The sequence below is a fragment of the Escherichia marmotae genome, from assembly GCF_002900365.1.
Lineage (GTDB): Bacteria > Pseudomonadota > Gammaproteobacteria > Enterobacterales > Enterobacteriaceae > Escherichia > Escherichia marmotae.
The window spans coordinates 4193385-4308727 of the sequence record NZ_CP025979.1 but is presented as its reverse complement, the minus strand read 5'-3'; the positions used below and the strand labels follow the sequence as shown (position 1 = coordinate 4308727).

At 50.4% G+C, this 115343-nt stretch carries 101 protein-coding genes, 2 tRNA genes and 10 pseudogenes (2 of these 113 cut by a window edge); 50 read left to right on the top strand and 63 right to left on the bottom strand.

Going from position 1 to position 115343, the window contains the following annotated elements; all coding sequences use genetic code 11:
* Positions 1-690: pseudogene (locus tag C1192_RS21945) on the top strand (HPr family phosphocarrier protein); its annotated part reaches 12 nt to the left of the window's first position; the annotation flags it as partial.
* Positions 691-760: 70 nt separating this feature from the next.
* Positions 761-1969, top strand: coding sequence for an IS256-like element IS1414 family transposase (locus tag C1192_RS21940; RefSeq protein WP_103194764.1), 1209 nt, complete (start codon positions 761-763; stop codon positions 1967-1969).
* A 156-nt stretch (positions 1970-2125) separates the two neighbouring features.
* Here C1192_RS21940 and ltrA (C1192_RS21935) read toward each other — a convergent pair whose 3' ends face one another.
* The 13 genes from ltrA (C1192_RS21935) to cysD all read right to left on the bottom strand — a co-directional run bounded on the left by ltrA (C1192_RS21935) (position 2126) and on the right by cysD (position 13714).
* The gene (gene ltrA, locus C1192_RS21935) at positions 2126-3478 is read right to left on the bottom strand and encodes a group II intron reverse transcriptase/maturase (protein ID WP_103194782.1); all 1353 of its coding nucleotides are present in this window, start codon (positions 3476-3478) and stop codon (positions 2126-2128) included.
* 466 nt (positions 3479-3944) lie between these two features.
* Complete coding sequence (gene rpoS / locus C1192_RS21930) at positions 3945-4937, bottom strand: RNA polymerase sigma factor RpoS (protein WP_000081550.1); 993 nt, start codon at positions 4935-4937, stop codon at positions 3945-3947.
* Between the two features lie 62 nt (positions 4938-4999).
* The gene (gene nlpD, locus C1192_RS21925) at positions 5000-6094 is read right to left on the bottom strand and encodes a murein hydrolase activator NlpD (protein WP_306173780.1); all 1095 of its coding nucleotides are present in this window, start codon (positions 6092-6094) and stop codon (positions 5000-5002) included.
* A gap of 183 nt (positions 6095-6277) precedes the next feature.
* Positions 6278-6904 (bottom strand): protein-L-isoaspartate O-methyltransferase, encoded by a 627-nt coding sequence (gene pcm / locus C1192_RS21920; RefSeq protein ID WP_000254703.1) that lies wholly within the window; start codon positions 6902-6904, stop codon positions 6278-6280.
* On the bottom strand, positions 6898-7659 hold the full coding sequence (surE, locus tag C1192_RS21915) for a 5'/3'-nucleotidase SurE (protein WP_001516955.1): 762 nt from the start codon (positions 7657-7659) through the stop codon (positions 6898-6900). Before surE ends, pcm begins: the two co-directional genes overlap by 7 nt.
* Positions 7640-8689 carry a tRNA pseudouridine(13) synthase TruD gene (gene truD, locus C1192_RS21910; RefSeq protein WP_038355897.1) on the bottom strand — a complete coding sequence of 350 codons (1050 nt, stop codon included), beginning with the start codon at positions 8687-8689 and terminating at the stop codon, positions 7640-7642. The genes surE and truD overlap by 20 nt, the downstream gene beginning before the upstream one ends.
* Positions 8686-9165, bottom strand: a complete 480-nt coding sequence (ispF, locus tag C1192_RS21905; protein ID WP_001219242.1) for a 2-C-methyl-D-erythritol 2,4-cyclodiphosphate synthase — start codon at positions 9163-9165, stop codon at positions 8686-8688. Before ispF ends, truD begins: the two co-directional genes overlap by 4 nt.
* Positions 9165-9875, bottom strand: a complete 711-nt coding sequence (gene ispD / locus C1192_RS21900; protein ID WP_038355896.1) for a 2-C-methyl-D-erythritol 4-phosphate cytidylyltransferase — start codon at positions 9873-9875, stop codon at positions 9165-9167. The genes ispF and ispD overlap by 1 nt, the downstream gene beginning before the upstream one ends.
* A gap of 18 nt (positions 9876-9893) precedes the next feature.
* Entirely contained in the window at positions 9894-10205 is a 312-nt protein-coding gene (gene ftsB, locus C1192_RS21895) for a cell division protein FtsB (protein WP_000517476.1), read from the bottom strand.
* Between the two features lie 193 nt (positions 10206-10398).
* Positions 10399-10722, bottom strand: coding sequence for a DUF3561 family protein (locus C1192_RS21890; protein ID WP_001246116.1), 324 nt, complete (start codon positions 10720-10722; stop codon positions 10399-10401).
* Positions 10723-10771: 49 nt separating this feature from the next.
* On the bottom strand, positions 10772-11377 hold the full coding sequence (gene cysC, locus C1192_RS21885; protein WP_001173652.1) for an adenylyl-sulfate kinase: 606 nt from the start codon (positions 11375-11377) through the stop codon (positions 10772-10774).
* On the bottom strand, positions 11377-12804 hold the full coding sequence (gene cysN, locus C1192_RS21880) for a sulfate adenylyltransferase subunit CysN (protein WP_038355895.1): 1428 nt from the start codon (positions 12802-12804) through the stop codon (positions 11377-11379). The genes cysC and cysN overlap by 1 nt, the downstream gene beginning before the upstream one ends.
* 1 nt (position 12805) lies before the next feature.
* A complete protein-coding gene (gene cysD / locus C1192_RS21875; RefSeq protein WP_001072281.1) occupies positions 12806-13714 on the bottom strand; it encodes a sulfate adenylyltransferase subunit CysD in 909 nt (302 codons plus the stop codon).
* Positions 13715-13965: 251 nt separating this feature from the next.
* On the opposite strand from cysD, the gene iap reads away from it, so the two are divergent.
* Complete coding sequence (gene iap / locus C1192_RS21870) at positions 13966-15003, top strand: alkaline phosphatase isozyme conversion aminopeptidase (RefSeq protein ID WP_000490394.1); 1038 nt, start codon at positions 13966-13968, stop codon at positions 15001-15003.
* Between the two features lie 116 nt (positions 15004-15119).
* Here the strand turns inward: iap and C1192_RS21865 are convergent, their stop codons facing one another.
* The 4 genes from C1192_RS21865 to cysJ form a co-directional block, all read right to left on the bottom strand.
* Complete coding sequence (locus tag C1192_RS21865; protein WP_000956462.1) at positions 15120-15272, bottom strand: Hok/Gef family protein; 153 nt, start codon at positions 15270-15272, stop codon at positions 15120-15122.
* Positions 15273-15535: 263 nt separating this feature from the next.
* Positions 15536-16270, bottom strand: a complete 735-nt coding sequence (gene cysH / locus C1192_RS21855; protein WP_001516956.1) for a phosphoadenosine phosphosulfate reductase — start codon at positions 16268-16270, stop codon at positions 15536-15538.
* Between the two features lie 84 nt (positions 16271-16354).
* The gene (gene cysI / locus C1192_RS21850) at positions 16355-18067 is read right to left on the bottom strand and encodes an assimilatory sulfite reductase (NADPH) hemoprotein subunit (protein ID WP_038355894.1); all 1713 of its coding nucleotides are present in this window, start codon (positions 18065-18067) and stop codon (positions 16355-16357) included.
* Positions 18067-19860: an NADPH-dependent assimilatory sulfite reductase flavoprotein subunit gene (cysJ, locus tag C1192_RS21845; RefSeq protein WP_016249126.1), complete on the bottom strand. Its 1794-nt coding sequence runs from the start codon at positions 19858-19860 to the stop codon at positions 18067-18069. Before cysJ ends, cysI begins: the two co-directional genes overlap by 1 nt.
* Before the next feature lie 315 nt (positions 19861-20175).
* Here cysJ and queD point away from each other — a divergent pair, with 315 nt between their 5' ends.
* From queD to C1192_RS21825, 4 genes are all read left to right on the top strand, one after another.
* On the top strand, positions 20176-20541 hold the full coding sequence (gene queD, locus C1192_RS21840; protein ID WP_001329795.1) for a 6-carboxytetrahydropterin synthase QueD: 366 nt from the start codon (positions 20176-20178) through the stop codon (positions 20539-20541).
* 77 nt (positions 20542-20618) lie between these two features.
* Positions 20619-21890: an FAD-dependent oxidoreductase gene (locus C1192_RS21835; protein ID WP_016249127.1), complete on the top strand. Its 1272-nt coding sequence runs from the start codon at positions 20619-20621 to the stop codon at positions 21888-21890.
* Positions 21881-22141 carry a ferredoxin family protein gene (locus C1192_RS21830; protein ID WP_000109517.1) on the top strand — a complete coding sequence of 87 codons (261 nt, stop codon included), beginning with the start codon at positions 21881-21883 and terminating at the stop codon, positions 22139-22141. The genes C1192_RS21835 and C1192_RS21830 overlap by 10 nt, the downstream gene beginning before the upstream one ends.
* Before the next feature lie 16 nt (positions 22142-22157).
* Positions 22158-22733 carry a glycerol-3-phosphate responsive antiterminator gene (locus C1192_RS21825; protein WP_038355893.1) on the top strand — a complete coding sequence of 192 codons (576 nt, stop codon included), beginning with the start codon at positions 22158-22160 and terminating at the stop codon, positions 22731-22733.
* 128 nt (positions 22734-22861) lie between these two features.
* Here C1192_RS21825 and C1192_RS21820 read toward each other — a convergent pair.
* The 5 genes and pseudogenes from C1192_RS21820 to C1192_RS21800 form a co-directional block, all read right to left on the bottom strand.
* Positions 22862-23711: pseudogene (locus C1192_RS21820) on the bottom strand (FAD-binding protein).
* On the bottom strand, positions 23708-24487 hold the full coding sequence (locus C1192_RS21815) for an adenine nucleotide alpha hydrolase family protein (protein WP_038355892.1): 780 nt from the start codon (positions 24485-24487) through the stop codon (positions 23708-23710). The pseudogene C1192_RS21820 and the gene C1192_RS21815 overlap by 4 nt, the downstream one beginning before the upstream one ends.
* Positions 24465-25802, bottom strand: coding sequence for an MFS transporter (locus C1192_RS21810; protein WP_024191904.1), 1338 nt, complete (start codon positions 25800-25802; stop codon positions 24465-24467). Before C1192_RS21810 ends, C1192_RS21815 begins: the two co-directional genes overlap by 23 nt.
* Positions 25803-25895: 93 nt before the next feature.
* The gene (locus C1192_RS21805; protein WP_000059317.1) at positions 25896-27350 is read right to left on the bottom strand and encodes an FAD-binding oxidoreductase; all 1455 of its coding nucleotides are present in this window, start codon (positions 27348-27350) and stop codon (positions 25896-25898) included.
* Between the two features lie 69 nt (positions 27351-27419).
* Positions 27420-28205, bottom strand: coding sequence for an SDR family oxidoreductase (locus tag C1192_RS21800; protein WP_038355891.1), 786 nt, complete (start codon positions 28203-28205; stop codon positions 27420-27422).
* 318 nt (positions 28206-28523) lie between these two features.
* On the opposite strand from C1192_RS21800, the gene C1192_RS21795 reads away from it, so the two are divergent.
* A complete protein-coding gene (locus tag C1192_RS21795; protein WP_038355890.1) occupies positions 28524-29801 on the top strand; it encodes an MFS transporter in 1278 nt (425 codons plus the stop codon).
* A gap of 26 nt (positions 29802-29827) precedes the next feature.
* Positions 29828-31306 carry an FGGY-family carbohydrate kinase gene (locus tag C1192_RS21790; RefSeq protein WP_038355889.1) on the top strand — a complete coding sequence of 493 codons (1479 nt, stop codon included), beginning with the start codon at positions 29828-29830 and terminating at the stop codon, positions 31304-31306.
* A 281-nt stretch (positions 31307-31587) separates the two neighbouring features.
* Here C1192_RS21790 and C1192_RS26225 read toward each other — a convergent pair.
* Together C1192_RS26225 and queE are read right to left on the bottom strand one after the other, a co-directional pair.
* Positions 31588-31815, bottom strand: a pseudogene (locus C1192_RS26225) (7-carboxy-7-deazaguanine synthase QueE); the annotation flags it as partial.
* Positions 31811-32371: pseudogene (queE, locus tag C1192_RS21780) on the bottom strand (7-carboxy-7-deazaguanine synthase QueE); the annotation flags it as partial. The pseudogenes queE and C1192_RS26225, both read right to left, overlap by 5 nt.
* A 173-nt stretch (positions 32372-32544) precedes the next feature.
* On the opposite strand from queE, the gene C1192_RS21775 reads away from it, so the two are divergent.
* The 4 genes and pseudogenes from C1192_RS21775 to C1192_RS25750 all read left to right on the top strand — a co-directional run.
* Positions 32545-33147, top strand: a complete 603-nt coding sequence (locus tag C1192_RS21775) for a LemA family protein (RefSeq protein ID WP_000944229.1) — start codon at positions 32545-32547, stop codon at positions 33145-33147.
* Positions 33148-33160: 13 nt separating this feature from the next.
* Positions 33161-33815: pseudogene (locus C1192_RS21770) on the top strand (TPM domain-containing protein).
* Positions 33816-33889: 74 nt separating this feature from the next.
* On the top strand, positions 33890-35098 hold the full coding sequence (locus C1192_RS21765) for an IS256-like element IS1414 family transposase (RefSeq protein WP_103194764.1): 1209 nt from the start codon (positions 33890-33892) through the stop codon (positions 35096-35098).
* Between the two features lie 38 nt (positions 35099-35136).
* Positions 35137-35382 (top strand): annotated as a pseudogene (locus C1192_RS25750) (TPM domain-containing protein); the annotation flags it as partial.
* A 43-nt stretch (positions 35383-35425) separates the two neighbouring features.
* Here the strand turns inward: C1192_RS25750 and C1192_RS21755 are convergent.
* From C1192_RS21755 to rlmD, 6 genes are all read right to left on the bottom strand, one after another.
* Entirely contained in the window at positions 35426-36754 is a 1329-nt protein-coding gene (locus tag C1192_RS21755) for an IS4-like element IS4 family transposase (protein WP_103194821.1), read from the bottom strand.
* Positions 36755-36879: 125 nt separating this feature from the next.
* The gene (eno, locus tag C1192_RS21750; RefSeq protein ID WP_000036723.1) at positions 36880-38178 is read right to left on the bottom strand and encodes a phosphopyruvate hydratase; all 1299 of its coding nucleotides are present in this window, start codon (positions 38176-38178) and stop codon (positions 36880-36882) included.
* Positions 38179-38265: 87 nt separating this feature from the next.
* Positions 38266-39903, bottom strand: coding sequence for a glutamine hydrolyzing CTP synthase (pyrG, locus tag C1192_RS21745; protein WP_000210856.1), 1638 nt, complete (start codon positions 39901-39903; stop codon positions 38266-38268).
* A 227-nt stretch (positions 39904-40130) separates the two neighbouring features.
* Positions 40131-40922, bottom strand: coding sequence for a nucleoside triphosphate pyrophosphohydrolase (mazG, locus tag C1192_RS21740; protein WP_038355746.1), 792 nt, complete (start codon positions 40920-40922; stop codon positions 40131-40133).
* Positions 40923-41017: 95 nt separating this feature from the next.
* On the bottom strand, positions 41018-43252 hold the full coding sequence (gene relA, locus C1192_RS21735) for a GTP diphosphokinase (protein WP_000226792.1): 2235 nt from the start codon (positions 43250-43252) through the stop codon (positions 41018-41020).
* 47 nt (positions 43253-43299) lie between these two features.
* Positions 43300-44601, bottom strand: a complete 1302-nt coding sequence (rlmD, locus tag C1192_RS21730; protein WP_000046776.1) for a 23S rRNA (uracil(1939)-C(5))-methyltransferase RlmD — start codon at positions 44599-44601, stop codon at positions 43300-43302.
* A gap of 56 nt (positions 44602-44657) precedes the next feature.
* Between rlmD and barA the strand changes: the two genes are divergently transcribed.
* Positions 44658-47414, top strand: a complete 2757-nt coding sequence (barA, locus tag C1192_RS21725; RefSeq protein ID WP_038355745.1) for a two-component sensor histidine kinase BarA — start codon at positions 44658-44660, stop codon at positions 47412-47414.
* Positions 47415-47682: 268 nt separating this feature from the next.
* Here barA and C1192_RS21720 read toward each other — a convergent pair whose 3' ends face one another.
* The 4 genes from C1192_RS21720 to syd form a co-directional block, all read right to left on the bottom strand.
* Positions 47683-48132 (bottom strand): flavodoxin, encoded by a 450-nt coding sequence (locus C1192_RS21720; RefSeq protein WP_000807727.1) that lies wholly within the window; start codon positions 48130-48132, stop codon positions 47683-47685.
* Positions 48133-48149: 17 nt separating this feature from the next.
* On the bottom strand, positions 48150-48932 hold the full coding sequence (gene truC / locus C1192_RS21715; RefSeq protein ID WP_000889990.1) for a tRNA pseudouridine(65) synthase TruC: 783 nt from the start codon (positions 48930-48932) through the stop codon (positions 48150-48152).
* Complete coding sequence (locus C1192_RS21710; protein ID WP_000206974.1) at positions 48932-49261, bottom strand: YqcC family protein; 330 nt, start codon at positions 49259-49261, stop codon at positions 48932-48934. The genes truC and C1192_RS21710 overlap by 1 nt, the downstream gene beginning before the upstream one ends.
* Before the next feature lie 620 nt (positions 49262-49881).
* A complete protein-coding gene (gene syd, locus C1192_RS21705) occupies positions 49882-50427 on the bottom strand; it encodes a SecY-interacting protein (protein ID WP_038355744.1) in 546 nt (181 codons plus the stop codon).
* 67 nt (positions 50428-50494) lie between these two features.
* On the opposite strand from syd, the gene queF reads away from it, so the two are divergent.
* The 5 genes from queF (at position 50495) to xni (ending at position 56957) form a co-directional block, all read left to right on the top strand.
* A complete protein-coding gene (gene queF, locus C1192_RS21700; RefSeq protein ID WP_000100401.1) occupies positions 50495-51343 on the top strand; it encodes an NADPH-dependent 7-cyano-7-deazaguanine reductase QueF in 849 nt (282 codons plus the stop codon).
* A gap of 111 nt (positions 51344-51454) precedes the next feature.
* The gene (gene ppnN, locus C1192_RS21695; RefSeq protein WP_000627991.1) at positions 51455-52819 is read left to right on the top strand and encodes a nucleotide 5'-monophosphate nucleosidase PpnN; all 1365 of its coding nucleotides are present in this window, start codon (positions 51455-51457) and stop codon (positions 52817-52819) included.
* A gap of 556 nt (positions 52820-53375) precedes the next feature.
* Entirely contained in the window at positions 53376-54665 is a 1290-nt protein-coding gene (sdaC, locus tag C1192_RS21690; protein ID WP_000450483.1) for an HAAAP family serine/threonine permease SdaC, read from the top strand.
* Between the two features lie 57 nt (positions 54666-54722).
* Positions 54723-56090, top strand: a complete 1368-nt coding sequence (gene sdaB, locus C1192_RS21685; protein WP_000626404.1) for an L-serine ammonia-lyase II — start codon at positions 54723-54725, stop codon at positions 56088-56090.
* A 111-nt stretch (positions 56091-56201) separates the two neighbouring features.
* Complete coding sequence (xni, locus tag C1192_RS21680; RefSeq protein ID WP_024191905.1) at positions 56202-56957, top strand: flap endonuclease Xni; 756 nt, start codon at positions 56202-56204, stop codon at positions 56955-56957.
* 103 nt (positions 56958-57060) lie between these two features.
* Here xni and fucO read toward each other — a convergent pair whose 3' ends face one another.
* From fucO to C1192_RS21645, 7 genes are all read right to left on the bottom strand, one after another.
* Positions 57061-58209 carry a lactaldehyde reductase gene (gene fucO / locus C1192_RS21675; protein WP_038355743.1) on the bottom strand — a complete coding sequence of 383 codons (1149 nt, stop codon included), beginning with the start codon at positions 58207-58209 and terminating at the stop codon, positions 57061-57063.
* Positions 58210-58236: 27 nt separating this feature from the next.
* Complete coding sequence (gene fucA, locus C1192_RS21670; protein ID WP_001516971.1) at positions 58237-58884, bottom strand: L-fuculose-phosphate aldolase; 648 nt, start codon at positions 58882-58884, stop codon at positions 58237-58239.
* A 132-nt stretch (positions 58885-59016) separates the two neighbouring features.
* Positions 59017-60015: a LacI family DNA-binding transcriptional regulator gene (locus tag C1192_RS21665; protein WP_001516972.1), complete on the bottom strand. Its 999-nt coding sequence runs from the start codon at positions 60013-60015 to the stop codon at positions 59017-59019.
* 67 nt (positions 60016-60082) lie between these two features.
* Positions 60083-61660: an FGGY-family carbohydrate kinase gene (locus C1192_RS21660; RefSeq protein ID WP_001516973.1), complete on the bottom strand. Its 1578-nt coding sequence runs from the start codon at positions 61658-61660 to the stop codon at positions 60083-60085.
* A gap of 52 nt (positions 61661-61712) precedes the next feature.
* Positions 61713-62663, bottom strand: coding sequence for an ABC transporter substrate-binding protein (locus C1192_RS21655; RefSeq protein WP_001516974.1), 951 nt, complete (start codon positions 62661-62663; stop codon positions 61713-61715).
* Positions 62664-62736: 73 nt separating this feature from the next.
* On the bottom strand, positions 62737-63720 hold the full coding sequence (locus C1192_RS21650) for an ABC transporter permease (protein ID WP_001516975.1): 984 nt from the start codon (positions 63718-63720) through the stop codon (positions 62737-62739).
* 3 nt (positions 63721-63723) lie between these two features.
* On the bottom strand, positions 63724-65223 hold the full coding sequence (locus C1192_RS21645; RefSeq protein ID WP_001516976.1) for a sugar ABC transporter ATP-binding protein: 1500 nt from the start codon (positions 65221-65223) through the stop codon (positions 63724-63726).
* A 469-nt stretch (positions 65224-65692) separates the two neighbouring features.
* Here C1192_RS21645 and fucI point away from each other — a divergent pair, with 469 nt between their 5' ends.
* The 4 genes from fucI (at position 65693) to fucR (ending at position 70208) form a co-directional block, all read left to right on the top strand.
* The gene (gene fucI, locus C1192_RS21640; protein ID WP_038355742.1) at positions 65693-67468 is read left to right on the top strand and encodes an L-fucose isomerase; all 1776 of its coding nucleotides are present in this window, start codon (positions 65693-65695) and stop codon (positions 67466-67468) included.
* Positions 67469-67576: 108 nt separating this feature from the next.
* Positions 67577-68995 (top strand): L-fuculokinase, encoded by a 1419-nt coding sequence (gene fucK / locus C1192_RS21635; RefSeq protein WP_038355741.1) that lies wholly within the window; start codon positions 67577-67579, stop codon positions 68993-68995.
* 1 nt (position 68996) lies between these two features.
* On the top strand, positions 68997-69419 hold the full coding sequence (fucU, locus tag C1192_RS21630) for an L-fucose mutarotase (RefSeq protein ID WP_000920827.1): 423 nt from the start codon (positions 68997-68999) through the stop codon (positions 69417-69419).
* 57 nt (positions 69420-69476) lie between these two features.
* Positions 69477-70208 (top strand): L-fucose operon activator, encoded by a 732-nt coding sequence (fucR, locus tag C1192_RS21625; RefSeq protein WP_001516979.1) that lies wholly within the window; start codon positions 69477-69479, stop codon positions 70206-70208.
* 43 nt (positions 70209-70251) lie between these two features.
* On the opposite strand, the gene rlmM is transcribed toward fucR, so the two are convergent.
* The 4 genes from rlmM to C1192_RS21605 all read right to left on the bottom strand — a co-directional run bounded on the left by rlmM (position 70252) and on the right by C1192_RS21605 (position 73262).
* Positions 70252-71352, bottom strand: a complete 1101-nt coding sequence (gene rlmM / locus C1192_RS21620; RefSeq protein WP_001045507.1) for a 23S rRNA (cytidine(2498)-2'-O)-methyltransferase RlmM — start codon at positions 71350-71352, stop codon at positions 70252-70254.
* Positions 71345-71740 (bottom strand): DUF423 domain-containing protein, encoded by a 396-nt coding sequence (locus C1192_RS21615; protein ID WP_038355740.1) that lies wholly within the window; start codon positions 71738-71740, stop codon positions 71345-71347. Before C1192_RS21615 ends, rlmM begins: the two co-directional genes overlap by 8 nt.
* Before the next feature lie 18 nt (positions 71741-71758).
* Entirely contained in the window at positions 71759-72676 is a 918-nt protein-coding gene (gcvA, locus tag C1192_RS21610; RefSeq protein ID WP_000044401.1) for a glycine cleavage system transcriptional regulator GcvA, read from the bottom strand.
* Between the two features lie 358 nt (positions 72677-73034).
* Entirely contained in the window at positions 73035-73262 is a 228-nt protein-coding gene (locus C1192_RS21605) for a YgdI/YgdR family lipoprotein (RefSeq protein WP_038355739.1), read from the bottom strand.
* A gap of 192 nt (positions 73263-73454) precedes the next feature.
* Here C1192_RS21605 and csdA point away from each other — a divergent pair, with 192 nt between their 5' ends.
* Both csdA and csdE read left to right on the top strand, forming a co-directional pair.
* Positions 73455-74660 carry a cysteine desulfurase CsdA gene (gene csdA / locus C1192_RS21600; protein WP_016249142.1) on the top strand — a complete coding sequence of 402 codons (1206 nt, stop codon included), beginning with the start codon at positions 73455-73457 and terminating at the stop codon, positions 74658-74660.
* Positions 74660-75103: a cysteine desulfurase sulfur acceptor subunit CsdE gene (gene csdE, locus C1192_RS21595; protein ID WP_000184239.1), complete on the top strand. Its 444-nt coding sequence runs from the start codon at positions 74660-74662 to the stop codon at positions 75101-75103. The genes csdA and csdE overlap by 1 nt, the downstream gene beginning before the upstream one ends.
* A 55-nt stretch (positions 75104-75158) precedes the next feature.
* Here csdE and tcdA read toward each other — a convergent pair whose 3' ends face one another.
* Both tcdA and mltA read right to left on the bottom strand, forming a co-directional pair.
* Positions 75159-75965, bottom strand: coding sequence for a tRNA cyclic N6-threonylcarbamoyladenosine(37) synthase TcdA (tcdA, locus tag C1192_RS21590; protein WP_000117724.1), 807 nt, complete (start codon positions 75963-75965; stop codon positions 75159-75161).
* A 237-nt stretch (positions 75966-76202) separates the two neighbouring features.
* Positions 76203-77300: a murein transglycosylase A gene (mltA, locus tag C1192_RS21585; RefSeq protein ID WP_000678632.1), complete on the bottom strand. Its 1098-nt coding sequence runs from the start codon at positions 77298-77300 to the stop codon at positions 76203-76205.
* 209 nt (positions 77301-77509) lie between these two features.
* On the opposite strand from mltA, the gene C1192_RS21575 reads away from it, so the two are divergent.
* The 12 genes and pseudogenes from C1192_RS21575 to C1192_RS26125 form a co-directional block, all read left to right on the top strand.
* A tRNA-Met gene (locus C1192_RS21575) sits at positions 77510-77586 on the top strand.
* A gap of 34 nt (positions 77587-77620) precedes the next feature.
* A tRNA-Met gene (locus C1192_RS21570) sits at positions 77621-77697 on the top strand.
* A gap of 251 nt (positions 77698-77948) precedes the next feature.
* Positions 77949-78169: pseudogene (locus C1192_RS26220) on the top strand (integrase arm-type DNA-binding domain-containing protein); the annotation flags it as partial.
* Positions 78170-78247: 78 nt separating this feature from the next.
* The gene (locus C1192_RS21565) at positions 78248-78757 is read left to right on the top strand and encodes a phage integrase central domain-containing protein (protein WP_502329863.1); all 510 of its coding nucleotides are present in this window, start codon (positions 78248-78250) and stop codon (positions 78755-78757) included.
* Positions 78758-78813: 56 nt separating this feature from the next.
* Positions 78814-79863 carry an RHS repeat domain-containing protein gene (locus tag C1192_RS21560; protein ID WP_103194820.1) on the top strand — a complete coding sequence of 350 codons (1050 nt, stop codon included), beginning with the start codon at positions 78814-78816 and terminating at the stop codon, positions 79861-79863.
* Positions 79864-79877: 14 nt separating this feature from the next.
* Positions 79878-80222: a hypothetical protein gene (locus C1192_RS25220; RefSeq protein ID WP_115775229.1), complete on the top strand. Its 345-nt coding sequence runs from the start codon at positions 79878-79880 to the stop codon at positions 80220-80222.
* Between the two features lie 12 nt (positions 80223-80234).
* On the top strand, positions 80235-80678 hold the full coding sequence (locus C1192_RS25215; protein WP_154663973.1) for an Imm30 family immunity protein: 444 nt from the start codon (positions 80235-80237) through the stop codon (positions 80676-80678).
* Positions 80679-80709: 31 nt separating this feature from the next.
* The gene (locus C1192_RS21555; RefSeq protein ID WP_077784591.1) at positions 80710-80952 is read left to right on the top strand and encodes an RHS repeat-associated core domain-containing protein; all 243 of its coding nucleotides are present in this window, start codon (positions 80710-80712) and stop codon (positions 80950-80952) included.
* Between the two features lie 60 nt (positions 80953-81012).
* Positions 81013-82163, top strand: a protein-coding gene (locus tag C1192_RS21550; RefSeq protein ID WP_103194819.1) for an IS3 family transposase whose coding sequence is annotated in 2 segments (ribosomal slippage) — positions 81013-81274 and positions 81274-82163 — 1152 coding nt in all. Because the reading frame shifts where the segments join, the coding sequence is not laid out codon by codon here.
* Between the two features lie 56 nt (positions 82164-82219).
* Entirely contained in the window at positions 82220-82450 is a 231-nt protein-coding gene (locus tag C1192_RS25210) for a hypothetical protein (protein ID WP_154663963.1), read from the top strand.
* Between the two features lie 8 nt (positions 82451-82458).
* The gene (locus C1192_RS21545) at positions 82459-82932 is read left to right on the top strand and encodes a hypothetical protein (RefSeq protein ID WP_038354878.1); all 474 of its coding nucleotides are present in this window, start codon (positions 82459-82461) and stop codon (positions 82930-82932) included.
* Positions 82933-83081: 149 nt separating this feature from the next.
* Positions 83082-83171, top strand: a pseudogene (locus C1192_RS26125) (RHS repeat-associated core domain-containing protein); the annotation flags it as partial.
* A 301-nt stretch (positions 83172-83472) separates the two neighbouring features.
* Here the strand turns inward: C1192_RS26125 and ltrA (C1192_RS21535) are convergent.
* The gene (gene ltrA, locus C1192_RS21535) at positions 83473-84825 is read right to left on the bottom strand and encodes a group II intron reverse transcriptase/maturase (RefSeq protein WP_103194782.1); all 1353 of its coding nucleotides are present in this window, start codon (positions 84823-84825) and stop codon (positions 83473-83475) included.
* A 624-nt stretch (positions 84826-85449) separates the two neighbouring features.
* Between ltrA (C1192_RS21535) and C1192_RS21530 the strand changes: the two genes are divergently transcribed.
* The 4 genes from C1192_RS21530 to C1192_RS21520 all read left to right on the top strand — a co-directional run bounded on the left by C1192_RS21530 (position 85450) and on the right by C1192_RS21520 (position 87280).
* The gene (locus C1192_RS21530; protein ID WP_038355689.1) at positions 85450-85674 is read left to right on the top strand and encodes an SMI1/KNR4 family protein; all 225 of its coding nucleotides are present in this window, start codon (positions 85450-85452) and stop codon (positions 85672-85674) included.
* A gap of 496 nt (positions 85675-86170) precedes the next feature.
* Positions 86171-86548, top strand: a complete 378-nt coding sequence (locus tag C1192_RS21525) for a hypothetical protein (protein ID WP_038355690.1) — start codon at positions 86171-86173, stop codon at positions 86546-86548.
* 31 nt (positions 86549-86579) lie between these two features.
* Positions 86580-86717 carry a hypothetical protein gene (locus tag C1192_RS25205; protein ID WP_158650419.1) on the top strand — a complete coding sequence of 46 codons (138 nt, stop codon included), beginning with the start codon at positions 86580-86582 and terminating at the stop codon, positions 86715-86717.
* Between the two features lie 50 nt (positions 86718-86767).
* A complete protein-coding gene (locus tag C1192_RS21520; protein ID WP_038355691.1) occupies positions 86768-87280 on the top strand; it encodes an SMI1/KNR4 family protein in 513 nt (170 codons plus the stop codon).
* Positions 87281-87308: 28 nt separating this feature from the next.
* Here C1192_RS21520 and C1192_RS21515 read toward each other — a convergent pair.
* Positions 87309-87488 (bottom strand): annotated as a pseudogene (locus C1192_RS21515) (IS1 family transposase); the annotation flags it as partial.
* Positions 87489-87587: 99 nt separating this feature from the next.
* Between C1192_RS21515 and C1192_RS26120 the strand changes: the two are divergent.
* The 3 genes from C1192_RS26120 (at position 87588) to C1192_RS25955 (ending at position 88566) form a co-directional block, all read left to right on the top strand.
* The gene (locus tag C1192_RS26120) at positions 87588-87725 is read left to right on the top strand and encodes an HNH endonuclease (RefSeq protein ID WP_072041610.1); all 138 of its coding nucleotides are present in this window, start codon (positions 87588-87590) and stop codon (positions 87723-87725) included.
* Between the two features lie 6 nt (positions 87726-87731).
* Complete coding sequence (locus tag C1192_RS21505) at positions 87732-88112, top strand: hypothetical protein (protein ID WP_038355692.1); 381 nt, start codon at positions 87732-87734, stop codon at positions 88110-88112.
* 82 nt (positions 88113-88194) lie between these two features.
* A complete protein-coding gene (locus C1192_RS25955) occupies positions 88195-88566 on the top strand; it encodes an RHS repeat-associated core domain-containing protein (RefSeq protein WP_103194818.1) in 372 nt (123 codons plus the stop codon).
* On the opposite strand, the gene amiC is transcribed toward C1192_RS25955, so the two are convergent.
* Positions 88520-89773 carry an N-acetylmuramoyl-L-alanine amidase AmiC gene (gene amiC, locus C1192_RS21495; RefSeq protein WP_038355693.1) on the bottom strand — a complete coding sequence of 418 codons (1254 nt, stop codon included), beginning with the start codon at positions 89771-89773 and terminating at the stop codon, positions 88520-88522. The genes C1192_RS25955 and amiC overlap by 47 nt on opposite strands.
* A 230-nt stretch (positions 89774-90003) precedes the next feature.
* Between amiC and argA the strand changes: the two genes are divergently transcribed.
* Positions 90004-91335 (top strand): amino-acid N-acetyltransferase, encoded by a 1332-nt coding sequence (argA, locus tag C1192_RS21485; protein WP_038355694.1) that lies wholly within the window; start codon positions 90004-90006, stop codon positions 91333-91335.
* A gap of 464 nt (positions 91336-91799) precedes the next feature.
* Here argA and recD read toward each other — a convergent pair whose 3' ends face one another.
* From recD to C1192_RS25950, 13 genes and pseudogenes are all read right to left on the bottom strand, one after another.
* A complete protein-coding gene (recD, locus tag C1192_RS21480) occupies positions 91800-93626 on the bottom strand; it encodes an exodeoxyribonuclease V subunit alpha (RefSeq protein WP_038355695.1) in 1827 nt (608 codons plus the stop codon).
* Positions 93626-97168: an exodeoxyribonuclease V subunit beta gene (gene recB, locus C1192_RS21475; protein ID WP_038355696.1), complete on the bottom strand. Its 3543-nt coding sequence runs from the start codon at positions 97166-97168 to the stop codon at positions 93626-93628. Before recB ends, recD begins: the two co-directional genes overlap by 1 nt.
* Complete coding sequence (gene ptrA / locus C1192_RS21470; RefSeq protein ID WP_001516985.1) at positions 97161-100049, bottom strand: pitrilysin; 2889 nt, start codon at positions 100047-100049, stop codon at positions 97161-97163. Before ptrA ends, recB begins: the two co-directional genes overlap by 8 nt.
* Positions 100050-100224: 175 nt before the next feature.
* A complete protein-coding gene (recC, locus tag C1192_RS21465) occupies positions 100225-103593 on the bottom strand; it encodes an exodeoxyribonuclease V subunit gamma (RefSeq protein ID WP_038355697.1) in 3369 nt (1122 codons plus the stop codon).
* A 12-nt stretch (positions 103594-103605) separates the two neighbouring features.
* Positions 103606-103929, bottom strand: a complete 324-nt coding sequence (locus C1192_RS21460) for a prepilin-type N-terminal cleavage/methylation domain-containing protein (RefSeq protein WP_001276464.1) — start codon at positions 103927-103929, stop codon at positions 103606-103608.
* Positions 103914-104321 (bottom strand): DUF2509 family protein, encoded by a 408-nt coding sequence (locus C1192_RS21455; RefSeq protein WP_016249147.1) that lies wholly within the window; start codon positions 104319-104321, stop codon positions 103914-103916. Before C1192_RS21455 ends, C1192_RS21460 begins: the two co-directional genes overlap by 16 nt.
* The gene (locus C1192_RS21450; RefSeq protein WP_000111600.1) at positions 104318-104881 is read right to left on the bottom strand and encodes a prepilin peptidase-dependent protein; all 564 of its coding nucleotides are present in this window, start codon (positions 104879-104881) and stop codon (positions 104318-104320) included. Before C1192_RS21450 ends, C1192_RS21455 begins: the two co-directional genes overlap by 4 nt.
* Positions 104872-105342: pseudogene (locus tag C1192_RS21445) on the bottom strand (prepilin peptidase-dependent protein). Before C1192_RS21445 ends, C1192_RS21450 begins: the two are co-directional and overlap by 10 nt.
* Positions 105343-105527: 185 nt before the next feature.
* Positions 105528-106322 (bottom strand): thymidylate synthase, encoded by a 795-nt coding sequence (gene thyA, locus C1192_RS21440; protein ID WP_000816232.1) that lies wholly within the window; start codon positions 106320-106322, stop codon positions 105528-105530.
* Between the two features lie 6 nt (positions 106323-106328).
* Complete coding sequence (lgt, locus tag C1192_RS21435; RefSeq protein WP_000204650.1) at positions 106329-107204, bottom strand: prolipoprotein diacylglyceryl transferase; 876 nt, start codon at positions 107202-107204, stop codon at positions 106329-106331.
* Positions 107205-107354: 150 nt separating this feature from the next.
* Entirely contained in the window at positions 107355-109601 is a 2247-nt protein-coding gene (gene ptsP / locus C1192_RS21430; RefSeq protein WP_038355698.1) for a phosphoenolpyruvate--protein phosphotransferase, read from the bottom strand.
* Between the two features lie 12 nt (positions 109602-109613).
* Positions 109614-110144 (bottom strand): RNA pyrophosphohydrolase, encoded by a 531-nt coding sequence (rppH, locus tag C1192_RS21425; protein WP_000564487.1) that lies wholly within the window; start codon positions 110142-110144, stop codon positions 109614-109616.
* Between the two features lie 352 nt (positions 110145-110496).
* Complete coding sequence (locus C1192_RS25950) at positions 110497-110643, bottom strand: hypothetical protein (RefSeq protein ID WP_001516990.1); 147 nt, start codon at positions 110641-110643, stop codon at positions 110497-110499.
* Between the two features lie 185 nt (positions 110644-110828).
* On the opposite strand from C1192_RS25950, the gene mutH reads away from it, so the two are divergent.
* The 5 genes from mutH to C1192_RS21400 all read left to right on the top strand — a co-directional run.
* Positions 110829-111518, top strand: coding sequence for a DNA mismatch repair endonuclease MutH (gene mutH, locus C1192_RS21420; RefSeq protein ID WP_000082178.1), 690 nt, complete (start codon positions 110829-110831; stop codon positions 111516-111518).
* A gap of 69 nt (positions 111519-111587) precedes the next feature.
* Positions 111588-112301, top strand: a complete 714-nt coding sequence (locus C1192_RS21415; RefSeq protein WP_000895631.1) for a TerC family protein — start codon at positions 111588-111590, stop codon at positions 112299-112301.
* 137 nt (positions 112302-112438) lie between these two features.
* Positions 112439-112657 (top strand): lipoprotein YgdR, encoded by a 219-nt coding sequence (gene ygdR / locus C1192_RS21410; protein WP_000758660.1) that lies wholly within the window; start codon positions 112439-112441, stop codon positions 112655-112657.
* A 107-nt stretch (positions 112658-112764) separates the two neighbouring features.
* Positions 112765-113805: an NADP(H)-dependent aldo-keto reductase gene (locus C1192_RS21405; protein WP_001199280.1), complete on the top strand. Its 1041-nt coding sequence runs from the start codon at positions 112765-112767 to the stop codon at positions 113803-113805.
* A gap of 157 nt (positions 113806-113962) precedes the next feature.
* Positions 113963-115343: the 5' portion of a DUF4139 domain-containing protein gene (locus tag C1192_RS21400; protein WP_038355699.1), read on the top strand. It continues 260 nt past the right edge of the window; the window shows 1381 of its 1641 coding nt (coding positions 1-1381); its start codon is at positions 113963-113965; the stop codon falls past the right edge of the window.

Below are 115343 nucleotides of genomic sequence, written 5' to 3'. Positions count from 1 at the left end.
GCAGCTAATTTATCCATGATGTTCACCGAAGTGCCTTTTATTGAACGCTTCGCCGCAGCGCGAAAAGCTGGTTTTGATGCCGTGGAATTTCTGTTTCCCTATGACTATTCCATCCAGCAAATCCAGCAACAACTGGCGCAAAACCATCTGACGCTGGCGCTGTTCAATACCGCTCCTAGGGATGTTAATGCGGGTGAATGGGGATTATCCGCCCTTCCCAGACGTGAGCACGAAGCTCGCGCGGACATCGATCTGGCTCTGGAATATGCGCTGGCGCTCAATTGCGAACAAGTTCATGTGATGGCAGGAGTAGTGCCCGCAGGCGAAGACGCTGAACGGTATCGGGCAGTGTTTATCGATAATCTCCGCTACGCTGCCGATAGCTTTGCGCCGCACGGCAAGCGAGTTTTGGTTGAAGCACTCAGCCCAGCCGTTAAACCTGGTTATCTCTTCTCCAGTCAGTATCAGGCACTGGCAATTGTTGAAGAGGTCGCTCGCGATAATGTGTTTATTCAGTTGGATACCTTCCATGCGCAAAAAGTAGATGGCGACCTGACGCATTTAATCCGCGATTACGCTGGGAAATATGCCCACGTGCAAATTGCCGGACTGCCTGACCGACATGAACCAGACGATGGCGAGATCAATTATCCGTGGCTGTTTCGCCTGTTCGATAAGGTGGGATATCGAGCCTGTACATAGATTTGTGTAATTGCCTGATTTTGATATGTTCAATCCAGCATCAAATGAAGGTTAATTTATGGACGAAAAACAGTTACAGGCTCTGGCTAACGAACTGGCCAAAAACCTCAAAACCCCTGAAGACCTCAGTCAGTTTGATCGGCTGCTGAAAAAGCTCAGCGTTGAAGCCGCTCTCAATGCAGAGATGACACACCATCCTGGGTATGAGAAAAATCAGTCCAGACCAGGAGCTAACTCCCGCAACGGTTTTTCCACAAAGACCGTTATCACAGGCGACGGTCCACTGGAACTGCGTACTCCGCGCGATCGTGACGGTACCTTCGAACCACAACTGGTAAAGAAAAATCAGACCCGTATTACCGGGATGGATAACCAGATCCTCTCGTTGTATGCCAAAGGGATGACCACCCGTGAGATAGCTGCTGCGTTCAAAGAACTGTATGACGCAGATGTTTCACCGGCACTGATATCAAAGGTTACCGATGCCGTGATGGAGCAGGTTGTAGAATGGCAAAACCGACCACTGGATGCTGTTTACCCCATTGTTTATCTTGACTGTATCGTCCTGAAAGTTCGGCAGGACAGTCGCGTCATCAACAAATCGGTGTTCCTGGCACTGGGCATCAATATCGAAGGTCAGAAAGAACTGCTGGGTATGTGGCTGGCCGAAAATGAAGGGGCGAAGTTCTGGCTCAATGTGCTGACTGAACTGAAAAACCGCGGTCTGAACGATATCCTCATCGCCTGTGTGGATGGCCTGAAAGGCTTCCCGGATGCCATCAACACAGTATATCCGAAGGCCCGCATCCAGTTATGCATCGTGCATATGGTGCGCAACAGCCTGCGCTTCGTGTCATGGAAGGACTACAAAGCCGTCACTCGCGACCTGAAAGCGATTTATCAGGCTCCCACGGAAGAGGCAGGCCAGCAGGCACTGGAAGCGTTCGCTGCGGCCTGGGACTGTCGCTATCCTCAGATAAGCCGAAGCTGGCAGGCTAACTGGCCGAATCTTGCCACGTTCTTCGCTTATCCAACGGACATCCGCAAAGTGATCTATACGACGAATGCCATCGAGTCGCTAAACAGCGTGATCCGCCATGCGCTCAAAAAGCGTAAAGTGTTCCCGACAGACGACTCGGTGAAAAAAGTGGTGTGGCTGGCAATCCAGTCTGCGTCCCAGAAATGGACGATGCCGTTGAAGGACTGGCGAATGGCAATGAGCCGCTTTATTATCGAGTTCGGTGACCGCCTGGACGGTCACTTCTGAGAAAAGGCATTTACACAGAATCTTAAACAGGCTCGACAAAATACACCAACTCCCCAAACAATCGGGATAGGAGCTGATCTCACGATCAGCTTCCTCCCACACCACCGTACGTACGGGGCCGTATACGGCGGTTCGGTTATGTTGATCGTCGCCTGCCTATACTTCTGGCAGGCCCAGTCTGGAGAACAGCTTATTGGGGAGTGCTATATTCAGTGCCGGACTACAGCTTATCCGCCACTCTTTATGGCAGCTTCCTGCTGTTTGCGCCGCAAGGTCCTTGCTTACGCCTCGACTGCGCAACTCCCTGAAGCGGTTGCGGCCCGTTTTCCACTGTTTCCAGAGTATGCTTCGCAGCCTGCGCCTTATCCATCCGTTCAGCTCTCGCATCAGCGATGGCCTCTGGTTCAGCCCGTAGTAACTTTTCCAGCCCGTCAGATATCGTCTTAGCGGCTGAGTTAGCTGTTCAAGGCTTCTCCCTGTGTTGCGTCCGGTCAGTGCTCTTATCCGCATTTTGAACCGTTTTATCGACTCCGGCGATACCACGCACCATACCTTCCGCCCCCTTATGAAGCTGTATCCAAGGAACTTGCGCGTTTCAGGGCGTGCTACAGCACTCTTCTTCGCGTTGACCTTCAGCTTCAGTTTATGGCTCAGCCAGTGCGTCAACCCCGCCATGATCCGGTTGCCTGCCCGTTCGCTTTTCACGTAGACATTACAGTCGTCTGCGTACCGCACGAACTTCAGACCACGTTTCTCCAGTTCCTTGTCGAGGTCGTCAAGCAGCAGGTTCGATAGCAGCGGCGACAGTGGGCCGCCCTGCGGCGTTCCTTCTGTCACCGGCCTTACCAGACCTGCGTCCATCACCCCTGCATTCAGGAACCTGCGGATAAGTGACAACACCCGTTTATCCGATACTCGTTTCTCTATCCGGCTCATCAGCACATCGTGATTTACCCGGTCGAAGAACTTCTCCAGATCGAGGTCGACCACCCAGTGATACCCGGCCCCGATATGTTCCCGGGCTTGTATCACTGCCTGGTGGGCCGAACGACCGGGACGGAACCCGTAGCTGTTGTCGCTGAACGAGCTATCCCACTGTGCCTGCAATACCTGCATCATCGCCTGCTGGATGAAGCGATCCACCACCGTCGGGATGCCCAGCAGACGTTCGCCGCCGCCGGGCTTCGGTATGGACACTCTTCTCACAGGAGATGGGCGGTATCTGCCGGACAGCAGTTGCGCTTTCAGCTCTGGCCAGTGGTGCCTCAGGTAGTCCGGCAGTTCGCTTACGCGCATACCATCGACTCCCGCTGCACCTTTGTTGGCTTTAACTCTTTTCAGGGCTTGCCTGAGATTGACTGGTTCACAAATGGCTTCCATCAGCCACACTGTTGACGACGGACTTTCTCTGTTCGTCGGTGCCTGCACGGTTTCAGCCCCCGGAAGGGCGGCGTTCGGGGCTTCACCCCGTTCCCCGGCCTCAGGGTCGCGATGCGTTTTCTGCTGCATGACCGTTCAGAACCTCCGTTGATACTCGTCACTCATTACCGTTCGGGCCTTCGGGTGTCATGCCCTACTATGCCCTCTGCTGACTCCTGTCCGCCGGTCAGCGCCCCTTACGGTACGCTCAGTTCTGGATACAGAACGACGGACAGGCCTCCCGGGGTAAGTTCAGCCGCCTTCACCACACACCTGTCCGATTTACCACCCCGGTTCTTGATGGTTATGGCCTTCGCAATTCTTTGCTTGCTCCGCCAACCGGGTAGGCCTCGTATCGGATTTCTGTTCGTCAGGTCATGGATTTGCTTCACGCTTCCTTCAGACCCCGCCTCACGACGACGCCCTTGCGCTTCGCTAGTCCTTCGCCACCATCAGGCTGGACAGGGGACTTTCACCCCCGAGCTGCTGAACATGCCCGGCACACAAAGAAAAAGGCCAGCCTCATATGAGACTGGCCTTTCTGACAGATGCTTGCTTATTCGCGGAACAGCGCTTCGATATTCAGCCCCTGAGTCTGCAAAATCTCACGCAGACGGCGCAGGCCTTCAACCTGAATCTGGCGAACACGTTCTCGAGTGAGGCCTATTTCACGACCTACATCTTCCAGTGTTGCCGCTTCATACCCCAGCAAACCGAATCGACGTGCCAGCACTTCACGCTGCTTGGCGTTCAGTTCGAACAGCCATTTGACGATGCTCTGCTTCATATCGTCATCTTGCGTGGTGTCTTCCGGACCGTTCTCTTTTTCGTCGGCCAGGATGTCCAGCAACGCTTTTTCGGAATCACCACCCAGCGGGGTGTCTACCGAGGTAATGCGCTCGTTAAGACGAAGCATACGGCTGACGTCATCAACTGGCTTATCCAGTTGCTCTGCGATTTCTTCCGCGCTCGGTTCGTGATCCAGCTTATGGGACAACTCACGTGCGGTTCGCAGGTAAACGTTCAGCTCCTTTACGATGTGGATCGGCAAACGAATCGTACGGGTTTGGTTCATAATCGCCCGTTCGATCGTCTGGCGAATCCACCATGTTGCGTATGTTGAGAAGCGGAAACCACGTTCCGGGTCAAACTTCTCAACCGCGCGGATCAGCCCCAGGTTACCCTCTTCGATAAGATCCAGCAACGCCAGACCACGATTGCCATAACGGCGGGCAATTTTTACCACCAGACGCAAGTTACTCTCGATCATCCGGCGGCGGGAGGCGACATCTCCACGCAGTGCGCGACGCGCAAAATAAACTTCTTCTTCGGCCGTTAACAGTGGCGAATAACCAATCTCACCAAGGTAAAGCTGAGTCGCGTCCAGCACACGCTGTGTGGCCCCCTGCGATAACAGCTCCTCTTCGGCCAAATCGTTATCACTGGGTTCCTCTTCAACTAAGGCCTTTTCGTCAAAAACCTCAACTCCGTTCTCATCAAATTCCGCATCTTCATTTAAATCATGAACTTTCAGCGTATTCTGACTCATAAGGTGGCTCCTACCCGTGATCCCTTGACGGAACGCTCAAGCAAAAGCCTGGTTCCGCCGAATTATCGCTGCGGTAAATAACGCAGCGGGTTTACGGATTTCCCCTTGTAACGAATTTCAAAATGCAATCGTGTTGAACTGGTTCCGGTGCTACCCATGGTTGCTATTTTTTGCCCCGCCTTCACTTCTTGTTGTTCCCGGACCAGCATTGTGTCGTTATGGGCGTAGGCACTCAGGTAATCATCATTATGCTTGATGATAATCAGATTACCGTAGCCGCGCAGCGCATTACCGGCATAAACAACGCGGCCATCTGCGGTCGCGATAATTGCCTGTCCTTTGCTACCTGCGATATCAATCCCCTTGTTGCCTCCCTCAGAAGCGCCAAAGGTTTCAATCACTTTGCCCTCAGTTGGCCAGCGCCAGGTGGAAATCGGCGTACTGGTTGATGTACTGCTGACAGTCGGCTCGGTTGTGCTTGCTGTTGGTACAGTTACAGGCGCTGTGACCGTGGTCGCAGTTGGCTTGTTGTTCGGCAACATTTTGTTAGCACTCTGTTCACCCGAAGATTCAGAATACGTAATTGTCGGTTGCGACGCAACAGCAACGGTGGAATTTTGTGCAGGCTTGATCACAACTCCTTGCTCTGCTGCATCCGCCTGGGTAATGGCATTTCCGCCAGTGATTGGCGTGCCAGAAGCATTGCCAACCTGTAAAGTCTGACCTACGTTCAACGCGTATGGTGCCTCAATATTATTACGTTGGGCGAGATCGCGGAAATCGTTACCGGTGCTCCAGGCAATATAGAAAAGTGTGTCGCCTTTTTTCACGGTATAAGTACTACCGCTATAACTGCCTTTCGGAATATTCCCGTACTGACGGTTGTAGACGATACGCCCATTTTCCATTTGCACCGGTTGCTGAGTGACAGGCTGCACCGGCTGGATTTGTGGTTGTTGCGTAGATTGAATTTGTGGCTGCTGTACCGGCTGAATTTGCGGTTGCTGCGTTTTAGACGTCGTCCCCATTTTCGGCGGTGGCGTAATCAACATACCTGAATTGGTATTTGCAGGTGCATTGCCGTTAACGGAACTGACTGGTGCCGGTGGATTCGATGTGTCAGAACAGCCAGCCAACCATAGCGAAACCAGTGACAAAGCCGCAATACGGCGAACGGTGAATTTTGGGCTTCCCGCGCTCATTTATCCCCCAGGAAAAATTGATTAATAACCAGTGACATAATTACCGTGCAAGGCACCCTACTGAACACTGGAAAAGATGTTCACGATACGCTGACCTGCTGAAAATAACCAGGAAAATTCCAGGTATTTCCTCGCACTTTAAGCCAGCTCCCCCTTCACTAAGGGAACAAAGCGCACGGCCTCTACGGTATCGATAATAAATTCGCCCCCGCGACGACGCACCCGCTTCAAATACTGGTGCTCTTCCCCTACCGGCAAGACGAGAATCCCGCCTTCATCCAGTTGCGTCATTAGTGCAGTAGGAATTTCGGGCGGTGCTGCCGTTACAATGATAGCGTCAAACGGCGCACGTGCTTGCCAACCTTGCCATCCATCGCCGTGACGGGTTGAAACATTATGTAAATCAAGATTTTTCAGGCGGCGACGCGCCTGCCACTGCAATCCTTTAATCCGTTCAACCGAACATACATGCTGGACAAGATGTGCCAGGATTGCCGTTTGATAGCCCGAACCGGTGCCGATTTCCAGCACCCGCGACTGCGGCGTCAGTTCGAGTAATTCGGTCATTCGCGCCACCATGTACGGCTGCGAAATTGTCTGCCCCTGACCTATCGGCAACGCGATATTGTCCCAGGCTTTTTGTTCAAACGCTTCATCAATGAATTTTTCACGCGGCACGGCGGCAAGTGCGTTCAACACCTGCTCATCCTGAATACCTTGCGCACGTAATTGATCCAGAAGTGCTTGTACGCGTCTGCTTACCATTGCGTGCCAACTCCCACGCTGTTTAACCAGTCTGAAACCACATCTTGCGCGTTGTGCGCGGTTAAATCTACATGCAGCGGCGTGATGGAGACATAGCCTTCATCTACCGCAGCAAAATCAGTCCCCGGACCGGCATCGCACTTACCGCCCGGCGGGCCAATCCAGTACAGCGTATTACCGCGCGGATCCTGTTGCGGGATAACTTGATCTGCCGGATGTCGTGTACCGCAGCGAGTGACGCGGATACCTTTAATCTGATCCAGCGGTAAATCCGGGACGTTAATATTGAGAATACGCCCGGTGCGCAGCGGCTCTTTGCACAGTGCGCGCAAAATAGAACAGGTTACCGCCGCAGCAGTGTCATAATGCTTATGCCCGTCAAGCGAGACGGCCAGCGCTGGAAAACCTAAATGACGGCCTTCCATCGCGGCTGCCACCGTACCGGAATAGATAACATCATCACCCAGATTCGGCCCGGCGTTAATGCCCGAAACCACAATATCCGGACGCGGACGCATCAGTGCATTCACACCAAGATATACACAATCGGTCGGGGTTCCCATTTGCACGGCGATATCACCATTTTCAAAGGTAAACGTGCGCAGGGAGGATTCCAGTGTCAGAGAATTTGAAGCGCCGCTGCGGTTACGATCGGGGGCAACCACCTGAACGTCAGCAAACTCACGCAAGGCTTTCGCCAGCGTTTGTATACCGGGTGCATGTACCCCGTCATCATTACTCAGCAATATGCGCATAATCACCTGTTGTGTTGATAAGTTCCCTGACAACGCTGGTTGCAAAACTTCCCGCCGGAAGCCAGAAACGGATTTCTACGGTGACGTCATCCCACCAGTTCCAGCTTAATTGTTGTGGATATAACAGCATCGCTCTGCGCGCGGCGTCTACTTTTTCGCGTACCAGTAATGCTTGCAATTCAGTTTCGTCGGCAACCGCCGCTTGTTCGAATGCCAGCGCCTCACGCTGGGTTCCCCACTCGCCGCTACCGGGCAAAGCAGCGGTAATCATCAGCTCTTTATCGTTGACGCGACGCTGTAATTTCGCCATTTCATCGTTAGTAGCAACAAACCAGCTACCACGCCCGGCTAATTGTAGCGCATCGCCGTCAACAACTTGATTAACGTCCGCTTTTTTGAGGCGCTCAGCAACAATCTGATTAAACAACGCACTACGGGCTGCCGACAACCAAAAACTGCGTTTATTGCGATCGCGCACCGGAGTATTCGTTTGCGCCCAGCGCAGCGCTCCCTGCAAGTTACTGCCGCCAATACCAAAACGTTGCGCACCAAAGTAGTTCGGTACACCTTTCACGCAAATATCGATCAGACGCTGTTCAACGTCATCGCGATTGCTCACTTCGCGTAGCACCAGGGTAAAGGCGTTACCTTTCAGCGCCCCTAAACGCAGCTTACGCTTGTGCCGCGCATACTCCAGCACCTGGCAACCTTCCAGTTGAAACGCACTCAGATCAGGCATTTCTTTGCCCGGTACACGCGCGCATAACCACTGTTCCGTAACGGCATGTTTGTCTTTCTGCCCCGCGAAGCTGACTTCACGAGCATGAATTTTCAGGAATTTTGCCAGTGCGTCCGCCACAAACCGGGTATTGCAACCGTTTTTAAGCACCCGCACCAGAATATGCTCACCTTCACCATCAGGCTCAAAGCCTAAATCTTCCACCACCACAAAGTCTTCCGGGTTGGCTTTCAGCAGCCCGGTGCCTTGCGGTTTGCCGTGGAGGTAAGTGAGATTATCAAACTCAATCATTTTGTTGCCTTAATGAGTAGCGCCACTGCTTCACAGGCAATCCCTTCCCCACGTCCGGTAAATCCAAGTTTTTCCGTGGTGGTGGCTTTCACGTTAACATCATCCATATGGCAGCCGAGATCTTCGGCAATAAACACGCGCATTTGTGGAATGTGCGGCAACATCTTCGGTGCCTGAGCGATGATAGTGACATCAACGTTGCCGAGGGTATACCCCTTCGCCTGAATGCGTCGCCAGGCTTCGCGTAGCAGCTCGCGGCTATCGGCACCTTTAAATGCCGGATCGGTATCCGGAAACAGCTTGCCGATATCCCCCAGCGCCGCGGCACCAAGTAGTGCATCGGTCAGCGCATGCAGCGCCACGTCGCCATCAGAATGCGCCAACAGCCCTTTTTCGTAAGGAATGCGCACGCCACCAATGATAATTGGGCCTTCGCCACCAAAGGCGTGTACATCAAAACCGTGTCCAATTCGCATTATGTATTCTCCTGATGGATGGTTCGGGTGAAGTAAAATTCAGCAAGCGCCAAATCTTCCGGGCGCGTGACTTTAATGTTATCCGCACGGCCTTCGACAAGCTGCGGATGAAAACCGCAATATTCCAGCGCCGAGGCTTCATCGGTAATGGTTGCGCCTTCATTTAAAGCACGCGTCAGGCAGTCATATAACAGCTCTCGAGGGAAAAATTGCGGCGTCAGCGCGTGCCATAAACCGTTGCGATCAACGGTATGTGCAATGGCATTTTTATCAGGTTCGGCGCGTTTCATGGTATCGCGCACCGGAGCGGCAAGAATCCCCCCCGTGCGGCTGGTTTCGCTCAGAGTTAACAGCCGTGCAAGATCATCCTGATGCAGGCAAGGACGAGCGGCGTCATGCACCAACACCCACTGCGCGTCGCCAGCAGCTTTCAGTCCTGCCAGCACAGAATCGGCACGCTCTTCACCACCATCAACAACAGTGATTTGCGGATGATTCGCCAGAGAAAGTTGTGCAAAACGACTATCGCCCGGGCTTATTGCAATGACGACACGCGTCACCCGGGGATGCGCCAGGAGCGCATACACCGAGTGTTCAAGAATGGTTTGATTACCTATTGAGAGATATTGCTTAGGACATTCCGTTTGCATTCGGCGGCCAAATCCGGCCGCCGGAACCACGGCGCAAACATCCAAATGAGTGGTTGCCATGTTAATTCCTGGGCTGATTTATCGATTGTTTTGCCCCGCAGACTGCGCGCGCTTCGACGCGTCAGGCACCAGACGATAAAAAGTTTCGCCCGGCCTGGTCATGCTGAGTTCATTACGCGCACGCTCTTCGAGCGCCTCCTGGCCGCCATTGAGATCGTCAATTTCGGCAAAAAGCTGATCGTTTCGCGCTTTAAGTTTCGCGTTTGTAGCTTGCTGTGCCGCCACATCATCATTGACGCGGGTATAGTCATGTATACCGTTCTTACCGAACCACAGCGAATACTGTAGCCAGACCAGAATAGCCAGCAACAGCAGCGTTAGTTTACCCATCCTGCCCCCTGAAAAACGGCATCATCATCCCATGCATCCGAAGACGACTCTACATCCTCTGTTGGGGATACCGCGACAACGCGGGCAAATGTACCACATTTGTCCATTGTTACGTATACCCAGGGCGTGCAGAACATAATCTCATTATTGGTTACGGTTTGAATTATGAACAGACCAGACGGGAAAGAACAAATTAGCCCAGCAACCACATAAACAGTGCGGCAAACATAATGCCGACTGTCACCAGGGTGAAAACAATGCTGTAGCGTAGCTTTCCGTCCATCAATGAATGCAGCGCAATACCCACCACCACCGCGACGGGCATCAGCGCCAGAAAGAAAGGCCAGGTATAGATAAAGAAGAACAGCGTGTTAGAGCCATAAATCAACATCGGTATCGCCAGCGCGCACAGCCAGGAGACAAAACCGACCACGGCCCCTGACAGCGACCATGTGGTTTCTTCATCTTCGGTAAGGCTTTCGCTATTTGTTAGTGTAATGTTATGGCTATTACGCATATCGGATCCTGTTACTTTGACGAACCGGGCATGTAAACCCGGCGGTGTCTCAGGATCTGATAATATCGTTCTGTCTCAGTAGATCTAATAATTGCTGAACCAAATTTGTTACCAATTGTTCACCATTGAGATGAATTTCTGCTGATTCAGGCGCTTCGTAAACGGCATCTATCCCCGTAAAGTTACGCAGTTCACCGGCACGCGCTTTTTTATATAAACCTTTTGGATCGCGAGCTTCACAAATCGCCAACGGCGTATCGACAAACACTTCGATAAACCGCCCTTCTCCTACACGTTCGCGAACCATCTGACGTTCAGCGCGATGTGGTGAGATAAACGCAGTCAGCACTACCAGACCGGCTTCAACCATTAAATTCGCCACTTCGCCAACCCGACGGATATTTTCTTTACGATCGGCATCGCTAAAACCGAGATCGCTGCATAAACCGTGGCGAACGTTGTCGCCATCCAGCAAATACGTGCTGACGCCAAGTTTATGCAGCGCCTCCTCCAGCGCCCCGGCAACTGTCGATTTCCCTGAACCAGAGAGGCCGGTAAACCACAACACAACACCACGATGCCCGTGGTGTTGCTCGCGCTGTTGTGGAGTCACCGGATGGCTATGCCAGACGACGTTTTCGTCATGCAGCGCCATTATTTACCTCCCAGCAAATCGCGCGCGCCCCAGTGTAGGAAGTGGCGACGTACCAACGCATTCAGTTCCAGCTCAAATGCGCTAAATTCTGATGGCGCAACGGCAGCCTCATTTTTCGGCTCATGCACCATACCGGCACCAACGGTCACGTTGCTCAGGCGATCGATAAAAATCAGCCCACCAGTTACCGGATTTTGTTGATAACGATCTAACACTAGCGGCTCATCAAAAGTGAGATCCACCAGACCAATGCCGTTCAGCGGCAGATTTTCAACTTCACGCTGGTTAAGGTTATTAATATCAATCTGATAATGAATGTCATCAACACGAGCACGCGTCTTCTTCCCGGCAATTTTGATGTCGTAACTCTGCCCTGGGGAAAGCGGTTGTTCCGCCATCCATACCACATCCACTGACGCGCACTGCACCGTCGACAACGCTTCATCTGCTGCCAGCAGCAAATCGCCACGACTGATGTCGATCTCATCCGTCAGCACCAGGGTGATCGCTTCTCCGGCAAAGGCGTCTTCGCGATCGCCATCAAACGTGACGATCCGCGCAATATTTGACTCAACACCAGAGGGGAGCACTTTGACATGTTGCCCGACTTTCACGCTGCCAGAGGCCAGCGTTCCTGCGTAGCCTCGAAAATCAAGATTCGGGCGGTTAACGTACTGCACCGGGAAGCGCATTGGCTGGTCATCAACCACTCGCTGAATCTCAACGGTTTCCAGCACTTCCAGCAGTGTCGGGCCGCTGTACCACGGCATACTTTCACTTTGCGAAGCAACATTATCGCCTTCCAGCGCGGAGAGCGGCACAAAGCGGATATCCAGATTGCCCGGCAGTTGCCCGGCAAAGGTCAGATAATCTTCACGAATGCGGGTGAACGTTTCTTCGCTGTAATCCACCAGATCCATCTTGTTGATCGCCACTACCAGATGTTTGATCCCCAGAAGCGTGGAGATAAAACTGTGACGACGGGTTTGATCAAGCACACCTTTACGGGCGTCGATCAATAAGATCGCCAGATCACACGTCGACGCGCCGGTCGCCATATTGCGGGTGTACTGCTCGTGCCCTGGGGTGTCGGCAATAATAAATTTGCGTTTTTCGGTGGAGAAATAACGGTAAGCCACGTCAATGGTGATGCCTTGTTCACGCTCAGCCTGCAGGCCATCCACCAGCAGCGCCAGATCCAGTTTTTCACCCTGGGTGCCGTGGCGTTTACTGTCGTTATGCAGCGATGAGAGCTGATCTTCGTAGATCTGGCGGGTATCGTGCAACAGGCGACCTATCAGGGTACTTTTGCCGTCATCAACGCTGCCACAGGTCAGAAAACGCAGCAGGCTTTTGTGTTGTTGCGCGATCATCCAGGCTTCGACGCCGCCTTCATTGGCGATTTGTTGTGCAAGTGCGGTGTTCATCTTAAAAATACCCCTGACGTTTTTTCAGCTCCATAGAACCGGACTGGTCGCGGTCAATCACACGGCCCTGACGTTCGCTGGTAGTGGAAACCAGCATCTCTTCGATGATCTCGGGCAGTGTTTGCGCATTTGACTCTACTGCGCCGGTCAGCGGCCAGCAGCCCAGCGTACGGAAACGCACCATCCGTTTTTTAATCACTTCGCCGGGTTGCAGGTCGATACGGTTGTCATCAATCATCATCAACATACCGTCGCGTTCCAGAACCGGACGTTCAGCAGCAAGATACAGCGGAACAATGTCGATATTTTCCAGCCAGATGTATTGCCAGATATCCTGCTCGGTCCAGTTAGAGAGTGGGAAGACGCGGATACTTTCGCCTTTGTTAATCTGCCCGTTGTAGTTATGCCACAGCTCCGGACGCTGGTTTTTCGGATCCCAGCGATGGAAACGGTCACGGAAAGAGTAGATACGTTCTTTAGCGCGGGATTTCTCTTCATCGCGGCGCGCGCCGCCGAAGGCAGCATCAAAACCATATTTGTTCAGCGCCTGTTTCAGGCCTTCGGTTTTCATGATGTCAGTGTGTTTGGCGCTGCCGTGAACGAATGGATTAATCCCCATCGCCACACCTTCTGGATTTTTATGCACCAACAGCTCGCAGCCGTAGGCTTTTGCCGTACGATCGCGAAATTCATACATCTCACGGAATTTCCAGCCGGTATCAACATGCAGCAACGGGAAAGGCAGCGAACCTGGATAAAACGCCTTGCGCGCCAGATGTAGCATGACGCTGGAATCTTTGCCGATGGAGTAGAGCATCACCGGATTTGAGAATTCTGCCGCCACCTCGCGAATGATGTGGATGCTTTCCGCCTCCAGTTGCCGCAGGTGAGTCAGTCGTTTTTGGTTCATAACCGTTCCTTTGCAATACTGCTATTTGCTTGCCATCAGATATTCCGACTATAGGGAGCGTAAGAGTGCGAATGAAATTACCAATTAGAATGAGTAGTTCCTTAACGGAATAACGATTTGGCAAAGCTAATATCAAAAAGTGCTTAAGGCTCCGGATTTCGGGCATTTAGGAAGATTTGAAATTGTTTTAGTGCAGCGGCAGTTTCATACTATGGCGGTAAAAAAATTTGCATGGTATTTAAGGACTCACTATGTTTTCCGCATTGCGCCACCGTACCGCTGCCCTGGCGCTCGGCGTATGCTTTATTCTCCCCGTACACGCCTCGTCACCTAAACCTGGCGATTTTGCTAATACACAGGCGCGACACATTGCCACTTTCTTTCCGGGGCGAATGACCGGAACACCCGCAGAAATGTTATCTGCCGATTATATCCGGCAACAGTTTCAGCAAATGGGTTATCGCAGTGATATCCGGACATTTAATGGCCGATATATTTATACCGCCCGCGATAACCACAAAAACTGGCATAACGTGACAGGAAGTACGGTGATTGCCGCTCATGAAGGCAAAGCACCGCAGCAGATCATTATCATGGCGCATCTGGATACCTACGCCCCACAGAGCGACGCGGATGCCGATGCCAATCTCGGCGGGCTGACATTACAAGGTATGGATGATAACGCCGCAGGTTTGGGGGTCATGCTGGAGCTGGCAGAACGCCTGAAAAATACGCCAACCGAATATGGTATTCGTTTTGTGGCGACCAGTGGTGAAGAGGAAGGGAAATTAGGCGCTGAGAATTTACTCAAACGAATGAGTGACGCCGAAAAGAAAAATACTCTGCTGGTGATTAATCTCGATAACTTAATTGTCGGTGATAAATTGTATTTCAACAGTGGCGTAAAAACCCCCGAAGCAGTAAGGAAATTAACGCGCGATCGAGCGCTGGCAATTGCCCGCAGTCATGGAATTGCCGCGACGACCAATCCTGGTTTGAATAAAAATTATCCAAAAGGCACCGGGTGTTGTAATGACGCTGAAGTTTTTGACAAAGCCGGTATTGCTGTACTTTCGGTAGAAGCAACAAACTGGAATCTGGGAAATAAAGATGGTTATCAGCAACGCGCAAAAACAGCCGCATTCCCCGCAGGAAATAGCTGGCATGACGTAAGACTGGATAATCAACAGCATATTGATAAGGCACTTCCAGGAAGAATAGAACGCCGCTGCCGTGATGTTATGCGGATAATGCTGCCACTGGTGAAGGAACTGGCGAAGGCGTCTTGATGGGTTTGAGCTGATTCCCCATGACTGTGAGGAGTCAATTCTGCCTATAAAAAAATAGGGGGCAGGAGGCCAAACTATAACAATTCAATACGCGGGGTTTCACCCCCGCGTGGTGGCTACTTCTTCGGTTCGTAAGCGAGAACAGCCTTAAACTCCATACCACGTTCTCTGATATTCAACTCACACAACGAGTCGTCTACCATCAGCGTGAATCCCAGTACTGTACAACACAGCACTATGACTGCCACAAGGGCATATTTTGTTAGCATGTCTTGCCTCTCTGCAAAGAAGAGACTAGCATTCGAATTGTTGGGTTCGAACGTAGGCCTCAGGTGGATAGAAATATCGCCTGGGGCTTTTGTCCATCTGGAACCTCGCGAATGCTTAACGCCAGACAGCCTCAAGCACCCGACGCCATTCTATACCTGTTGATTCTCCTTGCGACGTTCTCGTTTAAAGGCCAGAATGCTGCTCGTAAAATAAAAACGCCCCCATCATTTCTGACAGAGGCGTTTAATTTATCCGGAAATATTTACCCTTCGTGTAATCCACATTCCCTTTTTAAGCCAAAGAAGCGCGTTTCTTCTTCGGCCATGCCGGGTTCCCATTTACGGGTTGTATGGGTGTCGCCAACCGATAAATATCCTTCGTCCCATAATGGGTGATATTTCAGGCCATGTTTTTGCAGGTACTGATAAATAGTTCGGTTATCCCAGTCGATAATCGGCAGCACTTTAAATACGCCACGCTGGATAGCCAGCACTGGTAAATTGGCACGGCTGCCAGATTGCTCACGGCGCAGACCAGCAAACCACGTTTGCGCGTTAAGTTCTTTCAGTGCACGGTTCATGGGTTCGACTTTGTTGATCTCATTGTACTTTTCAATGCCTTCAACACCCTGCTCCCACAGTTTGCCATAGCGTGCCTCCTGCCAGGCGGCGCTTTCAGTGGCACGGTACACTTTCAGGTTGAGTTTAAGTTTGTCCGTTAACTCGTCAATAAAGCGGTAGGTTTCCGGAAACAGATAACCAGTATCGGTAAGAATCACCGGGATATTCGGGCAGATCTGGTTCACCAGATGCAGGCTGACTGCCGCCTGAATGCCAAAGCTGGAAGAGAGCACGTATTCGCCGGGCAGATTCTCCAACGCCCAGGCAACGCGGCCTTCAGCGTCCAGTTTTTCCAGTTGAGCGTTGGTTTGTGCCAGAGCCAGAATGCGCTCTACCTTCGGCAGTTCATTCAGGTCGTTTAGATCAAGTCTGGACATAGATTCCTCACTGTTTGCCTTGCCTGATGCGACGCTTATGCGTCTTATCAGGCCTACAAAACCGAGCAGACGCAGCGATTTATGTTAATCCCACAAATCGCGAGCCGGATCGAGCACCGGGCGAATGATGCCCGCACGCACCGTAAAGTCACCGAAGCCTTCACCCGCTTCGCGCTCTTTCGCCCAGCGCCCTATCAGTTCATCAAGCGACGCCAGGATTTCCGGCTCGGTGATGTTTTCTTTATACATCCGTGGGATACGTGTCCCCATACGGTTGCCGCCAAGATGCAGGTTGTAGCGCCCCGGCGCTTTACCCACCAGACCAACTTCTGCCAGCATCGCCCGGCCACAGCCGTTCGGGCATCCCGTCACACGCATTACGATATGCTCATCGCTGATGCCATGTTTCGCCATTAAGTTATCGATGTTGTCGATAAACGAGGGCAGGAAACGTTCGGCTTCCGCCATCGCCAGCGGACAGGTCGGGAATGACACACATGCCATTGAGTTTTCACGCTGTGGTGTGACGGCATTCATCAACCCGCTCTCTTTGGCGATCTTCTCGATCTTCGCTTTTTCACTTTCCGGTACACCCGCGATAATCAGGTTCTGGTTCGCCGTAATGCGGAAATCGCCTTTGTGGATCTTTGCGATCTCCAGCAGACCGGTTTTCAGCGGACGCCCCGGATAATCGAGAATACGACCATTTTCGATAAACAGCGTCAGGTGCCAGTTATCATCGATATCCTTAACCCAGCCGATGCGATCGCCGCGTCCGGTAAATTCATACGGGCGGATCGGTTCGAACTTGATCCCCGCGCGACGTTCAACTTCCGCCTTAAACGTCTCTACCCCCACGCGTTCCAGCGTGTATTTGGTTTTGGCATTTTTACGGTCAGTACGATTACCCCAGTCACGCTGAGTCGTAACCACAGCTTCCGCCACTGCCAGCGTATGCTCAAGTGGCAGATAACCAAACTCGCTCGCCGTGCGGGCATAGGTTTTTTTATTGCCGTGTTCCATAGAAAGGCCGCCACCCACCAGCAGGTTGAAGCCCACCAGCTTGCCGTTTTCCGCGATAGCCACAAAGTTCATGTCGTTGGCGTGCAGATCGATATCGTTCTGCGGCGGAATAACCACCGTCGTTTTGAACTTACGCGGCAGATAGGTCTGCCCGAGGATCGGTTCTTCATCAGTGGTAGCAACTTTCTCCTGATCGAGCCAGATCTCCGCATAGGCGCGGGTACGCGGCAACAGATGTTCAGAGATCTTCTTCGCCCACTCATAGGCTTCCGCGTGCAACTGTGACTCGTACGGATTCGAGGTGCACAGCACGTTACGGTTCATGTCGTTGGCGGTCGCCAGCGCATCAAGACCGACTGAGTGCAACATTTGGTGTGCAGGTTTGACGTTCTTTTTCAGAATACCGTGGAACTGGAAGGTCTGACGGTTGGTCAGGCGAATGCTACCGTAAATGGTGTTTTCCACTGCAAATTTGTCGATCGCCAGCCACTGTTTGGTGGTGATAACGCCACCCGGCAGGCGGCAGCGGAGCATCATGGCGTGACACGGCTCCAGCTTCTGTTCAGCTCGTTCGGCGCGAATGTCGCGGTCATCCTGCTGATACATGCCGTGGAAGCGGATCAGCAGGAAGTTATCGCCCTTAAACCCGCCAGTCAGGCCATCATTCAAATCTTCGGCAATCGTGCCGCGCAGAAAGTTGCTTTCAAGCTTCATGCGCTCGGCGTCTGCCAGTTTACCTTCGACCACTAAAGGCCCTGGATGTTTTTCGCTCATTAGTAGACATCTCGCTGATAACGGCGCTCTACGCGCAGCTCACTTAAAAATTCATCCGCCGCTTCAGTGTCCATGCCACCAAATTCGGCAATCACTTCCAGAAGTGCCTGTTCAACGTCTTTCGCCATGCGATTAGCGTCGCCGCAAACATAAATGTGGGCACCGTCATTGATCCAGCGCCACAGCTCTGCCCCCTGTTCACGCAGTTTGTCTTGTACGTAAATTTTTTCTTTTTGATCGCGTGACCAGGCCAGATCGATACGCGTCAGCACGCCCTCTTTGACATAACGCTGCCATTCCACCTGGTAGAGGAAATCTTCCGTAAAGTGCGGATTGCCGAAGAACAACCAGTTTTTGCCCGGCGCTTCGTCGGCAGCACGCTGCTGCATAAAGGCGCGGAATGGCGCGATACCGGTGCCAGGGCCAATCATAATCACCGGGGTTTCCGGGTTAGCTGGCAGGCGGAAGTTGTCGTTATGTTCGATAAAGACGCGAACTTCGCCCTCTTCTCCCACGCGATCCGCGAGGAAGCTGGAGGCACCACCGGCACGGGCACGGCCTTCCACGTCATAACGCACAACGCCGACAGTAACGTGCACTTCACTCTCGACTTCCGCCTGCGATGAGGCGATGGAATAAAGGCGCGGCGTCAGCGGACGCAAAATACTGATGAACGCATCAGCGTCCAGTTGTGCCGGAGAGAAACGCAACATATCGACAATCGGCGTCGTCGCAGCGTAATACTGCAACTTCGTTTTATCGCCCACCAGCGGCAGCAGCGTTTCGCTGCGCGTTAAGGTGGCGTAATTTTCAACAATGTTCGCGGTGTTGACGGTCAGTTCAAAATGCCACTGTAAGGCTTCCGCCAGCGGCAGCGTTTTGCCCTCGACAGTGACGGGTTCATCGCCTTTCAGCCACAGCAGTTCGACAATCTCTTTTACCAGTGCCGGATCGTTCTGATACCAGACGCCCAGCGCATCGCCCGGCTGATAGCGCAGGCCTGAGTCACCTAAATCGATCTCAATATGGCGAACGTCTTTTTCAGAGTTACGTCCAGTGATTTTCTGGTTAACAGAGAGGCTCGCCACCAGCGGCGCTTCTTTACTATACGGACTGGTGTGGATTTCATTCACCGCGCCAGTGGCGACGGATGTCGAAGGTGCTGCGACAGGCGCGCGCGATTTCAGTACATCAACTACATGGGCGCGCCATTCGCTGGCGGCTGCCTGATATTCAACATCGGCATCGACCCGGTCGAGCAGGCGTTCGCCGCCCAGTTCAGCCAGTTTGCTGTCGAAATCTTTACCGGACTGGCAGAAAAACTCATAAGAGGTGTCACCGAGGCTAAACACAGCAAAAGCGGTGTTTTCCAGTTTCGGCGCTTTTTTGGAGAACAGAAACTTGTGCAGCGCGACGGCTTCTTCCGGCGGTTCCCCTTCACCTTGTGTTGAAGTCACCACGATAAGCAGTTTTTCGCTGGCGATTTGTTTGAATTTATAGTCGCCTGCGTTCACCAGCTTAGCGTTCAGTTTTGCCGCTAATAAGTCGTCACGTAATGCTTCAGCGACCCGGCGAGCATTACCCGTTTGCGAGGCGGAGATGATGGTGATACCCGGCATTTCTGCGGCTGGTGTAGCGGCAAGTGTACCTGGCTGCTGGTTAAGCATTCCCCAGAAATAACCAGATACCCACGCAAGCTGGGTCGGTGTCAAATCAGTAGTGGCTGCCTGAAGGCGAGCCAGTTGCTCCGGGTTCAGCGGAAGCAAAGCGGAAGGAGGGACCTGTGTCGTCATGCGTCGTTATGTTCCAGTAAGCAAAGCTGTTTATCGGCCCTGTCAGCGCCCATAAAACAGAAGAGAAGGTAAGGTTAACGGCGCGAAGGGGGTGGATTAAAGACGGGATAGCGATAACTAATAACCAAATCGACTAACCTGTTTTAGCAATAGTCTTTAACAACAAAATAGATTTATTAACTCAATGAAAAATAGATAAATATCGACCGCAATTAAGATAAATCGGTCATTTTGCGCAACAAACCCGTTTTTGGTAATGCGAAAAAACAGGCTTTCCGGTACTCTACGGCGGTTTTATCGTCCAGTAGAGAAATTATGATGTCCACCACGTTATTTAAAGATTTCACCTTCGAAGCCGCTCACCGCTTACCACACGTCCCAGAAGGGCATAAATGTGGTCGCCTGCACGGGCATTCTTTTATGGTGCGCCTGGAAATTACCGGGGAAGTCGATCCGCATACGGGCTGGATTATCGATTTCGCTGAACTGAAAGCGGCGTTTAAACCGACTTACGATCGTCTCGACCACTATTATCTCAATGATATACCCGGCCTGGAAAACCCGACCAGCGAAGTTTTAGCAAAATGGATTTGGGATCAAGTTAAACCCGTTGTACCACTATTAAGCGCTGTGATGGTGAAAGAAACCTGCACCGCAGGCTGCATCTATCGCGGTGAATAATCAGAGTGTGTCGGCGGTCAATTTCCCTTAAGTAACGCTATGTTAGGGTGTTGTGCTCTGGATATCTGGGGCATGACATGGAAGACGACTGCGACATTATTATTATTGGTGCCGGTATTGCGGGCACCGCTTGTGCGTTACGCTGCGCGCGAGCGGGATTATCTGTTCTGTTACTGGAACGCGCTGAAATCCCTGGCAGCAAAAACCTTTCCGGCGGGCGGTTATATACCCATGCGCTCGCGGAACTCCTCCCTCAATTTCACCTGACCGCGCCCCTTGAGCGACGTATCACTCACGAAAGCCTTTCTCTGTTAACGCCCGATGGCGCAACGACGTTTTCCAGCTTACAACCCGGTGGTGAATCCTGGAGCGTATTACGCGCACGATTCGATCCGTGGCTGGTTGCCGAAGCTGAAAAAGCAGGAGTTGAGTGTATTCCCGGCGCAACAGTAGACGCGTTATATGAAGAAAACAGCAGAGTGTGTGGCGTTATCTGTGGTGATGATATTCTCCGCGCCCGTTATGTTGTGCTGGCGGAAGGGGCCAATAGTGTGCTGGCAGAACATCACGGGTTAGTTACCCGTCCTGCTGGCGAATCGATGGCGTTAGGGATCAAAGAAGTGCTGTCGCTGGAAACGCCCATTATTGAAGCGCGTTTTCATCTGGAAAACAACGAAGGTGCAGCGATACTGTTCAGCGGGGAAATCTGTGATGACCTGCCAGGCGGTGCATTTCTTTATACCAATCAGCAAACGCTCTCTTTGGGGATTGTTTGCCCGCTCTCTTCCCTTGCACAAAACCGCGTTCCGGCAAGCGAGTTGCTGGCTCGTTTTAAGACACATCCGGCAGTAAGACCTCTCATTAAAAACAGTGAAACGCTGGAATACGGTGCACATCTGGTGCCGGAAGGCGGTTTACGCAATATGCCCGTGCAGTTCGCCGGTAACGGCTGGCTGCTGGTGGGCGATGCGTTGCGCAGTTGCGTCAATACTGGAATTTCAGTGCGAGGCATGGATATGGCGTTCATTGGCGCACAGGCAGCAGCACAAACACTGATTAGCGCCTGCCAGCAACGCGAGCCGCAAAATCTGTTCCCGATTTATCATCACAACGTAGAACACAGTTTGCTGTGGGATGTTCTACAACGTTATCAGCATGTTCCGGCGCTTTTGCAACGCCCTGGCTGGTATCGGACGTGGCCTGCGTTAATGCAGGATATTTCCCGCGACTTATGGGATCAGGGAGATAAACCTGTTCCACCACTTCGCCAGTTGCTCTGGCGTCATTTACGTCGTCACGGCCTGTGGCATCTGGCGGGCGATGTTATCAGGAGTCTGCGATGTCTGTAGCCCGTAATCTCTGGCGTGCTGCTGATGCGCCACACATTGTTCCGGTTGACCCCGTTGAGCGCCAGACAGCAGAACGGTTGATTAATGCCTGCCCGGCAGGTCTTTTTTCGCTCACGCCGGAAGGCGACTTGCGTATTGATTATCGCAGTTGCCTGGAGTGCGGCACCTGCCGTTTGTTATGCGATGAAAAAACACTACAACAGTGGCGCTATCCGCCTTCTGGATTCGGCATCACCTACCGCTTTGGATAAATAATAAGGATAATTTATGCCCCTCTTACACCTGCTCCGTCAGAATCCGGTGATTGCTGCCGTTAAAGATAATGCCAGCCTGCAACTGGCCATTAATTCTGAATGCCAGTTTATTTCCGTGCTGTACGGCAATATCTGCACCATCAGCAATATCGTCAAAAAGATTAAAAACGCCGGGAAATATGCCTTTATTCATGTCGATTTGCTGGAAGGCGCGTCAAATAAAGAGGTGGTGATTCAGTTTTTGAAACTGGTGACCGAAGCAGACGGCATTATCAGCACTAAAGCGTCGATGCTGAAAGCTGCCAGAGCAGAAGGTTTTTTCTGTATTCATCGCCTGTTTATTGTCGATTCGATTTCGTTTCACAATATTGATAAGCAGGTTGCGCAATCGAACCCAGATTGCATTGAGATCCTGCCTAGCTGTATGCCCAAAGTGCTGGGCTGGGTGACGGAGAAAATCCGCCAACCGCTGATTGCTGGTGGGCTGGTGTGCGATGAAGAAGATGCGCGTAATGCAATTGACGCCGGTGTCGTGGCGCTTTCTACTACTAATACCCGCGTCTGGACGTTAGCGAAAAAATTGCTTTAACGGGATAAACGTAACGAATTGAATTTGTGTGATTTGTAGGCCACATCCGGCATTCAACGCCTGATGCGACGCTAACGCGTCTTATCAGGCCTACAAGTCCCTGACCCAGAACCGCATCCGCCAGTACGTTATTGGCAATCTGCGTGAATATTTGTCACCAGTGCCTCCAGCACCGCTTTCCAGTCATCCACCACGCCAACATCTGCCTGTGAAAAAACAGCCGCGCTGGCGTCATGATTCACAGCCACCACAAACTGGCTATTACGCACACCTGCCATTAACGCTGCCGCGCCGGACGCCCCGGCAACAATGCAAATCTCTGGCGCCAGCAAGTGCCCGGAAATTCCAATCACTTTTTCCGCATCAAAACCACCATTCATCACTCGCGCCCGACTGTAGCCCACTTCGGCGCCCAGCTTTTCAGCCAGCGTAGCGATGTCATGGCTATCAGCCTCGCCGCCCTGCCCTACCACCAGCACCCGTCTGGCTTCTACTAATGGGTCACGGGTAGTATTTTTCAGGTTTTCGATGCTAACAAACCAGTCTGGAAGTGCGCCGGGGACAATGTTTAGTTGCTGCATACCAGATGGCAACATTGCGTTTTTCGCAGCTCCGGCCTGGCGCGCCAGAGAAAGGCATAGCGGACGTTTTTCTGTTTGCAGCGTCGCCGTCAGCGCATTTCCCCAGTGGGATTTGCGCACGCTTGCTGTCGGTATATCCAACGAAATGATCTGGCAGATGCTGGTGCCATGTAAACGCCAGGCCAGTCGGGTCGCCAGACGCCCCCGGAGGGAAGAGCACAAATTCCGCAGGTGTTCGCTGCCACTGTTCCACGAGCGCATCCAGCACCTGTTCCGCCACTACGGGCTGAGGTTCAATCTGCCAGTGCGTCAGTGTACAACCGCTGAAATCCTGTTCTGCCAGCCAGCCTGCGATAGCTGCATTGTCCTGATTTATTGTCACTATTACGACATTCATGGCTGCATCCTCTGGCGCAAATAATCCCGCCACAGTATTTGTGTTTTTTCTTCTGCTGTTTGCCCATCAATCAACGTCGCGCCACGTCGTTGCTCCGGCCTTTCCAGTTGCAGGCACTGTATCGCTGACGATTCGGCGGCGAGAGTTTCGCGTAAAATTTCCACTTTCCCTGCCGCCATACGCTGGCGCATTCCCGGTACAGGCAAAGCGACTTCGCCACACTGGCGCACGGCAATGACCGCAGGCAAGCGTACCCGGCAACAGCGCAGCCCGTTTTCAGTACGCTGTTCGAGAGTGATAAATGGCGCGTCGAGTGTGAAACGCTCCACCTGGGTAAAACAGGGCCAGGCCAGTATTTCCGCCAGCAAAAACGGCGTTTGCCCGTTCTGCCCCTCGCTGCTTTGGCAGCCGGTAATAATCAGCTCCATCGGATTCTGGTGCTGCCATTCGGCAATATGGCGAGCAACAAATTCCGGCGCAAAACGCAGATCTGCCGCAGTCTCCAGCAATACTGCTTCCTCAAACCCGAGAGCCGTGAAATAGCGAAGCCAATGCAACGCCCGTTCATCCCCCATGCTCAACGCGGTTAAAGTCATCGGCGTGCCGCTTTTTCTCTGCGCCAATAGAATTGCGGCGGCGGCCTGTTCATCAGCACCGGGTAAACTTCGCAACAGTGAAACATCCGGCCCATAATTTGCCGTAGCAGCAGCCTGCCACTCTTTTTCCGCCAGCATTCCGGCATCCGGTTCGGCTTTAAACGCTAACAGAATGTTCATTCGCACCTCCGACATTTCCCGCCGCAACCAGCGGGAGAGCTTTAGTTTCTGGAGCCCATAGCCAGGTCACAACAAAACCAACCAATAGCACGATGGCCAGTAACAATAAGGTGGCCTGCATTCCCCACTGCGCCAGAACCCACGGCAACAAACCGGTGCTAATTGCCGCGCCAAGTCTACTCATGGCGGTCGCAAAACCGACGCCCAGAGAGCGGATATCAGTAGGAAAACTTTCGGCAGGTAGAATGCCAACCAGATTGCTGACCGCCGAAATGGTGGTGCTGAAGAGAATAAAAAGCAGTAGCGTTAACGAACTGCCGGAAGGCAAACAGGCCATCACCATCAGCGTGGCCGCCAGCAGCAAAAAGCTCCCCAGTAAAAATTTGCGATGGGCTAACAAGTGGGTCAACACTAACCCTAATAACGCGCCAACAATTAACAAGGCATTGAGCATCAGGCTGGCGGTCAGCGCATCTTCCAGACCAATAGTCTGGGCGATAGTCGGCAGCCAGGTATAAATCACAAACCACGGGATCACGAGGCAGACAAAGAACACGCTGTTAAATACCGTGCGCCGCCAGTAACGCGAAGAGAACAAGGTTTTGATGTGCTTAGTGGTGGCCGTTGCCACTTCATCGCCCAGTAATACATGAGAGCCAAAGTAACGATGCACAATGGCATGAGCTTCTGCAAAACGCCCCTGTCGCAGCAGCCAGCGCGGCGATTCCGGTGTGCCCCAACGTAACAACGTAATCAACAGCGCGGGCAGAGCTGTTGATGCCAAAAGCCATCGCCAGGCCTCCGGACTTTCTGAAATAAAGTGATGTCCGGCAATACTTGCCAGCACATAACCCACCGTCCACACCACGCTGAACGCGCCCAGCAAAATACCGCGGTGGCGGCGCGGGGAAAATTCTGCCAGCAAGGTATGCCCCACAGAGTAATCACCACCCAGCCCAATGCCGATCAAAATGCGCAAACCAATCAGGTGCTCCGGCGTGGTGGCAAAATATTGTAAAAACGAAGCGAGCGTAATCAGCAAAAAGCTGAAAGTGAAGATTTTTTGCCGCCCGATATGGTCGGAGATCCAGCCCAAAACCAGGCTGCCGATAAACAGGCCAAGTAGCGCTGAGCCACCAATCATTCCCGCCATAAACGGTGTCAGTTGCATGGCTGGAGTAAGCTGAATAATGGCGTAACCAATGACGCCGAGGACATAACCGTCAGTCAGGTGCGCGCCGAAAGTAAGCGCAGCAATGCGACAGTGAAAACGGTTAAGTGGTAAATCATCCATTCGCACCGGTGAAGTGTTCATCTTTACCCCTTCATTGTCCGGTAATAAGAACGGCTTCTCGCTTGAGAAGCCGAAAAGGCAACGCCCCGACATCACAGGACGCTGCCTGACACATTATTTTTCAATCGGATAGATAGTACCCGTGTTCATAATGCCGTTAGGATCGAACTGCTTTTTCAGCCCTTCCAGCAACGCCCACGCGCTGCCGTGTTCCAGTTTGCTCCAGTGAACGCGATGTTTACCAATGCCGTGGTGATGCACCATCGAACCACCGAGGCGAATGGTTTCTTCACAGATGATTTTGTTGAGCGGGTTGTGGTACTTGTCGATTTCCTCTTCCGGTTTGCAGTCAACAACGTTGTAGTCGTAAACGAAGTACATGTTGGTGCCGTTTTGGTAGCTGTGAGAAGAGTGACCGCCCAGCATAGTGATGTCGTCGGCGTGCGGGAACTCGGTACGAATACGGTTAATGACGTTTTCATAGATTTCGTGAATACAACTCCAGCAGCCGGACACTTCGGTGGTAAAGCCCATGTTGCCGGTTTTGAGGATCTGCACACGTTCGGCGGCCACTTTATCCGGCCCCCAGTTCAGGTTGTTGAACCAGGTTTCGATCAGTTTGCTGTCCACTCGCTGGCACTGCGGGTAACGCGCCACGATTTCGGCAATTCCTTCGCCTGTCGCCTGCGCAATACGTGGGTTACCCTCGGCCATAAAGATCAGCACGCATTTACCATCAGCAAAATGAGTGAAGTGTTGCGTGCCATCTTCAGCGTCATACAAACGAGCAATCGACGGGCGATACCCTTCCACCATGATTTCACGCAGGATGTTGAAGCCGGTTTTCATGTCTTCCAGCACATAGCCGTAGAAGAGATTGTTTTCCGGGGTGAATTTGAAGATTTTCACTGTAACTTCAGTGATATAGCACAGTGCACCTTCGTTACCAATAATGATGTGACGAATGTCCGGACCAGCCGCGCGACGTGGAACGTTTTTAATGCGCGTCACGGTGCCATCTGCCAGTACCGCTTCCAGGCCAACGACCATATCTTCAATTGCGCCGTAAAGTGTGGAGAACTGCCCAATACTGCGGGTTGCCACCAGGCCACCCATCTGCGCCAGCGGTTTTGACTGCGGAGAATGCCCCGTGGTGTAGCCTTTTTCACGCAACGCGTTTTCCAGCACCTCCAGCGGAACGCCACATTGCGCCGTGGCCTGCATATTCTCAATATCAATATTAATGATTTGATTCATGGCGGAGCCATCGAGCACCACCGAGTTTTCTACGACAGTTTCCAGCCCACCTTCGGTGGCGGAAGCGCCGGTACGTGGCACACCGTTAATTTTGTGCGCATTCATAAAATTCAGCACGCGGGACACTTGCTCTGTGGAACCGAGTTTTACGACCGCTGCCGGAATAGGCAAAGTATAAATACCATGAATATCCGGAAATTTACGAAAACGGTCAATACTGTTTTTCTTTAATACCGTTTCATCGGTAATTACGCGATCTGCACCAACAATTTCCTTTAGCTGGTCGACAATCGCTGCGCGAGATAAAGACATAATAAATCCTTTCTGATAATAAAAATGGAATAGTCATTAATAAAAGAAAACAGAAACCACCGTTATGGATTAGCGCACTAAATAACCACCATCAACCACCAGCAAATGACTATTCACATAATTCGATGCCGGGCTTGCGAGGAATACGGCTGCGCCCATTAAATCCTGTGTATCGCCCCAACGATTTGCCGGAATATGATCAAGAACGCGCTGATTTGTTTCTGGATTGCTGCGTGTCGCCAGCGTAATATCGGTTGCATAATAACCAGGGGCAATACCATTTACCTGAATATTATATTGACCTAATTCATCGCAATAGGCTTTAGTGAATCCAGCAAGTGCGTGTTTAGTTGCAGAATATGCTGGAGACCATTGCCCGCCCAGGTAAGAAAACAATGAACAGATATTAATGATTTTACCGCTTTTTTGCGGGATCATAATTTTTGCCGCTTCGTAACTCAGCTCAAAAGCGGCTGTCAGGTTCACATCAATCATCGGGTCCCAGTCGGCACGGCCGAAGTCCAGCACCTTATTCAGCTTACAAATACCTGCGTTATTGACCAGAATATCGACAGTGCCAAAACGCTCACAACAGGCAGCGATTATCTTCTGCGGCGCGCCTTCTGCGGTGATATCCACCTGCATGAAGTCCACTTCAACGCCTTGTTTTTCAATCATTTCCTTCGTTTCGCCATTATCTTTGACGAAGCTTGGAATAAAGATATTTGCACCTGCTTTTGCCAGTGCCATCGCAAATGCCTGGCCTAAACCACTATTCCCGCCGGTAACAATTGCAGTTTTACCTTTCAGGGAGAAAAAATCCATTGAGAACGCATTGAGTGATTCGATTGACATAGTTAGCTCCAATTTCCGTAAGGCAAAAAAAAAGAAAGGTAACTTCCCCCGCGAGAGGGAAGTTACCTTTCTCATTATCTCTGGTAACTGGCGATAATTTTTAGCATAAGGGCATAGTCGCTAATGTGATCGTACTCACAGAGTATTACTCGTATAATCAAATAATTTTAAAAAGCAGAAGCGTGATTACTCTCACACAACACCTCTGCTTTCCATGTTATTTCTTATCGCAATTACTAGAGACCTGAGAAAAGTAATCCTCCTGAAAAGGCGGCTTACTTTTCTCTTTTTTTTGTCTATTACAAATGGGAATACGATATGCAACACAGCTCATATCGACGTTGGATAACCCTCGCGATAATTAGTTTTAGCGGCGGAGTTAGTTTTGACCTGGCTTATTTACGTTATATTTATCAAATTCCCATGGCAAAATTTATGGGATTCAGCAATACCGAGATAGGTTTAATTATGAGCACCTTTGGTATTGCCGCCATTATTCTTTATGCGCCCAGCGGGGTTATTGCCGATAAATTTTCACATCGCAAAATGATTACTTCCGCGATGGTAATTACCGGATTATTAGGCCTGATAATGGCAACGTATCCACCATTATGGGTCATGCTCTGTATTCAGGTTGCCTTTGCGATAACGACTATTTTAATGCTGTGGTCGGTGTCGATTAAAGCCGCCTCGTTGCTTGGTGACCATAGCGAACAAGGGAAAATCATGGGCTGGATGGAAGGACTGCGCGGCGTCGGTGTAATGTCGCTGGCAGTGTTTACCATGTGGGTCTTTTCCCGCTTCGCTCCGGATGACAGCGCCAGCCTGAAAACGGTCATTATCATCTACAGCGTGGTTTACATCTTGTTGGGGATTCTGTGCTGGTTTTTTGTTAGCGATAACAACAGCCTGCGTAGTACCCATAACGAAGAAAAACAGTCATTCCAGCTTAGCGACATCCTGGCCGTTTTGCGTATCAGTACAACCTGGTATTGCAGCATGGTGATTTTTGGGGTCTTCACCATCTACGCCATTCTGAGTTACTCCACCAACTATCTGACCGAAATGTATGGCATGTCGCTGGTGGCGGCGAGCTACATGGGGATCGTGATCAACAAAATCTTCCGCGCACTGTGCGGCCCACTTGGCGGCATTATCACCACCTACAGCAAAGTGAAATCCCCTACCCGCGTGATCCAAATTCTTTCCGTGGTCGGCCTGCTGGCACTCACTGCCCTACTCATGACTAACTCTAACCCGCAATCGGTCGCGATGGGGATTGGCCTGATTTTACTACTGGGATTCACCTGCTACGCCTCACGCGGGCTGTACTGGGCCTGCCCCGGCGAAGCGAGAACACCATCTTACATTATGGGCACCACGGTAGGTATTTGTTCGGTGATTGGCTTCCTGCCTGATGTCTTTGTTTACCCGATTATCGGTTACTGGCAGGACACCCTGCCCGCAGCAGAAGCCTACCGCAACATGTGGCTGATGGGCATGGCGGCGCTCGGCATGGTGATCGTCTTTACCTTTTTGCTGTTCCAAAAAATTCGTACTGCTGATAGCGCCCCCGCAATGGCTAACAGCAAGTAAGCCCAGAACATTACTGGAGAAAAATCATGTCGAAGAAATACATCATAGGGATTGATGGCGGAAGTCAGAGTACAAAAGTGGTGATGTACGATCTGCAAGGCAACATAATTTGCGAAGGCAAAGGTTTATTACAGCCGATGCACACACCGGATGCCGATACCGCAGAACATCCTGACGACGATTTATGGGCATCATTATGTTTTGCCGGTCACGATTTAATGAGCCAGTTTGCCGGGAATAAAGAAGATATTGTTGGCATCGGCCTGGGATCAATCCGTTGCTGCCGTGCCTTACTGAAAGCTGACGGTACACCCGCCGCACCACTGATTAGCTGGCAGGATGCGCGAGTTACGAGCCCTTACGAACACACGAATCCTGACGTGGCGTATGTCACTTCTTTTTCGGGCTATCTGGCGCACCGCTTAACAGGCGAGTTTAAAGACAATATCGCCAACTATTTTGGCCAGTGGCCGGTGGATTATAAAACCTGGGCCTGGAGTGAAGATGCCGCGGTAATCGAGAAGTTTAATATCCCCCGCCATATGCTTTTTGGCGTACAAATGCCGGGGACCGTTCTCGGGCATATCACACCACAAGCAGCACTGGCGACACATTTCCCGGCAGGACTGCCGGTAGTTTGTACCACCAGTGATAAACCGGTAGAAGCATTAGGAGCCGGATTGCTGGACGATGAAACGGCGGTGATTTCCTTAGGCACCTATATCGCGCTGATGATGAATGGCAAAGCACTGCCGAAAGACCCGGTAGCGTACTGGCCGATTATGTCTTCTATTCCAGAAACATTGCTGTATGAAGGTTACGGTATTCGCAAAGGGATGTGGACGGTAAGTTGGTTGCGCGACATGTTGGGCGAGTCGTTAATTCAGGATGCCAGAGCACAGGATCTTTCGCCGGAAGATTTGCTCAACAAAAAAGCCTCTTGCGTGCCACCTGGCTGTAATGGGTTGATGACGGTGCTGGACTGGCTGACCAACCCGTGGGAACCGTACAAACGCGGAATTATGATCGGCTTTGATTCCAGTATGGATTACGCATGGATTTATCGTTCGATTCTGGAAAGCGTGGCGCTGACGCTGAAGAACAATTACGACAATATGTGTAATGAAATGAATCACTTTGCGAAGCATGTGATCATTACTGGCGGCGGTTCAAACAGCGATCTGTTTATGCAAATTTTTGCCGACGTGTTCAATCTTCCGGCAAGACGTAACGCCATTAACGGGTGCGCTAGTTTGGGAGCGGCTATCAACGCGTCTGTAGGGCTTGGCTTGTACCCGGATTACGCAACTGCTGTTGACAAAATGGTTCGCGTGAAAGACATCTTTATGCCTGTTGAGAGCAACGCCAGACGTTACGACGCGATGAATAAAGGCATTTTCAAAGACCTAACCAAACACACTGATGTGATCCTGAAAAAATCGTATGAAGTGATGCATGGAGAATTGGGCAATGTGGACGCTATTCAAAGCTGGTCTAATGCGTAAGTGAAGAAGACCGGGCGGGAAACCGCCCGCTCTGAGCATACCTGAATGATTACCTCTAAACATAACCTTTTATTAATTAATGATTTTTCAAGCCAGTTCCAATCTACCAAAATTTGTAGCGATGATTTTTACTCCAGTGAAAAATTAACACTACGGAATTTGTTTTGGTTTGCAATGACGAGTCCGGAAAAACCAGAAGAGAACAATCAGAAGAGGCAAAAATATAAATGGGTGGAATTCTTTACAGGTTCCACCCATTTATAACGCTTATAAATATTTAATCAGGCAATATTCAAATATTTATGCGTTTGCATCGACAAACGCCAGTTCCGCGCAATACAGGTATCGATACATAAACGCGTGGCATCTTCTTTCTGACTAATTGGCTGAAGTGCAATTACTCGCGGTTTATCATCAGTCAGCGTTGCCAGCAATTCATCCAGTGCTTCAATATCCCGTACACGCCCAACCGGATGTTTGATTTCATTGGCGCGTTCCAGCGCCTGCGATTACTCGCGGTTTATCATCAGTCAGCGTTGCCAGCAATTCATCCAGTGCTTCAATATCCCGTACACGCCCAACCGGATGTTTGATTTCATTGGCGCGTTCCAGCGCCTGCGACAACACTTCATAGCCGCCGCGCATGTTCAGTTTTGGCGACACGGTAACCCAGGTGTTCGGTGTACAACGTACTTCGTGAGTACCGCTGGTTTCTATCTGGCAGCTAAAACCGTTCTTTTCAAGCAAGTCAGTCAATGGCAGCAAATCATGAATGCAAGGTTCACCACCCGTAATCACTACGTGACGCGCGGTATATCCCTGACGACTTATGACCGCTAACAAATCTTCGCTGCTTGCTGCGCCCCACTTATCACTCTCTTTGGTTTTCGCCAAAATACTGAAAAGAGAAACTTCCCGATCCTCAAGTTTTTCCCACGTGTGTTTGGTATCACACCAGGCACAGCCGACCGGGCATCCCTGTAAACGAATAAAAATGGCGGGGACGCCGGTAAAGTAACCCTCACCTTGCAGGGTCTGGAACATCTCGTTAATCGGGTACTGCATAGCATTCTCTGTAAAGTGGATAATTGTTAATTATTGCAGATCCTACCGCAATATTCATGCTTTATTAACATTCTGTTACACGCGGGTTTAAGATAAAAAGGCGAAACAGATCATTAATAAAAAAATGAAACAACGTATTATTCCCCGGGGAATTAAACAAAAGGGATTTAAACATGCTCAGAATATTCATCGTACTTATATTTATTTTCAATTTATCAGGTTGTGGATATAATGATATTCAAACTTATGACGAACAAGTCAATTCATCCTGGTCAGAAGTTCTGAATCAGTATCAACGTCGTGCCGACCTTATTCCTAATCTTGTCGCCAGTATTAAAGGTTATTCCAGCTATGAAAAAGAAGTGTTGGAAGCCGTAACATTAGCGCGTAGCCAGGCTATCAGGGCCAGTAGCGATTTACAGCAAGCGCCAGGCGATGAGCAAAAGCTACAAACCTGGCAACAAGCTCAGGCGCAACTGACTCGTACACTCGGCCAGTTAACGATTATCAGTGAACGTTATCCTGAATTAAAGGCCCAGGAACTCTATCAAAATTTGATAGTACAGCTCGAAGGAAGTGAAAACCGCATTGCCGTTGCGCGAGGAAGATACATTAAAGCTATTGAACAATATAATGTCACTATCCGCAAATTCCCCGCTGTATTAACCGCAAAAATAATGGATTACACCGCAAAGAAAAATTATTTGCCGGATGATGTCGCCGCTGTGAGTAAAGCACCAACAATAGATTTTAGCCAAAATCCTAATATTCATTAAGCGGGCAATCCTTATGCGAATTTTTATCTTTCTTCTGGCTTTCTTCTGTCCATCGGCGTTTGCTACGCAAATTCCAGTACCTGAATTACCTGTGTATGTGAATGACGTAACAGGTACATTGACGAACAGCGAAATAAATGCTCTTGCTGGTCAGATTAAAAACCTGACGCAAAGAAATCTGGCGCAAATGGTGGTGTTAGTAGTTGACACAACAGGCGATGAAACTATCGAGCAGTACGCTACGCGGGTATTCGATAGCTGGAAACCAGGTGATAAAGACCGCGATGATGGTGTTCTACTGTTAGTCGCCTGGCAGGATCATACCGTGCGTATTGAAATCGGTTACGGACTGGAAGGCCTTATTACAGATGCTCAGTCCGGACAAATTATTCGCAACAGTATTATTCCAGCATTTAAAAATGGACCTTGCTGGCGGCTTACAAAAAGGAATAAACGATATTGAAAGTCGTCTGGCAGAGAATACTTTATCAACTATAACACCGACCGATCACTTCTTACCTTTTAGCGGCTGGTGGGCTTTGTTGGTCTGGGCAATAGTATTGACCTTTATTTCCGCCAGGGGATATATCAAAACGCTGGGAGTAATTTGCTTTGCTGCCATAGTGCTGGCCTTTGTGCTTCCCATTGCTGGATATAGCGGGAGCTGAGGGAGCCTGTACATAGATTTGTGTAATTGCCTGATTTTGATATGTTCAATCCAGCATCAAATGAAGGTTAATTTATGGACGAAAAACAGTTACAGGCTCTGGCTAACGAACTGGCCAAAAACCTCAAAACCCCTGAAGACCTCAGTCAGTTTGATCGGCTGCTGAAAAAGCTCAGCGTTGAAGCCGCTCTCAATGCAGAGATGACACACCATCCTGGGTATGAGAAAAATCAGTCCAGACCAGGAGCTAACTCCCGCAACGGTTTTTCCACAAAGACCGTTATCACAGGCGACGGTCCACTGGAACTGCGTACTCCGCGCGATCGTGACGGTACCTTCGAACCACAACTGGTAAAGAAAAATCAGACCCGTATTACCGGGATGGATAACCAGATCCTCTCGTTGTATGCCAAAGGGATGACCACCCGTGAGATAGCTGCTGCGTTCAAAGAACTGTATGACGCAGATGTTTCACCGGCACTGATATCAAAGGTTACCGATGCCGTGATGGAGCAGGTTGTAGAATGGCAAAACCGACCACTGGATGCTGTTTACCCCATTGTTTATCTTGACTGTATCGTCCTGAAAGTTCGGCAGGACAGTCGCGTCATCAACAAATCGGTGTTCCTGGCACTGGGCATCAATATCGAAGGTCAGAAAGAACTGCTGGGTATGTGGCTGGCCGAAAATGAAGGGGCGAAGTTCTGGCTCAATGTGCTGACTGAACTGAAAAACCGCGGTCTGAACGATATCCTCATCGCCTGTGTGGATGGCCTGAAAGGCTTCCCGGATGCCATCAACACAGTATATCCGAAGGCCCGCATCCAGTTATGCATCGTGCATATGGTGCGCAACAGCCTGCGCTTCGTGTCATGGAAGGACTACAAAGCCGTCACTCGCGACCTGAAAGCGATTTATCAGGCTCCCACGGAAGAGGCAGGCCAGCAGGCACTGGAAGCGTTCGCTGCGGCCTGGGACTGTCGCTATCCTCAGATAAGCCGAAGCTGGCAGGCTAACTGGCCGAATCTTGCCACGTTCTTCGCTTATCCAACGGACATCCGCAAAGTGATCTATACGACGAATGCCATCGAGTCGCTAAACAGCGTGATCCGCCATGCGCTCAAAAAGCGTAAAGTGTTCCCGACAGACGACTCGGTGAAAAAAGTGGTGTGGCTGGCAATCCAGTCTGCGTCCCAGAAATGGACGATGCCGTTGAAGGACTGGCGAATGGCAATGAGCCGCTTTATTATCGAGTTCGGTGACCGCCTGGACGGTCACTTCTGAGAAAAGGCATTTACACAGAATCTTAAACAGGCTCCTGAGGAGCGCTTATCACATTATTATGCTTCTCCACACCGTTCCTTATTATTGTTATTTCTTTTACCCCTTTCGGAAAAAAGGTACGTAATTTAATGCGTAGTGCCAACCGACCATCACGCTACGAAGGAAGCTGTTCTACCTCCTGGCACTCTTCATCATCCTCATCGTCATCATCCTCTTTTGACAATGATAATTTCAGCGGCGGGGGCGGTTCTTCAGGTGGAGGCGGTGCTTCCGGCCGCTGGTAACTCAACCATAAAAAATGCCAGCCTGGAGGCTAATGCCAGTCAGTTAAGCAACTGACTGGCTCTTTTTCGGGGCTGTGGGGTATTTCCAGGGCCTCTCCTTTACCACTTTCGGGAAGGCCCTTTCCCTTCTTGTCGGTAATTTCACAAGTTGTCCCATACTTGCAAGATCGCGCATCAGCTCCGGTATACGTCCCGGTGAAGCGCCCTGCAATGTCATCAGCATTCTCATCACCATTCCGCATGATTCTGAGAAACTCAGTTGATTCGGCCAGTAACCTTTCAGATGTTCTGCCATTTTAATCATCTGATATCTCACCAGATTATAAGCCAGTAAGACACCCCACAGCTCTTGCTCCACAAGCTCCGGCTTTTTACTTCTCAGCGTCAACCTGCTCAGTTGCATCGTCTGTTTTATCTCCCTGTATCCCAGTTCGATTTCCCAGCGATGACTGTACAGATCCGCCATTTCTCCTCCGGGGAAGCGCATGGCGTCCGTCATCGACGTCAGCAGATGGCAGACTTTTCCTTTGCGCGTCACGGTCAGCAGGCGGGCTGTCACCTCATTTCCCAGCCCCGGCCACTTTTTTCGTGCCTGCGGGCTGGTTTTCAGCTTCACCAGATGATCGCCTTTACCCAGTTTTCTGATCTCTTCATATTGCGCTCCCTTTCTGAGAGGGATCATCCAGTGGCGGTGTTCTCCCGCCTGGCTCCAGGCATTTAACAGTCCCAGTGAGTAATAACCTTTATCCATTAACGTCAGGGTGTTATCGCCGGTTTGTTCTATAAGTTGCTCAGCAAGCTCATTTTCGCTGTTCTTCATCGTGCCGAAGGCTGCAGCCGTCAGCAGATGGCTGGTCAGTTCCATCTGGCAGACCATTTTGACCTGCGGGTAGAGCGCCGGGTTCCCGGCATGTGTCTGGCGGGGGAAGGCTGCATCGTTCTCTGGTGTATCCGGTGTGCGCCAGAACACACCATCGATGGCCAGCAGAGTCAGGCCGCACCAGTGCGGATGCGGCGTGGCGTTATGCCAGAGCTGCGCTGTTTTCGTGAACACGCGGCGGACAGCCTCACTTCCCAGGCGCTGGCGGGCCTGAATAGCGGCACTGGGGGCAACGAAGGGGCGATTGCCCGGTAGCATGATGTCCAGGCGATTCACAATCTGGTGAAGAGGTTCTTTACGCTCAAGCGCCATGCCAACAATACACCAGACCATCATTTCGAGGGGAAGACGGCGCTTGCGTAGCGTTACCCTACCTGATTCGGCAAGGCAACGAGAGATGAGTTCGGGGTCGAGGTAATCCCCCAGAGAAGTCAGTGGGTTACGCAGAGAATCGTAACGGGATACCAGATCAAGGGCCTGTCCAATGTGCATAAAAAAATCCGGAAACGAGTGAGCGTTTCCGGATTCTTACACAGCCACTGGATCGGTCAACTGATCCTTAACTGATCGGCATTAAGCCTGGAGGCTGGCATTTTTTCATTCAGATAAAGTCAGACTTATGCCTGGCCTTTGATCTCTTTACGACCGTTGTACGGTGCTTTTTCGCCCAGAGCTTCTTCGATACGAATCAGTTGGTTGTATTTAGCAACGCGGTCAGAACGGCTCATAGAACCCGTTTTGATCTGGCCTGCAGCAGTACCAACAGCCAGGTCAGCGATGGTAGCGTCTTCAGTTTCACCAGAACGGTGAGAGATTACTGCAGTGTAGCCAGCGTCTTTCGCCATCTTGATTGCAGCCAGAGTTTCGGTCAGAGAACCGATCTGGTTGAATTTGATCAGGATGGAGTTAGCGATGCCTTTTTCGATACCTTCTTTCAGGATCTTGGTGTTGGTTACGAACAGGTCGTCACCAACCAACTGGATTTTGTCGCCCAGAACTTTGGTCTGGTATGCGAAACCGTCCCAGTCAGACTCGTCCAGACCATCTTCGATGGAAACGATCGGGTACTGTTTGGTCAGTTCTTCCAGGAAGTGAGTGAATTCTTCAGAGGTGAAAGCTTTGTTGCCTTCGCCAGCCAGAACGTATTTACCGTCTTTGTAGAATTCAGAAGCTGCGCAGTCCATCGCCAGAGTGATGTCTTTGCCCAGTTCATAGCCAGCAGCTTTAACAGCTTCAGCGATAACAGCCAGAGCTTCAGCGTTGGAACCCAGGTTCGGCGCATAGCCACCTTCGTCACCAACAGCAGTGTTCATACCTTTCGCTTTCAGAACTTTTGCCAGGTGATGGAAAACTTCAGAACCCATGCGGATGGCTTCTTTCACAGTTTTCGCGCCAACCGGCTGAATCATGAATTCCTGAATATCAACGTTGTTGTCAGCGTGCTCACCACCGTTGATGATGTTCATCATCGGAACCGGCATGGAGTATTTGCCCGGAGTACCGTTCAGTTCAGCGATGTGCTCGTACAGCGGCATACCTTTAGCAGCCGCGGCAGCTTTGGCGTTAGCCAGAGATACAGCCAGGATTGCGTTTGCGCCGAATTTGGATTTATTTTCAGTGCCGTCCAGGTCGATCATGATCTTGTCAATGCCAGCCTGATCTTTGGCATCTTTGCCAATCAGCGCCTGAGCGATCGGGCCGTTAACCGCAGCAACAGCTTTGGTTACGCCTTTGCCCAGGAAACGGGATTTGTCACCATCGCGCAGTTCCAGTGCTTCACGGGAACCAGTAGAAGCACCTGACGGAGCAGCCGCCATACCGACGAAACCACCCTCCAGGTGTACTTCGGCTTCAACAGTCGGGTTACCACGGGAGTCGATGATTTCACGACCGATGATTTTTACGATTTTGGACATTAGGGTTTCCTCAAGTCACTAGTTAAACTAAAACTCCAGACAAACAACGCGTACCCTGGGTACGCGTTGCCGTTCTAACTTTTTTACTTACTTCGCCTGACGTTTCTGGAACTCGCTGGCGGCTTTTACAAAGCCAGCAAACAGCGGGTGGCCATCACGTGGAGTAGAAGTAAACTCCGGATGGAACTGACAAGCCACGAACCACGGGTGATTCGGAACTTCGATGATCTCGACCAACTGATCATCCCCGGAACGGCCCGCAACGCGCAGACCTGCATCTTCAATCTGTTTCAACAGCATGTTGTTGACTTCGTAACGGTGACGATGACGTTCAACAATTGTCGGCGCATTGTACAGTTGGCGAACCAGGCTATCGTCAACCAACTGGCACTGCTGCGCGCCAAGACGCATGGTGCCACCGAGATCGCTATTCTCGCTACGAACTTCAACGTTGCCGTTTTCATCACGCCACTCGGTAATCAGCGCCACAACCGGGTACTTACAGTCTGGCACAAATTCCGTAGAGTTGGCGTTCTCCATGTTGGCAACATGGCGAGCGTAATCAATTAACGCCACCTGCATACCCAGGCAAATACCCAGATAAGGAATATTGTTCTCACGCGCAAAGCGTGCGGTAGTAATCATGCCCTCTACGCCACGGTAACCGAAACCGCCAGGTACGAGGATCGCATCCAGACCTTTAAGGATTTCAACACCGCGTGTTTCAACATCTTGTGAATCGATCAGTTTGATGTTGACGCTAACACGATTTTTCAGCCCGCCGTGTTTCAGTGCTTCAATCACGGATTTATAAGCGTCCGGCAGTTCAATGTACTTGCCGACCATACCGATAGTGACTTCACTTACCGGATTCGCTTCTTCAAAGATAACCTGTTCCCATTCGGACAGATTAGCTTCCGGGCAGTTCAAGCTGAATCGTTTACAAATATAATCGTCCAGCCCCTGAGATTTCAACAGGCCTGGAATTTTATAGATAGAATCGACGTCTTTCAGAGAAATAACCGCTTTTTCCGGAACATTACAGAACAATGCAATCTTCGCACGTTCGTTCGCCGGAACGGCGCGATCTGAACGACAAATCAGGATATCAGGCTGGATGCCGATAGAAAGCAGCTCTTTTACAGAGTGCTGAGTCGGCTTGGTTTTGACTTCACCAGACGCTGCCATGTACGGCACCAGGGTCAGGTGCATGAACAGCGCGTGTTCACGACCAATATCAACAGCCAACTGGCGAATCGCTTCAAGGAACGGCAGGGATTCGATGTCACCGACAGTACCGCCGATTTCGACCAGAACCACGTCGTGGCCTTCACCGCCGGCAAGAACGCGTTCTTTAATAGCGTTAGTAATGTGCGGGATAACCTGTACGGTTGCGCCCAGATAGTCGCCACGGCGTTCTTTACGCAGAACGTCAGAATAGATACGACCCGTGGTGAAGTTGTTGCGGCGGCTCATTTTGGTGCGAATGAAACGCTCGTAGTGCCCCAGGTCCAGGTCGGTTTCAGCGCCGTCTTCAGTAACGAACACTTCCCCGTGTTGGATTGGGCTCATAGTACCTGGATCGACGTTGATGTACGGATCCAGTTTCATGATGGTCACATTGAGGCCACGGGCTTCAAGAATGGCTGCGAGGGAGGCTGCGGCAATGCCTTTACCCAGAGAGGATACGACCCCGCCGGTCACAAAAATATAGTTCGTTGTCATGCTGAACCTGAGAAGTTAGGTTGAAAAGACGATGGAATAACCAGGACGGGAAAGCAGTATACCCGAACATGACCTGTGCCACAAACTTTCATTATCCCTCCTCTTCGCCAGCGCACAATTGAAATCAGGAGTGAGAAAATAGCCCCTTTGGGGTAAATGTTTTTGACGCAAATCAAGCGCTTGTCATTTAAAAAATGACACAAATCGCGCTTGACCGTGTAATTTCCTTAGAGATCAATTTCCTGCCGTTTTACCTGCTGCCAGACTTCTTCCATTGTTTCGAGGTCAACACCTGTCATTTCCAGTCCACGCGCGGCAACAATCCGCTCCACTTCGCGAAAACGACGCTCAAATTTTTCGTTAGCTTTTTGTAGCGCAATCTCTGCTTTCGTCCCTAAATGGCGGGCCAGATTGACCGTCGCAAACAGCAGGTCGCCCATTTCCTCCTCCAGTTTAGCCTGGTCCACTACAGCCTGCCGCGCCTCGTACATGACCTCGTCAATCTCTTCGTAAACTTTATCGATCACCGGGCCAAGCGTCGTCCAGTCGAAGCCAACGTTGGCGCAGCGTTTCTGGATTTTTTGCGCACGCATTAAGGCCGGTAAACTGCGAGGAATATCGTCCAGCGCTGAATGTTGCGCCTTCTGCGCGCGCTCTTCGGTTTTGATCTGCTCCCAACGGGCAAGAACTTCACTGCTGTTATCGGTAGAACTGTCAGCAAAAACATGCGGATGGCGGCGCTCTAACTTATCGCTGATCGCCGCGCAAATATCATTAAAGTCAAAGCGCCCTTCTTCCTGGGCCATTTGCGCGTAAAACACCACCTGGAACAGCAAATCGCCCAGTTCACCGCGCAGATCGTCAAAGTCTTCGCGGGCAATGGCATCCAGCACTTCATAAGTTTCTTCAAGGGTATAAGGTGCAATAGAAGCGAATGTCTGCTCTTTGTCCCACGGACAGCCGTTTTCCGGGTCACGAAGACGCTGCATGATAGTGAGCAAACGGTCGATTTGATTCATTGGAATGTCCTGAAAATTGCGGGTCTGTCAGGTGTAACACCTTCGAGTAAAGGATATCGTCGGATACGGCTGACGCCATATCCGGCTATGTAAGATTAATTCCCGTGCAGTCGTCTTGCATCGATAACATCTGGCACCTGATTGAGTTTACCCAGCACGCGCCCCAGCACTTGCAGGTTATAAATCTCAATGGTCATATCGATGGTCGCCAGTTGCTGTTTCGTGTCGCTGCGGCTGGCAACGCCAAGCACATTCACCTTCTCATTGGCGAGAATAGTGGTGATATCACGCAACAATCCACTACGATCATTGGCCTGCACGCGAACCACCAGCGAGTAACCAGCGGAGTAGCTCTCGCCCCATACCGCGTCAACAATTCGTTCCGGCGCATGGGAGCGCAGTTCCGCCAGTTGTTCGCAATCGGCGCGGTGTACGGAGATCCCGCGGCCCTGGGTAATGAAACCGACAATCTCATCGCCAGGAATCGGCTGGCAGCAACGCGCGATGTGGTGCATCAGGTTGCCCACGCCTTCTACCACTACACGACCGTTATCTTTACTGCGGTTTTGTGGTGTATAGCTTTTTTGCTGAAGCTGTTTCAGTGCGGCGGCGTCCTGCTCTTCGGCGCTCGGCTTATTAAATTGCGATTGCAGGAAGTTGACCATCTGATTGAGACGGATATCCCCGCCACCAATCGCCGCCAACAACTCGTCGACGTCATTGAAGTTGTAACGCGGCAGCAGATATTTTTCTGCTTCCTTCAGACTGATCCCCAGATGTTCCAGTTCGTCGTCAAGGATTTGCCGTCCTGCCAGAATATTTTTGTCACGATCCTGTTTACGGAACCAGGCGTGAATTTTCGAACGCCCGCGGCTGGTTGTAACATAACCCAGGTTTGGGTTTAACCAGTCACGGCTGGGATTCGGCTGTTTCTGGGTGATAATTTCAATCTGGTCACCCATCTGCAACTGGTAGGTGAATGGCACAATGCGCCCGCCAATTTTTGCCCCGATGCAGCGGTGCCCGACATCACTATGGATGTGGTAAGCGAAATCCAGCGGCGTTGATCCCGCAGGCAGATCAACAACATCACCTTTCGGCGTAAACACATATACCCGATCATCAAAGACCTGACTGCGTACTTCGTCGAGCATTTCGCCAGAATCAGCCATCTCTTCCTGCCACGCAATCAGTTTACGCAGCCAGGCAATCCGGTCTTCATGTCCCGAACGTGCGCCGCCAGCAGCCGCGCCTTCTTTGTATTTCCAGTGCGCAGCAACACCCAACTCTGCATCTTCATGCATCTGTTTGGTGCGGATTTGGATCTCAACGGTTTTGCCTCCCGGCCCCAACACTACGGTATGAATAGACTGATAACCGTTCGGTTTCGGGTTCGCAACGTAATCATCGAACTCATCCGGCAAGTGGCGATAGTGAGTGTGCACTATGCCCAGCGCGGCGTAACAATCCTGCAAACGTTCCGCGACGATACGCACCGCACGAACATCAAACAGCTCATCAAAGGCGAGGTTCTTTTTCTGCATTTTGCGCCAGATGCTGTAGATGTGTTTTGGGCGGCCATACACTTCAGCTTTAACGCCTTCAGCTTTCATCTCTGCACGCAGATGCCCCACAAACTCTTCAATGTAGTGTTCGCGGTCGAGGCGGCGCTCATGCAGCAGTTTTGCAATACGTTTGTATTCGGTCGGGTGGAGGTAACGGAAGCAGTAATCTTCCAGTTCCCATTTCAGTTGCCCAATCCCAAGACGGTTCGCCAGCGGCGCGTAGATATTGGTGCACTCTTTTGCCGCCAGCACGCGTTCATCTTCCGGCGCATCTTTTACTTCGCGCAGATGGGCAATTCGCTCCGCCAGTTTGATGACCACGCAACGGAAGTCATCGACCATCGCCAGCAACATCCGGCGAACGTTATCGACCTGTTCGGAGGAAACAGAATCGGTGTGCGTTGCTTTCAGTTGGCGGATTGCCGCCATATCGCGCACACCGTGAATAAGATTAACGACCGACTTACCGACACTCTCGCGCAGTACGTCTTCGCTGACGACGTTTGCATCGGCCAGAGGGAACAGCAGCGCAGCCCGCAGCGTGTCAATGTCCATACTTAATGTCGAGAGGATCTCCACCATCTCGACACCACGCCACAACAGCAAACTGGCATCCGGATGCCCCTGCGTCTGCTGCAGACAATACGCCCAGGTTTCGGCTAAGCACTCACACGACTTCTGGCTGGCAATGCCCAGACTTGCGATCCATTTTTCCGGATCAAATTCACCAGCCTTATTAATATGTGCACTTCTTACCGCAACCATCGTCCTCTCCTTTAGGGACCTGACCTGCTGAAATCAGCAAATCGTAACTATTTAACGCGCGAGAAAAGTACCATCGATTCCAGATGCCCCGTGTGTGGGAACATATCCAGCATCGCCAACCGCGCAATGGTATATCCTGCTTTTAATAACGCCTCGCTATCCCGAGCCAGCGTCGCAGGGTTACAGGATACATAAACTATACGAATAGGTTCCAGTTTTATAATTTGTTGCATAACGCCTGCTGCACCAGCACGCGCCGGGTCCAGCAACACTTTATCAAAGCCGTTTTTTGCCCACGGCTGCTTTGTAACATCATCTTCAAGATTTTCGTGATAAAACGTCACATTATGTAAGCGATTAAGACTCGCGTTCTGCTGGCCTTTTTCCACCAGCGCCGGAACCCCTTCCACACCAACAACACTTGCCGCACGGGTCGCTAACGGCAGCGTAAAATTGCCCATACCACAGAACAGATCCAGCACACGATCATCAGGCTGAACATCCAGCCACTCCAGCGCTCGCGCCACCATTTTCTGGTTCACACCCGCATTGATCTGAATAAAATCACGCGGACTAAAGGTTAAGCGCAACCCGTTTGAGTCATACCAGGGCATCTCGCCAGAGACGGTTTCGAGTATCTCACTATCGGGGGCGAGATACAGATCCAGGCCTTCAGAATGCGAAAAGCGTTCCAGTTTTTCGCGATCTGCCAAACTTAGCGGTGCGGTATGGCGTAAAATCATCAGCAGGCCGCTGGTTGCCTGCACCAGTTCAACATGACCAAGATGGCGCATAGCTTGTAAGCTGTCCAGGCATGCCCTGACTTTGGGCAACAACGCTTCAAGTTGGGGCACTAAAATAGGGCATTGTTTAACGTCGACAATGTCACTGGAACCCGCTTTGCGAAATCCCATCTGGAGTTGTTGTTTTTTCGGTAGATAGTTCAGACTTAAACGCGCGCGACGGCGATAACCCCAGGGGACATCGTCGATCACTTCAGAGACGTCGTGTTTCATTAACCGGGCGAGTGCTGCGCTTTTGCTACGCTGCTGGAGTTCGACGCTGGCGTGTTGTTGCTGACAGCCGCCGCATACGCCAAAATGAGGGCAGCGTGGCGTTTTGCGTTCCGGGCTGTCGCTTAACCTGCGCACGACCTTAGCGCGGGCGTACTGTTTTTTATCTTCAGTAACAGTAACTTCCGCGTTTTCCGGCGGTAGTAATCCAGGAATAAATAACGCTTTGCCGTTATGTCGCGCCACGCCCTGACCAAAAGAGTCGAGGTCGTTGACTGAAACGGTTATGATCTGACGCGTCGTCGCGCGTCGTTTTGCAGAGTAGAATTGCGCCATTGGCGAGACTTTCTCAATTTAACAGTGTGACCTTAATTGTCCCATAACGGAACTCCATGACCAACTACAGCCTGCGCGCACGCATGATGATTCTGATCCTGGCACCGACCGTCCTTATTGGTTTATTGCTTAGCATCTTTTTCGTCGTGCATCGCTATAACGACTTGCAGCGTCAACTGGAAGATGCCGGTGCCAGCATTATTGAGCCGCTTGCGGTTTCAACGGAATATGGCATGAGCCTGCAAAATCGCGAATCTATTGGTCAATTGATCAGCGTTTTGCATCGTCGCCATTCCGATATTGTTCGTGCCATTTCGGTTTATGATGAAAATAACCGACTTTTTGTCACCTCCAATTTTCATCTTGATCCTTCATCAATGCAGCTCGGCAGCAACGTGCCATTTCCGCGCCAACTTACTGTCACACGTGATGGCGATATTATGATCCTGCGCACGCCGATTATTTCTGAGAGTTATTCTCCCGACGAATCACCCAGCAGCGATGCCAAAAATAGTCAAAATATGTTGGGATATATTGCTCTTGAGCTGGATCTTAAATCAGTGCGCTTGCAGCAATATAAAGAGATCTTTATTTCTAGCGTGATGATGCTGTTTTGTATTGGTATCGCGCTTATTTTTGGCTGGCGCTTAATGCGCGATGTAACCGGCCCAATTCGCAACATGGTGAATACCGTCGACCGCATCCGCCGAGGGCAACTCGACAGTCGGGTGGAAGGATTTATGCTCGGAGAGTTGGATATGCTGAAAAATGGCATCAACTCGATGGCAATGTCGCTGGCGGCTTATCACGAAGAGATGCAGCACAATATCGACCAGGCGACGTCCGATCTGCGTGAAACGCTGGAACAGATGGAAATTCAGAACGTTGAACTGGATCTGGCGAAAAAACGCGCCCAGGAAGCGGCGCGTATTAAGTCAGAGTTTCTGGCAAACATGTCGCATGAGCTGCGTACACCGTTGAATGGCGTTATTGGTTTTACCCGCCTGACGTTGAAAACAGAATTAACACCAACGCAGCGCGATCACCTCAATACTATTGAACGCTCGGCAAATAATTTGCTGGCAATTATTAATGATGTTCTCGATTTCTCAAAACTGGAAGCAGGCAAGCTGATTCTGGAAAGTATTCCATTCCCACTACGCAGCACGCTGGATGAAGTGGTAACGCTACTGGCGCATTCTTCTCACGATAAAGGACTGGAATTAACGCTCAATATTAAGAGCGACGTGCCCGATAACGTCATTGGCGACCCGCTGCGTTTACAGCAAATAATCACTAACCTGGTGGGGAATGCGATTAAATTCACCGAGAATGGCAACATCGACATTCTGGTAGAAAAACGTGCGCTGAGTAATACCAAAGTACAGATTGAAGTGCAGATCCATGATACCGGCATTGGTATTCCTGAACGCGATCAATCGCGTTTGTTCCAGGCCTTCAGACAGGCAGATGCCAGTATTTCACGCCGTCATGGCGGCACCGGGCTGGGGCTGGTAATTACGCAAAAACTGGTCAATGAAATGGGCGGCGATATCTCGTTCCATAGCCAGCCGAATCGTGGTTCAACCTTCTGGTTCCATATTAATCTCGATCTGAACCCGAATATTATTATCGAAGGGCCATCCACTCAGTGCCTCGCGGGTAAACGCCTGGCTTATGTCGAACCGAACTCTGCAGCCGCCCAGTGTACGCTGGATATTTTAAGCGAAACACCGCTGGAAGTGGTTTATAGCCCAACGTTCTCCGCGCTGCCTCCTGCACATTACGACATGATTTTGTTAGGGATTGCGGTAACCTTCCGCGAACCGCTGACGATGCAGCATGAGCGGTTGGCGCAAGCGGTGTCAATGACCGATTTTCTGATGCTGGCACTTCCGTGCCATGCACAGGTCAATGCCGAAAAGCTCAAGCAAGATGGTATCGGCGCGTGTCTGCTGAAACCCCTGACGCCTACACGTTTGTTGCCTGTACTGACGGAATTTTGTCATCAAAAGCAAAACACACTTTTGCCTGTTACCGATGAAAGTAAGCTGGCAATGACGGTTATGGCTGTTGATGATAATCCGGCAAACCTGAAACTTATCGGCGCATTGCTGGAAGATATGGTGCAGCATGTTGAGCTGTGCGATAGCGGACATCAGGCGGTTGAACGGGCGAAACAGATGCCGTTCGATTTAATCTTAATGGATATTCAAATGCCGGATATGGACGGCATTCGGGCATGTGAACTCATTCACCAGCTCCCGCATCAGCAGCAAACACCAGTTATCGCGGTAACGGCGCACGCGATGGCCGGGCAAAAAGAGAAACTGCTTGGCGCGGGAATGAGCGATTATCTGGCGAAACCGATTGAAGAAGAGCGGTTGCATAATTTGCTGTTACGTTACAAGCCCGGCAGTGGCATTTCTTCTCGCGTCGTGACGCCAGAAGTGAACGAAATTGTGGTGAATCAGAATGCGACTCTCGACTGGCAACTGGCACTGCGCCAGGCTGCAGGAAAAAACGATCTGGCGCGCGATATGCTGCAAATGTTGCTCGATTTCCTGCCAGAAGTTCGCAACAAAGTTGAAGAACAATTGGTTGGAGAAAACCCGGAAGGCCTGGTTGATTTGATCCATAAACTGCATGGCAGTTGCGGTTATAGCGGCGTACCGCGAATGAAGAATCTCTGCCAACTAATCGAACAACAGCTACGCAACGGTACTAAAGAAGAAGATTTGGAGCCGGAGCTACTGGAACTGTTGGACGAGATGGATAATGTGGCGCGCGAAGCCAGTAAAATTCTCGGTTAATAAACCTCTTGTCGAGTAAAAACCGGCTTCTTTATGAAGCCGGTTTCAGATTGGTGGCAAGTACCTGTGTTTATGCCGAATGCGGCGAGAACGCCTTGTCATGTCTACAACATCATATGAAGTGGTTCACTTGACTCCAGGCAAACGCTAGTAAAAATGCCCCTTAAGAAGGCACATTTACTGGCATTTGCCTGAAAAAATTCGATTCAGCATCGCTGAAACAATATTTTTGCCGACCATTAGGTATATCAGCAAAAATAGCGAGGACTCAGGACAACAGCGTGCCCCAATGTTCAACCCACGGGTTTGATTCCGTTTCTGGTTCCGGGGTCTCGCTGGCATCAATCAGCAGCATTTCCCCTACCCGCTGCGCGCTTTGTTCCTGCAACAAAGCATCGAACTGTTTGCCACCATTGCAGAAATTCACATAACTGCTGTCGCCAAGGGCAATCACGCCATAACGCAGGTTCGGCTGGAAACCGAGGTTATCCTTTATTCCCAGAAAGAGCGGCACAATGCTGTCAGGAAGGTCGCCCTGCCCGGTGGTGGAGGTGACTACCAGTACGTACTTGTCCTGATAGGGTAGCCAGTCACTTAACTCTGGATCTTCAAATACCGTTGCTTTGTGTCCTTGCCCGGACAAAATGGCTTCCGCTTCTTCTGCAACTAACAATGCGTTGCCGTACATGGTGCCAACAAAAATACCAATTTCCGCCATACCGTTTTCTCCCTGGATTAGGAACTCATCTCACCATCCTGACCGGATGCCGCGCTGAACTCAACCCTTTCATTTTCAGGAAGTAGACCGCGCCAACCAAACTGTGATAACGCCTGCATCCAGGTGTCGTCCAGACCCGCGTAAATAGTGAGCGGCTCGCCAGTAAAAGGATGCGTCAATGACAACTGGCTGGCATGTAGCATTAACCTCTGCAGGCCGAAATGTTCAGCCCCGCTGCGGTTCTGGCGCAAATCGCCGTGTTTGCTGTCCCCAATGATGGGATGACGCAAATGGGCCAGATGGCGGCGTAGTTGGTGTTTACGTCCAGTTTTCGGCTCCAGTTCCACCAGGCCATAGCGCGTGGTCGGGTAACGTCCAGTCGCCACAGGCATTTCCACCGTCGCCAGACCGCGATAATGCGTTACCGCTGGCTGTGGACCTTTATCTTCGCGGGCATATTTATCAGCGATTTTGTCCAGTTCTTCTACCAGCGGATAATCCAGCTCCGCCTCATCCATCAGCCAGCCACGCACAATCGCATGGTAACGTTTCTGGATTTGGTGCTGTTCAAACTGTTGCGCCAACAGTCGCCCTGCCTCACTGGATAACCCCATCAGCAATACGCCAGAAGTCGGGCGATCCAGACGATGCGCGGTAAAAACATGCTGACCAATCTGGTCACGCACAGTTTGCATCACCACAACTTTCTCGTCGCGATCCAGCCAGCTACGGTGGACCAGCCAGCCGGACGGTTTATTTACCGCCACCAACCATTCATCCTGGTAGAGTATTTCCAACATCAGTTAGCATCATCCGCAAAAAGGGCATCCAGCTTTTCCAGCTCCGCCAGAATAAGCGCTCGTTGCGGGTGATCCGTCGCCAGCGCCATTTCATAGTACGGCGCCACAGCAAATGCCCCTGGTAATGGCTGATTGTTATCTAATAAATCGTGCATCCGCGGGATAAGCACCCACTGCAACCACTCCAACGGTTCCATGGTGTCCATAAAAAACGGTTGGGTACTGTTGAATAGATGCGGCTGGGGTTCATCATTGCGCCAGTGCTGATGTTCACGCAGCAGCGCTTCAAGCGCCTGCAACTGGAAACGAACGCGGTCATGAGTAGTCATAAAGCAGCCTCAAGTAAAAAACTGCCGCGAAGAATAGCAGGAATAAAAAAAGGGAGCACTGTATTCACAGTGCTCCCGATTCGTTTCGCAGCATTCCAGCTACTTTTGTTGCTCCCTGCTCATCCTTGACAACTTTTCCTTTAGCCTTACGGCCAATCGTTCATCCTGAACTATTGCTCCCTGCTCACACCACCCCGATGTGATACTTCATCCTGAAGTGTCCCTGGCCTTCCTGACCCACCGAATCATCCTGACCGGTTCTCATTCTCCATCCTGGAGGTGTCCTTTAACGCGTCCTGCGTTATCCTCTTCGCTTCATCCGGAAGCCTTTCCCTGAAACACCATCCTGGCGTGTCCTTCAGAAGTGTCATCATCCTGATGTTCACTTCATTGTCTGACTCCCTGTCGACGAAGATAGAATCGTCTTTTTCACTGCGTCTTACAAGGAGCTTACAGACAATGCCTTAAGGATAATTTCATATGAAAGTCGAAAAAACAATAATAAGCAATTGATTTCAAATCAAAATATCAAATCTCATCTTATTAAGTATTCGCTTATTTCCTGGCGATCTCCTACAGGGTCTGTAAGAGATCTCTCACAACAAGACGGGGTATTTGGATTACAGAAGAGGCTTAAGTTGGTTGAGGAATTCCGCAAGATTTGAGGCTAAATGCGCCCGTTTACGCGTTCCCAGTGTCTCTTTGCATACTTCGCCTGAGAGATTACACACCGAGATTACCTCCAGCTCTTCTTCCAGCGTCGCGATAAATAGCGTAGGCGGTAGTTTTAGACGTTTCTGAGTAACCAAATGGCCAATCAGATTTTCCTGCACTCGACGGAAGTCATCTTCGCTCCAGGTTTGCAGTAATGTCAGTTTGATATCACCAAACTGCGCATGCATATCCCCGGCAAACTGGGTCGTATAGAAGGTATGAATTGTAGGTTGTATCACAATATCAAACGCCCGTTCAACCGCGTTTACATTTTGCTCACCGGTAAACGGTTGAGGTTGCCAGTATACGGCGTCTTCGGTGGTTGAAATAATGCATGGCGAAGGAACGCCATACAGCTCCTCACTTAACGGCCAGCTTTTATACTGTTCATGCCAGACATCGCAGTAGCGCGCAGTAAAATCCTTCAGGGCTTGTGCGGTCAAATCGTCCACTAATTTCTCTCTTCACTTAAACCAGATACACTTGTTGTTTAGTTTATCTGGTTTATGACGGTGAAACATGTCTTCTTATGCAAACCATCAGGCACTTGCAGGCCTGACTCTCGGAAAATCAACCGATTACAGGGATACCTATGACGCCAGCCTGCTGCAAGGCGTTCCGCGTAGTCTGAATCGCGATCCACTGGGTCTGAAAGCGGATAACCTGCCTTTTCACGGCGCGGATATCTGGACGCTATATGAGCTTTCCTGGCTAAATGCGAAAGGTTTACCGCAGGTCGCTGTGGGTCATGTTGAACTTGATTACACCAGCGTGAATCTCATTGAGTCGAAGAGTTTTAAGCTCTATCTCAATAGCTTTAATCAGACTCGATTTAACAATTGGGAAGAGGTGCGCCAGACGCTGGAGCGCGATTTAAGTACCTGCGCCCAGGGTAAGGTCAGCGTGGCGTTATATCGACTCGATGAACTGGAAGGCCAGCCAATGGGTCATTTCAATGGCACCTGCATTGATGAGCAGGATATCGCTATCGATAACTATGAATTCACCACTGACTACCTTGAGAATGCCGCCAGCGGTGAAAAAGTGGTGGAAGAGACGCTGGTTAGCCATCTGCTGAAATCAAACTGTCTGATCACCCATCAGCCAGACTGGGGTTCCATTCAAATTCAGTACCGTGGACACAAAATTGATCGGGAAAAACTGCTGCGTTATCTGGTTTCTTTCCGTCATCACAACGAGTTCCATGAACAATGCGTAGAGCGTATTTTTAATGATCTGCTGCGCTTCTGCCAGCCAGAAAAATTAAGCGTTTACGCTCGTTATACCCGTCGTGGCGGTCTGGACATTAACCCCTGGCGTAGCAATAGTGACTTTGTCCCATCGACTACCCGACTGGTACGACAATAAATTTTTTTTCAGTTTTGCGTGCTGGATTCAAGCATAGAGTTGTGAAAGGCCATCAGGCAGGGCTATTGTAATCAAAGGGAATGACAATAATTGTCCCATAAGGAGTTTTTCTTGATTACACATATTAGCCCACTTGGCTCCATGGATATGTTGTCGCAGTTGGAGGTGGACATGCTTAAACGCACCGCCAGCAGCGACCTCTATCAACTGTTTCGCAACTGTTCACTTGCCGTTCTGAACTCCGGTAGCCTCACCGATAACAGCAAAGAATTGCTATCCCGTTTTGAAAATTTCGACATTAACGTGTTGCGCCGTGAACGCGGTGTTAAGCTGGAACTGATCAACCCTCCGGAAGAAGCTTTCGTCGATGGGCGCATTATCCGCGCCTTACAGGCCAACTTGTTTGCGGTTCTGCGCGACATTCTCTTCGTCTACGGGCAAATCCATAACACCGTTCGTTTTCCCAATCTGAATCTCGACAACTCTGTCCACATTACTAATCTGGTCTTTTCTATATTGCGCAACGCGCGCGCGCTGCATGTAGGCGAAGCACCGAATATGGTGGTGTGCTGGGGCGGTCACTCCATCAATGAAAACGAATATCTGTATGCACGGCGCGTTGGTAATCAACTGGGGCTTCGCGAGCTGAATATCTGCACCGGCTGCGGTCCAGGAGCAATGGAAGCGCCGATGAAAGGTGCAGCAGTAGGTCACGCTCAGCAGCGTTACAAAGACAGTCGTTTTATTGGCATGACAGAACCGTCGATTATCGCCGCTGAACCGCCTAACCCACTGGTCAACGAACTGATCATCATGCCGGATATCGAAAAACGTCTTGAAGCGTTTGTGCGTATCGCTCACGGCATCATTATTTTCCCGGGTGGTGTGGGTACGGCAGAAGAGTTGCTGTACTTGCTGGGAATTTTAATGAATCCGGCCAACAAAGATCAGGTTTTACCGTTGATCCTCACCGGGCCGAAAGAAAGCGCCGACTACTTCCGCGTACTGGACGAATTTGTCGTACATACGCTGGGAGAAAACGCGCGCCGCCATTATCGCATCATTATTGATGACGCTGCCGAAGTAGCACGTCAGATGAAAAAAGCGATGCCGCTGGTGAAAGAAAACCGTCGCGATACCGGCGATGCGTACAGCTTTAACTGGTCAATGCGCATTGCGCCAGATCTGCAAATGCCGTTTGAGCCGTCTCACGAGAACATGGCCAATCTGAAGCTTTACCCGGATCAACCCGTTGAAGTGCTGGCCGCCGATCTGCGTCGAGCATTCTCCGGTATTGTTGCGGGTAACGTGAAAGAAGTCGGTATTCGCGCCATTGAAGAGTTTGGCCCTTACAAAATCAACGGCGATAAAGAGATTATGCGTCGTATGGACGACCTGCTTCAGGGGTTTGTCGCCCAGCATCGTATGAAGTTGCCTGGCTCTGCCTATATCCCTTGCTACGAAATCTGCACTTAATCTCCCTTCTCCCGGTAACGATCGTTGCCGGGTTTTGTTCTCCCAGGTCACTCACTAAGCAATCTATTTCATTTTCCATCTGAATATTTCAGCACGTCATCATGCAATTAATATCACCAACATCAATATGTCATACAATTTATATTGTAACGCAAACGTTTACCTGCTTTTATAAACCGCATTTTATCGCTGATAAAAATAAAATCTCATCATGATTAACTAAAAGTATTGATTTTTTCAGTTCAACCTACATATATTGCGCGCCCCGGAAGAAAACAGATGTCGTTTAGTGGGCAAATATCGCCCTTAAATTCTCTTTTACTTTTGATTTACAGAGTAAAGCGTTGGGATTATCTATCTTCCAAGTAGATTATTGTATTTGAGATCAAGATCACTGATAGAGACATAAGTTGTGTGTATCTTTCCGCCCTCAAATTATTACGGCGGAAAATGATTGAGCCATCGCCGATAGACAGATTTCATTTTTACGGCCAGGCACCTTCCCGGGCTGAACTGGCTAAAAGCTGAATTATTTGCATTCCTCCAGGAGAAATAGATGGAAACAACTCAAACCAGCACGATTGCGTCGAAAGACTCTCGCAGTGCCTGGCGCAAGACAGACACCATGTGGATGCTGGGCCTTTATGGTACAGCAATCGGCGCGGGTGTACTGTTCCTGCCAATCAACGCCGGTGTTGGCGGTATGATCCCGCTGATCATCATGGCCATCCTTGCGTTTCCGATGACGTTTTTTGCTCACCGCGGCCTGACTCGCTTCGTACTGTCTGGTAAAAATCCGGGCGAAGACATCACCGAGGTTGTAGAAGAACACTTTGGTGTTGGCGCAGGTAAACTGATTACCCTGCTGTACTTCTTTGCTATTTACCCGATCCTGCTGGTGTACAGCGTGGCAATCACTAACACAGTAGAAAGCTTCATGGCCCACCAACTGGGCATGACACCGCCGCCACGTGCGATTCTGTCACTGATCCTGATCGTGGGTATGATGACCATCGTTCGCTTCGGTGAGCAGATGATCGTTAAAGCAATGAGCATCCTGGTATTCCCGTTCGTTGCAGTTCTGATGCTGCTGGCTCTGTACCTGATCCCACAGTGGAACGGCGCGGCGCTGGAAACTCTGTCTCTGGATACTGCAGCTTCTACCGGTAACGGTCTGTGGATGACTCTGTGGCTGGCGATTCCGGTCATGGTGTTCTCGTTCAACCACTCTCCGATCATCTCTTCTTTCGCCGTTGCGAAGCGTGAAGAGTACGGCGATATGGCAGAACAGAAATGCTCTAAGATCCTGGCATTCGCACACATCATGATGGTGCTGACCGTTATGTTCTTCGTCTTTAGCTGCGTACTGAGCCTGTCTCCGGCAGACCTGGCTGCGGCAAAAGAACAGAACATCTCGATTCTGTCTTACCTGGCTAACCACTTTAATGCGCCGATTATCGCGTGGATGGCACCGATTATCGCGATGATTGCCATCACCAAATCCTTCCTCGGCCACTACCTGGGCGCGCGTGAAGGCTTCAACGGTATGGTGATTAAATCACTGCGTGGTAAAGGTAAGTCTATTGAAATCAACAAGCTGAACCGTATCACTGCACTGTTCATGCTGGTAACAACCTGGATTGTTGCCACCCTGAACCCGAGCATCCTGGGTATGATTGAAACCCTGGGCGGCCCAATCATCGCGATGATCCTGTTCCTGATGCCGATGTACGCAATCCAGAAAGTACCGGCAATGCGTAAGTACAGCGGTCACATCAGCAACGTATTCGTTGTCGTGATGGGTCTGATTGCTATCTCCGCAATCTTCTACTCTCTGTTCAGCTAAGTCCTTTCGCGCCGCTTTCGGGCGGCGCTTCCTCCGTTTTAACGCGATGTATTTCCTATGATTAGCGTATTCGATATTTTCAAAATCGGCATTGGCCCTTCCAGCTCTCATACCGTTGGACCGATGAAAGCGGGTAAACAATTTACCGACGATCTGATTGCCCGTAATCTGCTGAAAGACGTAACCCGCGTGGTGGTTGACGTCTACGGCTCACTCTCTCTGACCGGTAAAGGCCACCACACGGATATCGCCATTATTATGGGTCTGGCGGGTAATCTGCCAGATACCGTGGATATCGACTCTATCCCTGGTTTTATTCAGGATGTGAATACTCACGGTCGTCTGATGCTGGCAAACGGTCAGCACGAAGTGGAGTTCCCGGTTGATCAGTGCATGAACTTCCATGCAGACAACCTTTCTCTGCATGAGAATGGTATGCGCATCACCGCTCTGGCAGGCGACAAAGTTGTTTACAGTCAGACTTACTACTCCATCGGCGGTGGCTTTATCGTTGATGAAGAACATTTTGGTCAGCAGGATAGCGCACCGGTTGAAGTTCCCTATCCTTACAGTTCAGCAGCCGACCTGCAAAAACATTGCCAGGAAACTGGTCTGTCACTCTCTGGCCTGATGATGAAAAACGAGCTGGCGCTGCACAGCAAAGAAGAGCTGGAACAGCATCTGGCGAACGTCTGGGAAGTGATGCGCGGCGGTATTGAGCGCGGTATTTCCACCGAAGGCGTGTTGCCAGGCAAACTGCGCGTTCCACGTCGTGCGGCGGCGCTGCGTCGAATGCTGGTTAGCCAGGATAAGACCACAACTGACCCAATGGCGGTTGTCGACTGGATCAACATGTTCGCACTGGCGGTAAACGAAGAAAACGCAGCAGGTGGTCGAGTGGTTACTGCGCCGACTAACGGCGCGTGCGGAATTATCCCGGCGGTGCTGGCATACTACGACAAGTTTATCCGCGAAGTGAACGCTAACTCACTGGCTCGTTATCTGCTGGTTGCCAGCGCGATTGGTTCTCTTTATAAGATGAACGCCTCGATTTCTGGTGCCGAAGTGGGTTGCCAGGGTGAAGTTGGTGTGGCGTGCTCTATGGCTGCGGCTGGCCTGGCTGAACTGTTAGGCGCAAGCCCGGCGCAGGTGTGCATCGCGGCGGAAATCGCTATGGAGCATAACCTCGGCCTGACTTGTGACCCGGTCGCCGGACAGGTACAGGTGCCGTGCATCGAGCGTAATGCTATTGCAGCAGTGAAAGCAGTGAACGCTGCACGTATGGCACTGCGCCGTACCAGCGAGCCACGCGTATGCCTCGATAAAGTTATCGAAACCATGTACGAAACAGGTAAAGACATGAATGCCAAGTACCGCGAAACATCTCGCGGCGGCCTGGCGATGAAAATCGTTGCCTGCGATTAATCTCTCTCCAGAGGCCTCGTTTTGCGAGGCCTCTTCCTGTTTTCTCATCCAGCCGTAGCCTGTTCCGGTATCGAATGTTACCCTTATCGCCTGATCTTTAAGGGGGTTATCGTGGCTGTTCATTTGCTTATCGTCGATGCACTGAATCTTATCCGTCGCATTCATGCCGTTCAGGGTTCGCCCTGCGTGGAGACCTGCCAGCACGCTCTCGATCAACTTATTATGCACAGCCAGCCAACCCACGCGGTCGCCGTTTTTGATGATGAAAACCGCAGTAGCGGCTGGCGTCATCAACGTTTACCGGATTACAAAGCGGGTCGCCCACCAATGCCGGAAGAGTTGCACAACGAAATGCCTGCATTACGCGCCGCCTTTGAGCAACGCGGCGTCCCGTGCTGGTCAGCCAGCGGCAACGAAGCCGATGACTTAGCCGCTACGCTGGCGGTCAAAGTGACTCAGGCCGGGCATCAGGCAACCATTGTTTCGACAGATAAAGGCTACTGCCAGCTACTTTCGCCAACGTTGCGCATTCGCGATTACTTCCAGAAACGCTGGCTGGATGCGCCGTTTATCGATAAAGAATTTGGCGTTCAACCGCAACAGTTGCCCGATTACTGGGGGCTGGCGGGGATCAGCAGTTCAAAGGTGCCGGGTGTTGCAGGGATTGGCCCGAAAAGCGCCACGCAGTTGCTGGTCGAGTTTCAGAGTCTGGAAGGAATTTATGAGAATCTCGACACGGTTGCCGAAAAGTGGCGCAAAAAATTAGAAGTACATAAAGAGATGGCGTTTCTGTGCCGCGATATTGCCCGCTTACAAACTGATTTGCATATCGACGGCAATTTACAGCAATTACGGTTGGTACGGTAAAGAGATACCGGATGCTACCGATTAACACCCCATTGAATTTCATGACCGTGTAGGCCGGATAAGACGCGCCAGCGTCGCATCCGGCATTATCACATCAGCGCAATTACCAGGCGGTATGGTAAAGCTCTACAATATCCTCAAGCGTTGCTTCACGCGGGTTGCCACCGGTACAAACATCGTCCAGAGCCGCCTGCGCCAGTGCCGGAATGTCTTCCTTGCGTACACCAACATCACGCAAATGTGGCGGAATACCTACATCACGATTGAGAGCAAACACCGCGTCAACAGCAGCATTACGCGCCTCTTCCAGGCTCATGCCTTCCACTTTCACGCCCATTACGCGCGCAATATCGCGGTACTTCTCGCCGGAAAATTCGGCGTTATAGCGCATAACATGCGGTAACAGAATGGCGTTCGCAACACCGTGCGGGGTGTTATAAAACGCGCCCAGCGGGTGCGCCATACCATGCACCAGCCCCAACCCAACGTTCGAGAAGCCCATGCCCGCGACATACTGTCCGAGCGCCATCTGTTCTCCGGCATCCTTATCACCGGCAACCGATCCCCGCAGCGCCCCGGCAATAATTTCAATGGCTTTAATATGCAACGCATCGGTCAGCGCCCACGCACCACGCGTAATATACCCCTCGATGGCATGAGTCAGCGCATCGACACCGGTCGCGGCTTTCAGCGCCGGTGGCATACCATCCATCATGTCAGCATCAATAAACGCCACCTGCGGGATATCATGCGGATCAACGCAAACAAACTTGCGCCGTTTTTCTTCGTCAGTAATTACATAGTTAATGGTCACTTCCGCCGCAGTGCCCGCCGTGGTGGGGATCGCCAGAATCGGTACGCTGGGTTTATTGGTCGGTGAAAGCCCTTCCAGACTACGCACATCGGCAAACTCCGGGTTGTTGCTGATGATGCCAATCGCTTTACAGGTATCCTGCGGAGAACCACCACCAATAGCGATCAGGTAATCCGCACCGCTGTTCTGGAATACACCCAGCCCTTCTTTGACTACGGTGATTGTCGGATTCGGCACTACGCCGTCGTAAATCGCCCATGCCAGCCCGGCGGCATCCATCTTATCGGTCACTTTCGCCACCACGCCGCACTGCACCAGCGTTTTATCAGTCACGATCAGCGCCTTCTGATAACCACGGCGTTTCACCTCATCGGTTAAAGCGCCAATTGCGCCCCGCCCAAACCATGCCGTTTCGTTCAGAATCATTCTGTTAGCCATCATCCTTCTCCTTGTTGCTTTACGAAATTACTCTTCAATCCGTAATCCATAGGTTTTGAATTTCTCCAGCACCACGGCAATCTCTTCATCGCTCAGTACTGGAACCGGGTCAGTAATCGCCAGGGTCGCCAGATAAAGCTGCGCCAGCACTTCAACTTCATGCGCCAGCCATAACGCTTTTTCCAGATTAGCCTCACAAGCGATAAGCCCATGATGTTGTAGCAGAATTGCTTTACGATTTTTGAGAGCCAGCGCAACATGTTCGGAAAGTTCGCGTGTCCCAAAGGTCGCATAAGGTGCGCAAGGAATGGAATTTCCGCCAGCCGCCGCGATCATGTAGTGAATGGCGGGGATCGGCCGGTTAAGAATGGAAACTGCCGTGCAATGAACGGCATGGTTGTGAACAACCGCGTTGGCATCCGGTCTGCTTTGGTAGGCCGCCATATGGAAACGCCATTCGCTGGAAGGGATTTTATCTTCTTCGTATTTTCCGTTGCCATCAACATAGACAATCATATTTTCCGTCATTCTTTCATAAGGAATACCGCTGGGAGTAATCAACATGCCATTTTCAAAACGCGTGCTGACATTCCCCGCAGTCCCCTGATTTAACCCAAGACGCGTCATTTCCAGACAGGTTTCAATTATTTCACGGGATAAACGTGTTCTTTCCATCTCTATTCTCCAGATACAGGTTCAGCTCGCCTTGTTGCGTAAAACAGCACCGCAAATAAAGACGGGGTTATTTTTAGTAAGGAAAGGCTATTGAATATTATTGCCCAATAGCCTGCTTATTTTCTGCGATTATTATTTTTTTCTTATGCGCTTAATTAATTTCATTTCTACTTTGACCGTTTTTTTTACGGGCCTTTCTTCAATAGCGCTTAACATCATTTCAAACGCTTTTTCTGCCCAGGCATTTTCATCCTGCTGCATTGACCAGACGTTATTGGCGAGAAATCCCAGCATGGGATGTTCATCGAAAGTGCCGATATTGATTTCTGGCGGTACAGCGCCAAAACGATCGCGAATCGCGCGAACAGCGCCTTCAAGCACAGGTAAAGACGAGGCGATAAATGCCTGTGGACATCCCTGATCTTCAATGAGTTTGTCCATAATGACATAGCCGCCTTCAGGGGTATTTACCGGGCCTTCCCTCACCCAATTACGATGGGTAATACCCTTTTTCGCCAACGCATTCAAATAGCCAGTCAGACGATCGCTGATACTCGGCAACCCGGCATCTCCCAGCAAAAACCATACTGGTGCCTGCCCTGCCTCGAGAATATTTTGTGTCAGTTTTTCACCGCCAGAAATATTATTACTTTCTACCAATGCGTTATCGGTATATTTAAAATCACGATCGAGTAACACCATTGGTTTACGAATTTTGCGTAAATGATGCTGTTGATTTTCCAGTGTCGAAGGGACAATAAAAAGACCATCTACATTTCGTGCGATAAATGCTTTAGTCAATTTATTTTCATAATCAACGTCATCATAAGTACAACTGATTGTAAGTTGATATCCGGAACGTCGACAGCGTTGTTCGAGTTTTTCTGCCAGCGTTGCAAAAAAGACGTTGGATATGTTGGGAACAATCAATCCCAATGTATCTGTTTTGTTAAGTTTAAGACTGCGGGCGGAATGATTAATGATATAACCATAGCGTTCTACATATTCATTGATACGCGTTTGGGTTTTGACGCTGATCCGATATTGTTCCGCTTTTCCATTTAGCACCAGTCGCACGGTCGTAACCGATAAATTCAGGTCGCTGGCTATCTGCTCTACTGTTTTAGCCATAGGTCTTTCCCAGTTAACATCCAGACGTCAAATCACAATCATAAAAGTATTTTTAACTTTTGTCTTATTACATCAGTTGGTTAACTACCTGTTGTTGATCCCAAAGCGTCAGGTAAACCTGGTATTTACGTTCTAAAAATTCACGGCGTTGTGGGTTTGCCCGAATAACCTCGCCGGCCTCAACCATTGCTTTACATGCGGATGAAAAATTACGCCATGCTCCGCTGGCAACAGCACCGCTAATTGCTGCGCCCAACGTAACGGCATCTTCTTCTTGCATCAGGTGGATATCGCAGCTTGTCACGTCTGCATATTCGCGTAGCCACAAGGGGTTGTGCGTTGCACCACCACATAACGTTAATTGGGTAATGGTATGCCCATTTTCCCTTAGAGTTTCAATAATATGTCTGGTGCCAAAGGCTATTGCCTGTAAAGTCGCAAGGTAAAGTCGCGCGAGTTGATTTTCTCCACGCTCCAGCGTTAAACCATAGACACTGCCTCTGGCATCGGGCCGTGCTCGTGGCGAACGGTTGCCGTGATGATCGGCAAGCACATGTAAATTTCGTGTAGGTTCAGACTCGTTATTTTCCAGGGCGGCTACCCATTCATTAATCAGTTGAATCGGATGGCACCCGCGTTGTTGCGCCTTGTTAAAGAGATTTGCGCTTGCCCCGGACTCCTGAAGCGTCCACTCCACCAGCGCCCCTGCGGCGCTTTGCCCACCTTCGGTTAGCCAGTAATTTGGCAGCATGGCCGACCAGTATGGCCCCCAGACGCCAGGGGTAAATATCTCTTTTTCACTGCACAACATATGGCAATTCGACGTTCCGCTTATCACTGCCAGCGTACCTGATGGCTGCGCGCCAACCAGCGCCACACCACCGGCATGAGCATCAATCAAGCCACTGGCCACTATAACATTGGTCGTTAATCCCAATTCTTCAGCAGCAGTGGCAGTTAACGTTCCCACGGCAGCGCCTGGCGGAAGAATTTCGGCGGGAATTCTTTCAAGCATGTCCGTCAGGTCTATCGATTCCAGTAAGTTATGGCTAAAGCGTTGCTCATGAGCCAGATAATTCCATTTACACGTTAGCGTGCACAATCCCGCGACGTCTCGCCCTGTTGCTTTCCAGACCAGAAAATCCGCCAGATCGAAAAAGCGATGAGCGGCCTGCCAGGTTTGTGGTAGATGTGTCTTCAACCAACGTAACTTTGGTAGCTCCATCTCGACACTCACTTCGCCGCCAACGTAGCGCAATGCGGGATCCTTCGTCGCGTTAATCTGCGCCGCCTCGGCTGTTGCGCGATGATCCATCCACATAATGATGTCCTGATTCGCAGGTCCGCTGGGCGAGACCGCTAAACCTTTGCCTTGTCCATCAAGAACAACCAGCGAACAGGTAGCATCAAAACCCAGCGAGCAAATCGCGGAAACGGGGATGCCCGCCAGAGCTGTCGCCTCTTTCACCGTTTTACAGACCTGTTGCCAGATCTCAGCCGAAGACTGTTCGACACGCTCGCCGCCCGGGCGAAACTGGGAGACAGGCGCAGTGGCAAATGCCAACCTGCGGCCATTGGCACAGTAAACTCCCGCTCTGACACTGGCCGATCCGACATCGACACCGAGAAAATAACCGTTGTGCATAAAGCCTCCCTGACGCTGGAGATAACGGGGATGAAAGTTCACCCCCAATTTTTTATTTCTTACCAAATGGGTGTAGCAGTTTGTCGATTTCTGGCGTGTTAATGTTCTCGGTATTCACAAATTTCACGGGAATATCGATCTCTTTTTCAACGGGTTGTCCTGAGAGGGCCGCATTCAAGGTTTTGATCCCCTGATAGCCAATCTGGTATGCATCCTGAACAACAAAGCCCTGAATGACGCCGTTCTTCAGGAAGTTAATAATCGCTTCTGTACTATCAAAACCAATGACCTTCACCTTACCTTTCAGATTCTGGCTATCAATGGCATTCGCCACCCCGAGCGTTGAACCTTCATTGGTGCCATAGATCCCCGCAAGATCGGGGTTGGCCTGGATCATGTCGATAGTTTTATCCATCGCTTTTTGGGGATCACCATCGCTGTACTGAACGGGTAATACTTTGATGTCAGGATATTTTTCTTTCATCCGTTCCATGAAGCCTTCCGAGCGTTCAATGGCGGAAGAAGTTCCTGCTACATGCGCGATAATCCCGACTTTTCCTTTATTGTTGACCTGCGCGGCTAACGCATCGGCAGCCTGTGCCCCTGCTTTACGGTTGTTGGTCGCGACAAAACTCACCGGAATGTCCGAGTTGATGCCTGAATCAAAGGTCACCACTTTAATACCGCGTGAATTTGCTGTTTCTACCAGTGGGGCGAGCGCATTCGCGTCGAGGGCAGCCAGGAGCAAGCCATTCGGTTTTTGCGCCATCGCATTTTCGACTAACTGAATCTGCTCGGCTATTTGCGTTTCATCAGCCGGGCCAACATAGCTGGTTTTATCACCCATCTCTTTAGCCGCAGCTTCAGTGCCCATTTTTACGGTTTGCCAGAATTCATGTTGAAAACCTTTACTAACAACCGGAAGATTCAAATCCTTTGCCAGTGCGCTGGAAGTCATACAGGCCAGCAGAGATAACGCATAGACAAAATGCCTGTTTTTCATTGTTTTACTCCGTTTTGAGTGAGTCACCCTTAACGTCAGGGCTGTTATTTCCCGATAAAACAGGGAGCCTAAGTCAACGAATCTTTTTGCGTAATGTATCGAGGTAAACGGCTGCGACTACAACTACACCCATCGCGACCATTTGCCAGAACTGGGAGACGCCCATTAAATTGAGGCCATTTTTCAGTACACTCATAATGAAAGCGCCAATGATTGTGCCGCCAATAGTGCCAATACCACCCATTAAGCTGGTTCCGCCGATCACTACCGCGGCAATAGCCTCCAGCTCATAACCCACTCCTACCGTCGGTTGTCCGGAGTTGAGACGAGATGCCAGAATGACACCCGCTATCCCCGTTAGTAAGCCGCAGAAGGCATAGACGAAAATTTTCACGCGCTGAACTTTAATACCTGAAAGATGAGCGGCAACTTCATTACTGCCTACGGCATAGACATAGCGACCAATAACGGTTTTTTTCAGAATGTAAGCGCCGACAAGTGCCACGATGACAAGGTAGAAAACAGGATAAGGCAGCACATCAAATAAGCGTCCCTGAGCGAGCGTTTTGAACGTTGGGTAATCGGAAAAATAGATTGCACGCCCGTCGGTCATCACCATATTGATCCCCCTGACGGACATCATCAGTCCCAACGTAGCGATAAACGGTGGAATGGTCATTTTAGTAACCAGCAAACCATTCACATAGCCGCACAATCCGCCTGCTAAAACACCAGCAATAATACAAACAGGCAGCGGCAGTCCCAGCGTGGCGCAAATACCCACGGCGACACCAGAAAAAGCCACCACGGAACCCAGTGATAGATCGATGCCTGCGGTAATAATGACAAAAGTGACTCCAATGGCCATGATGCCAATTACCGACGTTTGCAGAGCAATCGTCATGATATTTTCGGTATTAAAGAAAAAGGGCGAACTGAAGCTAAAAAACAGCACTAAAATAATCAGGCTGAATAATGGCGCCAGACGCATCAATAATTCCTTATTGATTTTTATTTTCTTATTATTGCTGTCTGAAGAGGTTACAGAGATAGTCATAATTTAATCCTCTAACGTCGCGTATTGCATAATTTTTTCTTGCGTGGCTTCATTTGCACTAAGCTCGCCGGTAATTCGACCACTACGCATCACTAAAATACGGTCGCACATTCCTAACACTTCCGGCAATTCAGAGGAGATCATGATAATTGATTTCCCTTTAGCCACGAGACGATTCATTAACTCGTAGATTTCCAGTTTGGCACCAACATCAATACCGCGAGTAGGTTCGTCGAAGATTAAAATATCAGTATCTTTACATACCCAGCGCGCAATAATAATTTTTTGCTGGTTTCCTCCACTTAGATTTACTGCAGCCTGTTCAAGATGTGGGGTTTTAATTCTTAAGGCCTTCACTTGTTGTTCACTGGTTTGCTGACAACGATGTGAATCAACATTCCCAAAACGGTCGGAATATTCAGGATAATTTCCTAGCATAATATTTCGCTCGACAGACAAGTTAAGCGCCAGCCCCTCTTTTTTACGGTCTTCCGTCAGATAACTGATCCCTTGCTGAATTGCATCTGAAATATCTTTGATAACGATTTCTTTACCATTCAATATTAGCGTTCCGCTATCAATGGAGTCCGCCCCAAAAATCGCGCGCGCAAGCTCAGTACGACCAGCCCCCATCAGACCGGCAAAGCCGAGGATCTCACCTCGATAGAGCGTGAAATCAATATCGTTCAGCACGCCTTTACGCGTCAGTCCATTTACCTCCAGTACCGGAATCCGCTGCTGTAGCGCTTCGCGACGGGGATAGATATTTCCTAAATCGCGCCCCACCATCATGGCAATCAAGTCACTTATTTTTACGCATTCATAATCCACAGTATTGATATACTGACCATCACGCATTACGGTCGCGCGATCGGCAATGAGCGCCAACTCTTCCAGACGGTGGGAGATATAAACAATCCCAGTGCCCTGTTCTTTCAATAATCGGGTGACACGAAATAAACTTTCAATTTCTGTTTCTGTTAGCGCTGCAGTAGGTTCATCCATAATGAGAATCTTTGCGTTAACTGAAATGGCCTTGGCAATTTCTACCATCTGCTGCTGAGCTACTGTAAGGTCGGCAACCAGAGTATCTGGTGAAATTGCCAAATTTAATTTTTGCAAAATCTCAATCGTCGCCTGACGTTGCTGTTTTTCATCCAGACGCCAGCGATTTTTTTTACAAAACTCCCTACCGATAAAAATATTTTCTTCCACTGTAAGATCAGGAAATAAATTAAATTCCTGATGAATAATAGTAATACCAACACGCTGCGCACTTAACGGCTCAGAAAATGAGACAGATTGATCTTCAAAAACTATTTCACCTTCGTCAGGTTGATAAACACCCGACAAAATTTTCATTAGGGTAGATTTTCCTGCGCCATTTTCACCTAATAGTGCATGAACTTCGCCCCGGCGTAGAGTAAATTGCACATCATTAAGCGCCAACACGCCTGGAAAGCGTTTGGTGATATGCTTCATTTGCAAAAATGTTTCGGACATTGCCGCTTTCCTCAATAATCAGAAACTGAAAATGTGAAGTACGACATAAATGTCGCTACTAAAGCCCTCTTCACTGTGATACGAATAACGTTTGAATGGACATTCATCGCATCAATTTATTTTTCGCATTTTGCTAACTCGAGTTAGCGTTCACCTTTTAAAGGCTATTTTAGGTATACAAATTAGCCAAATAATTTGAGGTAAAACTGTGATGCATAACCACCAAAATCTCATAACTCAATGATTATTAACAATATTAGTTTTTATCTCACCAAATAATAATTTGACAGAGATCGAATTTTAACCACTTCTCGTGAAGCCCCTCACATTTCAACAAGAAAAAAGTTGTACACAAAAAGCCTACATACCTAAGCTAACTCGAGCTAGCAACTAATAATCAATATTACTGCTTCGGTGGTTCCTTTCTCCGCCTTAGCAGAGCGCCAATAAAGCGAGATGAGGAATCCTGATGAAAATTAATACGTTACCGAAAATTGGTATCCGCCCGGTTATTGACGGTCGTCGCATGGGTGTTCGTGAGTCGCTTGAAGAACAAACAATGAATATGGCGAAAGCCACGGCCGCACTGCTAACCGAGAAACTGCGCCATGCCTGCGGTGCTGCCGTCGAGTGTGTCATTTCCGATACCTGTATCGCGGGGATGGCTGAAGCCGCCGCCTGCGAAGAAAAATTCAGCAGCCAGAATGTAGGCCTCACCATTACGGTAACGCCTTGCTGGTGCTATGGCAGTGAAACCATCGACATGGACCCTACCCGTCCGAAAGCCATTTGGGGCTTTAACGGCACTGAACGCCCGGGCGCTGTTTACCTCGCCGCAGCCCTGGCAGCTCACAGTCAGAAAGGTATCCCGGCATTCTCCATTTACGGCCATGACGTTCAGGATGCCGATGACACATCGATTCCTGCCGACGTTGAAGAAAAACTGCTGCGCTTTGCCCGTGCCGGTTTGGCAGTCGCCAGTATGAAAGGTAAAAGCTATCTGTCACTGGGCGGCGTTTCGATGGGGATCGCCGGTTCCATCGTTGACCACAACTTCTTTGAATCCTGGCTGGGAATGAAAGTCCAGGCGGTGGATATGACCGAACTGCGTCGCCGTATTGATCAGAAGATTTACGACGAAGCAGAACTGGAAATGGCGCTGGCCTGGGCTGATAAAAACTTCCGCTATGGCGAAGATGAAAATAACAAACAATATCAACGCAATGCCGAACAAAGCCGCGCAGTTCTGCGCGAAAGTTTGCTGATGGCAATGTGTATCCGCGACATGATGCAAGGCAACAGCAAATTGGCTGATATCGGTCGCGTGGAAGAATCTCTTGGCTACAACGCCATTGCGGCGGGCTTCCAGGGACAACGTCACTGGACCGATCAATATCCAAATGGCGACACCGCCGAAGCGATCCTCAACAGTTCATTTGACTGGAATGGCGTGCGCGAACCCTTTGTCGTGGCTACCGAAAACGACAGTCTTAACGGCGTGGCAATGCTAATGGGTCACCAGCTCACCGGCACCGCTCAGGTATTTGCCGATGTGCGTACCTACTGGTCACCTGAAGCAATTGAGCGCGTAACGGGGCATAAACTGGACGGGCTGGCAGAACACGGCATCATCCATTTGATCAACTCCGGTTCTGCTGCGCTGGACGGTTCCTGTAAACAACGCGACAGCGAAGGAAAACCGACGATGAAGCCGCACTGGGAAATCTCCCAGCAAGAGGCTGACGCTTGCCTCGCCGCTACCGAATGGTGCCCGGCGATCCACGAATATTTCCGTGGCGGCGGTTACTCTTCCCGCTTCCTCACTGAAGGCGGCGTCCCGTTCACCATGACTCGAGTCAACATTATTAAAGGCCTGGGACCGGTACTGCAAATCGCGGAAGGCTGGAGTGTGGAGTTGCCGAAGGATGTGCATGACATCCTCAACAAACGCACCAACTCAACCTGGCCAACCACCTGGTTTGCACCGCGCCTCACCGGCAAAGGGCCGTTTACGGATGTGTACTCGGTAATGGCGAACTGGGGCGCTAACCACGGCGTTCTGACCATCGGCCACGTCGGCGCAGACTTTATCACTCTCGCCTCAATGCTGCGGATCCCGGTATGTATGCACAACGTTGAAGAGACAAAAGTGTATCGTCCTTCTGCCTGGGCCGCGCACGGCATGGATATTGAAGGCCAGGATTACCGCGCTTGCCAGAACTACGGTCCGTTGTACAAGCGTTAATACATTACTCCCTGATGTGATGCCCGGTCGCTCCGGCTACCGGGCCTGAACAAGCAAGAGTGGTTAGCCGGATAAGCAATGTTATCCGGCTATATTGCAGGAGCGATTATGAAACAAGAAGTTATCCTGGTACTCGACTGTGGCGCGACCAATGTCAGGGCCATCGCGGTTAATCGGCAGGGAAAAATTGTTGCCCGCGCCTCAACGCCTAATGCCAGCGATATCGCGATGGAAAACAACACCTGGCACCAGTGGTCTTTAGACGCTATTTTGCAACGCTTCGCTGATTGCTGTCGGCAAATCAACAGTGAACTGGCTGAATACCACATCCGCGGTATCGCCGTAACGACCTTTGGTGTGGACGGCGCTCTGGTTGATAAGCAAGGAAATCTGCTCTATCCGGTCATTAGCTGGAAATGTCCGCGAACGGCGGCGGTAATGGACAATATTGAACGGTTGATCTCCGCACAGCAGTTGCAGGCCATTTCTGGCATAGGAGCCTTTAGTTTCAACACGTTATATAAGCTGGTATGGTTGAAAGAAAACCATCCACAACTGCTGGAACGCGCGCACGCCTGGCTCTTTATTTCGTCGCTGATTAACCACCGTTTAACCGGCGAATTCACTACTGATATCACCATGGCCGGAACCAGCCAGATGCTGGATATCCAGCAACGCGATTTCAGTCCGCAAATTTTACAAGCCACCGGTATTCCACGCCGACTCTTCCCTCGTCTGGTGGAAGCGGGTGAACAGATTGGCACACTACAGAACAGCGCCGCAGCAATGCTCGGCTTACCCGTTGGCATACCGGTGATCTCCGCGGGTCACGATACTCAGTTCGCCCTTTTTGGCGCGGGTGCCGAACAAAATGAACCCGTGCTCTCTTCCGGTACATGGGAAATTTTAATGGTTCGCAGCGCGCAGGTTGATACTTCACTGCTTAGTCAGTACGCCGGTTCTACCTGTGAACTGGACAGCCAGGCAGGTTTGTATAACCCGGGTATGCAATGGCTGGCATCCGGTGTGCTGGAATGGGTGAGAAAACTGTTATGGACTACTGAAACTCCGTGGCAAATGCTGATTGAAGAAGCTCGTCTGATCCCACCGGGCGCGGACGGCGTGAAAATGCAGTGTGATTTATTGTCATGTCAGGACGCAGGCTGGCAAGGAGTGACGCTCAATACCACGCGGGGGCATTTCTATCGCGCGGCGCTGGAAGGGTTAACCGCGCAGTTACAGCGCAATCTACAGATGCTGGAAAAAATCGGCCACTTTAAAGCCTCTGAATTGTTGTTAGTCGGTGGCGGAAGTCGCAACACATTGTGGAATCAGATTAAAGCCAATGTGCTTGATATTCCGGTAAAAGTTCTCGACGATGCCGAAACGACCGTCGCAGGAGCTGCGCTGTTTGGCTGGTATGGCGTAGGGGAATTTAACAGCCCGGAAGAAGCCCGCGCGCAAATTCATTATCAGTACCGTTATTTCTACCCACAAACTGAACCCGAATTTACAGAGGAAGAGTGAAATGCTGAAAACAATTTCGCCGTTAATTTCTCCCGAACTATTGAAAGTGCTGGCAGAGATGGGGCATGGAGATGAAATTATTTTTTCCGATGCCCACTTTCCCGCCCATGCGATGGGACCACAGGTGATCCGCGCTGATGGCCTGTTAGTGAGCGACTTGCTCCAGGCAATTATCCCGTTATTTGAACTGGACAGCTATGCGCCGCCGCTGGTGATGATGGCGGCAGTAGAAGGTGACACACTCGATCCTGAAGTGGAACAACGCTATCGTGATGCGCTTTCACTACAGACCCCGTGCCCTGAAATCACCCGCATCGACCGTTTTGCGTTTTATGAACGGGCACAAAAAGCCTTTGCGATCGTTATCACAGGCGAACGAGCGAAGTACGGGAATATTCTTTTAAAAAAAGGGGTAACACCGTAATCTCATACCGGTACGCCCGCATGACGCGGGCGGTTATCGAATGATGGGGTGAAAAATATGAAAGCGGCACGCCAGCAAGCGATAGTCGACCTGCTGCTGAACCATACCAGCCTGACCACGGAAGCTCTCTCTGAACAGCTAAAGGTCAGTAAAGAAACCATTCGTCGCGATCTCAATGAATTACAGACGCAGGGTAAAATTCTGCGCAATCATGGGCGCGCTAAATATATCCACCGTCAAAATCAAGACAGCGGCGATCCCTTTCATATCCGGCTGAAAAGCCATTATGCGCATAAAGCAGATATTGCCCGCGAAGCGCTCGCGTGGATTGAAGAAGGGATGGTGATAGCCTTAGACGCCAGTTCAACTTGCTGGTATCTGGCACGCCAGTTGCCTGACATCGACATTCAGGTCTTCACCAATAGCCATCCAATTTGTCATGAACTCGGTAAGCGCGAACGCATTCAACTGATCAGTTCCGGCGGCACACTTGAGCGCAAATATGGTTGTTACGTCAATCCCGCGCTGATTTCCCAGCTTAAATCGCTGGAAATCGATCTGTTTATTTTTTCTTGCGAAGGGATCGACAGCAGCGGCGCACTGTGGGACTCCAATGCGATCAACGCTGACTACAAATCGATGCTATTAAAACGTGCCGCGCAATCGTTGTTATTGATTGATAAAAGTAAATTTAATCGTTCTGGAGAAGCCCGCATCGGGCATCTGGATGAGGTCACGCACATTATTTCTGATGAGCGCCAGGTTGCGGCTTCTTTGGTGACAGCCTGATGGCAATGGTAGCAGGCCGGAGACGACGCCCCGGCCTTGCCCGTTATCGCTCGTCGCGACGACCACCCACCGCAGCCCAGATACGACGGACATGCACCGTCACTTCTTCGCGATCGTGATATAACTGCCGCGCCTGAATCTGAGCATTTATGCCATGTTCATCAAGCTGTGCCTGAATATACGCCAGATTGTGTGACACTTCTTCGTAGCGTTTTTTCATCGGCAGTTTGAGGTTGAAGATTGTTTCACGGCACCAGCCATTAACCAGCCACTGCGCCATCAATGCCGCAACTTTCGCTGGTTTTTCAACCATATCGCATACCATCCATGAGATATTGCTGCGTGTCGGACGGAATTTGAAACCGTCTTCCCGCAGCCATGTCACCTGCCCGGTATCCATCAGACTTTGCGCCATCGGGCCGTTGTCGACGGAATAAACCCACATGTTGCGCTTCACCAGTTGGTAGGTCCAGCCACCCGGGCAAGCACCTAAATCCACCGCCCACATCCCGTTCGCCAGGCGTTCATCCCACTCATCCGCCGGAATAAACACATGAAATGCCTCTTCCAGTTTGAGCGTGGAACGACTCGGCGCATCTGCCGGAAACTTCAGACGCGGAATGCCCATATAGAACGGCGAATTATTGTGGCTGTAAGAGTAACCGGTATAGCAGCAACCTGGGGCAATGAAGAATACATGCACCACCGGACGCTTCGGTGTTTCATAGTTCACCAGCACGCCCGCATCGCGCAAGGCAGCCCGTAGCGGAACCGTGAATTTACGGCAGAATTTCAGTAACTCTTTGCTTTCGTTGGTGTCCGCGACTTCAACACGCAGTTCACCGCCCTTCTCCACCACGCCCTGCAACATGCCAACAATAGGCGTAATGCGGTCTTCTGGCGGCAAATGTTGGAGGAGTTCTCCTACCAAAAACCACTGGCGGGCAAAAATTAATGAACTGAACGGCAGCTCACGAATTAGCTTATCGCCATCATCCGGTTGATAACATTCATAAATGACATAACCCGCATTCTCTTTCACGCGGGCAAAACCGAAGATTTCCCGCTGACCGGCTTTATCGGTAATTTCTGCGGCGCACTCTTTTTCAAAGCCCGGACGACACAACAATACAACCTTATTCATGACTTACGCCCTTGCGCTTTAAACGGATAGCACCGACTAACATTAACGCCCAACCCGCGAGGAAGCTCACTCCACCGACCGGAGTGACAAACGCCCACAAACGCAGATGAGACAGCGCCAGGCAATAAAGGCTGCCGCTGAACAGCACCGTGCCTAACGCGAGGAAAACACTACTCCAGTAAAACCAGATACTGATGCGACGCTGCATCGCCACTGCCAGCCCCAAAATCGCCAGTGTATGGAACGCCTGGTATTCAAGGCCGGTCTGGATCCAGCCCATCTCAACGGCTCGCATTGTTTTACTTAAAACATGTGCACCAAAAGCGCCCAGAGCCACAAAAATGAAACCGCTAATGGCGGCAAAAATCAGCATAAAACGGCTGGTCATGGTCGTACCCTACGTAAATTATTGTTCATAACGAAAGCGGAATTTTTCTTGTTCAGCAGCGGCTTTCGCCAGGATCCATTGGCGAAAGGCGGCTATTTTACCCAGTTCTGCCTGACTGTCATGACATACCAGATAAAAAGCATTTTTACTGACCAAAACATCATTAAACGGGCAGACAAGACGTCCAGCCTCGATTTCAGATTGCGCCATCACGTTATTTGCCAGCGCCACACCCTGCCCATGAATGGCAGCTTGTAGCACCATGGCGCTATGGCTGAATATCGGTCCTTGCTGAACGTTAATATGATTTAACCCCAACTGGCGGGTATATGTCTGCCAGTCACGACGGGACGCATCGTGTAATAACGTATGTTTAGCCAGATCTTCCGGGGTCTTCAAGGGTTTTTCACCGGTTAATAGCAAAGGCGAACATACTGGCAACAGGTATTCGGCGTAAAGCTTTTCCACCCGCAGCCCTGGCCAGTTGCCACGGCCATAAAATATAGCGACATCAACGTCGTCCGCCAGTTTATCTTCCTGACGATCGACCGCCTGGATTCGAACATCGATTCCCGGATAAGCTGAATTAAAGCTGGAAAGTCGCGGCACCAGCCAGTGGATGGCAAAACTGGGGAGTAAGCTGACCGTCAACGCACCCTTGGCGCTACGGGCCTGGAGTTTACGCGTTGCTTCAGTTAATTGCGAAAATATCTCTTTGATATCGAGGAAATAGCTTTGCCCTTCCTCGGTCAACAGAAGTGAACGATTACGACGACGGAACAGTTTTAGTCCCAAAAAGTCCTCAAGTGACTTGATTTGATGACTTACTGCGGCCTGAGTCACAAAAAGCTCTTCTGCTGCACGTGTGAAGCTTAAATGGCGTGCGGCGGCATCAAAAACTCGTAAGGCATTTAGCGGTGGTAATCGTTTTGACATGGCTTTTAAACTTTGATGTTAAATGAATTTAACAATTAGATCACAGTATGTAACCTATTAGTTTTTTTTATCTGAGCCATTATAATTTGTCCGTTGAGCTTCTACCAGCAAATACCTATAGTGGCGGCACTTCCTGAGCCGGAACGAAAAGTTTTATCGGAATGCGTGTTCTGGTGAACTTTTGGCTTACGGTTGTGATGTTGTGTTGTTGTGTTGTTGTGTTTGCAATTGGTCTGCGATTCAGACCATGGTAGCAAAGCTACCTTTTTTCACTTCCTGTACATTTACCCTGTCTGTCCATAGTGATTAATGTAGCACCGCCTAATTGCGGTGCTTTTTTTTACCTTGCGATCGTGAATTACTGATCCAGTTCGACCATCTCTTTCACGTCAGTACGGTTGATCTGCTGTTTGTTGCCATTAGCGTCTTTATAAGAAATCATACCGGTTTCATCATCCGTCATCGGTTTGCCATCGGCAATAATGGTGCGTCCATCGTTGGTGTGCATGACATAGTTTGAACCGGAACAGGCACTAAGGGCAAAAGTCAGCATACAGGCAGAGATAATTGCGGCAGTCTTTTTCATCTTCTTCTCCTTAAAGCGATTATTCACTCGCAATAAAAATTCATTAACAGGCTAAAATTAACGCCTAACACTATTAAGCATAAGCGACCGAGTCGCTTTCGCCTGGATATCCAGATGAATCCGAAGGTTAGGGCTATCCTTGTGTCGAAGTGAATTTTGCGCCACGATCGGTTTATCAAGCCGAGGAGTACCATGAACGTTTTTAATCCCGCGCCGTTTCGCGCGCACTTTCCCGCATTACAGGATGCGGGCGTCTATCTCGACAGCGCCGCTACTGCGCTCAAACCCGAAGCCGTTATTGAGGCAACCCGGCAGTTCTATAGCCTGAGTGCTGGAAACGTGCATCGCAGCCAGTACGCCGAAGCCCAACGGTTAACCGCACGTTATGAGGCCGCGCGGGAGAAAGTCGCCCAACTGCTGAATGCATCGGATGACAAAACTATTGTCTGGACACGTGGCACCACCGAATCTATTAACATGGTGGCGCAATGTTATGCCCGTCCACGCCTGCAACCAGGCGATGAAATTATTGTCAGTGTGGCAGAACATCACGCCAATCTTGTTCCCTGGCTGATGGTCGCCCAACAAACTGGAGCCAAAGTGGTGAAACTGCCGCTTAATGCGCAGCGGTTGCCGGATGTCGATTTATTGCCAGCGCTAATGACTCCTCGTAGCCGGATTCTGGCGCTGGGCCAGATGTCGAACGTCACCGGTGGTTGCCCGGATTTGGCGAGAGCGATTACGTTTGCCCACGCCGCCGGAATGGTGGTGATGGTTGATGGAGCTCAGGGGGCGGTGCATTTCCCTGCCGATGTTCAGCAACTGGATATCGATTTCTACGCTTTTTCAGGTCACAAACTTTATGGCCCAACAGGTATCGGCGTGCTGTATGGCAAACCAGAACTGCTGGAAGCAATGTCGCCCTGGCTGGGCGGCGGCAAAATGATCCACGAAGTCAGTTTTGACGGCTTCACCACTCAATCTGCGCCGTGGAAACTGGAAGCCGGAACGCCCAACGTCGCAGGCGTCATTGGGTTAAGCGCGGCGCTGGAATGGCTGGCAGATTATGATATCAACCAGGCAGAAAGCTGGAGTCGCAGTCTGGCGACGCTCGCAGAAGAGGCGCTGGCAAAACGTCCTGGCTTTCGTTCATTCCGCTGTCAGGACTCCAGCCTGCTGGCCTTTGATTTCGCCGGTGTTCATCATAGCGATATGGTAACGCTGCTGGCGGAGTATGGCATTGCCCTACGCGCCGGGCAGCATTGCGCTCAGCCACTGTTGGCAGAATTAGGCGTAACCGGCACTCTGCGCGCCTCTTTTGCGCCATATAATACAAAGAGTGATGTGGATGCGCTGGTGAACGCCGTTGACCGCGCACTGGAATTATTGGTGGATTAATGACGAACCCGCAATTCGCCGGACATCCGTTCGGCACAACCGTAACGGCAGAGTCGTTACACAACACTTTCGCGCCGCTGACGCAATGGGAAGATAAATATCGCCAGTTGATTATGCTGGGGAAACAGCTTCCTGCTTTGCCAGACGAGTTAAAAGCGCAGGCCAAAGAGATTGCCGGATGCGAAAACCGCGTCTGGTTGGGGTATAGCGTCGCTGAAAACGGCAAGATGCATTTCTTTGGTGATAGCGAAGGACGCATTGTGCGCGGTCTGCTGGCCGTGTTGTTGACCGCAGTGGAGGGGAAAACCGCTGCCGAGTTACAGGCACAGTCGCCGCTGGCATTGTTTGATGAGCTGGGATTGCGTGCGCAACTTAGCGCCTCACGCAGTCAAGGGCTGAATGCGTTAAGCGAGGCGATTATCGCGGCGGCGAAGCAAGCTTGATGTTGCACGTTCAAGGTCGGATAAGACGCACCAGACGTCGCCTCCGACCTAATGTTTACCCCTGACGCGCCGCTTTCGCCATCATCTTCTTCAGCGCATGAGAAACCGCAACAAAACCAAAGGTGGCGGTTACCATCGTTGCCGCGCCAAATCCTGACGCGCAATCCATCCGCTTCGGCCCTTCTGCCGTGGCTTTCATCGCACACACCGTACCGTCTGACTGCGGGTACACCAGTGCTTCGGTAGAGAAAACGCAGTCCACGCCGAGCTTACCTTTACTGTTTTTCACCACGCCAAAATCACTTTTCAGGCGCTCGCGCAGTTTCGCCGCCAGCGGATCCTGAATTGTCTTTGCCAGATCAGTAACCTGAATCTGCGTCGGATCAATCTGCCCGCCTGCGCCACCGGTCGTGACCAATGGGATTTTATTGCGACGGCAATAAGCGATCAGCGCCGCTTTAGGTCGCACGCTATCAATGGCATCAATCACATACGAATAACCGGCACTCATATATTGCGCTACGTTATCCGGCGTCACAAAATCATCCACCACCGTTACCCGGCACTCCGGGTTAATCTGGCGAATACGTTCCGCCATCACTTCAGCTTTTGCCAGCCCGACGTTATCGCGCAGCGCGTGAATTTGCCGATTAGTATTGGTGACGCACACATCATCCATATCAATAAGTGTGATTGCGCCAATCCCCGTTCGCGCCAGAGCTTCCGCCGCCCAAGAACCGACACCACCGATACCGACGACACAAATATGCGCATCAGCAAACAGTTGCAACGCTTTTTCACCATACAGACGCGCTGTGCCGCCAAAACGCTGACGCCAGGCATCACTTATTACAACAGACATAGCACCTCAGAATTAAAAAGGGTGAGGTTATCCCTCACCCTAAACGCATAAATGCCTGATGCGCTACGCTTATCAGACCTACATAACTCCTGCAAAATATTGAATTTGCATAATTTGTAGGCCAGATAAGGCGTTCACGCCGCATCTGGCATGAACAACGCGCAGTTAGTCAACAATCAAAAGGTGAGGTTATCCCTCACCTGGCTTATCCGTAAAAACGGCGTACAGAATATCACATCAGCCGCTAAAAACGTTACCTGCGCCCGGGGCCGTTTTCAGCACCCAGACACGACCATAGTGATTGTACCAACCGGCGCGGTGGCCAGCTTCAGGGCCAATCCCCTGATAGATATCGAAGTGTTGGCCTTTGATTGCGCCACCGACATCCAGAGCCACCATTAGACGCAGTTCGTACTGACCATTGAATTTGCCGTTATTATCCAGCAGCGGCACTTCTGCCAGCAAGGTAGTACCTGGTGGGATAAGCGAACGATCAGAGGCAACCGACGCACGGCCAACCAGCGGCACTGCACTTGCCCCTTTCACCGGCGCGAAAGATTGCGGTTTAAAGAAGACGAAAGATGGATTCTGTTCCAGCAGTTCGCGAACTTCGGCTTCACTGTGCGTTTCACCCCAGTGACGAATCGCCTGCATCGACATATCTTCTTTTTTCACTTCGCCACGATCGATCAAAACCTTACCAATACTGCGATAGGCATGACCGTTCTTTCCGGCATAGCTGAAGAAGTTAAGCGGGCTGCCATCGCCAAAATCGATATATCCACTCCCCTGCACATCCATAATGAAGTTATCCATCAGAGAGTTGCTGTAAGCAAGGATATATTTATCGCTCAGTGCCCCCGCGTAGATCTCCGCACGAGACGGCAGACGACCGCGTTTTGGCGGCATACGGTAAATAGGGTACTGAAACTCGCCCTGGCGAGTATGGCGCGCCTGAATTACCGGTGTGTAGTAACCCGTAAACTGCACGTTGCCGTAGTTATCCGCCCCTTCCATCTGCCAGGCGTCAATGCCAAACTGACGCATATTGCGGGTATCACCACCTGCGCGCAGCCACTCCTGCACCGCGTTATAAACATTACTCTGGTTGCCATACAGACGCGGCGACGCGTTACGGATATGGTTAATTTGCTCGGCAAAATCACCGGCGTTAATTGGCGCGCCAACGGCATCTGGCTGGTTCACCAGAGAGAAAGGCTGGGTAAATTTCCCGTCTTTATATTGCTGTCCGCGATCGGTTGGTTTGGAGGAGCAGGCGGCAAGTATCGTTACGACTGCGCCCATAAGAAGGTACTTTACCCAACGTCCTTTCATTGTTCTCTTCTTCAGGTTAAAAAATAAGGCGCAACGAAGATAACAAACCGTTGGGTTTAATGAAATGCGTAGCCGCTCCCTGACGCAAATTTTGCACAAAAAATAGGCTTTAATGGTTTGTTTTTGTTCAAAAACATCCCAATTCCGTGATCCGGGTAAAAAAAAAGGTTGCATGAAAACGCGAGCGGAGTATAGTGCGCATCCACGGACGCGGGGTGGAGCAGCCTGGTAGCTCGTCGGGCTCATAACCCGAAGGTCGTCGGTTCAAATCCGGCCCCCGCAACCAATCAAAATTTGACGAAGTAAAAGCAGTACGGTGACGCGGGGTGGAGCAGCCTGGTAGCTCGTCGGGCTCATAACCCGAAGGTCGTCGGTTCAAATCCGGCCCCCGCAACCAACTCATTGTTTTAAGGCGTCCTTAGAAGACAAGAAACCGCAAAGCTATCAACGGCTTGCGGTTTTTTTCGTTCTTACGCTTCCGTACCCGTTTCAGGGAAGCCGAAGACAATGAATGTACCGTTGAGATCCACTAATTTCATACACTCATTTTTAATTGTTTGCGGAAAATATTCATTAAATTCCGGAACCTACAAGCTATCTGTTCTTTTGAAACCGGCCACTGAAGGCCAACTTTTCTAAGGAGTTAAGATGGCAATTGTAACCCGTCCACTTTCCGCTTCTGAGATCCAGAAAGCGAAGCCCTCTACCAAGCCCTATCTTCTGTTTGACGGCAAAGGTCTGTGCCTACAAGTGAAGCCTTCCGGCAAAAAATACTGGCGATTTCGTTATACGCGTCCATCCACTGGCAAGGCTACAGAAATCAGTCTGGATCATACCCGGAGCTTTCTTTAGCAGATGCCCGCATTGAACATCAGAAATATCTTTCGTTGTTGGCGAAAGGTATCGATCCTAAAGATCTCGAACGCGAAGCCAAAACACAGGTCAAAATGACTGAGGAAAGCCGCTTCTCGGTTGTGGCTAAAAAATGGCATGACGTTAAGAAGGAATATGTCTCGGAAAAACATGCAGCGCAAATCTGGTCATCGCTGGAACGAGATGTATTTCCTGCTCTCGGTAATCTTTCCGTAGCCGAGATAAAAGCACCAACGTTAATTACGGCGCTAAAACCCGTTGAAGTTCGGGGAGCACTTGAAACCCTGAGCCGCCTTATACAACGTATTAATGAAATTATGGAGTTTGCTGTTAATCTGGGACTTATCGAAGCTAACCCGCTTTCTCGTGTCGGGCAGGTGTTTAAAAAACCGCAGGCAGAACATATGCCGACTATTCGCCCTGAACGTATACCTGAGCTAACACGTCGAATCGAAACGACCAACCTGGGGCTGTTAACCCGATATTTAATTAAATGGCAATTACTGACATTAACACGTCCTGTTGAAGCGGCAGAAGCGGAGGCGCTGGCTAAAAAACCGGACGCCGTCAGGGTAACACACTGACGAACCGTTACCGTTACGATGACCGGGGTAGGCTGTCAGCGCATCACCTTAAAGAAGTGTTTGACGAGGAATTCAGCCCTCAGACGCTGCGGCGGCAAGAGTACCGCTACTCGCCGGACAGCGAACTGGTGAACATCAGTGGCGATGCGGCGAAAGAGTACTATTATGACCAAGCAGGACAGCTACTGGCGGTGGGCAATAAACAACAGAGCGACGCTCACCACGCGGCAGCAACGGAGACCTTTCACTACGACGCCACCAGCAACCGGCTGAGTGAGCCGCAGCCGGACGCGCCGGAGCAGCGCCGCAGTATCAACCGGGGCAACCGGCTGGAAAGCTACGGCGACCGCCGCTTTGAGTATGACCGTTTTGGCAACCTGACGGCGGAACGGCGGGGGGAGTTCGGCGCACTGACGACGTATGAATATGACTGCCGCCACCGGCTGGTAAGGCACACCACGCCCAACGGCACGGTGACCACCTACACCTATGACGCCTTCAACCGGCGTTTAAGCAAAATACGCGATGGCGAAACCACGGAATTTATCTGGCAGGGAACGCGGCTGGCGGCGCAGAGCCGGAATTTTCACGCCGACTGGCAGGCATTTATTTACGAGCCGGGAACGCACCGTCCGATTGCGCTGATCGACGGACACAAGTATCGTCATCCGTATAAACTTAAGCCGAAGGTTTACTGGTATCAGACCGATCATCTCGGCACGCCGCACAGCCTGACCGATATTCAGGGGCGTATTGCGTGGCGATGTGAGTACAGCGCTTACGGAAAAGTGCTGGATGAAGAGATTTTCACGGATGAGCGCACGGGCAACCGTTTAATTGACGTGCGCAACCCGCTGCGCTTTCAGGGCCAGTATGAGGACGAGGAGTCCGGGTTCTTTTATAATCTGAACAGATATTATGATCCGGGTGCCGGGCGGTATCTGACGCAGGATCCGGCGAAACTGGCCAGTGGTTTGAATCCGTATGTTTATGTTGACGGGGATCCGGTAAACTGGATAGATCCGTTGGGGTTGTTTAAGCAAGATGGGACAGGGTTTGAGAATAGTTCTGCCAACACAAATGAGGCTCAATCCCCCCCGATTTAAAAGTCGGTGATGTTATGACATATGAGGAGTATCTTGAGGCCAGAACACCAGGTAGTACTTTAAGAGGGCATCATATCCCTCAGCAAAAAAGACTAGAAGAAGTGGGGATCAATCCAGCGGAAGGTACGGTTGTTGTATTAGAAAATAAAGAACTTGATGACTTGGGTAATAAAATTGTATATACCGGTACAAGAACATATGGTGGTAGGGGAGCTAAAACAGCATCTCAAGAAAAAGGAATACCATTATCTCATTCAGAAGCTCTAGACTTACAGGATCTACCTGTACTCAGATTGTCTCCTGCTGTCACTGATGCAATTAAAGCTCTTAATAGAAAAAATCATCCAGATCACTTTTAATATAGGAGAAAAATGATGAATGAACAAGATACATACTGGTGTAAAAAATTAGAATCATCCTGTCATTTTCAAAAAGAAAGCGATTTCGATACTTACTCAGAATCTATTGAGCATTTGAATGGGTCAACAAATTTTCATGTATTAGAAAGAATGTTATTCTGCTTAAATGACAGAGATGCGGGAGAGATTCAGTATGAATTAGTAGAAGCATGTGAGAAATTTCCTATTGATATATATATAAAATGCATTACGAAGAACTTCAGAGAGATATCATCATTATCACCAAAATGGTTTCGATTAATTATTCAATCAATATTGAATGATAAGACATATTCAAATTCATTAATTAGCACATTAAAATCAGATCAATCATTAGATAAAGAATATGTTATTGAATATATAAACAAATTAAATATTGCGAAATATTCATCAATAGTAGATAAACTAAATAATTAATACCTTTAACCACGTTTAAGCAAGACGCTCAATTGACAGGTATCTGACTCAGGATCCTATCAAACTTGCTGGCGGGTTTAACCCATATGTTTATGTTAATAGACATCCAGTAAGTCATATTGACCCACTGGGCCTAAAAGGTATGCTGGGTTCACCCTCAGGTTTGTTGTATTTCCTGAAGGTAGAATGTCGCAGCGGTATTTCCTTAACAAGGCGAGATGCCCGGACGCTTACGATATTCCATTACCTAATCCAGATGCCGAGGGACGGGTGATCTTACCCACCAATAGTGGACACAGGACTAAGTGAGTAAACTCTCAACCAGAGGTGACTCATGACAAAACCAGTATCAATCAGCAAGAAGCCCCGTAAACAACATACGCCTGAATTTCGTAACGAAGCCCTGAAACTCGCTGAACGCATCGGTGTGGCCGCCGCAGCCCGTGAACTCAGCCTGTATGAATCTCAGCTTTATGCCTGGCGCAGTAAACAGCAGCAACAAATGAGTTCGTCAGAGCGCGAACGCGAACTGGCCGCTGAAAATGTCCGCCTTAAACGACAACTGGCGGAGCAGGCTGAGGAACTGGCCATCCTCCAAAAGGCCGCGACATACTTCGCGAAGCGCCTGAAATGAAGTATGTCTTCATCGAAAATCATCGGGCAGACTTCAGCATCAAAGCGATGTGTCGTGTACTTCGGGTTGCCCGCAGCGGCTGGGATGTCTGGCTCAGGCGGCGTCACCAGATGAGCCTGCGCCAACAGTTTCGGCTCACCTGCGATACCGCTGTTCATAAGGCATTCTTTGAGGCAAAGCAGCGATACGGTGCTCCCCGCCTTGCTGACGAACTGCCGGAGTTCAATATTAAACCCATTGCCGCCAGCCTGCGTCGTCAGGGGCTGCGGGCGAAAGCCGGCCGGAAGTTCAGCCCGGTCAGCTACCGTGCACATGGCCTGCCCGTATTGGAGAATCTGCTGGAGCAGGACTTCAGCGCCAGCGGCCCGAACCAGAAGTGGGCGGGTGACATCACGTACTTGCGTACCGATGAGGGCTGGTTGTATCTCGCAGTAGTCATCGACCTGTGGTCACGCGCCGTTATTGGCTGGGCGATGTCACCCCGAATGACAGCACAACTGGCCTGTGATGCACTGCAAATGGCGTTGTGGCGGAGAAGACGCCCGGAAAGCGTCATTGTTCATACGGACCGTGGTGGTCAATACTGTTCAGGGGATTATCAGGCGCTGCTGAAGCGACACAACCTGCGTGGCAGGATGAGTGCGAAAGGCAACTGTTATGACATTGCCTGTGTGGAAAGCTTCTTTCATTCGCTGAAGGTGGGATGTATCCACGGGGAACGCTTTAGCAGCCGGGAAATAATGCGGGCAACGGAGTTTAATTATATCGAGTGTGATTACAATCGCTGGCGTCGTCACAGTGCCTGTGGCGGTCTCAGCCCGGAACAATTTGAAAACCATAATCTCGCTTAGGGCCGTGTCCACATTACGTGGGTAGGATCAGGGCGCATACTACTTGAGGAGGGAAGGTGAGTACGGAAACAGGAGAGGTATATCGCCAGAGTGCTGAATTTCCAGCAGACACGTGGCCATTAGCTGATGGTAAACCTGTACCATTAAGCGAAGTACATTGGGGTGATCACGGAACGCCTCATCATCATCCTTACAATCCACATCAACATCCCTTTATATTCAATGGTAAAATTTGGTTGAGAGCGAAAAGCAACCAAATGTTGCCCTTTGACACTAAACCAAGGTGATACGGTTTATGGATATTTTTGTTGACATATTACTGCCTAAAAGAAACTTTAGATTAATTGAATTAGAGGAACAGTATCACACGTGGGAAGATGAAAAATTCCCTTGTACTCCTCGTGAATTTAAGTGGAAAAATTCTCTTTCTTTTATTATGGAGGATATCCCCCACCCTTATGAGAAAATAATTACAGATTGCATACCAATTGGTTCTTATTATATTTACTCACTAAATGACAATGTTATTTACGAATGGGAGAAAAATATAAACAAAAAAAAAGAGAACAATAATATATTAAAAGAATTCATATTAGAGCACTTATCTAATATAGAGTCATGGGGGCTGGCAATTTCATTTGATGAAGATGTCATAGATGGTATCGATGAGTTTTTATTAATGAAAAATGAGAGTGAGTTGATTAATAAAATAGATAACTCTATTAGCTGGAATTGTGGCCGGGGATTTATAGGGTTTAAAATTAATTAATTGGACTACTGACCTAAGGGATTTAATGTGTCAGAAGATACGTAACTCTATATCCAGCAGAATAGTACCGCTGCCAACTTGATGCTTGCAGCAATCTGGTGGAGGAAGAGATTGCTGCCCACTGGAAGACCGGCAAGCGGTTGATAAGTATACGCAATCCACTGCGCTTTCAGGGACAGTATGGGGACGAGGAGTCCGGGCTCTTTTATAATCTGAACAGATATTATGATCCGGGTATCAGGTGGTAAACTTTAATATACCAGAGAGTGATAATAAATGATTAAAATAACTATATCATCATCCTTACCCATAACTGATTTATCAGTAATAAAATTCTTACATACAGAATTGGGTTGGGCGTTATCCAGCGCAAAAAAGATCCTATCACTAGGAGAAATGGGATTTTTTTACACATGCCAATTATTTTTAAACGATCATATTCAAATCGGGATAGGAGCTGATCTCACGATCAGCTTCCTCCCACACCACCGTACGTACGGGGCCGTATACGGCGGTTCGGTTATGTTGATCGTCGCCTGCCTATACTTCTGGCAGGCCCAGTCTGGAGAACAGCTTATTGGGGAGTGCTATATTCAGTGCCGGACTACAGCTTATCCGCCACTCTTTATGGCAGCTTCCTGCTGTTTGCGCCGCAAGGTCCTTGCTTACGCCTCGACTGCGCAACTCCCTGAAGCGGTTGCGGCCCGTTTTCCACTGTTTCCAGAGTATGCTTCGCAGCCTGCGCCTTATCCATCCGTTCAGCTCTCGCATCAGCGATGGCCTCTGGTTCAGCCCGTAGTAACTTTTCCAGCCCGTCAGATATCGTCTTAGCGGCTGAGTTAGCTGTTCAAGGCTTCTCCCTGTGTTGCGTCCGGTCAGTGCTCTTATCCGCATTTTGAACCGTTTTATCGACTCCGGCGATACCACGCACCATACCTTCCGCCCCCTTATGAAGCTGTATCCAAGGAACTTGCGCGTTTCAGGGCGTGCTACAGCACTCTTCTTCGCGTTGACCTTCAGCTTCAGTTTATGGCTCAGCCAGTGCGTCAACCCCGCCATGATCCGGTTGCCTGCCCGTTCGCTTTTCACGTAGACATTACAGTCGTCTGCGTACCGCACGAACTTCAGACCACGTTTCTCCAGTTCCTTGTCGAGGTCGTCAAGCAGCAGGTTCGATAGCAGCGGCGACAGTGGGCCGCCCTGCGGCGTTCCTTCTGTCACCGGCCTTACCAGACCTGCGTCCATCACCCCTGCATTCAGGAACCTGCGGATAAGTGACAACACCCGTTTATCCGATACTCGTTTCTCTATCCGGCTCATCAGCACATCGTGATTTACCCGGTCGAAGAACTTCTCCAGATCGAGGTCGACCACCCAGTGATACCCGGCCCCGATATGTTCCCGGGCTTGTATCACTGCCTGGTGGGCCGAACGACCGGGACGGAACCCGTAGCTGTTGTCGCTGAACGAGCTATCCCACTGTGCCTGCAATACCTGCATCATCGCCTGCTGGATGAAGCGATCCACCACCGTCGGGATGCCCAGCAGACGTTCGCCGCCGCCGGGCTTCGGTATGGACACTCTTCTCACAGGAGATGGGCGGTATCTGCCGGACAGCAGTTGCGCTTTCAGCTCTGGCCAGTGGTGCCTCAGGTAGTCCGGCAGTTCGCTTACGCGCATACCATCGACTCCCGCTGCACCTTTGTTGGCTTTAACTCTTTTCAGGGCTTGCCTGAGATTGACTGGTTCACAAATGGCTTCCATCAGCCACACTGTTGACGACGGACTTTCTCTGTTCGTCGGTGCCTGCACGGTTTCAGCCCCCGGAAGGGCGGCGTTCGGGGCTTCACCCCGTTCCCCGGCCTCAGGGTCGCGATGCGTTTTCTGCTGCATGACCGTTCAGAACCTCCGTTGATACTCGTCACTCATTACCGTTCGGGCCTTCGGGTGTCATGCCCTACTATGCCCTCTGCTGACTCCTGTCCGCCGGTCAGCGCCCCTTACGGTACGCTCAGTTCTGGATACAGAACGACGGACAGGCCTCCCGGGGTAAGTTCAGCCGCCTTCACCACACACCTGTCCGATTTACCACCCCGGTTCTTGATGGTTATGGCCTTCGCAATTCTTTGCTTGCTCCGCCAACCGGGTAGGCCTCGTATCGGATTTCTGTTCGTCAGGTCATGGATTTGCTTCACGCTTCCTTCAGACCCCGCCTCACGACGACGCCCTTGCGCTTCGCTAGTCCTTCGCCACCATCAGGCTGGACAGGGGACTTTCACCCCCGAGCTGCTGAACATGCCCGGCACACAAAGAAAAAGAAATAAGAAAAATAATTTCTTTCTTTCAAAGCAAGAAAATCTCCTTAACAATTCTAGAGATTGATGGCGATGATTGTTGGCCTGAAATTAATGAAAAGAATATTGCTAAAATGAAAATTACAGAACAGCAGATGATTAATCTTCTAAATACTTCCAAGGGGCGTTACTTGTAAATATACCCTTAACTGAGGAGATAGTTATGAATATTGAAAGAATTAATACAAATGGTTTTGATGGAAGTGATGATTTAATTGGCGAAATTGAAGTTGTTATAGGAAAAAAGCTTCCTGATGATTATAAATTGTTACTGATAAAAAATAATGGGGGGCATCCTGAGTTAGATTCTTTTTTCTTTCACACAATATTAGTTATGGTATTAATAATTTTTATTCTATTAATAATAGTAAATATGAAACCATTCTGAGTGCAATAAATAGATGGGGTAAGGTGTTAGGAAAAGGCGTATTACCTATAGCAAGAGATGGTGGAGACAACCAATTTTATCTAAACTTAAATGAAACAGAACCTTCTGCATGAATATATTTACATGATGGAAATGATAAAAGAGAAAAACTTGCTGACTCTTTAGCTGAATTTATAGATAAATTGCAAATCAATCCTGATTACCTATAAATTCCAAGTGGAAATAATAACGCCACACTATGATAAGGATAGCGCCCCCGCAATCCTTGTACCTAATGAAGGACATACATGACGTAAAGATGGTGTAGGAATAGTATCAAGAAGCAAGATTAACTCCAAAACAGGGCTACCATTTGATAATCCTAGGGATATTGTTGCGCGAGATATTTGGGAGCTAAGGCGAGTATATGATGATCTCTCAAACATAAAGTTGCAGCAACTTATTCAGAAAAATAAAGATTTACATCCTGAAATTAAAAATAAAAAGCAGGTATTATATGAGATTAAATGAAGAGTTTATTTCCTGTATTTTCAATGAATTACTAATAGATGACTTTGAGTTATACAAAAAAAATATTGACAATATCATAGATGATTTAGATTCCATTTCAAAAGTAGACATTGATAAGTCAACGTATAAAAAATTTTCAAAAATAATGTCAACTCTGAATGATCAAGAACAATCTGTTGTTTATGATTTTCTAAAGTTGATTATTTCTGATACTGCTTCAGTAATCTTTGGAGCCATTGATGGAACTCATTTTGTTAAAGGATTAGATAAAAATTGTCTTTTGAACTATGGAGGGGAGGACATTCAAGGTGATCTACAAGATTTATTTCTTGAAAAATTTGAAAATGAAATTCACCTTGATTGATATTTATTTAAATTTATTTTAACTGTTAAACATGGGAATACTAAAATTTGTCCATATTTATGCGCTGGCTGACGGACACAAGTATCGTCAGCCGCACAGGCTGAAGCCAAAGATTTACTGGTATCAGACGGACTACCTCGGCACTGATACCTACAAAATGGCATGGTAAGATACTGCATATAGGTTCAGCATTAGACATGAAAAATAATAGGTAACATCATGAAAAACACTAACAAATTACAAATTGAATCAATTTTAGGTGAGAAAACAAAAATAGGCGAGTTCGATTTTAGTAAAATATTATCTAACAAGCATATAGATTTTCTTAAAAAACATAATGGTGCAATATTTTTTCCTAACGGGGCAAAATTTAAAATCTCTGGAAACAAAAAACCACAAATTTGTGATAGCCAAGGAATGGTTTCAGTAGATTTATTATATGGAATTGGAACAGATAGCTATAGTCTAAGTTATGTTAACAATAATAAACCGGACGAACTTCAGGATGTTATCATTATTGGCGAAGCATTAAACGGTGATTTCATCTGCATCATGAATACCAATAGACATATTTACTATTGGTATCATGAAGCAGTTACTGTCGATGAGTCATTTTTCTTTTTATCCACAAATTTTTGTGACTTTCTAGCCTCTTTAGAACCTGACAATGAATCAGATCCTGATGTAGAGAAACGTTTAAGAGGAATAGTTAAATGCAATTTGCGTTTTTAGCCACTTAAAAAAACGGTAATGTTTCCAATTAGTAGAACATGTATTTTTCGATAAAAGCGCCAATGACTTTTTCGTAAAGTTCAACAGAACGAGAGAAGCAGAGGGTTCTGCGAGCCAGACGCTTGATTCGGGTTCTCAGTATCAGGTTGTTGCGCTCAATACGCTGAGCGAAGATCTTGCCGGTCAGATGCTTCTCTTTAAGAAGCTCTCCTATTTTCGTGTTGTACGCGTGCCTGAACTAAGAAATCCTTGAGGATGAGCGCACGGGCAATCGTTTAATTGACGTGCGCAAGAAGAACTAGATACTATTAAAGCTGGCAGTTCCAAAATACCTAATTATACATGGCATCACCATCAGGATCTTGGCCGTATGCAATTAGTCCAAACAAAGTTCCATGGGAAAACAGGACATCTCGGTGGTGATAAAATGAGCCAAGGGAGATAGTGTAATATGCTGGAAGGATTAACAAAAGAAAATCACAATACGATAGGGTTTGTCATTGATGCTTTACTCAGTGGTGCTATAAGTAAAGAAGAACTACGTGCATGGGCGACGACAGTTATCAAGGATAATGATATTTCAGATATTCCTGACTATATGTTTGAGCTTGTTGACTTTGATGCCTCAGCATTTCATTTGTACGAAGTTATTGGATTTATTTGTGATTGGAATGATTCGGCATCTCAGAGTAAAGCGTTGTATGGTATTGCACTAAAACGTGGTGTAGTTTTAGGAGAGGAATGTTCCCCTGAATCTGCATTAAAAGCGTTGAAAAAACACCCAGAAATAGAACAGCACTTCAGGAAAATATTTCCATTTATAAATTTTTAAGAAGTCACAAATGGAAATAATAGACACATCGTATCATCTAAAAAATAATCAGTAATAGTGTGAATACAGCGCCTACGGAAAGGTGCTGAGCGAAGAAATCCTTGAGGATGAGCGCACGGGCAACCGTTTAATTGACGTGCGCAACCCGCTGCGCTTTCAGGGCCAGTATGAGGACGAGGAGTCCGGGTTCTTTTATAATCTGAACAGATATTATGATCCGGGTGCCGGGCGGTATCTGACGCAGGATCCGGTGAAGCTGGCTGGTGGTTTGAATCCGTATGTTTATGTTGACGGGAATCCAGTAAGCTGGATAGATCCGTTGGGTCTGAAGGCAATGCCGGAGCCCCCTTATGGGTGTTTTTTATTTCTGCTCTTCCATAAAAAAAGCGCTATTCAGCGCTTTTTTACTATCCCCTTCTCGCCAGCGTCGCCCCATCAGAAAAATACGCTTTAATCCCCGCGAGGATAGACTCTGCAACTTCCTGCTGGAAAGTCGCCGTTTTCAGTTTGCGCTCTTCCTCAACGTTACTGATAAACGCCGTTTCGACGAGAATAGATGGAATATCTGGCGCTTTCAGTACAGCAAACCCGGCCTGCTCGACCTGATTTTTATGCAGCTTGTTGATTTTGCCAAGTTTATTCAGGACTGCCCTACCAAACTTCAGGCTGTCGGCAATGGTCAGCGACTGCACCATATCGAACATGGTGTGGTCGACATAGCGGTCACCGCTTTTGCTCACGCCACCAATCAAATCCGAGGCGTTCTGAGTTTGTGCCAGATATTTTGCCGCAGTACTGGTCGCGCCTTTGGTCGAAAGCGCAAACACGGAAGAACCGCTCGGCTGGCGGCTGGTAAAGGCATCTGCATGGATAGAAACAAAAAGGTCAGCACGTTGTTTCTGTGCTTTTGCTACACGCACTTGCAACGGAATGAAGATGTCTTCATTACGCGTCATGTACACCTTCATATTGCCCTCTTTCTCGATCAGAGAGCGCAGACGGCGGGCAATTTGCAATACCACATCTTTTTCACGCGTTTTGTATTTCCCCACCGCGCCGGAGTCTTCGCCGCCATGGCCCGGATCAAGCATGATGACAATAGGACGATCGCGCCCAGCCTTGCCAGGCTGTGGGCCACTCTGCGCAGGCGGCACCTGCTTTTCGAGATCGCCTTTGTTGTAATCCTCCAGCAGTGCCAACAGTGGATCCTGCATATCCTGGGCATTGACCGGGTAGAGATCCATCACCAGACGCTCTTTAAACCCGGCAACTGGCGCGAGGGCAAACATCTGCGGTTTTACGTTTTGCTTTAACTCAAAAACCATCCGCACGGTTTGCGGATCAAATTGCCCGACGCGTGCAGACTTGATGAACGGGTCGTCAGCACGAATTTGCGCAACCATCCCCTTAAGCACCGAGTTCAGGTTTACATCTTCGATATCCACTACCACGCGTTCAGGGTTACTCAACGCAAACTGCTTATATTTCAGTTGACGATTTGATTCTACCGTTACACGGGTATAGCTGGACGCAGGCCAGATGCGCACCGCCACGACCTGACTGACCGCAGCCAGACTCACCTGACTTACGCTCAATAGCCACATGGCACCCGCGCCTTGCAGTAAACGACGACGGCTGATTGCAGTGTTGGATCCCGACATGCCTCTCCCGAGCAAATAAATCTAAGCTGTGTAACAAGTAAACGACCAATTTGACCGGAAACTTTAGCGAAAGACGCATATTCTGTCATCTATAAAACGGTAAACATTCTTTTTATATTCACGGCATTACTGATAAAAAAAATGTTCACGCATAAAATTTGCACTTGCACACGGCAAAAAAACAGAATAAAAATACATTAATTTCGAATAATCATGCAAAGAGGTGTGCCGTGGTGAAGGAACGTAAAACCGAGCTGGTCGAGGGATTCCGCCATTCGGTTCCCTATATCAACACCCACCGGGGGAAAACGTTTGTCATCATGCTCGGCGGTGAAGCCATTGAGCATGAAAATTTCTCCAGTATCGTTAATGATATCGGGTTGCTGCACAGCCTCGGCATCCGTCTGGTCGTGGTCTATGGCGCGCGTCCACAAATAGATGCGAATCTGGCAGCGCATCGCCACGAACCGCTGTATCACAAAAATATACGTGTGACCGACGCCAAAACACTGGAACTGGTGAAGCAGGCTGCGGGGACATTACAACTGGACATCACTGCACGCCTGTCGATGAGCCTTAATAACACGCCATTGCAGGGAGCGCATATCAACGTCGTCAGTGGCAATTTTATTATTGCCCAGCCGCTGGGCGTCGATGACGGCGTGGATTACTGTCATAGCGGGCGCATCCGGCGGATTGACGAAGAAGCGATTCATCGCCAACTGGACAGCGGTGCAATTGTGCTGATGGGGCCGGTGGCGGTTTCGGTCACTGGCGAGAGTTTTAACCTGACCTCGGAAGAGATTGCCACTCAACTCGCCATCAAGCTGAAAGCCGAGAAGATGATTGGTTTTTGCTCTTCACAGGGGGTCACCAATGACGACGGTGACATCGTCTCCGAGCTTTTCCCCAACGAAGCGCAATCGCGGGTAGAAGCTCAGGAAGAGAAAGGCGATTACAACTCCGGTACGGTGCGCTTTTTACGTGGTGCAGTGAAGGCTTGCCGCAGCGGTGTTCGTCGCTGTCATTTAATCAGTTATCAGGAAGATGGCGCGCTGCTACAAGAGCTGTTCTCACGTGACGGTATCGGTACGCAAATTGTGATGGAAAGCGCCGAGCAGATTCGTCGCGCAACAATCAATGATATCGGCGGTATTCTGGAGTTGATCCGCCCGCTGGAGCAGCAAGGTATTCTGGTGCGTCGTTCTCGGGAACAACTGGAGATGGAAATCGACAAATTCACCATTATTCAGCGCGATAACACAACTATTGCCTGCGCTGCGCTCTATCCGTTCCCGGAAGAGAAAATTGGCGAAATGGCCTGCGTGGCGGTACACCCGGATTACCGCAGTTCTTCCCGTGGTGAAGTCCTGCTGGAGCGTATCGCAGCCCAGGCCAGGCAAAGCGGCTTAAGCAAATTATTTGTGCTGACCACGCGCAGTATTCACTGGTTCCAGGAGCGTGGTTTTACCCCGGTGGATATTGATTCACTGCCAGAGAGCAAAAAGCTGATGTACAACTATCAGCGTAAATCCAAAGTGCTGATGGCGGATTTAGGGTAAGCGATGAAAATCGCCAGATGCGATATGCGCAATGCCCGGGTGCATAATAAACACGCTAGCATCGCATCAGGCATTGACGCTCATCGTCGGATGCGGCGTGAACGCCTTATCCGACCTACGTCAAGTCGAAGACGTTGATGGCGGATTTAGGGTAAGTGGTTGAAATCGCCAGATGCGATATGCGCAATTTCCGGGGGCATGATAAACACGCTAGCATCGCATCAGGCATTGACGCTCATCGTCGGATGCGGCGTGAACGCCTTATCCGACCTACGTCAAGTCGAAGACGTTGATGGCGGATTTAGGGTAAGTGGTTGAAATCGCCAGATGCGATATGCGCAATGCCCGGGTGCATAATAAACACGCTAGCATCGCATCAGGCATTGACGCTCATCGTCGGATGCGATATGCGCAATGCCCGGGGGCATAATAAGACGCGCATGCGTCGCATCAGGCATTCGCGTTTATCCCCGCGAACTAAATAACGCTGCCAGTCCGCTACGCCGCTCGGTACGTGTGGCGATTGCCGCACTTAATATGCGCTCATCGGCATACAACGATAAACGGCGACGCGCACGGGTCACTGCGGTGTAAACCAGCTCTCGCGTCACGACCGGCGTGCGCTGGCTCGGCAAAATCAACGCCGCATGGTCGAACTCAGACCCCTGCGATTTATGTACCGTCATCGCCCACGTGGTTTCGTGTTCCGGTAAACGACTTGGTTGCACTGACTTGATATTACCGTCCGGCATTGCAAACCAGACGCGCGTTCCTTGCCCGCGATCCAGTGCAATACCAATATCACCATTAAACAACCCAAGGGCGCTGTCATTGCGGGCAATCATCACCGGCCTGCCTTCGTACCAACGCGAGTGCGGATGGCGATGGATTTTGCGCTTCTGTTGCATAAACTGCTCAATTCGCTCATTCAGCCCGGCTACGCCAAACGGCCCTTCCCGCAGGGCGCACAAAAGCTGGTATTCATTGAATGCCTGAATAATTAAATCCGGCTCGGCACGCGCTTGCAGCAGATCCAGATAGCGTCCGTAACCCGCAAGAGCTTCCTCAAGCATCGCAATATAATCTTCGCCACTCTGTAAAATCCGTTTTTCGATGTCAGTAAAATCCTGCTGAAAAACGGTTTTCACTGCCGTTTTATCGCCGCGATTGATAGCCGCCGCGAGCTGACCAATGCCAGAATCGCTGCCGAAACGGTAACTTTTTTGCAAAAGGCAGAGACTATCGCGCAAAGATGCCGCCTCTGTGCCACAGCCCGCAGGAACGTAGCTCCCCGTCAGGTGACTTAGCTGCTCCGCTCGTTCTGCGGTAAAGCCCGCATTGGCATAAGCGCAAATATCGCCAAGAACAGCCCCAGCCTCAACAGAGGCCAGTTGATCACGGTCGCCAAGAAAGATCACTCTGGCATGATCGGGCAATGCGTCGATCAATCGTGACATCATGGGCAGATCGATCATTGACGCTTCATCGACCACCAACACATCAAGATGCAATGGGTTACCCGCATGATGGCGTAAACGCTGACTGCCCGGCTGCGCGCCCAGCAAGCGGTGCAGAGTGCTGGCATCTTCCGGAATACGTTTCTTTTGTTCATCCGTCAGCGGTAACTGGCGCAAAGCTTTGCCAAGTGATTCGGTTAAGCGCGCGGCGGCTTTCCCCGTCGGCGCAGCCAAACGGATGCGACAACGTTCACCGTCGGCCATCTGAATTAACGCTGCCAGCAACTTCGCCACGGTGGTCGTTTTACCGGTGCCGGGGCCACCGGAAATCACCGAGATCCGCCTCGTCAGCGCCACCGCTGCCGCCACTTTTTGCCAGTTAATGTCATCGCTTACTGGAAAAAGTTGGTCCAGGGTTTGCGCCAGTAGAGCTTCATCAACCTCAATGGCATGATTCACTTCATTGAAAAAGCGCGCCACCGTGCGCTCGTTACACCACATGCGGTTGAGATAGAGACGATCGCCACAAAGGATCATTGGTGTAGGTTCATCTCCCCGGCTGACCGCATGTGAAGCCAGCAGACACTCTTCCCAGTTTTGTAGCTCACCGATTTCACTGACGCAGGTCGCCAGGAGCGGGTGCGAGGCTTCGTTGTTCTCCAGCCGTGAAAGCGGCAAACAGACATGTCCTTCCCCGGCATCATAACTTAACAGTGCCGCCGCAAGGGTGACGGCGGGATGTTCATCACCCGCCACGGTCAGGGCAAACTGCACGTCCAGCGGGCGTAGCTGTTTGTGCTCCACAGCTTCCAGTAATTGCTTTTGCAATTTCATTACGCCTCCTCCAGGGTCATACCAGCAAACATCTCATCCATCAGGGCAATCAACCCGGCATCGGGGCGGGTCGCGTAAATCCCTTGTTGCGGATGCTCTTTATCAACGCCGCGCAGGAACAGATAGATAACGCCGCCAAAGTGGCGCTCATAGTCGTAATCAGCAATGCGATGGCGCAGATAACGATGCAATGCCAGGGTATAAAGCTGATATTGCAGATCATAGCGGTGTGCTTGCATCGCCGCTGCCATAGCCTGTTGGGTGTATGCTGAGCTGTTTTCACCCAGCCAGTTGGATTTATAGTCGAGCAGGTAATAACGCCCTTCGTGGCGAAACACCAGGTCGATAAAGCCTTTTAACATGCCACGCACCTGCATGAACTCCAGCGACGGGCAGCCAGCAGAAAGCGGGTCAAACTGGCGGATTAGCGCATCAAGTTGGCTGGCGACGAGCGGTTCACTAATTGGCAGATAAAATTCCATCTCCACCTGTTTATCGCGGGCGGAAAGCTGACTCAGGCTGACTCCCGTTTCATTGAGCGGTGCCTGGAGAACAGCCATGATCCACTCGGTCAACACCGGTTCCCAATGCGCTTCAAAACCGCCAAGTTCCAGTTTTTCCCGCACCCAGTCAGGCTCAACCGGCTGGGTAAAATCCAGATCCTCAAACAAACTGTGCAAGAACGTCCCCGGTGACGCTCCGCGCGGAAACTGATGCGGTGTTAACGTCGGTTCTTCAACGACGCTGACCACACCTGCGGCGTCAACATCCAGCCGTGGCATCAAATCCTGAGCGATACCGTGACCACGCTGCTGCAAACCAGAGTAGCTGGTGACCCGCCAGTTATCGCCAGGTAAACGTTGTAACGTCTTCGCATTCAGTTCTGCTGTAGAAACATCATTAACCTGCCAGGGCTGATTATCACCGGTTTGTGCCGTTTGCCAGGCAATATCCTCATCGCACAATGCTTCAATACAGGCGCGAAGTCCTGCCGCATCCTTTGGTTCCCCTTTTTGCAGCAAGCGTCCGAGCGCACTTTGATGGACGTCGGTGTCACCTTTTTTATCGCCTCGACGGCGCACCAGTGGCGCGACGCCAAGACTGCAATGCCAGACCGAACGCGTCAGCGCCACATAAAGCAAACGCAGATCTTCCGCCAGACGTTCGGCCTCAGCGAGATCGACGCTTTCTGGCGCAGCGTTAAGATCCAGAACAGCCTCAAATGAGTGACGATCGTGATAGAACGCCTGATCCTGGACGCGGAAATTGGTAATAAATGGCAACCAGACTAGCGGATACTCCAGTCCTTTCGACTTGTGGATCGTAACAATCTGCACCAGATGTTTGTCACTTTCGAGGCGCATTTGCTGGCTGGACGCGTTACTGTCTGGCTCGAGGATATGCTGTGATAACCAGCGTACCAGCGCATGTTCACTTTCAAGCTGCGTTCCCGCTTCCTGAAGTAATTCACTGATATGTAAAATATCTGTAAGACGCCGCTCACCACCCGCCGTTGCCAGCAGGTTTTCTGCAATGTTGCGCGCCGACATCAGCGCCCGCAGCATAGGCATAACGCCGCGTTTTCGCCAGATTTGTCGATAACCATCGAACTCTTCAACGACTGCATCCCAGGCATGTTCGTCATTATTCAGCATTTCGATATCCAGCGCGTTCAGCCCCATCATTGACGTTGCCAGCGCGCTACGCAGAGTATTTTCACGTTCAGGCGTCATCACTGCCTGCAACAGCCAAAGCATCTCCTGCGCTTCCAGAGTTTCAAAAACACTGTCGCGGTTCGAAAGGTAAACGGAAGGGATTTCCAGCAGCGTTAAGGCATCACGTATCTGGGCGGCCTCCTGGCGGCTGCGCACCAACACACTGATGTCTGAAGCACGCACCGGACGCGCGTCATCGCCATTCATCAACAACGCGTCTCCGCGCTGCCCGGCCTGCAGCCAGTCGCGGATTTGCGCGGCGCATACCTGCGCCATGGTACTTTGATAATCGCCAACGCCGCAGCTTTCGCCTTCCATCAGCCACATTTTCATCGAAGGCTGCGTTTCACCTTTAAATACGAAACGCAGCGCCTGATTTTTCCCGGCTGATTTCACAGGAATAAACGGTATTTCGCGAAACATAAAAGCGTCATCAGTCTGGCTAAAAAGCGTGTTCACACTGTTCACCATTCCTAGTGCGGAACGCCAGTTGGTATCCAACGTGTAATGAGCGTGAACTTCGCTACGCGCCTTCATGTAGGTGAAGATATCCGCACCACGGAACGCATAAATAGCCTGTTTCGGATCACCAATCAGTAACAATGCGGTTTCCGGCTGATGGTGCCAGATGTGGCGGAAAATCCGGTACTGCTGAGGGTCGGTATCCTGAAACTCGTCGATCATTGCCACCGGGAATCGCGTGCGGATCGCCGTCGCCAGCGCCTCTCCGCTTTCGCTACACAACGCGGAATCCAGCCGACTTAACATGTCGTCAAAACCCAGTTCGCCACGGCGGCGTTTTTCACGCGCTACCGTTTCACGGATCTCAGCTAATGCGCGAGTGATCACCAGATCGCGGATCGATAATGGTTCGGCAAGTAATTGATCGATCGCCTCAAACAGCGGATGGCGCGGTGTCTCGCCCCCTGCTTTTGTGCGATCTTCTAAGAAACGCTGAGAGAATTTTTCCAGCGACTCCGGCAACTGATAACTGTTGGTCTCTTCTTCTGCCCAGGCGCTAATCTTGTCAATCCATTTAGCCTGATTGCTACGGTTAAACTTGCGTCGATCAATACCTGAAGATTCGATTAGCGCATCCAGTTCACCTACCGCATCACGCCACTGCTGTTTTACGGTATCGATACGCGCCACAATTTGCGCGTGGCGGGAAGCCAGCGTTTCATCATCGGGCGGCGGCGCTTTAATAACTGGCGCTTCCCCTTGCAGATATCGATTAATATCGCGCAGCAACGCCTGCGGCCCTTTCCATGTTTCAAAGACCACCTGAGCAATTTCACGCGGCAGAGGATAGCAGTGGCGACGCCAGAAATCGGCGCAGGCCTGGTAGCGCAGTAGCGATTCATCTTCAATCAGTTGCTGCTCAAACAACATACCGGATTCAAAAGCATTCAGGTTGAGCATTCGCTGACAAAAACCGTGAATGGTAAAAACTGCCGCTTCATCCATCTGTCGTTCGGCTAACAGCAGCCACTGCGCGGCCTGCGCTTTATCGTCAATCTCTTCCAGCAGGCGCGCATACAGAGGGTTGTCGGTGGTTTCACGCAGACAGGCGATGCGCAACTCATGAATATTGCTACGGATACGACCGCGCAACTCTGCGGTGGCAGCCTCGGTAAAGGTCACCACCAGCAGTTCTTCAACGGTCAACGGGCGGGGAAAGGCAGCAGAACCACCTAGTCCAAGTAACAGGCGCAAATAGAGCGCTGCTATCGTAAAGGTTTTGCCTGTGCCGGCAGAGGCTTCAATCAGGCGCTCACCCAGTAAGGGCAAGCGCAAAGGATCTAGTGTCTCAGCGACATCACTCATTCTTTTCACTCATCAGGGGCATTGTTTGCTGCAACGCGCTGACGTTCTCCCACACTTTCCAGCCTTCAGGATGCACATATTCAGCTTTCCCATTCTGGCTGCCAGAAATCTGCGACAGGATAGCCATGCCTTGCGGCTCGACCACTGCCTGATGGAAGAAATCGGCAAGTTTTTGCGGCGTCAGCAGTTTTATCTGTGCCACGATTTTATCACGCGAATCAAAGCGCATATTGCCGCGATCGAAATCTTTACTTAACTTCGATGCTTCTTCGCCCAGCGTTTGCGGTGCCTGTAGCATCTGGCTGATAACCGCCTGCTGGATTTGCGCGAACTCTTCTGGCTTCATCGCGCGCAGTTTCGCCTCAGCCGTTGGGAAAAAGGCCTTGTAACGATCCCACAGGTACGAAGGCTGTTTATCATTACTTTGCAGTAAGAAGCCCATGCCCCACTGACGTCCCACGCTCATTGGGAACGCGAACACGGCGTACCCCAACTGCTCTTCAGTACGCAACTGATTGTAGAACCACGGTTGTACAATCTGCGCCAACAGAGAACTGTAGGCTGAACTGGTGTATTCATCGTAGCCAGTCGGTACAAATACTGCTGCCAGTGCGGAGTCGGTACTGTTACCGGCTTTTTCAAAAATGACGGACTGTTTTTTATCGACCAGGACATCTTTGTTACGACACCACTCTGAGCCATCAGCCCCTAACTGTTTTTGCACATCGCGCGCCAGCGTTGTTGCCTGGGCTTCGGTCATGTTGCCGATAACCATGAACTCTGGTCGTGCCCCGGATTTTAAGGCGTCGCGATAGGCCATCACCTCTTTCAGGGTGATAGTGGGCAAAATTTTACGGCGCTCATCTCGCGAGAAGTACGGCACCTGCGAGAGCATCTGCGCGGGCATAATCGCCTGCTCAAACGCTTTGCCTTTTTCTGCGGAATCCATCATCTGGTTATACCAGGATTTCGCCTGTTCAAGCTGCTCTGGTGTAGCGGTATAGCTAAAGTAGCCCTCCAGCAGAGCCTGAAAAAGTTGCGGCAGACGCTGAGTGTAACCATTAGCATTAACCATAAGGCCGTTGTTAGCATTGGTGGAAAAACTAATGCCGCCAACCGACGCCTGGTTGCTTAACTGATCAAGCGCCAACCCTGCGAGATAATCATTGAGCGCAAACATCACCTGGTTACGGGCGCTGTCCATCGCTTTCGGGTTACGCAAAATCAGGCTGACATCGGCTTTTGGTTCGCTGGCAAAATAGCGACTCGGCGCATACACCACACGCAAATTGGATTCATCAACAATCAGCTCTGGATGGTCGTATTTCTTCTCTGATTTAATCAGCGAGAAATCGTCAGGAATATAGGGATTAAGCTCCGGCAGGGAGAGCGCTATGTCGGCAGCTTTTTTCTGCCAGTCAGCGAAAGTTTGCTCGCTGATTTTATCGACCTGATACGGCGCATCGACAAAGTAAGCCATTTTATTGTGTGGCTCTTTCGGGCTGATATACCAGATACGCGCGTTTTGCGGCGTCATCATCGCCAGACGTTCTTTTACTGCTTTAGCATCATACTGATCGGCTATATTGACCGCGTCCAGCGTATGCTCAACGGGAACGCGAATCATGGTATCTGCCAGCCACTCGACGTAATCCATATCACGAGTGATTGACGGATAACGGAAATCGATATCCAGCACATTCGCCAGTTCATCGAAATACTGTTTATCAATCCCTTTTTCGCGTAACAGATTGAGGTAGCTGAAAATAGCCGCTACAACCTGATCGCGATTAGCCAGACCTTTATCGGTTAAGGACGCAGAGATCGCTAACACGCCACTGTTGCCATTGACGATAGGATCGGAGTTGGCGCTAATGCCCTCAACTAATCCCTGTTTTTGCAACCAGTCAGAAAGCGTTCCTGGGCTGCGATTGCCAATCAGATAGGTAATTAACTCATCAGTTTTACTACGGAACTCCGCCGAATTGTTATCAATGCGAAACTCGACACGCAGCACTTTACGCGGCAACGCCGGGACGTAATGAATGATAATGCCCTTTTGTGCATCGGTGACTACCGGCACGGTGATTTCCGGTTTTTTGCTCTCTTTGTTCGGCACTCGACCGAAGGTGTCCGCCGCCATCTTCGCCAGCTCCTGCAGCGGTTTGTTACTGTAGATAACAGCCTTCATCAGATTGGCGGAGTAATATTTCTCATGGAAATTTTTCAGCGCCTGCTGCACCGGATTACCGGGTTTGTCGCTTAAGGTTTCCAGGTTGCCACCAGAAAACTTTGCACCAGGGTGGGCCGGGTTAATGGTTTCTGCGCTGACCTGCGCCATACGCATCCCGTCACGCGTGCGCGCCATAGTTAATTCGGCGTTCACTGCATTACGCTCACGTTCGGCATATTTCTTGTCGAGTAAAGGTTCCGCAATGGCGTCCGCCAGGCGGTCTACCGCCCCTGGTAAGGCGTCATTTTCCACTTCCAGATAGAAAGCGGTGCGATACGGTGCCGTGCTGGCGTTATGACTGCCACCGTGCATTTTGAGGTATTCGGCCAGACTGTCAGCCTGCGGGTACTTTTTCGACCCCATCAGGCTCATATGTTCAAGATAATGTGCCAGCCCCTGATAAGCCTCGGGATCTTCCAGCGATCCAACGGGCACCACCAGTGCAGAAAGGGATTTTACCGCCTGCGGGTCAGAAACCAACAATACCACCATGCCGTTATCCAGACGCACAGCCTGATACTGACGGTTATCTTTATCACTTTTACGGATGGTTTCCTGAATCGGCTGCCATCCCGTTTCTGCCTGACTTAAGGGTGCCCAAAGGGCAACAAACAACAGTACTGCTTTGAACCAGGTGCTGCGGGGCATTCACGGACCTCATTATCAACTTTATTTTTCAGCCAGATTCAACACGTTAACGTAAATCATCCGGCAGAATTTAATCTCGCGCTGAACAAGTCAGCCTATGTCTATATAACCATCAGTCCGTGACTGGTGCGCATCATAAAGTAAGCAAATGGATTGCGCAATTTTTATACAACACTCATGACTGATTAAAACGAAACAGCGGTAACAGGAAACGTTGCGACTGCTCAACGATGGCTTCCATTGTCTCTGGCGTTAATTGCCGCCAGAGCCTCTGATACCAGATATCGTCACCTTCTCCACGCACCATCATGTTGCCTTCGTAAGCCTGAAGGAATTTCGTACGGGCTTTTTGCACAGTGGACTCGTCATCCAGCATGACATCGTGTTCAGCGTCATAACAGGTTTTTAGCCACGCGCCGCCACTTTCAGGTAACACCAGTAACGGCGCGGACATTCCTTCACGATACCCTTCAATCAGTTGTGAGAGGTAATGTAAAGCCTGTTCGGCTGCAAGCGGCGGAAAACGCCACTCACCGTCTTTACGCAGGAAAAGGCGACTCTCACCGTTACCACCGCTGGCACAGTAGACAAGGTGTTCCAGCCAAAGTTGCATTCCCTGTGCCACACTGAGCAAAGAGGGACGCCAGCGCAACAGACCATCCGGCTGGACCTGCGGCAACCAGCCCGTAATTTGCACGCCATTGCAGGTGAGATCGATTTCTAAACTCTGCCCCGGTTGCCGACAGGCAATGACTCTGTCGGCAAGTTGCTGCATCTCCTGGCACTGCGTTTCCCAGAAAATTTCACCAAATGCGCCATACGGCAAATCACCTGCCGCCCGGAACCGGCGGAACAAACGTTCGGCATCATCCTGCTCGACCAATGCATTTAATAGCTGCTGGTTGATCTGATAACGGCTAAGTCCCTCCAGAATAAATGGCTCGGTGTCGGGGATTTCGCTGTCTTCGGTGCGGAAGTTCACCTGCAAGCGCATCTGGAAAAATGCTCGCACCGGATGTGACCAGAATCGTTGTAGCGTCTCCAGCGGCACAGTTTCCGGCAAGGTAAACGGCAGTGGCTGAACAAATTCAGAGTGCGCCTTGCCTGCCTGGCTGGCTGCCGGTAGCCACTCGCGCGCATAGCTTTGTCGCTCACCGGGTTGGTAGTTTTGCGGATCAAACGGCATCCGGGTATGGAGGCAAGTAAGATGCGCTTTCACCCTCGCCTCACTTTCATCGCAGTTAAGCGCTTCATCGCCCGGCAGATAATGGCTTTGCCCGATGTAGTCGATCAGTTCCTGCACCAAAACCGACGGGAAACGTTCGCTGTTATCCTGAATGGAGCGCCCAATATAGCTGATATAGAGTTTTTGCTGCGCGGAAATTAACGCCTCCAGGAACAGATAGCGGTCGTCATCGCGACGACTGCGGTCGCCACGCTTTGGTTTCTGGCTCATTAAATCAAAACCCAGCGGCGCGAGCTGGCGCGGGTAAACACCATCGTTCATTCCCAGCAGGCAAACTACTTTGAACGGGATGGAGCGCATTGGCATCAGGGTACAAATATTGACCGGACCGGCAAGAAAACGCTGGCTGATACGTTCTTGATCCAGACGTTGTGCCAGTTCATCACGTAACAGTGACAGCGGCACCACGTCGCCATACTGCGCTCCCAGCCCTTCTGCGATGATAGCCAGCCACTGTTGTTCAATAAGCGTCATCGCCGCTTCGGTTTCCGCATCCGGCAGGAAGAAAGCATTGAGCATGTCGCGGCATACCGGCAACCACTCTTCCAGCGGTCGCTCCTGTGCCAACCCGCGACGCCAGATGTTGAGCTGCATCAGCAGTGACGCCAGATGCCCCACCAGCTCTGCAATTAAGCCGCTCGACTCATCATAAGGAAGAACAGATTGCCATTCTCCCTGAGCACTCTCCATCGCGTAGCCCAGCAACATACGCGTCAGGCCAAATTGCCAGGTGTGTTGCCCGGTGGCGGGAAGTTCCAGCTCGCGAACGTTGTCGTCATCAATCCCCCAGCGAATGCCGGATTCATTGACCCACTGGCGTAAATAACGCAGCCCTTCTTCGGTGATATCAAACCGCGCCGCCAGCACCGGTACGTCCAGCAGCGCCAAAACGTCCTCCGATACAAAGCGGCTGTCAGGCAACGATAACAGTCTGATAAATGCTTCCAGTACCGGATGCGACTGTCGCGCCCGACGGTCGGAAATGGCGTAAGGCAGATAACGATCCGCCGGAGCACTACCAAACACCGCCTGAATAAACGGACTGTAGCTATCGATGTCAGCCACCATCACGATGATATCGCGCGGAGTGAGTGTCGGATCTTCTTCCAGCATCGCCAGCAATCGATCGTGCAAGACTTCAACTTCGCGCTGCGGGCTATGGCAAACATGGAAGGTGACGCTGTTATCCTGCGGATCGAGCTGCCGTTTGTTATCGCTGCGGGAAAACTCTTCAAGGTTCACGCCTGCGACGGCGCGGTTTTCCAGTTCCAGAATGTCGGACTGAATGTTATGCAGCAGGCTGTCTGGAGTAACATCGACAAAGGCATCCAGTTCCTGACTGCTCTGGAGATCAGCAAGCAGATAGATGTAGTCTCGCCCCAGCTTGCCCCATGAGGCCAGCAGAGGGTTGCCAATATCCTGTTCGCCGTCGCTGTTAAACAACTGCCCGGCATTTTCGCTATCGCGAAATAGCGGCAATTCGCGATCTTCAAAGCTGTGCCGACGCTGGCGGGTTAGCAGTTTCGCCAGATACGCAGGATCTTTAATATCGCCCCAGTAATAACGGCAAGGGTTGGTAAACAGAAGATGGATTTCAATATGTTTACCCAGCGCCTGTAACGCCTGTAGATAAACTGGCGGTAATGCGGAAATACCGCAGATAAATACGCGCGAAGGTAGCCCTGGCGGGCAGGTCGTTGCAGACTCCAGCGTTTCGATAAAGCGTTGATAGAGATTGGCACGGTGCCAACGAGGTTGCCCCAGCTCGTCAGTATATTCTACCAGCGCCTTCCACAATGGAGCTTGCCAGGCCTGCGCTTCTCCCAGCCCTTCAACCAGATGTCCCGCTTCCCACTGAGCCAGCCAGTCCGGGCGATAGACCAGATACTGGTCAAACAGGTCCGCCGCTTTTGAGGAAAGCTGAAACAGTTTCCGCTTGTCACTATCGTCAGTCAGGTAATGGCGCAACAGGGTAAAATCTTCGCAATCCAACAGTTGCGGCAGCAGAGTCATCAGTTTCCAGCTCATGCTCTGCTTGTTAAAGGCACTCTCTTTGGGGATCTCCGGCAATACGCGGACGAACATATCCCAGATAAAACTCGCAGGGAGCGGGAAATCAATGTTTGCCGCAATACCGAACTTCTGCGACAGGGTCATTTGCAGCCACTGTGCCATACCGGTACTTTGCACCAGAATCATCTCTGGCTCGAAAGGATCGTCCAGCCGCTCGCGTTCGACGATAAACTCCATCAACGCTTCCAGCACGTCCAGACGATTGGAATGGTAGACCCTTAACATAGCGGCTCCTGACTACTGACGATTCGGGCAATGCAGGCGGGTCATCTCGCCTTCTCTGCCCCCGGGTGAAACTAACGTAACGCTGATGCTGACACATCCCGCCTGCGATGTCTGCATTCGGTTGACCTGCCAGTTGGCAGGTGGCGAAATCGCGCGCAGTTGCGTTTGCTGCCAGCCATGCCGCCAGAGCTGTTGGTACTGGCCTCTGCTGGTAAGACTGTTCATTAATGTTCGCTGGAAACCGGATAACGCAGTGACAATCATCACCATCAGCACCATCGCCAGCATCACTTCCGGTAGACTAAAGCCTTGTTGATTCTTCAGGGAAGCTGACATAACGCCACCTCTTTCTGCGGACAAAAATCACTCCAGCCGTGTGGCGAAAAAGCAATATTTCCATCGTTCACTTCGCCTGTTCGCCATAATGAAACGCCTTCATAACTGGCAATCAGCAAGATTTCACTATCAGCCAGTAAACGCAGACAAACTCGGGCACCGGTTGCAGCGAACTGTGAGCACTGAACTACGGGTTGCGTCTGCCAGGTGTGCATTTTTCCCCATTCCAGCGCCGACTGTACAATTGCCTGACGACGCAATGACTGGCTTTCCATAGTCACCCGAGAAGCAAAACTGCGCTCCTGTTGGCTCATTCCTTGTAGCAGCAAGCTGCCCAATACCAGCAACATCAGGACCAGTGCCAGCGATGAAACGCCCCGTTCACGGTTCACAGGTTGAATCCTGTTACGCTATAGCTGGCATCCACCACGGTTTGTGGTTCAGCCTTACTGGCACCGCGCATACTAACCGTTAATACCGGCGAGAATCCGCTGACATCCTGACGCAGGACCTGAAAAGTGTCGATAATGACGGCGTCCGGGTTGGTGACTTTATCCCAGCCTTTACCTTCACAGGATGCGGCACCACGTAACGTTTCCAGCACATGCTCTTTCAAACGAAATCCAATCTGGTCGGACTCCTTTACCGGCTCACGATCCCAGATACCGTTACTGTTCGCGTCCCACTGCACAATAATGCAGTCACCCTGCCCGACAATTTCCAGCCCTTCACCAGTGCAGTTACCATGACAATAACCAGCCCTTTGAAGATGCTTCGCAACGGTGTAGACCCGCAGCCAGATCTCATCTTCCAGTGCCAGCTTGCGCGTTGTAATCAAGCTTTCCCGCTGTAATGCTGGCAGAAACCGCGCAGCCCCCAGCAGCAATACGCTACTGATAGCCATAGCAATCAGCACTTCCAGCAGCGAAAATCCTTGTTCTTTTACAGACATCCTTGTGTTTCTCCTTGCTGACAAAGCCGGAGTCTTCCCCACGGTGAAATCACCAGCCACCACTCGCCCGCTGAGTTTTTGAAGTGAATATGCCCAGCCCATGCGGTATTGCGCAGGCCAAAGAACGTAAGCGAAGGGGTCAGGTCACTCATTTCGACTTCGGGCCAGCGTGGCACAAAGACCAACGGTGAATGGCCATGACAGGTATTCGTCCCTGCGGCGGCACTTACAAGACACCATGACGTTCCCTCCCTGATGACGCTGATACTGTGGTCGCGGTTATGCCAGTTGGCATCCTCACGTAAATAGAGCAAATAATCCCGCGCCTGGCTGGCGGTTTGCCATAGCCGTTGCGACTGCTGCCAGTATTACCAGCCATAGAGTCCAGTTGCGCTTAACATGACTAAAATCAGCATCGCAACCAGTGTTTCAATCAGCGTATAACCACGTTGTGTTTTCATGTCGGCAGTATGCGACGAGGAGAAAAAAAGGCGAGGCCCTGTTTCTATTTTCTCGGCGCGTCTTCCGCACTATTTACGTTGTTGCAGGGCGTTGCAAAATTTCGGGAAGGCGTCTCGAAGAATTTAACAGAGGGTAAAAAAAACCGACGCACACTGGCGTCGGCTCTGGCAGGATGTTTCGTAAATCAGATAGCAACCGGAGCCTTAATGCCCGGATGCGGATCGTAGCCTTCAATCTCAAAATCTTCGAAACGGTAGTCGAAGATGGATTCTGGTTTACGTTTGATAATCAGCTTCGGCAGCGGACGCGGCTCGCGGCTTAATTGTAGATGGGTTTGATCCATATGGTTGCTGTACAGGTGCGTGTCGCCACCGGTCCAGACAAAATCACCCACTTCCAGATCGCACTGCTGCGCCATCATATGCACCAGTAGTGCGTAGCTGGCGATGTTAAACGGCAGGCCGAGGAAGACGTCACAGGAGCGTTGATAAAGCTGGCAAGAAAGCTTGCCGTCTGCCACATAAAACTGGAAGAACGCATGGCACGGAGCCAGCGCCATTTTATCCAGTTCGCCCACGTTCCACGCCGAAACAATAATGCGGCGGGAGTCCGGGTCGTTTTTCAATTGATTCAATACCGTGGTGATTTGATCAATATGACGACCATCTGGCGTTGGCCATGCGCGCCACTGTTTGCCATACACCGGGCCGAGATCGCCATTTTCATCGGCCCATTCGTCCCAGATAGTGACATTGTTTTCATGCAGATAAGCAATGTTGGTATCGCCCTGCAGGAACCATAGCAGCTCATGGATGATGGAACGCAGGTGGCAACGCTTGGTTGTCACCAGTGGGAATCCATCCTGCAGGTTAAAACGCATCTGATGACCAAAAATGGAAAGCGTTCCGGTTCCGGTACGGTCGTTTTTCTGTGTGCCTTCGTCGAGCACTTTTTGCATCAGTTCTAAATACTGTTTCATGGTTCCTCAGGAAACGTGTTGCTGTGGGCTGCGACGATATGCCCAGACCATCATGATCACACCCGCGACAATCATCGGGATGGAAAGAATTTGCCCCATGCTGATGTACTGCACCCAGGCACCGGTAAACTGCGCGTCGGGCTGGCGGAAAAACTCAACAATGATGCGAAACGCGCCATAGCCAATCAGAAACAAGCCAGAGACGGCCCCCATTGGGCGCGGTTTACGAATGTAGAGGTTAAGGATGATAAACAGCACCACACCTTCCAGCAGCAGTTCGTACAACTGTGACGGGTGGCGCGGCAGCACACCGTAAGTGTCGAAAATGGATTGCCACTGTGGGTTGTTTTGCAGCAGCAGAATGTCTTCGGTACGGGAGCCAGGGAACAGCATGGCAAACGGGAAGTTCGGGTCAACGCGGCCCCACAGTTCACCGTTAATAAAGTTGCCCAGACGCCCGGCACCAAGACCAAACGGAATGAGCGGTGCAATAAAATCAGAGACCTGGAAGAAGGAGCGTTTGGTACGGCGGGCGAAGATAATCATCACCACGATAACGCCAATCAGGCCGCCGTGGAAGGACATGCCGCCGTCCCAGACGCGGAACAGATACAGCGGATCGGCCATAAACTGCGGGAAGTTGTAGAACAGAACATAACCAATACGTCCGCCCAGGAAGACACCGAGGAAGCCCGCATAGAGTAAGTTTTCAACTTCATTTTTGGTCCAGCCACTGCCCGGACGATTCGCCCGACGCCCCGCCAGCCACATTGCAAAAATGAACCCCACCAGATACATCAGGCCGTACCAGTGAAGCGCAACGGGTCCTATTGAGAAAATGACCGGATCAAATTCCGGAAAATGCAGATAGCTACTGGTCATCTGTCACCACAAGTTCTTGTTATTTCGCTGAAAGAGAACAGCGATTGAAATGCGCGCCGCAGGTTTCAGGCGCTCCAAAGGTGCGAATAATAGCACAAGGGGACCTAGCTGGTTGCCGGATACCGTTAAAAGATATGTATAGGAACCGCGCTATAATCCTCCGCGAATCAGCCCACCCATGCCGCGACGCTCCATAAATGCCGCAACCTGATGACGAACTTCAGTCGCCAGTTGCGCTTCCAGACTGCGCTGAGCAAGATTTTCTGCTTCGGCAAAATCAATGCGCCGCAGCAAGTATTTTACGCGCGCGACAGAGCGTCCGTTCATAGATAGATGGCGATACCCAAGCCCAATGAGGATCGCCACACACATGGGATCGCCCGCCATTTCACCGCACAAACGTAAGTCGATCCCCTGCGCTTCCGCTTCCCGGGCGATCATCGCCAGGGCTCGAAGCATTGCAGGATGAAGACTGTCATAAATGTTTGCCACCCGCGTGTTGTTGCGATCGACAGCCAGAATGTACTGGGTCAGATCATTGGTACCTACCGAGATAAAATCGACCCGGTTTGCCAGATGCGGCAACATAAATACCATCGATGGCACTTCCAGCATGATACCGATACGCGGTTTAGGAATTGCGTAACCAATCATTTCTTCGACTTCACGTCCGGCACGCTCGATCAGGCGGCGTGCTTCGTCAACTTCATCGAGACTTGTGACCATCGGCAACAGGATGTTCAGGTTGCCCGTGGCGGCGTTAGCACGCAACATCGCCCGTACCTGAATCAAAAAGATCTCCGGCTGATCGAGCGTAATGCGGATCCCACGCCAACCAAGACATGGATTCTCTTCGCTGATAGGCATGTAAGGCAGTTGCTTATCAGCACCGACATCCAGCGTGCGCAGCGTGACGGGCTTATCATTAAACATTTGCAACATGCCCTGATACTGCGCCACCTGTTCTTCTTCCGACGGGAAGCCGCTTTGCAGCATAAAGGGAATTTCAGTGCGATAGAGTCCGATGCCATCAATGCGGCTGCCTAATTTTTCTTCATGTTCCGGACTTAACCCCGCATTGAGCATAATTTTTATGCGCTCGCCGCTTTTTAGCTGCGCGGGTAAATTGACATCATCTTCTGCCAGACGGCTAAGCTCAATCTCTTCGCTAATCAGCCGCTGATATTCATGTAGCAGCACCGGCTCCGGGTCGACCAGCAATTCCCCACGATAACCGTCAACGATCAACGTCCGACGATGCAGCACCGAAGGCTGAATGTCCGCGCCCATCACGGTGGGGATCCCCAGTGCACGCACCATGATTGCGGCGTGGGAGTTGGCAGCACCATCGCGCACGACAACGCCGACTAAGCGATCCTGAGGCAGTTCCGCAAGGGTAGTCGCTGACAGTTCATCTGCCACCAGAATGAAACGTTCCGGCCAGGCGTTCGCCCCCTGATTGGCATCATCAAGATGAAACAGTAATCGCTGACCCAGCGCGCGTAGATCGCCCGCTCGTTCTTTGAGATAGCTATCGCTTAGTGTGGCGAACTGTTCGGCAAATTTTTCAATGACCGTTTTCACCGCCCACTCTGCGACCGAACCTTTATCCACTTCAGCAAACAGTTCGCGACGCAGACGCGTATCGGAAAGCAAGTGTGAGTAAAGATCGAAAATAGCCGCCGTTTCTTTTTGCGCCCCGGCGGCAAAGCGTTTGCTGTAACGGCGAAACTCATTGGCCGCCTCTTCCAGCGCCCCGGTCAGTCGCTCACGTTCCAGCGCCGGATCCAGCGTTGATGCCTGATACACCTGTTCCATTAAGGGTAACGTTGCATCCTGCCAACCTTCGGCAATCGCTACACCGGGCGCGGCCGGTAATGCGCGGATTCTCGTCTGGCGATATTGCCCGAACAACGCAGTCAACTGCGACTGGGATAGAATGGCGGCCATCTGGGTGGCGAGCGTCACCAGGAAGGATTCTTCGCTTTCGTTGTACTGCCGCAGTTCGCGTTGCTGCACCACCAGTACACCAAGCAACTGGCGACGTTGAATAATCGGCACGCCTAAAAACGCACGGAAACGCTCTTCTTTTACGGAGGGGATATATTTGAAGCTGGGGTGTTTTTGCGCATCCGCAAGGTTTATCGGTTCCGCCAGCCTGCCAACCAGACCGACGATCCCTTCATCAAACGCAAGCGTTACAGTGCGACCACGTGGTTTTTTTAATCCCCGAGTCGCCATCAGGTAGTAACAACGTCGGTCGTGATCGGCCAGGTAGACCGAACAGACCTCAGTATCCATCGCAAGACAGATGTCGGTAACCAGAATATTTAACGCCTCGTTCAGGCGTGGTGCGCTGGCTACCTTTTCGACTATTTCGCGCAGGCGAGTGAGCATAATTGGCGTGACTTAACCTCTTTTACGTCGATAAGCTGATGCGTTTTGTGGTTTAGGCGTATTTTCCTGAAGCGCCATCACAACACTCGCGAACTCTTTCATTACCCTACGGTAGACATCACGTTTAAATGACACCACCTGTCTGACCGGATACCAGTAACTTACCCATCGCCAGCCGTCAAACTCTGGTGTACTGCTGGTTTGCATATTGATTTCCGCATCGCCGCTCACCAACTGCAAGAGAAACCATTTTTGTTTTTGGCCGATACAAACCGGCTTCGTGTCCCAACGCACCAAACGTTTCGGTAATTTGTAGCGCAACCAGTTACGTGTTGAAGCAAGGATTCGAACGTCTTTACGGCTTAATCCTACTTCTTCAAACAATTCACGGTACATCGCCTGTTCTGCGGATTCTCCGGGATTAATTCCGCCTTGCGGAAACTGCCAGGAGTGCTGACCAAATCGCCGGGCCCACATTACTTGCCCCTGACGATTACAAATCACGATACCTACGTTTGGGCGGTAGCCATCGTCATCAATCACCGGACTACCTCAAAATAAAGCTTTATATACGAATGATTGTTTCATACTCCAGGAAGACGGTAAACCACTCTCTGCAGGGCATTACACACTAATAACAATTGAATAACTCACAGTTAAGTGCAGAGTTATAAACAGAGGAAGGGGCGGATAACCGTTTTTATTCACCTTTTCTGTGGATAGAGTTGTGAAGAAGTACGGAATTACCACGGGAAAACCCAGAACACTCTGAATCAGCCGGATAAACGCGCTTTAAAATATTTTTTATTAATCAGTATATTATATACATAAAGAGTGATGAAACAGAGATATTTGTGACCATGATCACACCACTCATTTACGCGTTGGCGAAAGATCAACCAACGTCGTATTTATCCACAGAATGTGCCACTAAGTTAAGCACCGTACCACTAAAAATTAGAGTTTCGTCGCACGTCAAGGCTGTAAATGGAAACAGTAGTGAGGGTTTTTCACAGTTATCCCAGCTTTCTGTGGATAACATGGTGTAAGATCCTGTTTATTTTCAGTGACCAGAATTGGAAAACCCACCTGGACGTTGCGCAACACAGTAGCCTGTAGATTAAAAAACAAGATAAATCATAGAATTGAACAACGCATGTGGAAAAAGTTACACTCTGAGTATTCGGCACAGAATAGCTGCTTGTTTTTTAACCAAGGTGTTAAGCCATGTCCCAACCTCGCCCATTGCTCTCTCCCCCCGAAACTGAAGCGCAGTTACTGGCGCAAGCACAGCAACTTTCTGGTTACACACTAGGTGAACTGGCGGCGCTTGCCGGGTTGGTTACACCGGAGAATTTAAAACGCGATAAGGGTTGGATCGGTGTGTTACTGGAGATCTGGCTCGGAGCCAGCGCTGGCAGTAAACCTGAACAAGATTTTGCTGCTTTAGGCGTGGAACTCAAAACGATTCCTGTGGATAGTCTGGGACGTCCGCTGGAAACGACATTTGTTTGTGTTGCACCGTTAACCGGCAATAGCGGCGTGACCTGGGAAACCAGCCACGTGCGCCACAAACTCAAACGGGTGCTGTGGATACCGGTTGAAGGCGAGCGCAGCATCCCGCTGGCGCTACGTCGCGTAGGGTCACCGTTGTTGTGGAGCCCGAATGAAGAGGAAGACCAGCAGTTGCGCGAGGACTGGGAAGAATTGATGGATATGATTGTCCTCGGTCAGGTTGAGCGAATCACCGCTCGTCATGGGGAATATTTACAAATACGGCCGAAAGCAGCGAATGCGAAAGCTCTGACCGAAGCCATTGGCACCCGGGGCGAACGGATTCTGACGCTGCCACGCGGTTTTTATTTGAAGAAGAATTTCACCAGTGCGCTACTGGCACGTCATTTTTTGATCCAGTAGCCATCGCTTTGACCTGCCGCATTCCGGGCATATAATTACCGCTTCATTTTTTTTGGCAGGGCTTTTTAGATGTTATTTGCATGGATAACCGATCCTAACGCCTGGCTTGCGCTCGGTACGCTGACGCTGCTGGAGATCGTTCTTGGGATCGATAATATTATTTTCCTTTCTCTGGTGGTCGCAAAGTTGCCCACCGCACAGCGTGGTCATGCGCGGCGTCTGGGGCTGGCTGGAGCCATGGTTATGCGTCTGGCGCTGCTGGCATCGATTGCCTGGGTTACTCGCCTGACGAATCCGCTTTTTACAATCTTCAGTCAGGAAATTTCCGCTCGTGATTTGATTCTGCTGCTGGGCGGTCTGTTCCTTATCTGGAAAGCCAGTAAGGAGATCCACGAGTCTATCGAAGGCGAAGAAGAAGGGCTGAAAACACGCGTTTCTTCATTCCTCGGTGCTATCGTGCAGATTATGCTGCTGGATATTATTTTCAGCCTCGACTCGGTCATTACCGCCGTGGGTCTGTCGGATCATCTGTTTATTATGATGGCGGCCGTAGTGATTGCCGTAGGCGTGATGATGTTCGCCGCACGTTCAATTGGTGATTTTGTTGAACGCCATCCATCAGTGAAAATGTTGGCGCTCTCTTTCCTGATTCTGGTGGGCTTTACCCTGATTCTGGAAAGTTTCGATATCCACGTACCGAAAGGTTACATCTACTTCGCAATGTTCTTCTCCATTGCAGTAGAAAGCCTCAACCTGATTCGCAATAAAAAGAATCCACTCTGATGTTCCGTTCGCTCTTCTGCGGGAGAGCGAATGCCTTCCCTTTATCCTCACAGTTTAAGACTTTCCTGCTTTCAAGATGTATAACGTCAGATTATAAACAGACTATTATCATTGATGGGCTTAATGAGGATAACCGGATGAAAAAATGGGCAGTATTAATCTCTGCAGTCGGACTGGCATTTGCTGTTTCCGGTTGTAGCAGTGATTATGTGATGGCAACTAAAGATGGTCGAATGATCCTGACGGATGGAAAACCGGAAATTGACGATGATACCGGGCTTGTGAGTTATCACGATCAGCAAGGTAACGCTATGCAAATTAACCGTGATGATGTCTCGCAAATTATTGAACGTTAAAAAATAAGGTCAGCATCCGGCTGGCCTTAAGATTTTTCGCTTTCCCTTTTCCCTTCCCTCTGCCATTTTTATATTCCTTATGTCGTGATTATAAAAAGGAAACGGCTATGCAATATCACCGTATACCCCACAGCTCGCTGGAAGTCAGCACGCTGGGGCTTGGCACGATGACGTTTGGTGAACAGAACAGCGAAGCCGACGCCCACGCACAACTCGACTATGCCGTCGCTCAGGGCATTAATCTTATTGACGTTGCCGAAATGTACCCCGTACCGCCGCGCCCCGAAACTCAGGGTTTAACCGAAACCTATGTCGGTAACTGGTTGGCAAAACATGGCAACCGCGAAAAGTTAATTATCGCCTCCAAAGTGAGCGGTCCGTCGCGCAATAATGACAAGGGCATTCGCCCGGATCAGGCGCTGGACAGAAAAAATATCCGCGAAGCCCTGCATGACAGCCTCAAACGTTTGCAGACGGATTATCTCGATCTTTATCAGGTGCACTGGCCACAGCGCCCGACTAACTGCTTCGGCAAGCTCGGTTATAGCTGGACGGATTCTGCCCCTGCGATTTCTCTGCTCGACACGCTGGATGCACTGGCGGAGTACCAACGCGCGGGAAAAATTCGTTATATCGGCGTGTCGAATGAAACCGCATTTGGCGTAATGCGTTATCTGCATCTGGCAGACAAACACGATCTGCCGCGCATCGTCACTATTCAGAACCCCTATAGTCTGTTAAACCGCAGCTTTGAAGTGGGTCTGGCGGAAGTCAGTCAGTATGAAGGCGTCGAGTTACTGGCCTATTCGTGTCTGGGTTTCGGCACGCTGACCGGGAAATATCTCAATGGTGCAAAACCGGCTGGCGCACGCAATACACTCTTTAGTCGCTTCACCCGCTACAGCAGCGAGCAGACGCAAAAAGCCGTCGCGGCGTATGTTGATATCGCCAGACGTCATGGTCTCGATCCTGCGCAGATGGCGCTGGCCTTTGTACGCCGTCAACCGTTTGTTGCCAGCACTCTGCTGGGCGCAACGACGATGGAACAGTTAAAAACCAACGTCGAAAGTTTGCATCTGGAGTTAAGCGAAGACGTATTGGCTGAAATTGAAGCGGTACATCAGGTTTATACTTATCCGGCACCGTGATCCTTTCGCCTGGTGTTATGCGCCAGGCGTCTCTTTTCTCCACTTTTCAGAATATATTCACTACTTTTCGCCGCATCTTTCCTGACAAAGCGCAATAGACTCTTTTGGTCAACGCCAGAGCGCGTTTCAATGTCTGTGCCCATTGTTAAGGATAACCATGTTGATTTTCAAACCTCTTCCCCTCGCCATGTTACTTACCGGGTGTATGTCCTCCGCTTGGGGGCTAACACTTAAAGACGTCACTGTTTATCTGCATGGTGCCAGCCTGCAAGGTGAAGAGACACTCAACTTACCGGCAGGTGAAAGCGAAATCATCTTCACCCATATTGCCAATTCGGTAACTGACGACAGCATCGCCATCTCTATCGATAACGGAGTGACGGTGCTTTCCTCACGTATCGAGCTACAGGAAACACAACCGAATGCGTTGCCGTCAGAGATTCAGCAACAGTTAAAAGCAGCAAAGGTGGAACAGGCAAAACTAACCGCCGAGAAAAACAATATTGCGGCTCAAATTAAGGTATTAGAGGCAAATAGCACATTAACCAATAAAAGTGCCGCCGAAGTTGGCAAGTATCTGCAAATGGTGAAAGAGAAAAATGGTGAGTTATTACGAGCCGACAATGAGTTGACGCAGAAACTTGCTGATAACCAGCTTGAAATTGAAAAGCTGGAGCAACGCGAGAGTATGAATAACGGTGATTCAGAGGCTGCCGATGATCCGCTGGTTATTATCGCTAAGGTCTATGCCCCCCAAGCCGTCACGGCGAAGGCAGTGGTGCGCTATATGACGCCAAATGCCGCATGGACGCCGCTCTATGATGTTCACGCGAGTGCCATCAACCAACCGTTTCGTCTGGTTTATAAGGCTAATATTCGCCAGTACACCGGGCTTGCATGGAAAAACGTTAATCTCGTGCTCTCGACCAATGAACCTGATACTCATCTCACCTTGCCGCAACTGGAAACACAGTATGTGGATGTACCGGAGTATGGGGGTATGATGAGCGGCTCGCTTTCAACATCACCTGCGATGAAACAGCGTTCGGAAAATTCGTCTGACCAGGATGCATCAGAATTGCAGAAAGCCCTGGAAGCAGGGATGCAAAGATCAAGGGAGCGACAAACCAGGCGCATGTATGCGGCATCGGCAGCGCCCGTTTCACCGCAACCAGAAAGTTTCACCGCGCAAAATGTTCGCTATGCACTTTCGCTGCCGTGGCAAATCGACAGCGATAATACCGCGCGCACGGTGGTCATTAAGGAAGAGTCGGTCAACGGTAAATATCGATTCTTTGCTATTCCAAAGATCAGTAATGACGCCTGGCTCCAGGTGCAAATTAAAGAGTGGGAACAGTTAAATTTAATCCCCGGCGAAAGTCAGATCTTCTTTGGCAACAACCGAACCGGCGTGGGTTATTTGCAGCCGCCGGAAGATGGCAAGTCGCTGGATATTCAGCTTAACCGCGATCCTAAGTTGATTATTCAGCGTAAAGCCGCTCTCAAAAAAGAGAATGCGTTATCTATCTTTAACGACA

Bases quoted from the DNA above. Each gene is read 5' to 3' on its own strand.
- C1192_RS21775 (WP_000944229.1), top strand. From the start codon at position 32,545: ATGCTCAGAATATTCATCGTACTTATATTTATTTTCAATTTATCAGGT.
- C1192_RS21450 (WP_000111600.1), bottom strand. From the start codon at position 104,881: ATGTCTGTAAAAGAACAAGGATTTTCGCTGCTGGAAGTGCTGATTGCT.
- C1192_RS21530 (WP_038355689.1), top strand. From the start codon at position 85,450: ATGAATATTGAAAGAATTAATACAAATGGTTTTGATGGAAGTGATGAT.
- sdaB (WP_000626404.1), top strand. From the start codon at position 54,723: ATGATTAGCGTATTCGATATTTTCAAAATCGGCATTGGCCCTTCCAGC.
- thyA (WP_000816232.1), bottom strand. From the start codon at position 106,322: ATGAAACAGTATTTAGAACTGATGCAAAAAGTGCTCGACGAAGGCACA.
- truD (WP_038355897.1), bottom strand. From the start codon at position 8,689: ATGATTGAGTTTGATAATCTCACTTACCTCCACGGCAAACCGCAAGGC.
- csdA (WP_016249142.1), top strand. From the start codon at position 73,455: ATGAACGTTTTTAATCCCGCGCCGTTTCGCGCGCACTTTCCCGCATTA.
- C1192_RS21505 (WP_038355692.1), top strand. From the start codon at position 87,732: ATGCTGGAAGGATTAACAAAAGAAAATCACAATACGATAGGGTTTGTC.
- C1192_RS25205 (WP_158650419.1), top strand. From the start codon at position 86,580: ATGGGAATACTAAAATTTGTCCATATTTATGCGCTGGCTGACGGACAC.
- C1192_RS21755 (WP_103194821.1), bottom strand. From the start codon at position 36,754: ATGCACATTGGACAGGCCCTTGATCTGGTATCCCGTTACGATTCTCTG.
- fucK (WP_038355741.1), top strand. From the start codon at position 67,577: ATGAAACAAGAAGTTATCCTGGTACTCGACTGTGGCGCGACCAATGTC.
- C1192_RS21415 (WP_000895631.1), top strand. From the start codon at position 111,588: ATGTTATTTGCATGGATAACCGATCCTAACGCCTGGCTTGCGCTCGGT.
- fucR (WP_001516979.1), top strand. From the start codon at position 69,477: ATGAAAGCGGCACGCCAGCAAGCGATAGTCGACCTGCTGCTGAACCAT.
- C1192_RS21460 (WP_001276464.1), bottom strand. From the start codon at position 103,929: ATGTCAGCTTCCCTGAAGAATCAACAAGGCTTTAGTCTACCGGAAGTG.
- C1192_RS21660 (WP_001516973.1), bottom strand. From the start codon at position 61,660: ATGCACAACGGTTATTTTCTCGGTGTCGATGTCGGATCGGCCAGTGTC.
- C1192_RS21565 (WP_502329863.1), top strand. From the start codon at position 78,248: ATGACTGAGGAAAGCCGCTTCTCGGTTGTGGCTAAAAAATGGCATGAC.
- amiC (WP_038355693.1), bottom strand. From the start codon at position 89,773: ATGTCGGGATCCAACACTGCAATCAGCCGTCGTCGTTTACTGCAAGGC.
- C1192_RS21645 (WP_001516976.1), bottom strand. From the start codon at position 65,223: ATGTCCGAAACATTTTTGCAAATGAAGCATATCACCAAACGCTTTCCA.
- cysJ (WP_016249126.1), bottom strand. From the start codon at position 19,860: ATGACGACACAGGTCCCTCCTTCCGCTTTGCTTCCGCTGAACCCGGAG.
- pyrG (WP_000210856.1), bottom strand. From the start codon at position 39,903: ATGACAACGAACTATATTTTTGTGACCGGCGGGGTCGTATCCTCTCTG.
- ispD (WP_038355896.1), bottom strand. From the start codon at position 9,875: ATGGCAACCACTCATTTGGATGTTTGCGCCGTGGTTCCGGCGGCCGGA.
- C1192_RS21650 (WP_001516975.1), bottom strand. From the start codon at position 63,720: ATGACTATCTCTGTAACCTCTTCAGACAGCAATAATAAGAAAATAAAA.
- C1192_RS21720 (WP_000807727.1), bottom strand. From the start codon at position 48,132: ATGGCGGAAATTGGTATTTTTGTTGGCACCATGTACGGCAACGCATTG.
- cysH (WP_001516956.1), bottom strand. From the start codon at position 16,270: ATGTCCAGACTTGATCTAAACGACCTGAATGAACTGCCGAAGGTAGAG.
- C1192_RS21830 (WP_000109517.1), top strand. From the start codon at position 21,881: ATGTCTGTAGCCCGTAATCTCTGGCGTGCTGCTGATGCGCCACACATT.
- queD (WP_001329795.1), top strand. From the start codon at position 20,176: ATGATGTCCACCACGTTATTTAAAGATTTCACCTTCGAAGCCGCTCAC.
- sdaC (WP_000450483.1), top strand. From the start codon at position 53,376: ATGGAAACAACTCAAACCAGCACGATTGCGTCGAAAGACTCTCGCAGT.
- C1192_RS21795 (WP_038355890.1), top strand. From the start codon at position 28,524: ATGCAACACAGCTCATATCGACGTTGGATAACCCTCGCGATAATTAGT.
- recC (WP_038355697.1), bottom strand. From the start codon at position 103,593: ATGTTAAGGGTCTACCATTCCAATCGTCTGGACGTGCTGGAAGCGTTG.
- ltrA (WP_103194782.1), bottom strand. From the start codon at position 3,478: ATGCAGCAGAAAACGCATCGCGACCCTGAGGCCGGGGAACGGGGTGAA.
- mutH (WP_000082178.1), top strand. From the start codon at position 110,829: ATGTCCCAACCTCGCCCATTGCTCTCTCCCCCCGAAACTGAAGCGCAG.
- C1192_RS21615 (WP_038355740.1), bottom strand. From the start codon at position 71,740: ATGACCAGCCGTTTTATGCTGATTTTTGCCGCCATTAGCGGTTTCATT.
- gcvA (WP_000044401.1), bottom strand. From the start codon at position 72,676: ATGTCAAAACGATTACCACCGCTAAATGCCTTACGAGTTTTTGATGCC.
- cysN (WP_038355895.1), bottom strand. From the start codon at position 12,804: ATGAACACCGCACTTGCACAACAAATCGCCAATGAAGGCGGCGTCGAA.
- tcdA (WP_000117724.1), bottom strand. From the start codon at position 75,965: ATGTCTGTTGTAATAAGTGATGCCTGGCGTCAGCGTTTTGGCGGCACA.
- ptrA (WP_001516985.1), bottom strand. From the start codon at position 100,049: ATGCCCCGCAGCACCTGGTTCAAAGCAGTACTGTTGTTTGTTGCCCTT.
- csdE (WP_000184239.1), top strand. From the start codon at position 74,660: ATGACGAACCCGCAATTCGCCGGACATCCGTTCGGCACAACCGTAACG.
- C1192_RS21765 (WP_103194764.1), top strand. From the start codon at position 33,890: ATGGACGAAAAACAGTTACAGGCTCTGGCTAACGAACTGGCCAAAAAC.
- fucO (WP_038355743.1), bottom strand. From the start codon at position 58,209: ATGGCTAACAGAATGATTCTGAACGAAACGGCATGGTTTGGGCGGGGC.
- ltrA (WP_103194782.1), bottom strand. From the start codon at position 84,825: ATGCAGCAGAAAACGCATCGCGACCCTGAGGCCGGGGAACGGGGTGAA.
- cysD (WP_001072281.1), bottom strand. From the start codon at position 13,714: ATGAACCAAAAACGACTGACTCACCTGCGGCAACTGGAGGCGGAAAGC.
- fucA (WP_001516971.1), bottom strand. From the start codon at position 58,884: ATGGAAAGAACACGTTTATCCCGTGAAATAATTGAAACCTGTCTGGAA.
- mltA (WP_000678632.1), bottom strand. From the start codon at position 77,300: ATGAAAGGACGTTGGGTAAAGTACCTTCTTATGGGCGCAGTCGTAACG.
- ygdR (WP_000758660.1), top strand. From the start codon at position 112,439: ATGAAAAAATGGGCAGTATTAATCTCTGCAGTCGGACTGGCATTTGCT.
- mazG (WP_038355746.1), bottom strand. From the start codon at position 40,922: ATGAATCAAATCGACCGTTTGCTCACTATCATGCAGCGTCTTCGTGAC.
- lgt (WP_000204650.1), bottom strand. From the start codon at position 107,204: ATGACCAGTAGCTATCTGCATTTTCCGGAATTTGATCCGGTCATTTTC.
- barA (WP_038355745.1), top strand. From the start codon at position 44,658: ATGACCAACTACAGCCTGCGCGCACGCATGATGATTCTGATCCTGGCA.
- C1192_RS21545 (WP_038354878.1), top strand. From the start codon at position 82,459: ATGGATATTTTTGTTGACATATTACTGCCTAAAAGAAACTTTAGATTA.
- ptsP (WP_038355698.1), bottom strand. From the start codon at position 109,601: ATGCTCACTCGCCTGCGCGAAATAGTCGAAAAGGTAGCCAGCGCACCA.
- eno (WP_000036723.1), bottom strand. From the start codon at position 38,178: ATGTCCAAAATCGTAAAAATCATCGGTCGTGAAATCATCGACTCCCGT.
- C1192_RS21405 (WP_001199280.1), top strand. From the start codon at position 112,765: ATGCAATATCACCGTATACCCCACAGCTCGCTGGAAGTCAGCACGCTG.
- rlmD (WP_000046776.1), bottom strand. From the start codon at position 44,601: ATGGCGCAATTCTACTCTGCAAAACGACGCGCGACGACGCGTCAGATC.
- C1192_RS21940 (WP_103194764.1), top strand. From the start codon at position 761: ATGGACGAAAAACAGTTACAGGCTCTGGCTAACGAACTGGCCAAAAAC.
- C1192_RS21665 (WP_001516972.1), bottom strand. From the start codon at position 60,015: ATGGCTAAAACAGTAGAGCAGATAGCCAGCGACCTGAATTTATCGGTT.
- ftsB (WP_000517476.1), bottom strand. From the start codon at position 10,205: ATGGGTAAACTAACGCTGCTGTTGCTGGCTATTCTGGTCTGGCTACAG.
- C1192_RS21525 (WP_038355690.1), top strand. From the start codon at position 86,171: ATGAGATTAAATGAAGAGTTTATTTCCTGTATTTTCAATGAATTACTA.
- C1192_RS21890 (WP_001246116.1), bottom strand. From the start codon at position 10,722: ATGCGTAATAGCCATAACATTACACTAACAAATAGCGAAAGCCTTACC.
- C1192_RS21710 (WP_000206974.1), bottom strand. From the start codon at position 49,261: ATGACTACTCATGACCGCGTTCGTTTCCAGTTGCAGGCGCTTGAAGCG.
- recB (WP_038355696.1), bottom strand. From the start codon at position 97,168: ATGAGTGATGTCGCTGAGACACTAGATCCTTTGCGCTTGCCCTTACTG.
- queF (WP_000100401.1), top strand. From the start codon at position 50,495: ATGTCTTCTTATGCAAACCATCAGGCACTTGCAGGCCTGACTCTCGGA.
- C1192_RS21810 (WP_024191904.1), bottom strand. From the start codon at position 25,802: ATGAACACTTCACCGGTGCGAATGGATGATTTACCACTTAACCGTTTT.
- cysI (WP_038355894.1), bottom strand. From the start codon at position 18,067: ATGAGCGAAAAACATCCAGGGCCTTTAGTGGTCGAAGGTAAACTGGCA.
- C1192_RS21800 (WP_038355891.1), bottom strand. From the start codon at position 28,205: ATGTCAATCGAATCACTCAATGCGTTCTCAATGGATTTTTTCTCCCTG.
- C1192_RS21605 (WP_038355739.1), bottom strand. From the start codon at position 73,262: ATGAAAAAGACTGCCGCAATTATCTCTGCCTGTATGCTGACTTTTGCC.
- rlmM (WP_001045507.1), bottom strand. From the start codon at position 71,352: ATGAATAAGGTTGTATTGTTGTGTCGTCCGGGCTTTGAAAAAGAGTGC.
- C1192_RS21520 (WP_038355691.1), top strand. From the start codon at position 86,768: ATGAAAAACACTAACAAATTACAAATTGAATCAATTTTAGGTGAGAAA.
- C1192_RS25950 (WP_001516990.1), bottom strand. From the start codon at position 110,643: ATGTTATCCACAGAAAGCTGGGATAACTGTGAAAAACCCTCACTACTG.
- C1192_RS25215 (WP_154663973.1), top strand. From the start codon at position 80,235: ATGATGAATGAACAAGATACATACTGGTGTAAAAAATTAGAATCATCC.
- surE (WP_001516955.1), bottom strand. From the start codon at position 7,659: ATGCGCATATTGCTGAGTAATGATGACGGGGTACATGCACCCGGTATA.
- C1192_RS25220 (WP_115775229.1), top strand. From the start codon at position 79,878: ATGACATATGAGGAGTATCTTGAGGCCAGAACACCAGGTAGTACTTTA.
- iap (WP_000490394.1), top strand. From the start codon at position 13,966: ATGTTTTCCGCATTGCGCCACCGTACCGCTGCCCTGGCGCTCGGCGTA.
- cysC (WP_001173652.1), bottom strand. From the start codon at position 11,377: ATGGCGCTGCATGACGAAAACGTCGTCTGGCATAGCCATCCGGTGACT.
- C1192_RS21790 (WP_038355889.1), top strand. From the start codon at position 29,828: ATGTCGAAGAAATACATCATAGGGATTGATGGCGGAAGTCAGAGTACA.
- C1192_RS21815 (WP_038355892.1), bottom strand. From the start codon at position 24,487: ATGAACATTCTGTTAGCGTTTAAAGCCGAACCGGATGCCGGAATGCTG.
- rpoS (WP_000081550.1), bottom strand. From the start codon at position 4,937: ATGAGTCAGAATACGCTGAAAGTTCATGATTTAAATGAAGATGCGGAA.
- recD (WP_038355695.1), bottom strand. From the start codon at position 93,626: ATGAAATTGCAAAAGCAATTACTGGAAGCTGTGGAGCACAAACAGCTA.
- C1192_RS21655 (WP_001516974.1), bottom strand. From the start codon at position 62,663: ATGAAAAACAGGCATTTTGTCTATGCGTTATCTCTGCTGGCCTGTATG.
- C1192_RS21805 (WP_000059317.1), bottom strand. From the start codon at position 27,350: ATGTCTTTATCTCGCGCAGCGATTGTCGACCAGCTAAAGGAAATTGTT.
- fucU (WP_000920827.1), top strand. From the start codon at position 68,997: ATGCTGAAAACAATTTCGCCGTTAATTTCTCCCGAACTATTGAAAGTG.
- C1192_RS21835 (WP_016249127.1), top strand. From the start codon at position 20,619: ATGGAAGACGACTGCGACATTATTATTATTGGTGCCGGTATTGCGGGC.
- truC (WP_000889990.1), bottom strand. From the start codon at position 48,932: ATGTTGGAAATACTCTACCAGGATGAATGGTTGGTGGCGGTAAATAAA.
- ispF (WP_001219242.1), bottom strand. From the start codon at position 9,165: ATGCGAATTGGACACGGTTTTGATGTACACGCCTTTGGTGGCGAAGGC.
- C1192_RS21825 (WP_038355893.1), top strand. From the start codon at position 22,158: ATGCCCCTCTTACACCTGCTCCGTCAGAATCCGGTGATTGCTGCCGTT.
- fucI (WP_038355742.1), top strand. From the start codon at position 65,693: ATGAAAATTAATACGTTACCGAAAATTGGTATCCGCCCGGTTATTGAC.
- C1192_RS21865 (WP_000956462.1), bottom strand. From the start codon at position 15,272: ATGCTAACAAAATATGCCCTTGTGGCAGTCATAGTGCTGTGTTGTACA.
- relA (WP_000226792.1), bottom strand. From the start codon at position 43,252: ATGGTTGCGGTAAGAAGTGCACATATTAATAAGGCTGGTGAATTTGAT.
- pcm (WP_000254703.1), bottom strand. From the start codon at position 6,904: ATGGTAAGCAGACGCGTACAAGCACTTCTGGATCAATTACGTGCGCAA.